Source organism: Bradyrhizobium sp. SZCCHNS3002 (assembly GCF_032377435.1).
Lineage (GTDB): Bacteria > Pseudomonadota > Alphaproteobacteria > Rhizobiales > Xanthobacteraceae > Bradyrhizobium.
In genome coordinates this window covers 280,796-393,893 of the sequence record NZ_JAUHHY010000003.1, presented here as the reverse complement: position 1 = coordinate 393,893, position 113,098 = coordinate 280,796, and the positions used below count along the sequence as shown (strand labels likewise).

The following is a 113,098-nucleotide window of genomic DNA, read 5'->3' as shown; positions in this document are numbered from 1 at the left end:
TGCAGAAAAAAAGCAGGCGGCAGTCACCACAGGTCAGCCGAGACATCCCGGCATTCCCTGCGCGGAGGTTTTAACGCTTATACGCGCTCTCCTCGGTGCACCGGGCTTGTTGGCCACCGTACGCGACGACGCGCTTCTCGCACGCTGCCGCGGGGACACCAGCTTCGGGGTGTCAGGACCACGCGACTTCACGTCCGCAAGTGCATCGTTCGTCCGCACATGATGCGCGCCGATGCCCTCACGTCCACCGCATTGCCGGCCCAACGTATCGTGACGACGCGTACGTCCCTCATCCGGACCGGAACGCGGGCAGCATACGCCTGATTTGCTGATTTTCGGAAGCGATTTATTTTTCGCAAATGCTCTTGAAATCGGCTTAGTCGCTGAGCTTATGGGCGAAATCCGCGCTTCGGCCTACGATCTGGCCGCCCAGCATTTGTCATTTCGGGGCAACCGCGCTGGCGGCTGACCCAGAAATCCACAACCACGAACTGCGGCCGTCGGGCGAGGTCGTCCCAAATTCGTTTTCGATGAACCGATTTGCCAGGGCGCGCTAACTTTCCTATTATCTAATTTTATCGAGTGTTGAGCGTCGCCTAGGTGCGAGCCGGAAGGTGCGAACTCACCATGGACGAGACACGGCCGACATTAAGTCAGGTTCAAATCATTCAATCGCTTGCGGAGGCGCTATCGTGGTTTGAGAAGGAATTGAACTGGGGCGTGGCTCCTGGGGAGCTGAATCATCTGACTGGAAGGATTGGCGAACTCTATGCCGCGATGATCAACCGCGGACAGATGGCTCTTGATACTAATCAGCGCGGCTACGATGTCGTTTCCGCACTCAATGAGCGTATTTCTGTCAAGACAGTCACCACATCAAATCATGTGTCATTTAATTCGACCACGTTTGATCAGGTTGACCGGATCATCATTTTGCGAGTGAATGTGGATGAAGAAAACGGCATTTCTGTTGAGGAGATTCTTGACGAAGCAGCCGATCTCGCCAGGGCAAGAATGCGCCCCATCGGATCAAAGTTGATTTACGCAATTCCGCAGTCATCCAACCGCCAACGGAGGCCGGTTGAGGAATTGCGGATAACTGCCCGCGCGCACTACTCGGATTTCGAAATTGTCAGATATGAGAGCGGCGCTATCGGTATTTTGCGAGACGGAGTTGCCCAGCCTATCGTTGTTAAGGAGTTCCTTAAGCCCATAGCCGCGGACGTCGGAGTCGAAATAGTCAATGCTCGCGGGGGAAGTAAGAACACTCGGGCTCTGGGAGCCGATGTAATCCGTGCCCTGAATGCCCGAGCAGGCTCTGGAACAAAGTTGAATGAGGCTTGATCGAGCAATGTTTACAGCGCGTCAGTTGGCCGAGGCTGGATCAGCTCGCAACTTTCTAACGAAATTGAATTTAGGTTTGCTCTCATTCCGGGGTAGCCGGGCCAGCGGCTGAGCCCGGAGTCAATATTCATGAACAGCAGTCGCAGGGCGAGGTAAGGGGCACACACAGTTCGCTTCCTCTCGATCGGTCGTGGCTATCGATTCCGGCCTCACGCTGTGCGCGCCCGACCGTGACGAGGCAGCAGGCGTCCCTGACACCGCGCGTGATATGGACTGCGACGCGATGATGGATGTCATGCAACGTGCCGCATCGATCTCGCGACCAGCTTGGAGCCCGAATGGCGCGTTCGCGCGTTGACCCCTGTTGGATTCGGCGATAGCCGACTCGCGATGCTCGAAAGACCACGGCACGCGTCCAGATGTCGCGGCCAGACTGGAAAGTTGACATGCGCAGCTTCGAAGACCGAGTTCTGTTGTTCCTGCTCGTGGTGATCACGCTGCTGCTCGGCTGGATCCTGCTGCCATTCTACCCCGCCGTGCTGTGGGGCGTCGTGGGGGCCATCGTGTTTTCTCCCCTCCACCGCCGATTGTCGCGGTCGATGCACGGCAGAGATGGGCTTGCCGCAGCCGTCGCCGTACTGCTGGTCGTCCTGATCGTCATTCTGCCGCTGTCGCTGATCGGGGCGGCGCTGGCGCAGCAGGCCTCCGGTGTCTACGGCCAGGCGCAGTCGGGCCAGTTGGACCTCGGGCAGTATTTCCAGAAGATGCTGGAGGCGCTTCCGACATGGGTGGTCGATCTCCTCAACCGTTTTGGACTCGGCAGCCTGGCCGGACTGAAGGACAGGCTGTCGGCCGGCCTGCTGAAAGGCAGCCAGATGATTGCGGGCCAGGCGCTGAACATCGGCCAAGGGACCTTCGAGTTCTTCGTCAATCTGTTCCTCATGCTGTATCTGCTGTTCTTCCTGCTTCGCGACCAGGAGGCGTTGTCGGCGCGTATCGCCAACGCCATTCCGCTGCGCGCGGAGCAGCGGCACGCGCTGCTGGGCAAGTTCACGGTCGTCATTCGCGCGACGGTGAAGGGCAATCTGGTCGTGGCGCTGGCGCAGGGCGCTCTGGGCGGTCTGATCTTCTGGTTCCTCGGCATCACCGCGCCGCTGCTATGGGCCGTCGTGATGGCGTTTCTGTCGCTGCTTCCGGCTGTCGGAGCAGGGCTGGTGTGGTTTCCGGTCGCGCTCTATCTGCTGGCCACCGGATCGGTCTGGCATGGCGTGATCCTGATCGCCTATGGCGCCCTGGTGATCGGGCTTGTCGACAATCTGCTGCGTCCCCTCCTGGTCGGCCAGGACACCAAGATGCCCGACTATGTCGTGCTGATCTCGACCCTCGGCGGGATCGAGGCGTTCGGTCTGAACGGCTTCATCATCGGGCCGGTCATCGCCGCAATGTTCATCGCGATCTGGAACATGTTCTCCGACGCGCGCGGCGATGGGGCGTTCGTGCACGACACCACGCAGGGTACTGGACGATGAGGCACGTCACGATGGGCCGATGACCGCCACCGTGAGGATGACTCGAATTCTGCTCCCGTCATTCCCGGGCAGAAGCGCCAGGGACCGGCCCGGATTCATGACCACCAAAAGGCCGTCATTGGCGGGATCATCGCTGCGCTCGTCTCATCTCGTGCAGTGGTGGCTACGAAGCCCGGGCCCACCCCGCAATAACCCGGAGAAAACAGCGCAGCGCCATATCGGCGCGGCAAACAAGAGGGAATTAACGGATCGTAATCCGCCATCTCCTAGCAATGCGGAGTCCGGCGGGTTACGTTGTACGATCTGTCCTGCGCGCTCTTGACCTCTCTCCTGCGGGCATGTCTCAGACTGCTCTTCCAGACCGGCTCATCGTCGGGCGCACGATGAATCATTTGGCTTCGACCCCCGGTTGAATCCGCGAAAGCTCTGGTTTCGAACGCCTGCGGCGGTCCGCAGGGGTCCATTTGGCCGCGGTCGCGCCATGCGCGATCGCCAAGAACACAAGGTGGAGACGACATTGCAGTTCGATCAGCCAGTCGCGATGGCGACTGTGCCGCCCAAGGACCGCGCCACGCTGCGCGCCGGCGACGACGAGGGCCGCGCGGCGGCCGACGCAAGGTACTGGATGCAGATTCTCAGCAGCTATCGCACGCCAAACCGCCTGCGCAGCGTGACCGAGCTGGTGATCACGGCCGTGCCGCTGGTGGCGCTGTGGACGGCCGCCTGGTTCGCGTTCTCGCTCGGCCATGCCTGGGCGTCGTTGCTCATCGCGATTCCTGCCGGCGCCTTTCTGGTGCGTCTGTTCATGATCCAGCACGATTGCGGCCACGGCACCTTCTTCGCCGGGCGTCAGGCGAACGACTGGGTCGGCCGCATCCTGGGCGTGCTGACCCTGACGCCTTACGACTGGTGGCGGCGCACGCATGCGATCCACCACGCCAGCAGCGGCAACCTCGACAGGCGCGGCATCGGCGATATCGATACGTTGACCGTGCGGGAATATCAGGCGCGGTCGACCTGGGCCCGGCTGCGCTACCGGCTTTACCGCCATCCCCTGGTCATGTTCGTGGCCGGTCCCGCTTACCTGTTCTTCCTGCAGCACCGTCTTCCGTTCGGTCTCATGCGGGCTGGCTGGTCGCCCTGGGTCAGCACGATGGCCACCAATCTCGGCATCGCCCTGGTGGTCGCCGGGCTGATGTGGCTGATCGGCATCCAGGCGTTCCTGGTCGTGCATCTCCCGATCATGCTGCTCGCCGCCATGGCTGGGGTGTGGCTGTTCTACGTCCAGCATCAGTTCGAGCACACCGTCTGGGAGCGGGGCGAGCGCTGGACGCAGCAGCAGGCTGCGCTCTACGGCAGCTCACATTACGACCTGCCGGCATGGCTGCACTGGCTCACCGCCAACATCGGCATCCACCACGTCCACCATCTCTCGAGCCGAATTCCCTATTACCGGCTGCCGGTCGTGCTGCGCGATCATCCCGAGCTGCGCGAGATCGGCCGCATCACGCTGCCCGAGAGCCTGCGCTGCGTCCGACTGGTGCTGTGGGACGAACAGCAGCGCCGGCTGGTGTCGTTCCGCGACGCCGGAGCGGAGGCCGGAGCATTGGAGCTTCGGACAACGACACCGAAGCTCGCTGGGTCACAGCCATAGTACGTAGATTAGGCAGGGGCGCGCGAGCGACCTGCCCACATACAAGTTCTGAGCCGGCGGGTTGAGCCGTCAGATGGAAACCCAGGCGCGACCGCGCGCGTCTCAGGCCGCGCCGCTTTGTTTGGCCGGTGCCTGTCGTTGGGCCGCCGACCAGGATGCGTGGAACCAGCCGCCGAGGCCCCAGGGGTGAGTCCGTTCCAACCAGATGAACGGTCCCATCGGCGTTTCAAACTTGCCGGGCTGGGGCCCGACCACACCCCGACCATGCAGCAACTCGCCCTGCCAGCCTTCGTTCTTGGAGCCTTCCGCGCCGACATGAAGCCGGTAGGCCCAGGGCTCGGTGTCCATGATGACGTTGCCCTGCGCCGTCTTCATCCAGGCAATGGTGTCGGCGTGGATCGCACCAAAGGGATGAAAAGGACGGTTCTCGGGGACGCCGACGAACACGCCGACGCCGGTCTTGACCGTCGCGCCGGCGGCGATCGTCACGGGCTCGCCCTTCTGATCGTACAGCACGCCGTGCCAGTTCTGCGATTTCGTGCCCGGCGCAGTGACGATGATCTGGTAGGCGAGGCGCGGCTCGTCGAGGAGCGGCTGTTGTGACATGATCGTCTCCCATCCATGCGGGCCGGACGTGACCGCCGGGACGCGTGCGGCCCTATGCTGACACAGTATCGGCACGGCGCTAGATCGGGCGTTGACCTGAATCAACCATCACGAGTTGAATGCAATTTCAGATTGAGTAAAAGGCTGGTGCGGAGTGTCAGCGGACGCGCCGTGCCCACCGCCCGTCGGTCGTAGTAATCGGCCTCATAGTAGGACGGCAGGCACGCATCTGCCTTTACTCTGTCGAGCGAAGGCAGATGCTTTCTCCGTCCTGCGGGCTAAAGGCTCAATCCCTCACCACGCGCACGGCGCCCTTCGCGGCGCTTGAGGCGAACGCGGCGTAGGCCTTCAGCGCGGCGTAGCATCGTGCGGCGGGTTACGCTGCGCTACCCCCCCTACGGACTAACAACGCCATCAAAACCCGTACAACTGCGCCGGATTATCGACCAGGATCTTCTTGCGGACCGCGGCGTCTGGCGCCCAGACCGGGAGCTGGTTCATCAGGCGGCCGTCGTCGATGGGATAGAAGGGCCTGATATCCGTGACCTTCAGTTCGGGATGCGGCGACGAATCCGGGTGGGGCCAGTCGGTGCCCCAGACGATGCGGTCGGGGTTGGCTTCGATCAGGGCCTTCGCGAACGGGATCACATCGGTGTAGTCGGGACCGCGGGTCGAGGCGCGATAGGCGCCGGAGATCTTCACATAGGCCTTGCCGCTGCGGACGAGCTCGACCAGATCGGCAAAGCCCGGCTGCCCGAGGCCGAGATCGGCCTGCGCCCCGCCGAAATGGTCGAACACGGCCGTCACGGGCGATTGCATCACGAGGTCCTTGATCGCCGCGATCATCGCCGTGTTGGTGTAGAGCTGGACGTGCCAGCCGCGCGCCTTCATGCGCTCGACGGCGGCCTGGAAGCGGGCGCGGCCGACAGCGGGATCGTTGATGCCGCCGGTCGCGAGGTTGAGGCGGATGCCGCGGAAGCCCTCGGCATTCATCTGATCGAGCTGCGCCTCGGTGGTCTTGTCGTCGATCACGGCGACGCCGCGGGCGTCGTTGCCCCTGGCCTTCATGCCGTACAGCGTTGCGGAATTGTCGGTGCCGTAGACGCTCGGCGTCACGATGACCACGCGCTGGATATGCAGCGTCTTGTGCAGGGTCGCCATCTCTTCCGGTGAGGCGGGCTCGGGCGTGTAGACACGATTGGCCGCGAACGGAAACTTCTCGGGATCGCCGTGGATGTGGGTATGGCAGTCGCAGGCGCCGGGCGGCACGTCGAAATCGACTGGCGTGGAAGGCTGCGCGGGCTTGGCGCGGGCGGCTGTCGTGGTCATCGTCACTCCGGCGGCCAACGAGGCGAGCAGCAGGCTGCGGCGGTTCAACATGGCGGTGCCTCCACGGATCGGCGCATGTGTTGCAGCTGACGCGCTCGTTGTGGAGCACGAGCGTGAACCTGTTCGCGCGAGGGGGCAAGAGCGAACTGGGCGAGCGTTGCCAAGCCATCCGGAGTGCCGTCCGTGGCCGCTGGAACGCGTCGCTGCGCTCGCGATGACGGAGTGCGTGGAGGGTGCGATGCTTGCCACAACCGTCATTGCGAGCGCAGCGAAGCAATCCAGGACCAGGAGGACGGTCTGAGTTGTGGCCTAGCGTCTCGTAAAGATGAAATTACTGCAAGGCGAGGGCGGCAGCGCCGAGCCGATTGGGCCGGCGCTGCCGCCGCTCTCTCAGTCCTTCACGATGCGCACCGCGCCCTTGGCGGCGCTGCTCGCGAACGCGGCGTAGGCCTTCAGCGCGGTCGAGACCTTGCGGGCGCGGGTCTTCGGCTTCCAGGCCTTGTCGCCCTTGGCCTCCATTGCGGCGCGGCGCTGCGCGAGCTCGGCATCCGAGACCGCCAGATGAATGGTGCGGTTCGGAATGTCGATCTCGATGCGGTCACCTTCCTGCACCAGGCCGATCAGGCCGCCCTCGGCGGCTTCCGGCGAGACGTGGCCGATCGACAGCCCCGAGGTGCCGCCGGAGAAGCGGCCGTCGGTGATCAGTGCACAGGCCTTGCCGAGGCCTTTCGACTTCAGATAGCTGGTCGGATACAGCATCTCCTGCATGCCCGGGCCGCCGCGCGGGCCTTCGTAGATGATGACGACGATGTCGCCGGCCTTGATCTTGTTGGTAAGGATCGCTTCGACCGCGGCGTCCTGGCTCTCCATGACGCGCGCAGGACCCGAGAACTTCAGGATCGAGGCATCGACGCCCGCAGTCTTCACGATGCAGCCGTCGCGCGCGATGTTGCCGGTCAGCACGGCCAAGCCGCCATCCTTGGAATAGGCATGCGCGAGGTCGCGGATGCAGCCCTTTTCGCGGTCGAGATCGAGCTCCTGGTAGCGGCGGTCCTGGCTGAACGCCACCTGCGTCGGCACGCCGCCGGGCGCGGCCATGTAGAAGTTCTTGACGCTCTCGCTGGACGTCTGGCGGATGTCCCAGCGCTCCAGCGCCGCCGCGAGCGACGCCGAATGCACGCTCGGCAGCTCCGTGTGCAGCAGGCCGGCGCGGGCGAGCTCGCCGAGGATGCCCATCACGCCGCCGGCGCGGTGCACGTCCTCCATGTGCACGTCGGCCACGGCGGGCGCGACCTTGCACAGGCAGGGGACCTTGCGCGACAGGCGATCGATGTCGGTCATGGTGAAGGGGATCTCGCCCTCATGCGCGGCGGCGAGCAGATGCAGCACGGTGTTGGTCGAGCCGCCCATCGCGATGTCCATGCTCATCGCGTTCTCGAACGCCTTGAAGTTGGCGATCGACCGCGGCAGCACCGACGCATCGTCCTGCTCGTAGTAGCGGCGGGCGAGGTCGACGATCAGATGGCCGGCCTCGACGAACAGGCCGCGGCGGTCGGCATGTGTCGCCAGCACCGAGCCGTTGCCGGGCAGCGACAGGCCGAGCGCCTCGGTCAGGCAGTTCATCGAGTTCGCCGTGAACATGCCGGAGCAGGAGCCGCAGGTCGGGCAGGCCGAGCGCTCCATCACCTCGACGTCGGCATCGGACACCTTGTCGTCGGCGGCCACGATCATCGCGTCGATCAGATCGACCTTGCGCAGCTTGCCTTCGATGTTGACCTTGCCGGCCTCCATCGGTCCGCCCGAGACGAACACCGCGGGGATGTTGAGGCGCATCGCGGCCATCAGCATGCCGGGCGTGATCTTGTCGCAATTGGAGATGCAGACCATCGCGTCGGCGCAGTGCGCGTTGACCATGTATTCGACGCTGTCGGCAATCAGCTCGCGCGAGGGCAGGCTGTAGAGCATGCCGTCATGGCCCATCGCGATGCCGTCGTCGACGGCGATCGTGTTGAACTCCTTGGCGACGCCGCCGGCCTTCTCGATCTCGCGGGCGACCAGCTGGCCGAGGTCCTTGAGGTGGACGTGGCCGGGCACGAACTGGGTGAAGGAGTTGACGACGGCGATGATCGGCTTGCCGAAATCCTCGTTGGTCATGCCGGTGGCGCGCCACAGGCCGCGGGCGCCGGCCATGTTGCGGCCATGGGTGGAGGTGCGGGAGCGATAGGCGGGCATGGCGGTTCCTCGGAGGCAATGTTGGTCCGGAGAGGCAGGGACCCTCCGGACAGACGGCAATGGACGCGGCGAGGCATACAGCGAAGTGCTTGACGATTCGACCCTAAATTTCGCTGTTCCGGGATGCCCTGCGGGCAGGGCCGGCGCCCTCGCGCCGCTCCCGCAGGTCGCCGCCGGGCTCGGTCACGCGTTTGTGGCTACGTCGGGAACAGGAAGGTCGCTTAGATTAGAACGGTAGAGTTTTGTTCGTCCCGGTCCTGTCCCCGAACGTCCCTGCCTCGGCCTCCGTCGCTCGCGCGTCCCATGTTGTCCGTCATCAGATTCCGTCAGCTGCCGATCCTTGCCGCGCTGCTTCTGGCTGCCCCCGGCGCCGCCTCGGCCCATGCCATCATCGTCTCGTCGCAGCCCGCGGCGGGCGGGACCATCGAGAAGCAGCCGACACTGATCCGGCTGCGCTTCAACAGCCGCATCGATCACGCCCGCTCGCGGCTGAAGCTGCGCGCGCCCGACGGCGCCGAGCAGGCGCTCACGCCGGCCGCCGACGCGCCGGCCGACGAGATCGACGCCGAGGCCAAGGCGCTCAGCCCCGGCGCCTGGCACCTGCAATGGCAGGTGCTCAGCGTCGATGGCCACATCACCCGCGGCGACATTCCCTTCACCGTGCGCTAGCCGTGTCGCTGTTGCTCGACATCTTCGGCTATCTCTCGGTGGTGCTGCGCGGCCTGACCTTGCTGGCCCAGTCCTTCACCATCGGCGGCTTGGCATTTCTGCTGTTGCTGCTGCGCCCACTACAGCAAAGGCTGTCCGCTGACGCGATCGTGGTCGGGAAGCGCGGCCAGCGTTTCCTGCGCCGAAGCGCATTCGGCTGGTTCGCGGTCGTGCTGGCGTCGCTCGCAGTCAACATGGGAGCGCTGATCGGGACGCTCGATCTGTCGTTCGGCGCGGCGGCGGGCGCGGATTTCGCGCGCTCCGGCGTGGCCGTTGCCGCCTGCGCGTTCGGCATCGCGGTGCTTGCCCGGACCGGCGGCTGGGCCGCCTGGCGCGTCGTGGCGCTGGCCGTGCTGGCCGTCGCGGCGCTGCTGCTGCAGCTCAACCTGACGCATGCGGCGAGCCGGCTCGAGGTGCGCTGGCCGCTGCTCGCGGCCGACTTCCTGCACATGCTCGGTGCCGGAATCTGGATCGGCGGCCTGCCGTATTTCCTGATGGCGCTGAATGGCTGCAAGGCGGACAGCGACCAGCGGTTGATCGGCCGGCGCTATTCGCTGATGTCGATGGTCTCGGTGGCGGCGATCGTGCTCGGCGGCACGGTGATGGCGATCGCCTATCTCGGCTCGTTCGCGGCGATCTACGGCACCGCCTATGGGGTGATGATGTCGGCCAAGGTCGCGATGCTGCTGATGCTGCTCGCGCTCGGGGCGGGCAACTTCTTCGCCGTCGAACGTTTGCGCCGCCGTGATCCCACAGCACCGCTCTTGCGGATGAAGCGCTTCGTCGAGGTCGAGCTCGGCATCGGGCTGACGGTGCTGCTCACGGCGGGCTCGCTGACCTCGCTGCCGCCCGGCGTCGATCTCAGCCAGGACCGCCTGAGCTGGGCCGAGATCGTCGATCGCGCCGCGCCGCAATGGCCGCGGTTGACGAGCCCCTCGGTCGATCAGCTTACGATCTCGCAGTTGCAGGCGAAGATCGATGCCGCCGACGCGCAGCGCATGACGGCACCGCCGGCCTATGTCCCGGGCGAGGGCGTGATCCTGCCGCGCAGCGCCGCCGACATCGCCTGGTCGGAATACAACCACCATTGGGCCGGCATCTTCGTGGTGCTGATCGGCCTGCTGGCGCTGATCGAGCGCTTCTCCTGGGGCCGGTGGGCGCGGCATTGGCCGCTCTTGTTCCTGGTGATGGCCGCGTTTCTGTTCCTGCGCGCCGACGAGATGGCCTGGCCGCTCGGACCGATCGGCTTCTTCGCCTCCTTGCGCGACCCCGAAGTGGCGCAGCACCGGCTGTTCGTGGTGCTGATCATCCTGTTCGGCCTGTTCGAATGGCGCGTGCGGCTGCGCGGGCAGCAGGCAGGGCGCGCGGCGCTGGTGTTTCCGCTGACGGTGGCCGTCGGCGGCGCGCTGCTGATGACGCACTCGCACGCCATCGCCAACATCAAGGACCAGCTGCTGATCGAGATGAGCCACACGCCGCTGGCGCTCTGCGGCATCACCGCCGGCTGGGCGCGCTGGCTGGAGCTGCGCATGGACGGCAGGATCAGCCGCGCGGCCGCCTGGGTGTGGCCGGTGGCGTTCGTGCTGGTCGGGCTGATCCTGCTGGATTATCGCGAGGCGTGAGGCGCCTCACTCCTTCTTCAGGAACACATAGTCCGCGGAATAGGCGACGCTGCGGAATTGACCGGCGGTGTCGCAGGCGCCCGCAAGCTTGCCGCCGGCCGTGTTGATCCGCTGCACGGTGGTCACATCCGAGAGCACGCCCTTTGCGCCGCGATGGGAGACGACCTCGAGCTTCAGCCAGGGGATGTCGTTGTCGGTGGCGCCGACCGCGGTGCCCTGCACGCGGCCGCCGACGATCGAGCCGTCCTGATGCTCCCAGCTCGGGCCGGCGTAGTGCCGGCCGACCGTCTTGCCGTCCGCGAGCAGGGTCGCGATCGGCTCGCGGAACGTCCAGGCGAGCTTGCCGTCCTTGTCCGCTTTGCAGTCGTAGACCTGCGCGCCCTCGGCGTGCAGCGTCAGCACCGGCTTCTCGCCGGCGGCGACCAGGGCGTCCGGGATCGTGGGCTCGGCGGCCTGGACGGGGACGGCGCCGAGCAGCAGCAGCGAAAGCGTCGGGATCACGCGCATGGTCAAGTCCTCGGTGACAGCAGAAAATGAAACGGGCCGCGCTGGTGGCGCGGCCCGTTGATAGGTGACGAAACCAGAAGGCGAAAGTGGGGAAACTTACGCCGCCATCGCCTTGGTCAGGTTCTCGGCGATCTTGTCGAGGAAGCCGGTGGTTGACAGCCAGCGCTGGTCGGCGCCGACCAGCAGCGCGAGGTCCTTGGTCATGTAGCCGGACTCGACGGTGTCGACGCAGACCTTCTCCAGGGTGGCGGCGAACTTCGCCAGCTCGGCATTGTTGTCGAGCTTGGCGCGGTGCGACAGGCCGCGGGTCCAGGCGAAGATCGAGGCGATCGAGTTGGTCGAGGTCTCCTTGCCCTTCTGGTGCTCGCGGAAGTGGCGGGTCACCGTGCCGTGGGCGGCCTCGGCCTCGACGGTCTGGCCGTCCGGGGTCATCAGCACCGAGGTCATCAGGCCGAGCGAGCCGTAGCCCTGGGCCACGGTGTCGGACTGCACGTCGCCGTCATAGTTCTTGCAGGCCCAGACATAGCCGCCCGACCATTTCAGCGCCGCGGCGACCATGTCGTCGATCAGGCGGTGCTCATAGGTGATCTTCTTGGCCTCGAACTTGTCCTTGAACTCCTTCTCGTACACCTCCTGGAAGATGTCCTTGAAGCGGCCGTCATAGACCTTCAGGATGGTGTTCTTGGTCGACAGGTACACCGAGTAGTTCTTGGCGAGGCCCATGTTGAGCGAGGCGCGGGCGAAGTCGTAGATCGACTCGTCGAGGTTGTACATCTCCATCGCGACGCCGGCGCCGGGCGCCCTGAAGACTTCCTTCTCGATCACGGTGCCGTCGTCGCCGACGAACTTCATCGTCAGCACGCCCTTGCCGGGGAACTTGAAGTCGGTGGCGCGGTACTGGTCACCATAAGCGTGGCGGCCGATGATGATCGGCTTGGTCCAGCCGGGGACCAGGCGCGGCACGTTCTTGCAGATGATCGGCTCGCGGAACACGACGCCGCCGAGGATGTTGCGGATGGTGCCGTTCGGCGACTTCCACATCTCCTTGAGGCCGAACTCCTTCACCCGGGCCTCATCCGGGGTGATGGTGGCGCACTTGACGCCGACGCCGACCTTCTTGATGGCGTTGGCGGCATCGATCGTGATCTGGTCGTTGGTCTTGTCGCGGCTCTCCATCCCCAGGTCGAAATACTGCAGATCGATGTCAAGGAACGGGTTGATCAGCTTGTCCTTGATGTACTGCCAGATGATCCGCGTCATCTCGTCGCCGTCGAGCTCGACGACCGGGTTGGTCACCTTGATTTTTGCCATGATCGATGGGGCCTTCTTGGGAACAGCGCGCCAGGAATGGAAAGCGCTTGTGAAATCAAGCGCGTCATAGCACTGCTGCACCGCGGGCGGAAGCGCACCCGGTATGCGTCCGGTGCTGATTTTCGCAGCCCGCTCATGCGGTGGGCAACGGCGGCGAGGCGGCCGGCTGCGGTTTCGCGCAAACCGTAAAATTCTTGGCTAAGCCGATTATTTTGCTTGAGAATTCTCGCCAGCCGGGCCAACGGAGCGGGCAGGGCGCGCGGGCGCGCTTCAACCGGATCTGGAAGTCGAGGATCGAGCGTGTCGGGCACCGACAAGACGAAGGCGGGATTGGAGATCGCGGGCCCGGTGGTGATCCTGGTCGAGCCGCAGCTCGGCGAGAACATCGGCATGGCCGCGCGCGCCATGGGCAATTTTGCGTTGTCCGAGCTGCGACTGGTCAACCCGCGCGACGGCTGGCCGAACATCGCCGCCCAGCGGGCCGCCGCCGGGGCCGACCACATCATCGATCATGTCCGGCTGTTCGACACCCTGCCGGAGGCGATCGCCGACCTCGACCTGGTGTTTGCCACCACCGCCCGCGCCCACGACCAGGCCAAGCCGGTGATGGGCCCGGAGGCGGCCGCGCGGGAGATGCAGGGCCAGATTGCCGCCGGCGGCCGCGCCGGCATTCTGTTCGGCCGCGAGCGGGCGGGGCTCACCAACGAGGAGGTCGCCCGCGCCAATCGCATCATCACCTATCCGGTCAATCCGGGCTTCGCCTCGCTGAACCTCGCGCAGGCCGTGCTGCTGATGGGTTATGAGTGGTTCAAGCTGGTGACATCGGGCGCGCTGCCCTTCGCCATGCCCGAGCGCTCCGAGCGCGCCAGCCAGGGACAGATGGAGGCGTTCTTCGAGAACCTGGTGCGCGAGCTCGACCGGGTCGAATTCCTGCGCCCGCCGGAGAAGCGCGAGACCATGCTGGTCAATTTGCGCAACATCTTCTTCCGCATGGAGCCGAGCCGGCAGGACATCCACACCCTGCACGGCGTGGTGATGGCGATCGCGGAGGGGCGCAAGGGACCGGCCAAGGGCGGCGTGCTTGACAGCGAGCAGGCGACGCGGCTGCGCGCGCTGATCGCCGAGCAGGGTACCGTCGCCAACCTGCCAGATTCGCGCGGCTCGCTGCGCGGGCTGGCGCGGCTGCTCCGCCGCAATCCCACCGACGCCGAGCGGGCGCTGTGGCACGCGCTGTCGCGCGACCGCCGCTTCGCCGGCCAGTTCAAGCGCCAGACCCCGGTCGGCCGCCACATCCCCGATTTCGTCTCCTTCATCCACCGCCTGGCCATCGAGCTCGTCGGCCCCGACGAGAGCGAGGGCGTCGTCGCCGATCGCAGAGCACGGCGGGCATGGCTGGAAAGCCGCGACTATCGCGTCACCGAGGTGAAGGCCGCGGATGTCGAGGCGAATCTGGAGGCCGAGCTGGTGCGGCTGCAGGCGCTGATCGGCGCAGCCAAGTAGTCGCCGACGGTCGCATCGCGTGCCGCGTGGCGGCTATCAATGGCTTCGCGCATCCGTCCATCGCGCGCAATTGTCGATTGAGTTGTCGCGCGGCTCACACGGCCCTGGCAATTCATCCGCGCCCCGGCGGGCCTCGAGTCTGCGATCACGTTTACACCGGCTGAACGATGATTTGCGAACGCAATTCCAGATTGTGGTTCGTCCGATCGGTTCTGGTTAGATCGCAGCACAAAGAGCAAGACCTAAGGGGGCATTCATGGCTACGCGACGATGGCGCTCGTTTTTGAGTTGTGCGTTGATCACCGGTTCGATCTTCGGCTTGTCGGCGAGCGCCGAGGCGGCGGCACCGAAGCGGTGTACGACCGCGGCCGATCTCGGCGCCGACGAGCGCATCGCCGGCTGCACTGTCGTGATCGAGCACGGCAAGCCGGCGACGCCGCAGGTGATCGAAGCCCGTTTCGCACGCGCCGGCGCCTATTTCCGCAAGGGAGATGTCGAGCATGCGATCGACGACTACAAGATCGTCATCGAGCAGTCCTCGGCCGGTCTTCTTGCCGCATTCGATCGCGCCGGCCCCGATCTGCGCGAGAGCGAGCCGCAGCCGGGGTCGGGTTTCGGGCGGGCGTTCGGTCGCAATGGCTACCGCGCGCAAGCCTATCGCGCGCTGGGGATCGCAAGCTTCCAGGCGGGTCTCCTGGAGCAGTCGCAGGACGACTTCCGATGGCTCAGCGAGATCGATCCCAACAATGCCGATGCGGCCTTGTGGCTGGACCTGGCGCGCCGCCGTGCCGGGCTCGCGAGCGAGCTTGCCGACCACGCCAAGCGGCTCGACATGGGCAAATGGCCGGCGCCGATCGTCCGCCTGTTTCTCGGCCAGGAAACGCCAGAGGCCGTGCTTGCGGCGGCGGACCGCGGTGCTCCCGCCACGCGCCAGGCACGGCGCTGCGAGGCGAGCTTCTTCGCCGGCGAGTTGATGCTCCACCAGGGTCGCGAGGGCGACGCCATGCAGCTGATCGACCGGGCTCTCGCCGAGTGCCGGTGGACGTCGCGCGAACGGTCGGTCGCCGAGGCCGAGGCGCGCGCGCTCCACGTCATGCCGTAGACAGCATGCGCGTGCGCGCATGCTTAACGCGCACGCGCGCATTTGAGTGAAAATGCCCGGTCAAATCCGCACGCGGCGGGTTACGGAACGCTCGGGTTCGAACGGTATGATCTGCGCATTGCCCTTCCATTGTTGCAGCGGTGCGGCCTTTCATCATGAACGAAACCAGATCGGTGTTGCGGGACCTCGAGGATGCGATCGCGCGGGGGACCGCCGACAGCCGGGAGCGCGCGCTGTGGCATGCGACCGACCTGCTGATCGCGGGACGGTACTGCGAGGAGGAGATCGCCACCTTCGGCGAGGTCATCGGCCGGCTGGCTGACGAGATCGAGGTCGAAGCGCGCGCCAAACTCGCCGATCGCCTCGCCAGGATCGAATATTCACCGGCCAGCGTCATCCGCAAGCTCGCCTTCGACGACGAGATCTGGGTCGCCGGCCCGGTGCTGCGCGAATCCGAGCGGCTCGATGACGCCACGCTGGTCGAGAACGCCAGCACCAAGAGCCAGGGCCATCTGCTCGCGATCGCCGAACGCCGAACGCTGAGCCCGGCGGTGACCGATGTGCTGGCGACGCGCGGCAACCGCGCCGTCGCCACGGCGGTGGCGCGCAACCAGGGCGCCCAGTTCTCCGGCGCCGGATTCCTGCACATGGTCAAGCGGGCCGAGAACGACTCGATCCTCGCCGAGCATCTCGGCCGCCGGCTCGACATCCCGCGCCATCTGTTCCAGCAGCTCATCGCCAAGGCCTCGGACGATGTCGGCAAGCGGCTGGCCGGCGAGCGCCCTGAACTGCTCGGTGAAATCAACAGCTCGGTCGCCAACATCGCCGGCGACCTCCAGTCGAAGTTCGGACCCGGCTCGCGCAACTACTTCGTCGCCAAGCGCACCGTGACGATCCAGCACCGCCTCGGCAATCTGCACGAGAGCACCATCGCCAGCTATGCGACGGCGCACAAGGTCGAGGAGGTGACGATCGGCCTCGCGCTGCTGTCGGGACTACCGGTCGATGTCGTCGAGCGCGCCTTGTTCGACCGTAACCGCGAGATGCTGCTGATGCTCGCAAAGGCGCTCGGCTTCACCTGGGATACGATGATGGCGCTCGCCTTCCTCGGCGCCCGCGAACATCGCATCACGGCCGGTGAATTGCAGGAGCTGGAGCGTGACTATGCCAAGCTCCAGTCGCAGACGTCGCGCAGCGTGCTCGAATTCTATCAGTCCCGCAAGAATCCGGGCAAAGGCGGCAAGGCGTCCACGCCGCGCGCGGCGGCGTATTGAACCTGCAGCGATGGACGGAGGTGATCGCGGATGAACGGCACGGAACTCCCTCTTCGCAGAGAGCAACGGCTTGGCCATCGCGAGACGCCTGCGGACCGCGCGGCGGCCGATGCGGCCTGGCACGTGCTCGAAGCGGCCAACGAGCTCGGCGATGAGGCTGCGGTCGCGGCCTGCCGCCGCGTCATCGATGCCAGCCTCAACGGCGCGTGCGCAGACCAAGCCGACCTGAAGCTGGTGACGGAGTATTTCCGCTAATCCAGACGCTCGGTCGCAGAGCAGGGCGGCTCACGCCGTCGCGAGCTGCGGGTTTGCCTTGCTGTTGCGCTGTGCCGCCTTCAGCTTCGCCGGCTCGATCAGCGCCTTCGCGGCCAGGCCGGCCGTGTCCGCGACCTCGGGATTGCGTGACACCATGGCCGCCACGATCGCGCCGTCGATCAGCAATGCGAGCTGATGCGAGAAGCTCTCCGGCTCGGCGGCGCCCATCTCGCGGGCGAGCCTCTCGATATGCGCCAGCACCACCTTCTTGTGGCGCATCGCGATGGTGCGAAACTGCTTCTGATCCTTGTCGTGCTCGCCGACCGCATTGATGAAGGGGCAACCGTAGAAGCGCTCCTCGCCGAACCAGCTCTTCAGCGCCGGAAAGATGCGTGCCAGCTTGGTCTCGGCGTCACCGCCGCCGCTCTCCATTTCCGCGATGAACCATTCGCGCCACTGTTTGCCTTCGCTTTCGAGCACGGCGGTGACCAGCGCGGTCTTCGAGCCGAACAGCTTGTAGAGCGTGGTCTTCGCGGTGCCGGCCTCGCTGATGATCGCATCGATGCCGGTGGCATTGATGCCGTTCTTGCAGAACAGCCGCGTGGCGGCGCCGAGCAGACGGCCGCGCGCGGATTCGTCATCGCCGGCCGCGATCGTCCTCGCGATCGCCTGCTTCTTGCCGGTTTGTTTGCCCGCAACTGACTTTGCCATGCCTGCAAGCTTAATCGCTGTGCGCGTGAGTCAGCAAGACCGCTGACGTGCGCGAGGCAGCGTTGCGCGCAATTTGATCTCCGAGGGCGGCATTCTGCACCGCGCTTGGGCAACGGAGGGGACGCAGCGGGTCGCCGCTTGCCGCGATGATCGCGTAAGCCGCGAGGATCACTCCGGCTTTTGATTTTCGGCCTCTCTGGCACGCTTCGTGCAGGATACAGACCGTTCGGTATCCTCATCCCAGGGAGAGAAATGAGATGACCGCTGTGGTTCAGAAGACGGCGCTGACGGGCTGCCTCGCGCCCATCGACAGAGGCGGGCTCGAGCAGCTCATCGTCAACGGCAAGGCCAACCCCAAGGTCATCAAGACCCTGAAGTGCAAGACCGTCGCCGAGGGCAAGTTCCGCCACGCCAACTACATCCGCAACCTCGCGCCCTACATCGTCGACGAGCCGCCGGGGCTGCTCGGTGACGACACCGCGCCCAATCCGTCGGAAGCCTCGCTCGCCGCGCTGGGCTCGTGCCTGGCCGTCGGCCTGCACGCCAATGCGGTGCATCGCGGCTGGATCGTCAACAAGCTCGAGCTGGAGCTCGAGGGCGATCTCAACATCACCGCAGTCTGGGGCACCGGCGACGTCAGCGAGAAGCCGGTCGGCTTCACCGACGTCCGCGTCAAGGTCGACATGGAGTGCGAGGGCATTCCGCAGGAGGAGGTCAAGGCGCTGATCGATCACGTCAAGAAGTGGTCGCCGGTCGCCAACACGTTTACCCGCCCCGTCAATCTCGAAGTCGGAATCTGATCGGCCGAGGGCCTGCGAGTAGCGGAGGACGTCATGGGTTCACTCGGACAGCATCTGGCAGTCGACAGCGCGGGCGTGATGCCCGTGCCGTCGACCGTGGAGCAGGTCACGGCGATCGCGCGCAAGGAGCTCGCGCCGCTGGCCTCTGGCATCGACGCCGGGACGGTGTACCCGGCCGACGTGCTCCGCCGCTTCGGCGAGGTCGGCGCGTGGAGCAGCCACGTGCCGGACAATGGCGCGGCGGATCTCAACCGCGCGATCGACGCCATCGGCGCGATCGGCGAGGTCTGCGGCGCCTCTGCCTTCATGGCGTGGTGCCAGAACACGCTGGTCTGGTACATCGCCAACTCGCCCAACAAGGCGCTCGTCGACCGTCTGCTCGACGACGCCGCGAGCGGCCGGTTGCTCGGTGGCACCGGCTTGTCGAATCCGATGAAGAGCTTCTTCGGCATCGAGAAGCTCAAGCTGAAGGGCCGCAAGGTCGAGGGCGGCTACGTCGTGCGCGGCGTGCTGCCCTGGGTCTCGAACCTCGGACCGGACCACATGTTCGGCACCATCTTCGAGCGAGAGGACGCGCCGGGCGAGATCGTGATGTTCATCGCCGACTGTTCCGATCCGGCGGTGACCCTGCAGCCATGCCAGCCGTTCCTGGCGATGGACGGCACCGGCACCTATGGCATCCAGTTTCGCGACCTGTTCGTGCCGGACGAGCTGATCCTGGCCGATCCCGCCGGTCCTTTCGTCAAGAAGATCCGCGCCGGATTCATCCTGCTGCAGGCCGGCATGGCGCTCGGCCTGATCAAGGACTGCATCAAGATCATGCAGGAGGTCGAGGCGCCGCTCGGTCACGTCAACCGCTATCTGCCGCAGCAGCCGGTCGATTTCAGCGCGCTCGCCGACGAGCTCGCAAAGGAAACTTCGGAGCTCGCCAGCGATCCGTTCAACACCGACGAGACCTATTGGCGCAAGGTCGTCGCGCTGCGCCTGCGGGCCGGCGAGGCCAGCGTCGCTGCGGCTCATGCCGCGATGCTCCATTGCGGAGCCCGCGGCTACCTCAAGGGCAATCGCGCCGAACGTCGCCTGCGCGAGGCCTATTTCGTCGCGATCGTGACCCCCGCGACCAAGCAGCTCCGCAAGATGCTCGCCGACGGCTGACGCCGGCGAGAACGGCAACCAACAAATCCCACCAGGAGAGGCCTGCCATGACGGACGTTCTGATTACTGCCGGTGAACTCGCCGAGTTCATCAAGACCGAGCCGTGTGTCGTGATCGACACCCGCAATCCCGATGCCTATGCCGCGGGACATCTTCCCGGCGCGGTCAACGTCCACGAGATCTTCACCTATCTCGCGACCTCCACGCCGGAAGGCATCACGGAGCTGAAGACGAAGTTTGCCGATGCGTTCGGCGCCGCCGGCCTGTCGGGTGCGGAGACCGCCGTGGTCTACGAGCAGTCGATGAACTCCGGCTTCGGCCAGTCGTGCCGCGGCTATTTCCTGCTCACAATGCTCGGCTATCCCAAGATCAAGGTGCTGCATGGCGGCTACGACGCCTGGGTCGCCGCCGGCCTGCCCGTGACGACCGACGTGCCGTCGCCGGCGAAGGCATCGTTCAGCATCGTTCCGGAGGCGGGGAGCATCCTGATCGACGCCAAGGCGATGCTGGCCGCCGTCGGCAATCCCGCGATCGCGATCCTCGACGTCCGCGATGTCGACGAATGGATCGGCGATTCCTCCTCGCCCTACGGCAAGGATTTCTGTCCGCGCAAGGGCCGCATCCCCGGTGCCGTCTGGCTCGAATGGTACCGCATGATGAAGCCGACCGGAGAGGGGCCGCGCTTCAAGTCGAAGGACGAGATCCTCGCCGAATGCGCCACCGTCGGCATCACCGTCGACACGCCGGTGTATCTCTACTGTTTCAAGGGCGCGCGGGCCTCGAACACCTTCCTGGCGCTGAAGAACGCCGGCGTGAAGGATGTGCGGATGTACTTCGGCTCGTGGAACGAGTGGTCGCGCGATCCGTCGCTGCCGATCGAGGAAGGTCTTCCGATGCCGGCGATGACCAGCAAGGCGGCATAGAAGCTGCATGTTGAGCACGTCCGGCCGCTGAAAAACGCGGCCGGATGAGCAGTTCGAAGGCGCTGATAGCGCAGGTGTGACAAAGGGGCGCAGCACATGTCGATTTTCGATGATCCGTTCGATGCCGATTCACGCGTGAATGCTGGTTGTATCTGCGGCCAGCATCGCAGCCCGGCCGAACATGAGCACGCCATGCTGGCGCTGCGCTGCGAGCCCGTGGCGGAGTCCACCGAGAAGCGCTACGAGAACGTGGTCGCGTCCGCCGTGCTGCGCGCGGTGTTTCCGCAAGCTGCCACCCGCCGCGCGTTCCTGAAGTCGGTCGGCGTCGCCACCGCGCTCGCTGCCGTCTCGCAATTCTTTCCGCTGAAGACGGCGACTGAAGCTTTCGCCGAAGCGGGCGCGCCGGAGAAGAAGGATCTCAAGGTCGGCTTCATCCCGATCACCTGCGCCACGCCGATCATCATGGCAGCGCCGCTCGGCTTCTATGCTAAGGCTGGGCTGAACGTCGAGGTCGTCAAGACCGCCGGCTGGGCCGTGATCCGCGACAAGACCATCAACAAGGAATACGACGCCTCGCACATGCTGGCGCCGATGCCGATCGCGATCTCGCTCGGCCTCGGTGCACAGCCGATCCCGTTCACCGTGCCCGCGATCGAGAACATCAACGGGCAGGGCATCGTGCTGGCGATGAAGCACAAGGACAAGCGTGACCCGAAGGACTGGAAGGGCATGAAGTTCGCCATTCCGTTCGACTATTCGATGCACAATTATCTGCTGCGTTACTATCTCGCCGAGCACGGCATCGATCCCGACACCGACGTGCAGCTGCGCTCGGTGCCGCCGCCGGAGATGGTCGCGAACCTGCGCGCCGACAACATCGACGGTTTTCTCGCGCCTGACAACATCTGCCAGCGGGCGATCTTCGACGGCGTCGGCTTCCTGCACGTGCTGTCGAAGGAGATCTGGGACGGTCACCCCTGCTGCAGCTTCGCGGCGAGCCGCGAGTTCATCACGACGGCGCCGAACAGCTTCGCGGCGCTCACCCGCGCCATCGTCGATGCCACCGCGTACGCGTCGAAGGCCGAGAACCGCAAGCAGATCGCGGAGGCGATCGCTCCGGCGAATTATATCAATGCGCCGGTGACCGTCATGGAGCAGGTCTTGACCGGCACCTACGCCGATGGCCTCGGCGGCGTGAAGACCGATCCGAAACGCGTCGATTTCGATCCGTTCCCGTGGCAGTCCTTCGCGGTGTGGATGCTGACGCAGATGAAGCGCTGGGGGCAGATCAAGGGCGACGTCGACTACAAGGCGGTCGCCGAGCAGATCTATCTCGCCACCGACACCCGCAAGGTCATGATCGACATGGGCCTGACGCCGCCGAAGGACTCCTACAAATCGTTCTCGGTGATGGGCAAGCCGTTCGATCCGACCAAGCCGGACGACTACGTTGCCAGCTTCAAGATCAAGAAGGCGTCGTGATGGGAGCGATGGGCACGCTGCCGGCCACACCACCGGTGTCGTCCTCGCGAACGCGGGGGCCCATACGCCGTAACCTGGCTTGTGGCAGGAGCAGTAGCGACAATCTTATCCATCCATTGATTTCGGTGGTTATGGGTCCCTGCGTTCGCAGGGATGACGCCGGTGGTGGAGCGACGGCATGACCGCCTCACTTCGTCTGCGCGCCGCCGTCGTCTCAATCGTGCTGCTCGCCGTCTTCCTCGGCGCCTGGCACATCGCCACGCGCAGCACCGGCACGGCTGCCAACATGAGCCCGGAATACGCCAAGCTGATGGGCATGACCGCGACGCAAGGCGAGTCGGCGATGCCCGGGCCGCTCGATGTCGGCGCCAAGCTGTGGGAGCATCTCCGGCGGCCGTTCTACGACAATGGCCCGAACGACAAGGGGCTCGGCATCCAGCTCGCCTTCTCGCTGGGGCGGGTCATGCTCGGCTACCTGATCGCGGTCGCGGTCGCGATCCCGCTCGGCTTCCTGATCGGCATGTCGCCGTTGATGAGCAAGGCGCTCGATCCGTTCATCCAGATTCTCAAGCCGATCTCGCCGCTCGCCTGGATGCCGCTGGCGCTCTACACCATCAAGGATTCCAGCCTGTCGGCGATCTTCGTGATCTTCATCTGCTCGGTGTGGCCGATGCTCATCAACACCGCGTTCGGCGTCGCCGGCGTGCGCAAGGAATGGATCAACGTCGCCCGCACGCTCGAGGTCGGGAATTTCCGCCGCGCCTTTACGGTCATCCTGCCGGCTGCGGCGCCGACGATCCTCACCGGCATGCGGATCTCGATCGGCATCGCCTGGCTCGTCATCGTCGCCGCGGAGATGCTCGTCGGCGGCACCGGCATCGGCTACTTCGTCTGGAACGAGTGGAACAACCTCTCGATCACCAACGTGATCATTGCGATCCTGATGATCGGTCTGGTCGGCATGATGCTCGATCAGATCCTGGCCCGTGTCGCGCGGCTTGTGACGTTTCCGGAGTAGGGGGATGACGGTCGTGATCCCAAGCAGAGCGGCCGTCTTACCTCTCCCCGCTTGCGGGGAGAGGTCGGATTGCATCGTAGATGCAATCCGGGTGAGGGGGTACAGGTCCATCCACGGACACTCCCGGCGCGTGTGCCCCGAATCATCTCTTTCCATAGGCACCTTTCGTGCGGCTGCCCCTCACCCCAACCCTCTCCCCGTGAAGAACGGGGAGAGGGAGCGCACCGTCCTCGCGGAGTCTGCTCGATGACCTCAGACAAGTTCATCTCCATCGAGGGCATCGCCAAGCGCTACGACGGGGCGCGGAGCACGACGATCTTCGAGAACCTGTGGCTCGCGATGGCGCGCGGCGAGTTCGTCTGCGTGATCGGGCATTCCGGCTGCGGCAAGACCACGGTGCTGAATGTTCTTGCCGGCCTCGACGCACCGAGCGAAGGCGCCGTCATCGTCGACGGCCAGGCCATCGAAGGCCCGAGTCTCGACCGCGCGGTCATCTTCCAGAGCCATGCGCTACTGCCGTGGCGGACGGTGCTCGGCAACGTCGCCTATGCGGTCTCGTCGAAATGGCGCAAATGGGATCGCGCCAAGGTCAAGGCGCATGCGCTCAAATACATCGAGCTCGTCGGCCTCGCCGGCTCCGAGCACAAACGGCCGTCGGAGCTGTCTGGTGGCATGAAGCAGCGCGTCGGCATTGCCCGCGCGCTGTCGATCACGCCGAAGATCATGCTGATGGACGAGCCGTTCTCCGCGCTCGATGCGCTGACGCGCGGCACCCTGCAGGACGAGGTCCGCCGCATCTGCGTCGAGACCGGGCAGACCGTGTTCATGATCACCCACGACGTGGACGAGGCGATCTATCTCGCCGACAAGATCGTGCTGATGACCAACGGACCCGGCGCCGTGCTCGCGGAGATCGTCGAGAACCCGCTGCCGAAGGACCGGCTGCGCGGCGACCTGCACCGCCATCCGCTGTACTACGCGCTGCGCAACCACATCATCGATTTCCTGGTCAGCCGCAGCAGGACCTTCACTGCCGAGACGCCGGATCACGACCCGCGCAAGGTGCCGGTGGTGAAAATCGGGCGCACCGAGCCGGCGATCGTCGCGTCCAACCCGGTCGAGAGCGATCCGCCGCTTGCGGTCGCCCGCTGACGGCCAGCCGGAACAAACCCTTCAACGAAGACCCATCAAGGGAGACCAAGCATGAAGCGATCCGACCTCACCGAGAAGCTGCTCGACATCAAGCGCGAAAAGGGCTGGAGCTGGAAATACATCTGCGAGACGATCGGCGGCTATTCCGAGGTGCTGATCGTCGGCGCCATTCTCGGCCAGATGAAGCTGACCAAGCCGCAGGCCGCCAATGCGGGCGAGCTGTTCGGCCTGTCGAAGTCCGAGATCGCGATGCTGAACGAAACGCCGATGCGCGGCGAGGGCGTGCAGATGCCGCCGACCGATCCCCTGATCTACCGCTTCTACGAGCTCGTGATGATCAACGGCCCGGCCTGGAAGGAGCTGATCCAGGAGGAATTCGGCGACGGCATCATGTCGGCAATCGATTTCGACATGGTGATGGAGCGCCTGCCCAATCCAAAGGGCGACCGCGTCAAGATCTCGATGTCGGGCAAGTTCCTGCCTTACAAATACTACGGCGCCAGCGGCAATGTGCCGGAATATGGCTTCAAGGAAGAGTAAGCGAATAGCGAATTGCGAGTAGCGAATAGGGAAGGACATCCCTATTCGCCACTCCCTATTCGCTATTCGCCTCTGATTATTGTCCCGCCTTGATCTGCGCCACGGCGGCGGTCAGCAGCTCGCTCATCTTCGCGCGCACATCCGCCTCGGTGACGGCCGCGCCCTTGGCGGTGAGGTCTCCCAGCACCTTGCGCAGCACGTCGGCATCGCCCGCTTCCTCGAAATCGGCCGCGACGACCTCCTTGGCGTAGGCGTCGGCGTCAGCGCCGGACTTGCCGAGCTTTTCGGCGGCCCACAGGCCGAGCAGCTTGTTGCGGCGGGCTTCTGCCTTGAACTTCAATTCCTCGTCATGGGCGAATTGCTTCTCGAAGGCGTCCTCGCGCTTGTCGAACGTGGTCATGGTCGGAACTTCCAGTGTTGCCGAAGAGGGTTAACCGCGCAGGCGGTTGCGGGGCGGTGGCCGCACGCCTAAATAATTGGAACATCTTGCCAATACAACGGGTACGAGGCCGCAGGGAAGGGCGGTAAAACTCCGCCCCCGAGGTCTGGATCGATTGTGCTCGGGACACCAATGAGATAGGTTTCCCACAGGCCCGGTTCCTGTTCTGTTTCCGTCCGTCCGGGCCCTCGCGGCAGCTCCGTCGTGGTCCTGTCCAAAGTCATCCGGAGCCCACCATTTCATGGATTTCAACAAAACACGGTACATCCCAATGAGCCGTCGGCGTCGCATTTATGAAGGCAAGGCCAAGGTCCTGTACGAAGGCCCCGAGCCGGGCACCCTGATCCAGCACTTCAAGGACGACGCCACCGCCTTCAATGCCAAGAAGCATCAGGTGATCGAAGGCAAGGGCGTCCTCAACAACCGGATCTCGGAGTACCTGTTTCAGCACCTCAACGACATCGGGGTCCCGACTCACTTCATCCGCCGGCTCAACATGCGCGAGCAGTTGATTCGCGAGGTCGAGATCGTCCCGCTCGAGGTCGTCGTGCGCAACGTGGCGGCGGGCTCGCTGTCGCAGCGCCTCGGCATCGAGGAAGGCACCCAGCTGCCGCGTTCGATCATCGAATTCTATTACAAGAACGACCAGCTCAACGACCCCATGGTGTCGGAGGAGCACATCACCGCGTTCGGCTGGGCCACGCCCCAGGAAATCGACGACATCATGGCGCTGGCCATCCGCGTCAACGACTTCCTGACCGGGCTCTTCCTCGGCATCGGCATCCGCCTGGTCGACTTCAAGATGGAGTGCGGCCGGCTGTTCGAGAACGAGATGATGCGGATCATCGTCGCCGACGAGATTTCCCCCGATTCCTGCCGGCTGTGGGACATCAAGTCGAACGAGAAGCTCGACAAGGACCGCTTCCGCCGCGATCTTGGCGGCCTTCTGGAGGCCTATACCGAGGTCGCCAAGCGGCTCGGCATCCTCATCGAGAACGAGCGTCCGGCGGGCTCCGGCCCGGTCCTGGTCAAGAGCTAAAAGGGATAAAGACGTGAAAGCGCGTGTCACGGTGACGCTGAAATCCGGCATCCTCGATCCGCAGGGCAAGGCGATCGAGGGCGCCCTCAAGTCGCTCGGCGTCAACGGCGTCGCGTCCGTGCGCCAGGGCAAGGTGTTCGACATCGAGCTCGCCGGCGCAGACAAGGCCCAGGCGGAGGCGGCCCTGAAGGCCGCCGCTGACAAGCTGCTCGCCAACACGGTGATCGAGAATTACCGGGTGGAGCTGCTGGGGTAGGGCGCTGAGGGGGAGACATGATCCGCCGAAACGAAGTCAGACTGGGCGTCGCGGCAGTTGGTCTCCTTCTATCGGTATCGATGGCGAGCGCAGCGGCTCCGGTCACTATGGACGGATGGCGCTACACCGCTGGACCGAACGGCCTGCATGTCTTCGTATGCGCACGTGTCGACTGTGTGCCTGGGTCTCGGCTTGTTTGCCAAAGCAAGCCGCCCCATTCGGCGCTGCTTCCGGGCATCCTGCGCAAGTGGGATGAGATGGCCGCTGAGCTCTCGGGCGAGCCGCCCGAGGTTCGAACGACGAGCCACAGACTCTCCGGTATCGTCGACAGCGCTACATCACAATACGTTTTGATCAGTTCGTCGAACGACGAATACGCCAGCCGAGCCAATCTCGCGCGATTCGAGAAGGCTCTGCAGGAAGCCAGCAAGTAGGTCGCAAGCATGAAATCCGCCATCCTCGTCTTCCCCGGCATCAATCGCGAGCGCGACATGGCGCGCGCGCTGCGCATGATCTCCGGCCATGAGCCGGCGATGGTCTGGCACGCCGAGACGTCGCTGCCGAAGGGCACCGATCTCGTCGTCGTCCCCGGCGGCTTCTCCTATGGCGATTACTTACGCTGTGGCGCGATCGCGGCGCGGGCGCCGGTCATGGACGCGGTGCGCGATCACGCCGCCAAGGGCGGCCTCGTGCTCGGCGTCTGCAACGGCTTCCAGATCCTGTGCGAGTCCGGCCTGCTGCCGGGCGTGCTGATGCGCAACGATAAGCTGAAATTCATCTGCAAGGACGTGCATCTGCGGGTCGAGCGCTCGGATTCTCCGTTCACCCGCGGCTACAATGCGGGACAGGTCATCCGCGTGCCCGTCGCTCACGGCGAGGGCAATTATGCGGCCGACGAGGAGACCTTGAAGCGGCTCAATGGCGATGGGCGCGTGCTCTATCGTTACTGCTCGGCCGATGGCGAGGTTGGCGACCTCAGCAACATCAACGGCGCTGCGCATTCGATCGCCGGCATCGTCAACGAGAACGGGAATGTGCTCGGCATGATGCCGCATCCCGAGAATCACGTCGAAGACATCATGGGCTGCACCGACGGCCGTGGCCTGTTTGCCGGCCTCGTCGCCCATCTCGACCGCGCGGCCTGACGCCGTTCATCGAAATCGTTCCGTAGTTTTTTCTCGCGCCGTCCGGCAACGCCGGGCGGCTGTTTGCGTTGTCCGCCCGATTCCACGGGACAGGAACCAAGGAGGTTCTCATATGACGACGAAACATTGGCTGGGAACGGCCGCGATCATTCTGGCGATCGGCACGGCATCAGGTGCCGCATCGGCGCAGTCCGAGATGAAGCGCGAGGGTGGCGCCGCTGCCCCGACCGCACGCGAAGCGATCCGGCCCGGCAGCGAGGCCAAGAGCGCTGGCGCGGCCGTGGAACACGGCGCGTCGGAGGCGAAGCAGAGCGCGCAGGGTCGCAGCGAGCCGTCATCGGCCGCGCGCGAGCAGGCTCAGGAGCGCTCGGCGCACGATACGAAGCAGAGCGCGGAGCAGAGCAAGGGCGAGCGCGGGCCGGCCTCGGCACAGCGCGAGCGCGACGCCAAGGACAGCGCCGAGAGCAAGTCGCAGGCCGACAGCAAGCAGGCCGACAAGCAGTCTGACAGCAAGAGCAAGGCTGAGTCGAAGCAGCAGCAGGGACGCGCCGACGAGCCGCGCAAGGGCGAGGATCGCGCCGCCGAAACCAAGTCGGGCGCCACGGATCGCAAGTCCGACCGCGAGGCCGAGCGCAGCGGCAGCGACAAGAGCCGGCAGAGCCAGGACGAGCGCAAGGCCGGCACCTCGGACCAGGCGGCCGACAAGCAGACCGGCCGCAGCAAGCAGGCCAATCAGCCGGGTGCAACGGACAGCAAGAGCACGACCGCGCAGCAGAACCAGCAGACCGGTCCGGCCGGCGCCGCTGCGGGCAAGCCGGACGCGACCGGGCAGGCCAGCAACCAGACCCAGACCAACGGCACCCGCTCCAGCACGCAGGTTTCGGTCAACGAGCAACAGAAGACCCGCGTGGTCGACCAGCTCAAGCGTGATCACGACTTCGACCGTGCCCGCACCGACATCGACATCCGCATCAACGTCGGCGAGCGCCTGCCCGAGCGCGTGCGGCCGCGTCCGCTGCCGTCGGACATCGTCACCATCGTTCCGGAATATCGCGGCTACGAGTACACCGTCGTGCATGACGAGATCGCCATCGTCGATCCGCGCAGCCGCGAGATCGTCGATGTCATCCCCCAGGACGGCATGCGCGCCGATCGCGGCTATGAGCGCGGCGGCTACGGCGTGAGCTCGACCCGCATCGTGCTGTCCGACGATCAGCGCCAGATCTTGCGCCGCGCCGCGACCGAGACCGGCACCGTCGGATCGACGACATCGCCGTCGACCTCGTCCGGAACGAGCTGTCTGAGCCTGCGACGCGTGCCCGATGAGCTCGCGCGCAGCAATCCGGAGCTCGCCAACTACCAGTATCTGGCGATCGGCGAGCAGGTCGTGCTGGTCGACCCGCGCGATCAGAAGGTGGTGCAGGTCATCGACCAGCAGCAATAGCGGCGTGGCGATACGACGGCGGCTCGAGGGCGGGGGCGCGACGCGCTTCCGCCCTTCTTCGCGACAGGATCGCCTTCCGTACGGCCATCGAACGAGCCTTGCTCCGCTGCTTGAACCGGCCGTTGTCCTCATGCGTCAAACCGGCATCGTCAATTGAGCTGGCTCGGACGGGATTGTCGGCCGCGCGCGGCCACGCTATCAACGTTGGCGTGTAGGGATTGGCCGTGGGGACCGCCGTGCCGGTTGCACTCGTCATTATACTTCTTCAGATCTCGCTGATCTATCATGCGTCGCGGACCGGGCGGATGCAGCCTTGGGCGTTCATCATCTTGTTGGTCCCCTTGATCGGCGCGCTCGCCTACATCGTCGTCGAGCTGGTGCCGGAATGGCTGGGCAGCCACGACGTCCAGAAGGCGCGCAAGCGCGTCGCCAACAAGCTGGATCCTGAGAAGTACTATCGTGAGTTGTCGGATCGCGTCGTCGTGACGGATACGATTGCCAATCGCGCGGCGCTTGCCGAGGAATGCGTCGCCGTCGGTCGCTATGACGAGGCCGAGCAGCATTACGATCACATCCTGAGCCTGCCGATGGGCCACGAGCCCTTGTTCGCGCTCGGCAAAGCCAAGGCGCAGTTCGCGCGCCGCCGCCCCGCGGATGCGCTGGCGACGCTCGACGAGCTGCAGAAAGCCTGGCCGGACTACAATTCGGCCGAGGCGCATCTGCTCTATGCGCGCGCCTTGCAGGACGCCGGCCGCACCCATGAGGCGCTGGAGGAATACCAGGCGCTGCTGGACTACGCGCCGAGCAGCGAGGTGAAAGCGCGCTACGGTACGCTGCTCAAATCAGCCGGGCGCGTCGACGAGGCCAAGGTGGTTTTCACCGAGCTCCTGATCCAGATGAAGCGCTCACCCCGTCACGTCCGCAAGGCTCAGGCCGAGTGGATCGCCGTCGCCGAGAAGCAGATTGCGGGATAGCTCGGAGCGGCTGGCGACGCATGCTCCCTCCACGTGTCATTCCGGGGCGCGCGCAGCGCGAACGGGCATGTCTCGCGAACTGCGCGTGGTCTGATATTCGTCCCAACCTCCGCCTGCGAGTATGGATTCCGGGCTCATTCGCGCTGCTTCAAAATGGCTTCGCCATTTTGCGCGCGAATGCCCCGGAATGACGGCGAGAGTTGAGCCTGATCGCTCTTGCCCCGCGCTACGGCGAGTTCGCCGCCTCCGGCGTCCGCCGCTTGACCCGCTTGATGGTGCCGGAGAACGAGAACAGCGGCTTGGTGCCGGAATGCAGCATGCCGCGCAGGAAGATCAGCGAGGCGCCGGCGCGGGTGACCTCGCCTGTGGCCTCGATCAATTCACCCTCGCGCGCCGCGTCGAGGAATTCGCTCGAGAACGAGACCGTGACGCCCGGGCCCTGCATGATCGGCGCGGCGAAGGCGAACAGGCAGTAGTCGGCGAAGGTCATCAGGCAGCCGCCATGGACGTTGCCGCCGCCGTTGAGGTGCTTCTTCTCGACCCGGAAGGCGCAGCGGATCGAGCCGTCGTCCTCCATCCGGTGCCAGAATGGCCCGGTGTGGGATTCGTAGCTGTCGCGCATCCAGGTCCGCCAGCCGGCGAACTCGCCGTCGGTCGCGATGTGGATGCCAGGACGGTTCTCGAAGGCGGAACGGGTCAGGTCGTGCACGTGCAAGGGCCTTTAACTGTTGATTTACCGTCTTAAATCCGATTGGCCGCCAATCTGCAAATATCCCGCTTGGCGGGTCCGGGCCAAAGTTCTGGACAGGGCGGAATAGGGCCGTAAAAGGCCTTTTCCGCTTCTGCCTCTGTATCTATGAAGCAGGGTTTAAGGGACCAGCGGCCCACGGGGCAAAGGCATTTCTCCATGCGCAATGAACCGCAGATCACCCCCGAGCTCGTCGCCGCCCACGGCCTGAAGCCCGACGAATATGAGCGCATCCTGAAGCTGATCGGGCGGGTCCCGACCTTCACTGAGCTCGGCATCTTCTCGGCGATGTGGAACGAGCACTGCTCGTACAAGTCGTCGCGCATCCATCTCAAGGGCCTGCCGACCAAGGCGCCCTGGGTGATCCAGGGCCCCGGCGAGAACGCCGGCGTGATCGACATCGGCGACGGCCAGGCCGTCGTGTTCAAGATGGAGAGCCACAACCACCCGAGCTACATCGAGCCGTACCAGGGGGCGACCACCGGCGTCGGCGGCATCCTGCGGGACGTGTTCACCATGGGCGCACGCCCGATCGCCTGCCTGAACGCGCTGTCGTTCGGCGCGCCGGAGCATCCGAAGACGCGGCATCTGGTGTCCGGGGTGGTGGCCGGTATCGGCGGCTATGGCAACTCGTTTGGCGTTCCGACGGTCGGCGGCCAGACCCGCTTCCATACCCGCTATGACGGCAATATCCTGGTCAACGCCATGGCGGTCGGCCTCGCCGACGCCGACAAGATCTTCTATGCGGCCGCCTCCGGCGTGAACATGCCGATCGTCTATCTCGGCTCCAAGACCGGCCGCGACGGCATCCACGGCGCCTCGATGGCCTCGGCCGAGTTCGACGACTCCTCGGAGGAGAAGCGCCCGACGGTGCAGGTCGGCGACCCCTTCGCCGAGAAGCTGCTGCTGGAAGCGTGCCTTGAGATCATGGCAGCGGACTGTGTGATCGCGATCCAGGACATGGGCGCGGCCGGCCTGACCTGCTCGGCGGTCGAAATGGGCGCCAAGGGCGACCTCGGCGTCGATCTCGATCTCAATGCCGTGCCGACCCGTGAGATCGGCATGAGCGCCTACGAGATGATGCTCTCCGAAAGCCAGGAGCGCATGCTCATGGTGCTCAAGCCGGAGAAGGAGAAGGAGGCGGAAGCGATCTTCCGCAAATGGGGGCTCGATTTCGCGGTGGTCGGCTACACCACGCCGAGCAAGCGGTTCGTGGTGAAGCATGGCGGCGACGTCATGGCCGACCTGCCGATCAAGGAACTCGGCGACGAGGCGCCGCTGTACGACCGCCCCCATGTGGCCTCATCAGCGCTGCCGGTGATCCATGCCCGCGAGGTCAAGCCGCCCATGGACATCATCCCGGCGTTGGAGAAGCTCGTCGCAACGCCAGATCTGTGCTCCAAGCGCTGGATCTGGGAGCAGTACGACCACGTCATCCTCGGCAACACCGTGCAGCGCCCGGGCGGCGATGCCGCCGTGGTGCGCGTGCAGGATGGGCCGAAGGGGCTTGCGCTGACCGTCGACGTCACGCCGCGCTATTGCGAGGCCGACCCGTTCGAGGGTGGCAAGCAGGCCGTCGCCGAAGCCTGGCGCAACATCACCGCAGTCGGTGGCCGGCCGCTCGCGATCACCGACAATCTCAATTTCGGCAATCCGGAGCGACCCGAGATCATGGGCCAGTTCGTCGGCTGCCTGAAAGGCATTTCCGAGGCCTGCCGCGCGCTCGACTTCCCCGTCGTCTCCGGGAACGTCTCGCTCTACAACGAGACCAACGGCCGCGCGATCCTGCCGACGCCCTCGATCGGCGGCGTCGGCCTGCTCGATGATTTCACCAAGTCGGCGAGCATCGCCTTCAAGGCCGAGGGCGAGGCGATCCTCCTGATCGGCGAGACCCATGGCTGGCTCGGCCAGTCGGTCTACTTGCGCGACGTCTGCGGCCGGGAGGAGGGCGCTCCGCCACCGGTCGACCTTGCCGCCGAGAAGCGCATCGGCGATGTCGTCCGCGGCATGATCCATGCGGGCACGGCGACGGCTGCGCATGATCTGGCCGACGGTGGCCTGCTCGTCGCGCTCGCCGAGATGGCGATGGCCTCCGGCATCGGCGCGCGGCTGCTGGCCGCGCCTGCCTCGATCGTGCCGCATGCCTATTGGTTCGGCGAGGACCAGGCGCGCTATCTCGTGACGGTGCCGGAGACCGAGGCTGGCCGCGTGCTCGCCAAGATGCGCGGCGCCGGCGTGCCGTGCACGCGCATCGGCACGACAGGCGGCACTGCGCTGGCGATCGCCGGCGAGGCCTCGGTGGAAGTGGATGCGCTGAAGAGCCGGTTCGAGAGCTGGCTGCCGGAATATATGGGCGGGGCGGCCGCCTGACCCACCGCTGTCGTCCCGGACAAGCCACGGCGGCGCACCGCGCCGACGTGGCCCCGATCCAGGACCCATACTCCGTGTACGGAGTAGTCGGCGGGACTGGTCGTTGACCTGCGCCAACAACAAGATCTTGTTGTGATGGGTGCCTGCGTTCGCAGGACGACAGCGGAGTCCGTTGTCAGCGCGGTGCCTTTCCACGCGCCTCATTGCGAGCGCAGCGGCGCAATCCGGAGCTCCGGCGGGACGTTTGGATTGCGTCGTCGCTGCGCTCATCGCAATGAGGCAGGACCGTCCTTACAACACGTTCTTCGCCCCCGGAATCTGCCTGAGCACCCAGGTCGCGCCCCAGCTCAGCAGCATGCTGCCGACGAAGGCGATCGTCGCCTTGGCGATGGCCGGCAGGCCGAAGTCGAACAGCCAGTACTGGATCCACAGCACGATCGGATAGTGCACCAGGAACATGCCATAGGCGTCGGCCTGCATGCGATCGAGCACGGAGAATTCCGAGCGGCGGTTGTTGAGGAAATAGGACAGGATCGCAAACAGGATCGCGGCGCTGAAGATGACGAACAGGAAGCCATAGGCTGCCTCGTACCATTGCGGCAACACGGGCGGATTGCCCAGCACCTGGCGCTTGATCGTGATGAGCACCCAGAGCAGCGCATAGGGCACCAGCGTGACCACGATCCAGGCCCCGAGTCCGCGCTGCGACATCTGCCCTTCTGCGGCCAGCAGGCCGCGTTCGACATTGGCCGAGCCGATGCCAGCCCCGACGTAGAAATAGGCGGCGTAGAGCAGGACGCGGCTGGCCTGTACCGAGAGCGGTCCGGCTTCGAACCAGAGGGTCGGGCCGAAATAGAGCCGGGACGGGATGTAGAGCCCGCCCGTGATCAGCAGGAAGGCAAAGAAGAAGTCGCGCGGATGCTCGAAGGCGCGCTGCGACAGCCGATTGATCGGATCCAGCAGGCGTGGCGAGACGCGGTACAAAAGGGCTGCCGAGGTGTCGAACGCCAGCAGCACCCAGATGAACCAGATCGGCCCGCTCGGCCATGGACCGACCGTGATCGTCTTCCACCAGAAGGCAGCGAAGCTGGCGTCCGGATTGGCGCGCAGCTCGATCGCATAATAGGCAAGCGGAATGACGGTCAGGGCTGCGATGGCGAAAGGCAGGCCAAGGCGCAAGAGCCGGTCACGGAGGAACTGCAGCGTCGACTTGTGAGCAAGGCCCGACCACACGAACAGGCCCGACAGAAAGAAGAACATGGCCATGAAGAAGCTGTCGGTGGCCAGCACGATGGCATCGAAGCCGAGGAAGAACGTCGGATCGGTGTGCCCGAAATAGGTATAGGGAATCACGGCGTGGTGGAGCAGCACCACCAGCGTCAGGAATGTCCGGGCGTGATCGAGCGCGGCGTTGCGCGCCCGGGCGCGCGGGCGGGCCTGAAGCTCGACCTTTGCGGCTGCCGCCGATTGTGTAACCGATATGACCATACGCCCCCCGGCGTCGCTGCTGCCCGGCCCCTGCAGCGGATGGGACGTTCGCATCCCCCTTCGCCGCGGGGCGTCATGCAAACGTCGTCCAAGGCTGCGCGAGCCGGAATGAGTGGATGAGCTCGTGTGACCCTTTGGCCCCGTCATTCGCTGGAGTCGCCCGCAAGCGAGGAATGACGGCGCCGGACTACCAGATGTCGTCGTTGGTGCTGCAAATCAGCAAGTGCCACGGTCCGCAAGCCGCTTTCTCACACATGCCGATTTCCGCTCCCGATATCCTTACGAACCGCCGACCTACGAAGTTACGGCCGGGACCGCCGTCGGTTGCGCATTTCTTCGGCGCCGGGACCGATGGCCGAAGGAACCGGTTCCCCGCCTTATCGTTAGTGAGGCGCCGCGCCGGCAGGGCGCAGAACCGGAGGAGACCATACCGTGACACTTCTCAAATGGGCGCTGCTGTTCTTCGTGATCTCGGTGGTGGCCGGTATTCTCGGCTTCACCGGCATCTCGGCAGCTTCCGCCGACGTTGCGCGGATCCTGTTCTATATCTTCCTGGTGATCTTCCTCGTGCTCCTGATTCTCGGGCTTACGATTTTCAGAGTGTAGCACAGCATCAGGTCAGTGATCGAAACGACCGCCGCGCCGGTATGGCCTAGCGCCGGCCGCGCGGCGGGCTGTCACCGCGGTTCAATCAGCTGCGACCTCCTCGATCCGCACCTTGTCAGGATAGAACGCCAGGTGGCCCACGATCTCGGTCATCGCCGGAAAGGGCGCCTCGTAGCTCCAGATCGCATTGTCCAACGTCTTGCCGTTGGCGACGACGCTGAAATAGCTCGCATCGCCCTTGTACGGACAATGGGTGACACGATCAGTTTTCTGCAAGGCCGCCATGTTGGCGTCGGCCCGCGGCACGTATTGAACGGCGGGGTAGCTCGCTTCCTTTAGCGTCAACGCGCGGATGGTGTCGGCAATCACGACCCCGTCGGCGATCACCCGTACGCGTTTCGGGTTGGGGGTGACGGTGATCGGATGATCCGGTCCTGGGAGCTTCATGTCGTCGTCCTCACGATTCGGCCTTTTGGGTGCGTCACCCAGTCCGACGTATGTCGTCTGATCCAGGTATATAGTGGTTCCGCGCGTGACCTCGAAAGCGGTTCGCGCTAGAATTCAATATCACGGTCCCGCGAGAACGCCTTGATTCGCCGTGCTCGGCGGGCCACTGATGGGAGCTGCAGCCAAGCCGCGGGCCCTGCGGGCTACATCGTCCACGAGATGCCGCGCCTGCCCGACACAAGGAGATGCACTGGGATGCCCATGGATGCCCACGATATCGAGCAGATGATCAAGTCTGCCATCCCTGACGCCCAGGTGACGATTCGCGATCTCGCTGGCGACGGCGACCACTACGCCGCGACGGTGATCTCGGAATCGTTCCGCGGCAAATCCCGCGTGCAGCAGCACCAGCTCGTCTACCAATCGCTGCGTGGCCAGATGGGTGACGTGCTGCATGCTCTGGCGCTGCAGACCGGGGTGCCGGACCAGCGCTGACCGCACAGGGGCAGATCGCGCAGCACGCATCCGGGGAGATGGCGGTGGACAATCCGCGTGGTGCGCTGTTTCGCGTCATCGAGCCGAACCGGCACAGCCGGGTCACGTTCGTCGAGCTGTTCTTCGATCTCGTCTTCGTCTACGCGGTCACGCAGATCTCGCACTATCTGATCGGCCATTTCTCGCCGCTCGGCGCCGCCCAGACGGCCGTTCTGTTTCTCGCGGTCTGGTGGGTGTGGGTCTACACCGCCTGGGTGACCAACTGGCTCGATCCCGAGAAGGCGCTCGTCCGAGGTCTCTTGTTCGCGCTGATGCTGGCGGGCCTCGTTCTGTCGATGTCGATCCCGCGGGCGTTCGAGGACCGCGGCCTGTGGTTCGCCATGGCCTACGCCGCCATGCAGGTCGGCCGGACCGCGTTCTGGCTGACCGCGACGCCGCCGCAGCGATTGGCCGTCCGTCGCAACGCCGCCCGCATTCTCTCCTGGCTCAGTGCCTCCGCAGTGCTCTGGCTGCTCGGCGGCCTTGCCGAGGGCCCGGCGCGGATGGGGCTATGGGGGGCGGCGCTCACCCTGGAATATGTGTCGCCGGCCGTCCGCTTCTGGGTCCCCGGGCTGGGTGCATCCACCGTCGAGGACTGGATGGTCGAAGGCGGCCACATGGCGGAGCGCTGTGCGCTGTTCATCATCATCGCGCTCGGCGAATCCATCGTCGTCACCGGCGCGACCTTTGCCGAGCTCGACTGGACCGGAGCCAACATTGCCGCCTTTGCCAGTGCCTTCATCGGCACGGTGGCGATGTGGGCGGTGTATTTCAACCGCGGCGCTGAGGCGGGATCGGAGGTGATTTCGCAGTCGGCGCAATCCGGGCTGATGGCGCGCTCGGCCTACACCTACCTGCACATGCCGATCGTCGCCGGCATCATCGTTTCGGCGGTATCGGACGAGATCATCCTGAAGCACCCCCTCGGGCATACCGGCCTGAATACGGCGGCGACAACGATCGGCGGTCCGTTCGTGTTTCTGCTCGGGACCATCCTCTTCAAGTTCAACATCCGCGGCTTCCTGCAGCTGTCGCACGGCGCTGGCCTGCTGGCGCTGATCGGGCTCGGCTGGTTCGCGACCGAACTGTCGCCGCTCGTGCTATCAGCGCTGACGAGCGCGCTGCTGGCGATCGTCGCGCTGTGGGAGACGCTGTCGCTGCGGTCGAAGCCGGAGCCTCACGCCTCGGCGACGAGCGCCTGAACCGAGAACATTTTTTCCGCATCCGTCCACACGGTCTGGACTTTCCAGCCGGAGCCGCGGGCCAGCGCGCCGAAGCGCTCGATGCTGTATTTATAGCTGTTCTCGGTGTGGATGCTCTCGCCGGCCCGGAACGAGAGAGTGGTGCCGAGCAGCCGCACGGTTTGCGGCTTTCGTGCCACCAGATGCATCTCGATGCGGTGCTGCTCGCGATTGTAGATCGCGCGGTGAACGAAGGCGGACAGGTCGAAATTGCCGCCGAGCTCCCGGTTGATCCGCAACAGCAGATTGAGATTGAAACGCGCGGTCACGCCGGCGGCGTCGTTGTAGGCGGCATGCAGGACGCGCTCGTCCTTCTCCAGGTCGACCCCGACGATCATCAGCGCGCCGGTCCCCAGGATCTCGCGTGCCGAGCGCAGGAACCGGCACGCCTCATGCGGCTCGAAATTGCCGATCGTCGATCCCGGAAAGAAGCCGACCTTCGGCTTGCCTTCGATGGCATCAGGCAGTTTGAATGCGGTGGTGAAATCCGCGATGACCGGGTGCACGGCCAGCTGCGGGAAGTCGCGGCGCAGGCTGTCGGCCTGTGCGGTCAGGAACTCGCCGGAAATATCGACCGGCACGTAGGCCGCGAAGCGGCAGCTCTCCAGCAGCAGCCGCACCTTGGTGGTGGCGCCGGCGCCGAACTCGATCAGCGCAGCATCGTCGGGAATGACCGCCGCGATCTCGGCGCCGCGATCCCTGAGGATGCCGAGCTCGGTGCGCGTCGGGTAGTACTCCGGCAGGCGCGTGATCTGCTCGAACAGGTCTGATCCGGCGGCGTCGTAGAAATATTTCGGCGATAGCTGCTTGGGCTGCTGGGTGAGGCCTGCGACTGCGTCTGTCGCAAAGGCCGACGTCTTGTCGTCGGGGAGATGGGCATCGAGCAGCGCGTTGACGTGCACGTTCATGATACTCTCCTGGACGCGCACACGCGCGACTGTCGGGCAACGAATGCTGATAGCTCAGGCGTAGTCCGCGAGCCGGAGCCCGGTGAATTGCCAGCGATGATGTGGATAGAAGAAGTTGCGATAGGTGACGCGGCTGTGGCCCGCCGGCGTCGCGAGCGATGAGCCGCGCAGCACCAGCTGATTGACCATGAACTTGCCGTTGTACTCGCCGAGCGCGCCTTCCGTGGCACGATAGCCGGGATAGGGGCTGTAGGCGCTGCGGGTCCACTGCCAGACAATGCCGAAGGCGTCGCTGAGCTGGTTGCCGCGCGCGGCGACCTCCCACTCCATCTCGGTCGGCAGATGCTTGCCGCGCCAGCGTGCGAATGCGTCGGCCTCATAGTAGCTGACGTGGCACACGGGTGCATCCGGATCGACCGGCCGCAGCCCTCCCAGCGTCATGATGCGCCATTCGCCCTCGACCTTGTACCAATGGCCGGGCGCCTGCCAGCCCTCGCGACTGGCGGCGGCGAAGCCGTCCATGAGCCAGAGCGTGGCGGTCCGGTAGCCGCCGTCATCCATGAAAGCGAGCCACTCGGCATTGGTGACGAGATTGCGCGCGATGCCCACCGGCCCGACGAGTGCGCGATGGGCTGGCTCCTCATTGTCGAAATGGTAACCATCACCGGCGTGTCCGACGGTATGGATGCCCTCGGGGAGGTGAATCCAATCCGCGCCCCGGCCTGCCGGGGCAGGAAAGGTCCAGGATGGATCATAGGCCGGGGCCGTCGGGTTCTGCGCGAATGCGTGCAGGATGTCGGTCAGCATCAGCTCCTGGTGCTGCTGCTCGTGATTGAGGCCGACCTCCACCAGCGGCGCCACAGCGGCCAATGTGGCAGGCTCGGCGCTGCCCAGGAAGTCCGCCATCGCCGCGTCGACGTGTTGCCGATATGCCGTGATGTCGGCCACGCCCGGCCGGGTGATCAGGCCGCGCTCGCCCCGCGTGTGGCGCGGGCCGGCACTGACGTAATAGGAATTGAACAGGAACGCGTAATCGGCGTGAAAAGGGATATATCCCCGGCAGTGCTCGCCCAGCACGAACTGCTCGAAAAACCAGGTCGTATGGGCGCGATGCCATTTGGCCGGACTGGCGTCCGGCATCGACTGGATGACCTGATCTTCCGGGCTCAGCGGCGCCGCACGCCGCTCGGTCTCGCCCCGAACGGCGAGGTACGCCTCGGTCAGGCGCCCGGCGAGGGAGCCGGACCCGGTCTGAAGCGTATCAGTGTCGGGGATGGAGGCCGTAGCGGAGGCAGAACTGGTCACGAGGGTCTCCGTTTGCCAGCAGAAAACGATGTTCGACGGAACAAGTTCCTTTCGACAGTTCGTCCTAAATAGGGGCTTGGTTACGGGATGAAACCCTCGTGGCGGCTATAATATTGCTGCCGTCAGCCTATGGTCCGGCCGGGGGGCCTGGGTCGCGGGCCGATCCTCGGCATTTTACTTTGGCTGAACAACGGTTTGCGCTACATATAGAAGAGTGGCGATCGGCTGCGGGCGAAATCCGTCCGATGGCGATCAGCGCGGACCGAGCCCCAGGCGTTCCTTGAGGCGCCCTAGAGGAAGCGAAGATGAGCATTGAGCAATTCATTGACAATGAAGTGAAGTCGAACGACGTCGTCCTGTTCATGAAGGGGACGCCGCAGTTTCCGCAGTGCGGATTTTCGGGCCAGGTCGTGCAGATCCTGGACCACGTCGGCGTCGGCTATAAGGGCCTCAACGTTCTCGAATCCGCCGAGCTGCGCAACGGCATCAAGACGTTCTCGAACTGGCCGACGATTCCGCAGCTCTATGTGAAGGGCGAGTTCGTCGGCGGCTGCGACATCGTCCGCGAGATGTTCCAGAGCGGCGAGCTGCAGCAGCTGTTCACCGACAAGGGCATCCCGGTCGGCACGGCGGCCTCCGCCTGAGCTATCCGGTCCGAAAGATCGGCACGACCCGATTCGAGGTCGTCGTCACCGACATCACCAAGCTCGGCGTTGACGCCATCGTCAACGCCGCGAACACGTCTCTGCTCGGCGGTGGTGGCGTCGACGGCGCGATCCACCGTGCGGCGGGACCCGACCTCGTCATGGAATGCCGCATGCTCCATGGCTGCAAGACTGGCGAGGCCAAGATCACCAAGGGCTACCGGTTGCCCGCCCGTCATGTGATCCACACGGTCGGCCCGGTCTGGCAGGGCGGCGACCGCGGTGAGCCGGAGCTGCTGGCCTCGTGCTACCGCCGCTCGATTGAGCTGTGTCACAACCACCTGCTGTGTTCCGTCGCCTTTCCCGCAATCTCGACCGGCATCTTTCGCTTTCCCGCTGATCGCGCCGCCTCGATTGCGGTCGCCACTACGATCGAGGCCATCAGCGGCGAAACCTCGCTGTCGCAGATCGTGTTCTGCTGCTTCTCCGAGGCGAGCGCCGAGCTGCACGACGAGGCGTTGAGTAAGGCGATCGAGAGCCGCGCTCGCAAGGGGGCGCCGCGATAACGGCGGCCGCCTGTGTGGCCGGCTGGTTTACGCAGCCCTCGCGTCATGATCGTCATGCGCCGCGCACGATCTCCCTGACATGGCCGATCGCTTCCTCAATCATAGCGGCTGACACGTCGAGATGCGTGCAGGCACGGATGCGGCCGTCCATCATCGCCAGCAGCACACCGCGCTTGCGTAGTTCACTCACCATCTTGTCGCCTGACACGCCGGCGCCGTCGGGCTTGAAGAACACCAGATTGGTCTCGGGCTCCTGCACCTCGACGCCCTGGATCTGCGACAGCCCGCGCGCCAGCGCCCGCGCATTGGCGTGATCCTCGGCGAGCCGGCCGACGTGATGATCGAGCGCGTAGATGCAGGCCGCCGCGACGACGCCGGCCTGGCGCATCGCGCCGCCGAGCCGCTGCTTCCAGCGCCAGACCTCGTCGATGAAGGCGGCGCTGCCGGCGAGCACGCCGCCGATCGGCGCGCCCAGTCCCTTGGAGAAATCGATCCAGGCCGAGTCCCAGCCCGCGGTCATCTCTGCCGCGGGAATGCCGGTGGCGACGGTCGCGTTGAGCAGCCGCGCGCCGTCCATATGCGTCGCCATTGCATTCGCCTTGGCGATCTCGACGATCTCGTCGAGATCAGCCTTCTTCCAGATCGTGCCGCCGCCGATATTGGCGGTCTGCTCGACGCTGACCACGGTCTGCGGCGGCTGGTAGCGGCTGCGCGGATGCAGCGCGGCGCGAAAGGTCTCCGGTGTGAACTGCCCGTCGGGGCCCTTCAGCTGCGTCACCTGGAAACCACCGAGCGCCGCATGCGCGCCGCCCTCGCGCGAGATGATGTGCGCGGTCTCGTGCGCCAGGATCTCGTCGCCCGGCCGGCAATGCACCAGCGTCGCCGCGACATTGCACATCGTGCCCGACGGCATCAGCACCGCCGCCTCCTTGCCGAGCAGCGCGGCGACGCGGGCGGTGAGCGCGTGCACGGTCGGGTCGTCGCCGATCTGCTCGTCGCCGACCTCGGCCCGCGCCATCGCCTCGCGCATCGCCGGCGTCGGGCGGGTCTGCGTGTCCGACAACAGATTGACGCGCACGGGCGGCGCCTTGGGATCGCGCGGGGGCGGGGTGTAATACATCGGCAGTCCTCGTTCGCTTATCACGACCCGACCTTACCCAACTCGTACCGCTCCCGCAAAACGCTCCTCCTCGCGAGCTACGCCGCGCGCGGCGGATTGAGCCAGATGTCCGGCCGCCGCAGAGGCCTGCTCTCGATCGGCTCGGCGACCAGCGGCGGCGCCGCGGTGCAGTCGAACACCCAGGGTTCGAGCGGGCTCTGCCGAGACGGTGAAAGCAGCAGCACGGCGCCCGGCCGCTGCCGCTTGACGTTCCAGCCCATGTTCACCGCGGCCCAGCCCACCAGCATGGTGTGCCATTCGTCGGTGAGCTCGCGCGAATCGTCGAAACAATGGAGGAGCTCGAGCGCGTAGGGATCATGGCGAAGCTGCGCATCGGCAAAGGTGAGCCCGGTCCCGACATGGCGGATCACATGGGCTGTCGCATCGGACTGGACGTGCCAGCAGGAGCGTTCGAGCAGGTCGAAGACCGTCGAGGGATAGAGGCCGTCGTTGAACCGGTAGCGGACGCCGGAGGTCCGTGCGCGTAACGGTGGAGCGCTGAGCGGCGGCGCCCGCAACGGCGGCAGAGGCGGAGCACCGACCGCATCGGTCGGCAACGCACCAAAGATGATATTGCGCCTGTTGAACTCCATGGCGAACGCCCCGCTACTTTACAACTGCAGACAGTGAATCACGGGACGGATTCCCTGTCAGCCCAGGTTGGGGCGAATTCGTGGCAAGTGTGGCATTCGGGAATCGGTTCGCCGCATCCGAAACCCCAAAAAGCAAAGGCCCCGGCGCGTGCCAGGGCCTTCGGATTATCAGATGGTGCCGGACCGCGGTCCGGTCAAGATCAGCGCGAGTAGAACTCGACGATCAGATGCGGCTCCATCTGCACCGCGAACGGCACGTCCGACAGCGCCGGGATGCGGATGAACTTCGCGGTCATCTTGCCGTGATCGGCCTCGATGTAGTCGGGCACGTCACGCTCGGCGAGCTGGCTCGCTTCCAGCACCACGGCGAGCTGCTTCGAGGCTTCCTTGACCTCGATCACGTCGCCCGGCTTGACCTGGTAGCTCGCGATGTTGACCTTGCGGCCGTTCACCTTGATGTGGCCGTGGTTGATGAACTGGCGCGCGGCGAACATGGTCGACACGAACTTGGCGCGGAACACGACGGTGTCGAGACGGCGCTCGAGAATGCCGATCAGGTTCTCGCCGGTGTCGCCCTTGAGACGGCCGGCCTCGACATAGATGCCGTGGAACTGGCGCTCGGAGATGTTGGCGTAGTAGCCCTTCAGCTTCTGCTTGGCGCGCAGCTGCACGCCGAAATCGGACAGCTTGCCCTTGCGGCGCTGGCCGTGCTGGCCGGGGCCGTATTCCCTGCGGTTGACGGGGCTCTTCGGGCGGCCCCAGATGTTCTGGCCCATGCGGCGATCGATCTTGTACTTCGCCTCACTGCGCTTAGTCATCGCGTCCTCTTCAAGTCTTTCGTTCGGGTTTGAGGAAACGCGCCCTCCTGTGTGTCCGGGAAATCCGGTCCACCGACAGACCCCTCCCCAAAGCATGAAGGGAGAAGGCCACGGGTCGCGAAACGCAACGCGGGCCGAAAGCGGCCCGCGAGCAGGGGGTTCTTAGGCGAGAAACTGCCGGCTTGTCAAACCGCAACGGCCGCTTTTGCCGGCAAAATCACCCTTTCGGCCCCTTCAGGACGGTCATTTTCCGCCGCCCCGCCTCGCATCCCAGGTCGGCTTCCGCCGGACTGCGCCCGGGAACCGGGCAGGCCCTCAGCTCGGCTGCGATCTCGCCATTCAGCACCTGCTCGAGTCGGATCGCGGTCCGGGCGATCATGGCGCCGTCGGTAACCCGGTGGTCCCAGCGGATCAGGATGGGAATCGTCTGGTCGGGCTGGACGACGTCGTAATTGATGATGAACGGTCCCGGGCTCAGGGCGTGCAACTGGCCGCCTCCGCAGGCGGCGATGCTGGTGACGGAGAAATTGCCGAACCAGTTGGCGCGCTGGCGGCCGAAATTCAGCCCGACCCACCAGGCGAACCGGCGCAGCGGCAGCGGCAGCCGGGTCGCGCGCATGATCTTGCGGAACATGGCGACGTCGTCGACCGGCGCCTCCTTGCCCTGGCGGATCAGGGCGTCGATCTCGGCCAGCGACATGGCCTCAGGCCCGGAGACGCGCTGCGGCAGCACGCAATCCTCGCCATTCTCGACCCGGGCAATGGTGACGGTGGCGACGCTGCGCGGCAGCTCGTAAAGGCAGCGCCGCGGCCACCCGGTGTAGAGCGTGCGCAGGACCGGCTCGTCACGGGCGACCAGGGCGAACGCCTTGACGAAGATCGCGGCGAAACCGGGCGGGTGGACGGCCGCGGCGCGGGCCTCCAGCAGCGGACCGATCTGGATCGTCCGGGCCAGCGACACGAACGGCACGCCGCGCGAGGCATGCATCAGATCGATGATCAGACGGCGGTGCAGCGAAATCGGCCTGGTCGTTCCGCGCATCCTGAACCTGTCGCTCCCGTTTGTTGTGCTTGGCCTGATCCGGCTCCCCCGGCGGCGGCTGCTGTTAACACCGCAGGCCGGGTTACGGAAGCGCCGCTCTAGGGCGCCGGTGCGGCCAGCGGCCCGAACATGGCCAGCGACGTGCCCAAAATCGTCTTCTTCGTCATGGGCTTCTCCCCCAATCCTGTTTTTCGTTTGGAACGTGAAGCGGCCCTGAATCAGCGCTTGATCCCCTCGAAGCTTGCGGCAATGCCGCGCTGGAACAGGGACCAGTCGAAGCCCAGCGCCAGCGCCAGGTAGCCGCGCGCGATCATCGCATTGGCCTGCTCGGCGTTGCGCGCCGCCCCGCCGATCGGCACGCCTGACTTGATGATCCCGGCCTCGGCGCGCGCGATCAAGGATTTCACTGCGGGATCATCGAGCTGGCCGCGCTTGTTGATCGAGGTGGCCAAGTCGCCGGGGCCGATCACCGCGATGTCGATGCCGGGCGTGGCCATGATCTCGTCGATGCGCTCGACCGCCTCGACATGCTCGATCGTCACCATGCAGATCATGTCGTCATCGGCCGTCGCCATGTAATCGGCCATCGACACGTTCCAGTGGAACGGCGCGTGGAACGGACCCCACAGGCGGTCGCCGCGGGGTGGGTAGCGCACGCTGCGCACCGCCTTCTCGGCGTCCGCTCGGCTCGAAATCATCGGGAAGTTGATGCCGAGCGCGCCGAGGTCCATCGGCGCCTTCGCCAGATGCGGCTCGTTGGCGGCGATCCGCACCAGCGGCACGCAGGGCGTGCCCGCGGTGGCGGTGATCATCGCGTGCGCGGTGGAGAGATCGATCGGCCCATGCTCGAGGTCGACGATGATCCAGTCGAGCTGTTGCGCCATGATGCGCACGGTCTGGATGCTCGGGATGGTGGCGATGGCGCCGAACGTCGGCCGCTTGTCGCGCCAGGCCTGCTTGAGGCGGTTGAGCGGTTGGGGCGGTGCGGACATCGGCGGTCTCCGTCAGGCCGGGACGCGGCCGCCGAAATAGGGCGTGAGCGCGCGGCCGAGCTGATGTGGCTTGTTCGAGGTGAAGATCATGGTGGCGCCGCCATCGTCGGCGTCGCCAGCCGGGGGGCCCAGCAGGTCGACGACGCGGCGCGCGATCGCCGGTGCCGGATCGATCCAGGTGACGGGCCAGGGCGCCAGGCGTTCGAGCCGGTCGAGCAGCAGCGGATAATGCGTGCAAGCGAGCACGACCGTGTCGGTTCGATCAGCGGGATCGGCGGCGTCGCCCACGAAGCAGGGTGCGATCTCGGCGGCGATGGCCGCGTCGCTGACCTGCGTTCCGCTGAGCGCGGCCTCCGCCAGTGACGCAAGCTCCGGCGAGCCGACCAGGGTGACGTTGCAGCCTTGCGCAAAATCGCGGATCAGCGCGTGGGTGTATTCGCGCTGCACGGTCGCCTTGGTGCCGAGCACGGAGACGCGCCTGGTCTTTGACTGCGCGCAGGCCGGCTTGATCGCCGGCACGGTGCCGACGAAGGGCGTCGGGTAGGCGGCCCGCAGCGGCGCCAGCGTCTGCACGGAGGCGGTGTTGCAGGCGATCACGACGAGGTCGGGCCGGTGCGCGGCGATCAGCTCGCCCATCAGCGGCACCACGCGGGCGACCAGCGCCTGCTCGCTGTGATGGCCGTAGGGAAAGAAGGCGTCGTCGGCGACATAGACGTAGTGGGCGTCAGGCCGCGCCCGCACCACCTCGCGAAGCACGGACAGGCCGCCGAGGCCGGAGTCGAACACGAGAATCGTAGGGCGATGGGTCACGCGGCGAGTGTACCGGAATGGGAGGGGCGATTCAGTCGGTTTTTCTGCGGGGTTTGGCGGCAGTGAGGCGCTTGGGTGTGTTCCAGCGGCAGAAGGGAAGGTTCAAAAACGCGCATGTGGGCCAAGCTGGCCATCCAGAAACCGATGTCCTCCCGGCGAACGCCGGGATCCATGACCACCGGCGGAAATTGGCGCCAAGGCCGTCCGCTCCAGCGTGCCTCAAACAACCGCCGCGGCGTAGGGGTCCCGGGTCGGCGCCGCGCCAACGCTTGCGCGTTGCCGCAGCTTGCCGGACGACAGCGGAAATGAAAGCGACATTGCGAGCGCAGTGTTCAGCCCGGAGACGTCGCTGACGGGTGTTCGGGGACATAGTTGACAGTTGTGGGGTCGCGCAGATCAATCGCTGCGCTCCTCGCAAGGACGGCGGTGAGACATGGGCAAAACATGCATTCTCATTCTCGCACCCGCTTTCGCGTCCGAGTGTTGCTCATCTGGTCGCCCTCCTAACAATGAGGGCGCGGGAAAGGCCGGGTGCCGGTCGCACCCATGGCCCGCCTGCGAAAAAAATGCAGGCGGCAGGAACCACAGGTACGGGCCGGATCATCCCGGCCTTCCCCGCGCAATGGTTTGAACGGCTTATACGTGATCTCCCCGGGGATCGGCTTTCTTGCCCCCGTCGCCAGCGCGCTCGTCGAACTTGCAGCGCCAGCTTGGCATCAGCACCGGGATGCCAGGACCACACGACTTCGCCGTACGCATCGGATCGTTCGTCGGCATGATCGCTCACGCTGCAACCCGACACGCCCACCGCATCCCGCACCCAACGCTCGTGACGATCGCGATGCGCCCCTCAATCGGGGCGGGACGCGATACCATAGCATTGAATTCTGAAAAACGGAAGATAAAAATTCGGATTTTCTGGCGGCGCCGTCCAGCGGGAGCATACGAGCCGCGATTGGCGTCACGTATAATATTAGTGTTGACTAATTGATTAGTGGTTGCTATTGCTTCCGCATGATCCAGTCTGAACCCATCACGGCCGTCATGCGCGCGCTGGCCGATCCCACCCGGCGCGCGGTGTTCGAGCGCATCGTCGCGGCCGACGAGATCACCGTCGTCGAGCTCACGCGCGGCAGCACCGTCACGCAGGGCGCCATCTCGCAGCATCTGAAATCCCTGAAGCAGGCCGGCCTGGTCTGCGAGCGCCCCGAGGGCCGCAAGGTCTATTACCGCGCCGAGCCACGCGGCCTGGAGCCGCTGGCCGACTGGATGAGCCATTACGGCGTGTTCTGGCGCGACCGCTTCGCCAATCTGAAAAAACTGCTGAAGGACATCGATCCATGAACCAGGCCGTGAACGCGGACACGCAGGCCATTGTCGTCGAGGACATCTTCCCGCATGCGCCGGAGGTCATCTGGAAAGCCCTGACCAATGGCGAGCTGATCGGCCGCTGGCTGATGGCGCCCAAGGGTTTTGAGCCCGTCATCGGCAATCGCTTCACCTTTCAGACCACGCCGGCGGGCCAATGGGACGGCACCATCCACTGCGAGGTGCTGGAGGTCGTGCCGAACGAGCGGCTGTCCTACGCGTGGAGGGGCGGCCATGACAGCAATGTCGGCTACGGCGCGAAGCTGGAGACGGTGGTCACCTTCAGCCTGTCCAGAGCGGACACGGGCACGCGCCTTCGCCTCGTGCATTCCGGCTTCGTGCTGCCGGCCAACGAGACGGCGTATCGCAAGATGGGCGAGGGCTGGAAGACCGTCGTCAAGAAGCTCGATCAGGTCGCCGCCGAGCAGGCGTCACCGCAGCGGTCGCACTGAGGAGAGCAACATGACCAATTCCTATGTCGGGGGCTGCGCCTGCGGGGCGGTGCGTTACGAGATCAAGGGCGAGCCGGCGGTCATGCTGGATTGCCAATGCCGGCAATGCCAGCGCGACAGCGGCACCGGCCATCAGTCGCACCTGACCTTCGTCGCGGCGGAGGTGAAGGTCGACGGCGAGGTGTCGCATTTCCAGACCATCGGCGATGGCGGTACGGTGAAGCGGCGGGCGTTCTGCCAGACCTGCGGCTCGTCGATGCACCTGACGTTTCCGGCGATGCCCGATGTGTTCATCGTCACGCCCGCAAGCCTCGACGATCCCAGCCGCTACCGGCCGCAACTGGTGTCGTGGACCGCCGCCGGACATCCCTGGGATCACCTCGATCCGGCGCTGCCGAAATTCGAGAAGATGCCGCCGCGGTGAGTTTGCGAGACTTGGGAGCGTGGTCGTTTCGGTGACGGCCCAAGACCGTCACCGAAATCCTCCGACCGAAATCCAACCAGCCACAGACCCAAAACCCCGGCGCGGACGTTCAGGGCTCTGAGGTTTGAGCGGGTGTTTTGGAGGAGATCTGCATGGCGCCAGAGCCTGCACAATCGACCGTGTACTTCGATGGATCCTGTCCGCTGTGTCGAGCGGAGATCGGCTATTACGGCCGGACCGATCAGGCGGGTGCGCTGTGTTTCGTCGACGTCTCCGAACCAGGCGCGGAAACGCCGGATGGCGTGACCCAGCAACAGGCGATGGCGCGGTTTCATGTGCGTGCCAGTGACGGGCGCCTGCTCTCGGGCGCTGCGGCGTTCGTCGAGATCTGGCGCCGTCTGCCGCGTTGGTGCTGGGCGGCGCGTGTGGCCTCGATGCCGGGCGCGCTGGCGGTCCTGGAGTTCGGCTACAGGCTGTTTCTTCCCGTGCGGCCATTGATCTCGCGCGGCCTGGGCCGCATCCTGCAGCGTGGGAAGCAGGAGGGACGCGGAGCGTGACCGGGCAGGCTGGCGGCACGATGTCGCGCTTTCTCAACTGGTTCTTCCGCAATCGCGCGACCGGCGAGATCACGATCGCCCAGATGCCGAACCCGGCGCTGTGGATCGTGCTGGTGGGAAGCCTCGTGGGCTGGGCCTTGCACCCGCCGGGTCGGACGGGCGCGAATCTGGATTGTCTGGTGAAGGCCGGTCTCGTCGTCTGGGCCGTCGATGAGCTCGTGCGCGGCGTCAATCCCTGGCGCCGCTGTCTCGGGGCCGCCGTGCTGATCTACGAGGTCTCGACGTTGGGATGGACGTGAGCAGATGTGTGTGACGCGCCCCGATGATGTCGGTCGCTTGATATGCATCAACCGGCAAAGACGGCTGCTGACCGATTGTGGGCTATGAAGTCGTCCGGCCTCGATGGCATGGAGGTGTCTCGGGCGTTCTGCGTAGGCCTTCGCCGGACAGGAACTGCGGCCTCATGAGTCCGACCACGATCAACGACGCGAGCGCTGCCGCGCGTCCGGAGCATCCGGGTGCCGCACCCGTGTTTCGCGCCCGCAAGCTCTCCAAGACCTACCGCATGGGCGAGGTCGAGGTGCATGCGTTGCGCGACGTCGATCTCGACATCTACGAGGGCGAGTTCGTGGTGCTGCTCGGCCCCTCGGGATCCGGCAAGTCGACCTTGCTCAACATTCTCGGCGGGCTGGACAGCCCGACCTCGGGCGAGGCGCAGTGGCGCGATCATCAACTGGTCGGCGCCGGCGATGCCGAGCTGACGCGCTACCGGCGCGAACATGTCGGCTTCGTGTTCCAGTTCTACAACCTGATCCCGAGTCTGACGGTGCTCGAGAACGTCGCGCTGGTCACCGAGATTGCCGACAGGCCGCTCGATCCGCGCGAGGTGCTCAAGCTCGTCGGGCTCGAGCGGCGGATCGACCACTTTCCCTCGCAGCTCTCCGGAGGCGAGCAGCAGCGCGTCGCGGTGGCCCGCGCCATGGTCAAGGCGCCCGACGTGCTTTTGTGCGACGAGCCGACCGGCGCCCTGGACTACGAGACCGGGAAGGTGGTGCTCGCCGCGATCGCGCGCGCCAACGCGCAGCTCGGGACGACCACGATCATCATCACGCATAATGCGGCGATCGCCGGCATGGCCGATCGCGTGCTGCGGCTCGGCGGCGGGCGCATCGTCGGCGAGGAGCGCAATGCACGGCGGCTGTCGGCCGAGGAGGTGCATTGGTGAGCCTGCTGGACCGCAAGCTGTGGCGCGACATCGGTGCGATGCGCGGGCAGGTGATCACGATCGCGCTGCTGGTGGCGGCCGGCGTCGCGGTGTTCGCAGGCTCGGTCTCGACCTATCTGTCCCTGCGCGACGGCTGCGAGCAGTTCTATGCCGATGGCCGGTTTCCGCAGATCTTCGTCACGCTGAAGCGGGCGCCGCTGGCGCTGGTGCCGCGACTGAGCTCCATCGCCGGCGTGGTCGCGGTCGAGCCGCGCATCGTGCGCGAGGTGATCGTCGACTGGCCGGCGGCGTCGCAGCCGGTCTCGGCGCGCCTGGTGTCGCTGAGCCGCGCGGGCGACGAAGCGCTGGCGCGTTTGCATCTGCGGCGCGGCACGTCGCCCGAGCCGGGGACCGCGCGCAGCGCCGCGGTCAATGAGGCGTTTGCCGAGGCCAATGGCGTCAATCCGGACGACGACATCCGCGTGCTGCTCAATGGCCGCGTGCAGGGCTTCCGGGTCTCCGGCATCGCCTTGTCGCCGGAATACGTCTACGCGGTGAAGCCGGGATTGCCGATCCCCGACGATCGTCTCTACGCCATCCTGTGGGTCGACCGGAGCGCGGCCGAGGCCGCCTTCGATATGAAAGGGGCGTTCAACGACGCCGTGATCGCGCTCGCCCCGGGCGTCGATCCCAAGCCCGTGATCGAGGAGCTCGACCGGCTGCTCGAGCCCTATGGCTCGATCGGCGCGATCGCGCGGCGCGACCAGCCGTCGAACCGCTTTCTCGAGGACGAGTTGAACCAGCAGAAGGTGATGTCGATCACCATCCCCATCATCTTCTTCGGTGTCGCCACATTCCTGCTCAACGGCGCGCTCGGGCGGCTGGTCGCCGCGCAGCGCGAGCAGATCGCGGCGCTGAAGGCGCTCGGCTTTCCGACGCTGCGGCTCACCTTCCATTATCTCAAGCTGATGCTGGTGATCGTGCTGATCGGATCGGCGCTCGGCATCGCCAGCGGCGTCGGCTTCGGCCATGCCATGATATCGAGCTATCAGGGATTCTTCCGTCTGCCCGAGCTGCCATTCCGGCTGGCGCCCTGGGCGGCGGTGGCCGGCGTCGCGATCAGCGTCGCGGCGGGCGCGCTCGGCGTGGTCACGGCGCTTCAGGAGGTCGTCGGCCTTGCGCCGGCAGAGGCGATGCGGCCCGCGATGCCGCTGGGGTTCCGCCGCTCCTGGATCGAGCGCATCGTGCCCGGCACGGCGTTCGGCGCGCGGCGGATGATGATGCTGCGCAACGTCGCTGGGCGGCCGTTCCGTTCGCTGTTCACCATCATCGGCATCGCCTTCGCGGTGCCGATGATGGTGCTCGGGATCTTCTGGCGCGACGCCATCGGCGAGATGATCGAGCTGCAGTTCAACCTGGTCGAGCGCGGCAACGCCACGATCACGTTCATCCATCCGATGGACCGCGCGATCCTGCGTGACCTGGCGCGCCAGCCCGGCGTGCTCGCGATCGAAGGCCAGCGCATCGTTCCGGTGCGGCTGCGGGCCGGGCATCAGAGCTACCTCACCTCGGTGATCGGACTGGCGGCCACCGACGAGCTGCGCCGGCCGCACGATTCCGCACGTCGCCCGATCGTCGCGGCGCCCGACGGCATCACCCTGACCCGGCGCCTCGCCGAGCGGCTGGCGCTGGGCGCGGGGCAGGTCGTGACGGTGGAGGCGATGGAAGGCCACCGCCGGCGGCGCGACCTGCCGGTGAGCGCCATCGTCGACGAGGCGATCGGGATGGCGTCCTACATGGACATCGATACGCTCAACCGCTTCACCGGCGAAGGCGCGGTGATCTCGGTGGCGAGCCTCCATGTCGAGCCGGCGGCGCTGGCCGCGCTCGGCGCGAGGTTCAAGAGCATGCCGAAAATCGAATCCGTGACGATGAAGGCCTACACCCTTGCATCCTTCATCGAGAAGATCGCGGGCCTCGTGTTCGTCACCGCCGGCATCCTCACCGGCTTCGCCGCGATCATCACCGTGGGCGTGGTCTACAACAGCGCCCGCATCAGCCTGCAGGAGCGCGCCTGGGAGCTCGCCAGCCTGCGCGTGCTCGGCTTCACCCGCGGCGAGGTCGCGGGCATCCTGTTCGGCGAGTTCGCGCTGGACATCGCGGTCGGGATTCCGCTCGGCCTGTTGCTGTCGCACGCCATCATCGGGCTGATCGCGCGGCTGCATTCCAGCGAGAGCTTTCAGATCCCGGGTGTGATCGCGCCGCGGACCTACCTGATCGCGACCGCGGTGGTCTTGGCCAGCGCCGCGATCAGCGCCATCATCGTCCGCAGGCGGGTCGATCGGCTCGATCTGGTCGCCGCCCTCAAGACCAGGGAATGAGCATGCCCCCCGTTTTGCGCCGCGTCGTCATCGTATCGAGCGTTCTGGCCGCGGCCGGCATCATCGCCTGGATGGTGATGCCGGGTCCGGTCCCGGTGGAGACGGCCGCGGTGACGAAAGGGCGGTTCGTTGCCACCGTCGATGACGACGGCAAGACGCGGGTGCGCCAGCGCTACGTCGTGGCCGCGCCGCTGGCCGGCCGGCTGGGACGCCTCCGCTTCAAGGCCGGCGACCAGGTCAAGGCCGACGACGTCGTCGCCACCATCACGCCGGCGCCGGCACCGCTGCTCGATCCGCGCTCCCGCCGCGAGGTCGAGGAGCAGCTCGGCGCGGCCGAAGCCAATGTCGAGCGGGCCAAGGAGGTGGTGGCGCGGGCGCAGGCGCAGAGCGCGCAGGCGAGCGCTGATCTTGCGCGCACCATGGCGCTGGCCGCCAGCGGCGCTGCGACGGCGCAGGCGCGGGAGCGCGCCGAGCTCGCGATGCGGATTGCCGAACGTGACCTGCGCGCCGCCGAATATGCCGACCATGCCGCCGAGCACGAGCTCAGCCAGCTCAGGGCGATGCTGGCGCGCTACGGGAGCAACACGGATACCGACGCGCCCGCGGATAGCTGGAACGTGACCGCACCGGTCGGCGGGCTGGTGCTGAAGGTGACCCAGGAAAGCGAAACGACGGTGCAGCCAGGCGCGGCGCTGCTCGAGCTCGGCGATCCCCGTGATCTCGAAGTGGTCATCGACGTGCTGAGCACCGACGCGGTCGAGATCCGTCCCGGCGCCGAGGTCACGATCGATCGCTGGGGCGGGGCGGGCCGCCTGTCGGGACGGGTTCGCCGGGTCGAGCCGGCGGCCTTCACGAAGATCTCCACGCTCGGCGTCGAGGAGCAGCGCGTCAACGTGCTGATCGACATCGTCTCGCCGGCCGAGCAATGGCAGCGGCTCGGCGATGCCTATCAGCTCGATGCGCAGATCGTCGTCTTCACGCAGGAGGATGCGACCATCGTTCCGACCGGCGCGCTGTTCAAGCGCGGTGACGACTGGTCGGTGTTTGCGCTGAAGGATGGGCGCGCCGAGCTGCGCACCGTCCGGCTCATCCGGCGCTCGGGCCGGTTCGCCGCCGTGGCCGACGGCGTCGCCGGCGGCGATGTCGTGATCATCTATCCCAGCGACCGGGTCGCCGCCGGCGTCAAGGTGGCGCCACGCTGACCTGCGGCCGCCGCAGAAGCGTTCCTCAGCGCTGCGACGCCAATTCTCTCAGCCGCGCATGACGCGCCAGCGCATGCGCGATCAGACGATCCATCAGCGCCGGCTGGGGCAGGCCGGTGGCCTCCCACATCTTCGGGTACATGCTGATATTGGTGAAGCCCGGCAGGGTGTTCACCTCGTTGACGTAGACCTCCTCGCCGCGGACGAAGAAGTCGACGCGCGCGAGACTCTCGCAACAGAGCACGCCGAACACCTCGGTGGCCATCTTGCGGATGCGCGCGGCGAGGGCGGGCTCGACCTGCGCCGGGACGTGCAGCGAGGCGCCCTTGGCATCGGTGTACTTGGCTTCATAGGAATAGAAGCCGTGGCTGTCGGCGGGCACGATCTCGCCGAGCTCGGAAGCCGCGACCTCGCCGTCGGCATGCTCGAGCACGGCGCATTCGATCTCGCGCACCGGGCTGATGCAGCGCTCGATCAGGATCTTGCCGTCGAAGCGCAGCGCGAGGCGGCAGGCAGCGTCGAACTCCGCTTCGTTGCGCGCCTTGGAGATGCCGACGGAGGAGCCGAGATTGGCCGGCTTGACGAACAGCTCGGGCGAGCCCACCGCGGCGACCGCCGCCTCATAGCTCACCGGTGATGCGGCCGTCATCGTGACGAACGGCACGATCGGCAGGCCGGCGTCGCGCAGCAGGCGCTTGGCGACGTCCTTGTCCATCGCCGCCGCCGATCCCATCACGCGGCCGCCGACATAGGCGACATCGGCGAGCTCCAGCGCGCCCTGCACGGTGCCGTCCTCGCCGTTCGGACCGTGCAGCACCGGGAAGACGACGTCGAAGGCGAGCTCGCGCAGGGGCCCGTCGCCGATGACCAGCGCGCGGCCCCGGCCGGCCGGCAGCAGCACGATCTGCGGGCCGTCCGCGGGCACTGTCAGGGCCGCGCCTGTGCCGTCATTCGCGGCGTCGGCGAGCACCCAGCGTCCCTCGGTGGTGATGCCGATCAGCGTGACGGCGTAGCGGCCGGCATCGAGCGAGCGGACAATGTTGGCCGCCGAGGCGCGCGAGACGTCGTGCTCCGCCGAGCGCCCACCGAACAGGATCGCCACGCGCGTCTTTGTCTCTGTCATCGTCCTCGTCCAGCCCTGGTCCTTGCGGTGCGCGACCGTACAGCGAGACGCCGAGGCGTGGCAATTGAGCTGTTGTGCCGGTGGACAAGGCGGCGCCACTCAACGCCAGCCGATCCCGCCGTCCGAGCACACCGCCGTCGTTCCACCTGAATGCATGCAGCTGCGATAGAGCGGCGGCTCGGTGAAGCGGCCCGACCAGATGCCGCGGCCGGCGCGGCGGGCGGCGCGCTGATCGGCGGTGTAAACGCCGCGCGAATATTGCGGCTCCTCGACCGCGAGCCCGCGCGCCACCATGAACTGGCCGAGATCCGTCGCGCCGGCTGCGCAGCGCGCGACGATGCGGCCGTAGCGATCGCCATCAACCGGCAGGCAGCGCAGAACCTTGCCGCGCGTGAACGCGTCCAGCGTGTTGGCGGCCAGCGCGCCGCAACGATATGGCTTGCGGTCGCGGCCGCGGCAGAGCTGCGCGCTTTCGGGCGCGTCGATGCCCCACAGGCGAATCCGCTCGCCATGAATGTCCAGCGTGTCGCCATCGACGATGCTGACGCGGCCGACGAGCTCGGCGGCTGCGGCGGGGAAGCTGAGGAGAAGCGGCAGAACGAGGCAGGCGAGGCGGGGGAGGAGACGTCGCAAGATCGGCACCTGTGGCGCTGAGAGGGGCGTGATCGCTCGCTGCGCGAATCGATCGCGGATCATCCCGATCTATAGCGAAGTGGAGTTGCGCGATTGTGTGGCGAGCACCGCGACAGCAGCGGAGCGCAATCGGAGCAGGTCGTCGCGAGAGCGGTTCAGCGAAGGCCGGCGTCCGCGTGGCTGTCGGGTGCGCGCGCCGCGCGTTCGACCTCGGCGGCGAGCATGCTCAGATGCTCGGCCAGGCGCGCGAACAGCTCGCGCTTGTCGCGGTCGGTGGCGAGATCACGAATGAGGGCGCATTCTGCCGCGTCGGCCCGCAGCTTGTCCGGCTGGGTCATAAACTCTGACATGTTCCGCTTCCCTGCCGCGCCGGCAACAGTTCAGAACGGTGGATCTTCATGTTTGTTCCGGGTGTCGATGTATTTTTGCGAGTGCAGCGCTCGGTCCTGATCGGAGTACCTCCGCGGATCAGAGGCGACACACGACGCGCGCGGTTCGACTGTCTATCGTTCACCGGGCCACCATGTCGAGGCCGGATGTGCGGCCGAGATCTTGGTCTCGCGCAATGCCACCAGCGCGCTGCGCTTGTAGGGATGACCGCGAAGCCGCGAACAGTCCTGGCAGCGCATGTAGCGCTCGAGCTCATGGATCGGCGTCGTCTTGGCGCGCCTGATGACGTCGAGCGCGACCGTCTGATTGGTGTCGCAGCCGAGGCAGCGCACTTCGAGATAGTAGTAGCCCGCGTTCAGCGCATCGCCGAGCAGCGGCGACGGCTGCGCCGGTCCCTTGTAGCCGAGCATGCGCTTGTTCCAGGCGTCGCAGGCCAGACGATCCGCTTCCTTGCGTGCGCGCGCGGCCTGCTCCTGCGCGATGCGGATGCCGGCACCGTAGAGTCTCTCGCGCGATTTCGTCGTCATGGTCGCATGATCGACGCTGCGGCGCTCAGCGGCAAGCCGCTAGGATTAGCGCAACAAGAGGCGCTGGATACAAGCTCTCTTACGTGCAGCGCTCCGATACCATCGCCAATCAGTTCGTCGGCGCGGCCTGCGACGAACTGATCGTGCAACGTCCGGCATTCGTGCTACTCGGACGCGACGCGGAGTAGCACCGATGCCCTCGAGCAGCCCCGATGCAGCGCGCTTCACGCTATGCAGTGACGCATGTCTGTCACGATTGAATGGTGGCTTCTCCCACGGCGCGGCATGATGCGGTCCGGCGATGGTAAAAGGGACGGCTGAACGCAACGGCACTGCAAAAGTTCCTAAAATTTTTGCACCTGAGTGGCAGTTCCTTCAGCTTGTTCCCGGCGGCGTCGGGCGATAGACGTTGCGCTCGGGGTCAGTCGTGCGAGTGGGTCAGCGTTTCTCAGATTGGATCGGTCGGGGCAGACAGTGGTCGGCGACCACGTTTCTGCTCACCACGTTTGCTGTCGCGATTTCGACCGCAGGCCGGATCGGGTTGGATTTCGCCGGCGCGACGCTGCCCTACGCGACCTTCTATCCCGCGGTCGTGTTCGCCGCGCTGCTCGGCGGCATTCCCGCGGCCATTTTTGCCGCCTGGCTCTCGGCCACAGTGGTGCTGGTGGGCTTCACCGACCGTCCTGATCATACCGAGGCGGTCAACCTCGTCGGGTTCCTGAGCACTGCGGCGCTGATCATCTGGCTTGCGCATCTCTGTCGCGGCGCGCTGATCGAGCTGAAGCGCAGCGAGCATGCGCGCGAATTGCTGCTCGGCGAGCTGAGGCATCGCGTGAACAATCAGCTCGCGCTGTTTCAGGCGATCGTCAGATCGAGCCTGTCGGGCGAGGATCGCGCCAAGGGAGAAGCGATCGCGCTGCGGCTCGATGCCGTCGCGCGCGCCAACAGTCTGGCCTGGTCGGATCACCGCCTGATGACCTTGCGCATGCTGCTCGACGTCGAGCTGCAGCCGTATCGCGCCTCCGGCGCGGTGACGGTCGAGGGGCCGGACATGCCGCTGGGGCCGGAGGCGGTGCGCAACCTCGCGCTGGTGTTTCACGAGCTCGCGACCAACGCCGTCAAATACGGCGCGCTGCGCGGCCCGGGCGGACGGCTCGAGCTGCAGATTGCGCAGGAAGGCGGCCGGGGCACCGTGGCCTGGCGCGAACTCGGTCCGCACCCGATCGAGCCGCCCGGGAAAGAGGGGTTCGGCACGCGCATGATCCGGGCAAGCCTTGCGGCGATCGGCGGCAGCATCGAGCAGGATTATCGCGACGAAGGTCTGGTCTGCCGGATCAGGTTCGAAGCGGCGATGTGACGGCGTGTCGTCGGTCGGTGTGCGGTTCCTCGCAGGCGTCGCATGTCTCGCGGCGCGCGGCATGGCTGCGATGCGAAACGCGCAGCAGCGCTGCCGCGTATGTGTTCGATGGAACGACGCGACATGCTGCTGCTGGTTGGATTGCTGCTGCTCTCGATCACCATCACCTGGGTTGGCACGGAGTATGTGCTGAACCATGTCGTGATCCCGCTGATCGATGACTGAGGGCCGCGTCGTTTGTCCGTCGCGCGGAACGCACTCGGCTTGATCGCCGGCACGAAACGCTTCACCATTCCCGTCAGAACAACAAGGCGGCGCCGCAGGGGCGGGAGACATCCGATGCAATGTTACGAGCTGCAGGGGCCCGGCGGAATCGATGCGCTGGCGCTGGTCGACAAACCGGTGCCGCAGCCGGGGCGAGGCGAGGTGCTGGTGCGGCTAACCGCGGCGAGCATCAACTATCGCGACCTGCTCACGGTGAGGGGCGGCTACGGCTCGCGGCAGAAATTTCCGCTGGTGCCGCTGTCCGACGGCGCGGGCGTGGTCGAGGCGGTCGGTGAGGGTGTCGCGGCGTTCGCGGCCGGCGACCGTGTCATCGGCAGCTTCTTCGAGAGCTGGACCGGCGGCGAGCCGAGCGAGGCGAAGATGCGCGCGGCGCTGGGCGGCGCCGTCGACGGCACGTTGACGCAGTATCGGGTGTTTCCGATGCAGGCGCTGGTGCGGACGCCGGCGCATCTCACCGACATCGAGGCTGCGACCTTGCCCTGCGCCGGCGTCACCGCCTGGAGTGCGGTGATCAAGCTCGGCGGCATCGGGCCCGGCCAGACCGTGCTGACGCAAGGCAGCGGCGGCGTCTCGATCTTCGCGCTGCAGATCGCGAAGATGGCCGGCGCGCGGGTGATCGCGACGTCGTCGAGCGAGGCCAAGATCGCGCGGCTGGCGGCGCTCGGCGCCGACGTGACGCTGAACTACAAGCAGGTGCCGGACTGGGGCAAGAAGGCGCGCGAGATCACCGGGCAGGGCGTCGATCTCGTGGTCGAGGTCGGCGGCGTCGGCACGCTGAACGAATCGATCCGCGCCACCCGGATCGGCGGCACCATCGCCTTCATCGGCGTGCTCGCCGGCGCGCCGGCCTCGGAGCTGCGGCTGCCGCTGATGGTGATGCAGCAGCAGCGGCTGCAGGGCGTCACGGTCGGCGCGGTCGATGATCTCCAGGCGCTGGCGAACGCGCTGGCGCTGCATCAGGTGAAGCCGGTGGTCGATCGCGTGTTTCCGTTCAGCGAGGCACGCGAGGCGTTCCACTACATGGCGAGCGGCGCGCATCTCGGGAAGGTCGCGATCGCGATCGGGTGAGGCGTGGTTTGCTCGCTCCGCGTAGCCCGGGCGAGCGAAGCGACCCCGGGCAACCGTCCCCGCATGTCGCTGCGCTCATGCGGGCTACGACGCTTCCCGATCTTTCGTGACCGCCTTGCGCACCGGCATCGTCATTGCGAGCACGCCGATGATGATGCAGCCGAGCCCGATCCACGCCGTCGGCGCGAGGTGCTCGCCGAGGCCGGCGACGGCGATCGCAACGCCGATCGGCACCCGCAGATAGGATTGCGCGGTCGCGCCGATCGAGCCGAGCGTCTGCACCAAGCGGAAATAGATCACCATCGCGGCGGCGGTCGAGACGGTCGCGAGCGCGGTCAGCGCCAGCACCGAGCGCAGCGACGGTGCCAGCGCCCATGGATGGTCGACGACGAGCGCGACTGGTATCAGCACCGCGGCGCCCGACAGCAGCGATCCCGCGGCCGGCAGCATCGGATCGAGCCCCTTGAAGCTCTTGCCCAGGATCGCAGCGCCGGCATAGCAGATGGTGGCGGCGACGATCGCGAGCTGGGCCCATAATTGCTGGCCAAGCCCGTGCAGCGCCTCGACGCCGACGATGAGGCTGGTGCCGGCGAGGCCGGCCGCGACGCCGATCAGCTTGCGCAGCGTGACGGGCTCGTGGCGCGTGACCAGCGCGGTCAGAAGGAAGGTGAAGATCGGCGAGGTCGCGTTCAGGATCGTGGCGAGGCCTGCCTCGATGGTGCGCTCGGCCCACGCGATGAGCGTGAATGGAACGACGCTGTTGAGGCCGGCCTGGATCAGAAAGCGTTGCCAGATCCTGCGCTCGCGCGGCCAGGCGAGGCCGCGGCTGCGGATGATCGCGGCCAGCAGCAGCCCCGCAATCAGCGTGCGCGCGGCGATCAGGGTCAGTGGCGGGATCGTCTCGACGCCGATCCTGATCAGGGTGTAGGAGGCGCCCCACAGGGTGGAGAGCAGAAGCAGGAGGGCGAGGTCTCGGGGGAGGTCGGAGCTGCGCTGCATATGGGCCTCGCGGACGGAGAGGGAGCCCTTCTCCTAGCCGCTGGCCGCGCGCGACGTTTCGATAGGGAGCGAACTGTTCCCTTGGAGTTCGAAGCGCACGCCAGTCTGGTTCGCGCACTGCGCCCCTGGATCGCTTCGCTGGCGCTCGCGATGTCGGAGCTTGGAGGGCTTCCGGTGCCCACCACCGGCGTCATTGCGAGCGAAGGAATCCAGTCTGTAGGGTGGGCAAAGGCGCGGCCGTGCTGTTTCGTCGCGTGAGATCGTGGTGGCGCCGTGCCCACCATCTCGCAGCGGAGAATGCCGCGCGACGGTGGGCACGCTGCCGCCTTCGGCGGCTGCTTTGCCCACCTTACGTTTTCGTCAGCCGATCAGTTCGCCGGCATGCTCTTCTCGACCAGCTTCACCCAGTACGACGCACCGGCGCTGAGGATGTTGTCGTTGAAGCGGTAGGCCGGATGGTGGCACTCGTTGCCGGGACCCATTCCGAGGAACACGAACGCACCGGGGCGGGCCTCCAGCATGAAGGCGAAGTCCTCGCCGCCCATCAGCGGAATGGCGCGGTCGTTGACGCGCTCCTGGCCAGCGATCTCGCGGGCGACGTCGGCGGCGAAAGCCGCCTGCGCAGGGTGGTTCATCGTCACCGGATATTTGCGCTCGTAGATCGCTTCCGCCGAGCCGCCATAGGCGCGCGCGGTGGCTTCGGTGACCTCGACGATCCGCTTCTCGACGAGATCGCGGATCTCCGGATCGAGCGTGCGCACGGTGCCGAGCATCTCGACCGTCTCGGGGATCACGTTGAAGGTGGTGCCGCCGTGAATCGAGCAGACCGAGATGACGGCGGATTTCAATGGGTCGACGTTGCGGGCGACGATCGATTGCAGCGCGTTGACGATCTGCGAGGCGATCAGGATGCTGTCGATCGCCCGGTGCGGGCCGGCGCCGCCATGGCCACCCTTGCCGGTGACCTTGATGTGGATCGCGTCGGCCGAGGCGAGCATCGGTCCGGGCGAGATCTCGAAATGGCCTTCGGGGACGCCCGGCATGTTGTGCATGCCGTAGACCTCCTGGATGCCCCAGCGCGTCATCAGGCCGTCGTCGACCATCGCCTTGCCGCCGGCGCCGCCTTCCTCGGCCGGCTGGAAGATGACGATCGCCGTGCCGTCGAAATTGCGGGTCTCGGCGAGATATTTGGCGGCACCCAGCAGCATCGCGGTGTGGCCGTCATGGCCGCAGGCATGCATCAGGCCCGGCGTCTTCGAGGCGTAGGGCACGCCCGAGGTCTCCTCGATCGGCAGCGCGTCCATGTCGGCGCGCAGGCCGATGGTTTTGCCGGAGGCCGACTTGCGGCCGCGGATCACGCCGACCACGCCGGTGCGGCCGATGCCGGTCACGACCTCGTCGCAGCCGAATTCGCGCAGTTTGTCGGCGACGATGCCGGCGGTGCGATGCACCTCGTACAACAGCTCGGGATGTTCGTGGAAATCGTGGCGCCAGGCGGCCATTTCGTCGGAGAGAGCGGCAATGCTGTTGAGGATGGGCATGAGGACCGGATGACTCGCTGAAGTGGAATGGGACGCTGCAGTGATGCGGCCAGACCGGCCGGCAGCACCGCGCTGTCACCGACTATGACCCGGTCAAAAAAGCCAGGCAAGTTGCGCCCGGCCATGGTGCCATGCGCAGATGCGCGGTCATCTCGACCGACCATGCCGGTCGTTCCGGATTTCGGAACGGGAGTCAGGCGAGCGGAGCGGGGGCCGGCACGCGCGGGTATTTGTGCTCGGGCGGCACCTCCAGCCGGAAGGCCCGCAGCTTCGGCTCGTCCCACGCCGCCAATGGCGTCCCGCAGACGCCGCAGTCGAACCGGCCGGCCGAGCCGACCGCGGATGTCGATTCCGCGATCTCGTAGGCGGCACGGCAATGAGGACACGTCACGCTGGATATCTTCATGGGATCACGCTCCTACATCTCTCGCCCGGATGTCTTGAACCAGATCAATGCGGTCCATGAACCGACGTCATCGGCCTCCGGTCGTCACGCCTCCTCGGCCTCCCACGGCGTCGGCGCCTTGGTGAAGGCGCGCCACGCCTCGCGCAGCGGCTCCTCCACGCCCGCCATGGCATGCGACTGCCAGCCGGTGATCGCGGCGGCCGCGATCGCCGCGTCGGTGGAGGTGGTGCCGAGGGTCTCGATCACGCCGGCGGTGACCGCCATGTCGTTGTAGTGGCCGAGCTGCTCCTGGAAGCCGGCGAGCGTTCTCGCGTATTTCTTCGCCGATTTGCTGGCGCCGTAGAGCGGCAGCAGGAAGTCGATGCTGTAGCGCAGCTTCTTCAGCGCAAGACGCAGCCGGTGGCGGCGCTCGGCCGGCAGTTTCTTGAAGCGGCGACCGCGCTTGAGCACCTTCTGATGGCGCTCCGACAGGACGGGCCCGGCGAAATCGATCGCGGGCGCGGCGAGGCGTCGGAGATCGTCGGGGGAGACGTCGTTGCGCCAGCCGCGGGTCTCGATCCATTCGCCGAGGCCGAGCACGAAAGCGGCGCAGCGGCGCTCGGCAATCGCGATGCGCAGCGTGCGATAGGCGAGCTCGCGCCGCCGCTCGGCGAACGCGCGAAGGGAGTCGAAGCCTGCGACCGTCGGGCAGGCCTCGGCGATCTCGGGCAGCGTGTCGGTCAGGAACACGTCGAGGTCGCGCGCTGCCGAGAGGCTCTGCGCCAGCCAGCGCGCATCCGCCTCGAGGCCGTCGAGCCTCGCCGAGGTCCCGAGCGGCCGCATCAGATGCAGCGCGGCGCGCAGGCGGCGCAGCGCCACCCGCAACTGATGCACGCCTTCCGGATCACGGCCGTCCTCCGCCGCAGGCATCGCCTGCAACAGATGATGCAGGCTGCCGCGCAGGACGATCGCAAAGCTCTCGTCCAGCGACACCGCTGGATCGAGGCACGGCTTGCGCGGCTTCTCGGCGCCGGGAGCCTTGCCCGTGGCGAGATCGAAACCGCGCGCCGACTTGCTGCGGATCGAAGGCCGGATCGCTCCGTGATCGCCGATGCGCTGTGCGATCTCGTAGATGGCGGCGGGGTTGCCGCTCTTGAGCTCCAGCTCGATCTCGCTCACGATCTCGCTGTGCTCGGCGGCCTTGATGACGCCGCTGTCGAACGCGATCTCGATCGTCGCGCCGGGCACGTCGAGCATGCGCGCATGGCGATGCACGTCGGCCGTGAACACCGCTTCGAGCGTTGCATCGGCCAGCGTCGCGCGCAGCTCCTCCGGCAGCAGCGCGGCCGCCAGCGCCGGATCGGGCGCCAGCGAAGATACATTCGCCTCCCATTCGCCGCGCTTGAGCGGATCGTCGCAGTGCTGCGCCTTCACGGTCTGCACGAAGCGCGAGCCGCTCTGGCGCACCCGCAAGGTGAAGCCGTTCTTCCACAGCGTGCGCTTCGGCGTGTCGTAGTAGACCGAGGTCAGATGCTTGCGCGAGCCCTTGTTGCGCGCATGCGCGATGACGACCGGCGCGTTGTTGAAGCCGGCGAGCTGATCGGGTGGGACGAGAAGCTTCAGCTCGATCTCGTGGCCGCTGCCGGCCGCCGGATCCGGCAAGGACGGCGCTGCGGCGTCCACGCTGGGCGCCGTGGCATCACCCTGCGTGACCGCATGATCGGCAAGGTGCTGCGCAGTCAAGCTGTCGGCGGCGCCGCCGGGATCGCTGCTCGCCGACTCGCCACCCTCCCGCACGCCGACCGCATGGCCATCGCCGTGGATCGACGCCGGTGCGTTCGAATCGGGCATGTGTCGATTCTGTAACCGTTTAGTGACAGTCATCTCTCGTATAGCTGCAGCCGGCCCAAAGGGACAGTGGCATTTCTCGCAGGGCGTCGATGATACGCGACGCGCCGGCGCTTACCGGTCGCATTTTTTGTTGCCGCTTCAATGACAAGTGCTCGCGCTTGCGCGGACAGGCGCTCACGGAGATATGTCCGTCGCAGCCGCAATGCACCGTCGCGCGGCCGCGCTGCCACAGCGGGAACTTCAGATCGAGCCGGTGAGCATGAAGCGCGTGGCGACGAAGACGGCGGCTGCGGTGGTCGCAATGCTCGCGGCGGCCACGAGGCCGCGGCCGCGACGCGCCAGCGCGCGGGAGCGCTCGCGGGGATCCTGCGCCGGATCGTAGGATGCGCGCCGGCTGCGGCGGTGGCGCACCGCCTGCACCCAGAGGGCCAGCGCGGCGATGCCGGTTGCCACTGCAAACACGGTTGTCACGCCGGCGGCAAAGCCGAGATCGACACCGATGCTTTCCAGCATGGCCCGCAGTTGCACCGCAAGCCGTGCCAGGAGAGTTGCGGCATAATCGGCCGCCGCCGCGCCGGTGTAGAGCAGAACGGCCGTCCACACCACAGCGGCCATTGCAATCAGGATCGACACCAGCACCGCGAGGCCGTCGCCGGCCATGAAGCCGATCGAGGCGGCGATCAGCGCCAGCGCCGGCATCACGTTGCCCATCGGGATCGGCAGGATGATGGTGACGGCCATCAGCAGCAGCGGCAGCGCGAGCAGCATCCGCGCCGGCCGGCCGGTCAGCCAGACCAGCCGGTCCTCGCGCAGGCCGCGTTCGGCATAGCCCGCCCAGTCCAGCCCGGCGCGGATGATCTTGCGCAGCAGCCGCTGCGGCACCGGCCGGCGGCGCAACTGCTCGGGCAGCCATAGCCGCTCGGCGCCGAACAGGATCTGCAACGCGACCAGCGCGACAAACGTGCCGAACACCATGCCGAATGGGCCAGGCAACGGGATCAGCGCCGGCAGGGTCAGCAGCAGCAGGGTCAGGCCGAGACCTTCCGACTCCAGCCGGTCGAACAACTCGCCGATCGACGGCTCCTCGGACCGCACCGTGCGGGCGATCGCGAGCAGCCGGCGGTTGATCGGCCCGTTGTGTCGGCGCGGCGCCGAGGAGTCCTCATCGTCTGATACGACATCATTCATTGCCACGCAGCAACCTCATGTCCTCTGATCGGCCTCACTTCATCTGCCCGACCGCAGGCCGCGTCTTCCATAGCGAGTACGCGATACCTGCGCCGAGCAGACCGAAGGTGATGCCGAGCGAAATGGCGGGCGGAAACTTCTCCAGCCCGAGCAGGTCGGCCAGGAAGATCTTCGAGCCGATGAAGATCAGCACCGCTGCCAGCGCCAGCTTGAGATACTGGAAGCGATCGACCATCGCGGCCAGCGCGAAATAGAGCGCGCGCAGGCCGAGGATCGCGAAGATGTTCGAGGTGTAGACCACGAACGGGTCGGTCGAGATCGCGAAGATCGCGGGCACCGAGTCGACCGCGAAGATGACGTCGGCGAACTCGATCAGGATCAGCGCCAGGAACAGCGGCGTCATGAACCAGGTCGGCTTGCCGCGCGCGTCAGGCTGGCGCACGAAGAAGCGCTCCTCGTGCAGGCGGTCGGTGACGTCGAAGCGGCGGCGCATCCAGGCCAGCGCCGGATTGGCGCCGACGTCGTGCGGCTTGTCCTTGAACACCAGCATCTTGACGCCGGTCGCGACCAGGAACAGCGCGAACAGATACAGCACCCAGCTCGCCTGGGCGACGATCGCGGCGCCGAGGCCGATCATGATCGCGCGCAGCACGATCACGCCGACGATGCCCCAGAACAGCACGCGGTGCTGATAGGCGCGCGGGATCGCGAAATAGCTGAAGATCATGGCGATGACGAAGACGTTGTCCATCGCCAGCGCCTTCTCGATCGTGAAGGCGGTGAGATAGGCGGTGCCGGCCTCGGCGCCGAGCTGCCACCACACCCAGGCGCCGAAGGCCAGGGCGAGCATGATGTAGACGGCGCTCATGACGAGGCTCTCGCGGACCGAGATCTCGCGCGTCTTGCGATGGAGGATGCCGAGGTCGAAGACGAGGAGAGCGAGCACGATTGCGAGGAAGGCGAGCCACATCCAGACGGGCTTGCCGGCAAACGCGATGAACAGGAATTCCACGACGGGTCCTCTTAATCAGGCCGGTGAGATTGATGTCAGGTCCGACATCGTGAGCGCACCGGCAGCTTCACCAGAGGGGCCCGGACCAGGGGTAGGCGACGGACGTAGGTGTGTGCCGATTGGTTTTCAAGAGCCCGCGGTTTGCGTCAACGTTCAGCAAGATGAACGGCGAGGTGCGACAGAGTGTCTGCCACCCCGGCAGGCGTCTTGCAGGCGGGCGTCGGTCAACTAATTCCAGAGGACCGGAGATCCGGGCCCCTCTGATAGTCCCCGGGACTATGATGTCGGACTCGCTTTCATGACCAATACCGCTGACGGTATTGCGCGCTTTGGAGCGCGGAGGAGTTTGACGAGATGCGGCCGCACGCGTCGCTTGTAGCTATCGGCCCTCGCGGCTCTCGCCCCCCACTTCACCATCCCGACAATCGTCATCCGCGTGCCTTCCGGAATCCTCCGGTTGGGGCCGGGATCGTGATGGAACCGGAGTGCCTGCTCGCCACTTTGTATGGAACCCGCGCGCCGAGGCGCGCTGGCATCTTGTGTACGGGAGACAATCGTGACCACGGGGGGTGACCAGGTATCGATCGCGAAGGCGCCGCCGTCGCGCCCCGCCGTGGCAACGCGCCGCCTCCTGATGATCATCAACCGCGGCAGCCGCTCCGGCGGCGAGGCGGCCGGCATTGCCGTGTCGCGGCTGAGCGCGGCCGGCTATGATCTCGTGATCTCGGCACCGCATAGTCCGCGCGAGGTGGCGCCGTGGATCGAGGCCCATGCCGACGACGCGGAGGCGGTCGTCGTCGCTGGGGGAGACGGCAGCCTGAACGCGGCTGCGCCGGCGCTGGTCAGGACCGGCCTGCCGCTCGGCATCATTCCGGCCGGCACCGCCAACGACCTTGCCCGTACGCTCGGCCTGCCCCAGGACATGGAGGCCGCGGTCGACGTGATCGCCGCCGGCCATCGCCGCCGGATCGATCTCGGCGAGGTCAACGGCCATCCGTTCTTCAACGTCGCCAGCCTCGGCCTGAGCGCCGAGCTCGCGCGTCAACTGACCAAGGAGACCAAGCGCAGGTTCGGTCGGCTCGGCTATGCGGTCACGGCGCTGAAGGTGCTGACCAATGCCCGGCCGTTCCGCGCGATGATCGTGTCGTCCGACGGCGCGGTGCGCGTCAAGACGCTGCAGATCGCGGTCGGCAATGGCCGCTACTACGGCGGCGGCATGGCGGTCGACCACCGTGCCGAGATCGACGATTCCCACCTCGATCTCTATTCGCTGGAGATCGGCCGCGTCTGGAAGCTCTTGGCGATGGCCTATGACTTCCGCAGGGGCCGCCACGGCCTGTGGCAGGAGGTGCGCGCATCGCGCGACACATCATTCGAGATCCGCACCCGGCGGCCGCGCCCGATCAATGCCGACGGCGAGCTCGTCACCTTCACGCCGGCGCGCTTCTCCGTGCTGCCGCGCGCGGTGGCGGTGTTCGTGCCCAAGGCCGCAGCGCAGGACCGCACCTGAGGGCGGCGCCGGATGATCCGCAGGTTGCGGCCGCCCGTTTTCGACTGATCACCGATCGAGAGACCCATGACCAAGCAGACCCGCTTCAATCTCTGGTACGCTGTTGTCGCGATCTTCGTCGCGATGATGATCCACAATGCGTGGACGAGCTATCGCCAGGTCGCCGTCATTCCCTACAGCCAATTCCAGGATCTGCTCAACGCCGGCAAGGTGAAGGAGGTCGGCGTCTCCGAGAACTATCTGGAAGGCACGCTGAAGGAGCCGCTGCCGAGCGGGCAGACGCGCTTCGCGACCACCCGCGTCGACCAGGAGTTCGCCAAGGAGCTCGCCAAGGCCAACGTCACCTTCACCGGCCGGGTCGAGAGCAACATTCTCGGCGACATTCTTTCGCTGGTGATGCCGATCGCTCTGTTCTTCGGCGTCTGGTACTGGCTCTCGCGGCGGATGATGGGCGGCGCCGGTGGGCTCGGCGGCGGCCTGATGCAGATCGGCAAGAGCAAGGCCAAGGTCTATGTCGAGGCCAACACCGGCGTCCGCTTCGAGGACGTCGCCGGCGTCGACGAGGCCAAGGACGAGCTGCGCGAGATCGTGTCCTTCCTGAAGGATCCGAAATCCTATGGCCGGCTCGGCGGCCGCATGCCCAAGGGCGTGCTGCTGGTCGGCCCGCCCGGCACCGGCAAGACCTTGCTCGCCAAGGCGGTCGCGGGCGAGGCCGGCGTGCCGTTCTTCTCGATCTCGGGCTCCGAATTCGTCGAGATGTTCGTCGGCGTCGGCGCGGCGCGCGTGCGCGACCTGTTCGAGCAGGCGCGCGCCAAGGCGCCGGCGATCATCTTCATCGACGAGCTCGATGCGCTCGGACGCGCCCGTGGCATGGGCCCGTTCGCGGGCGGCCATGACGAGAAGGAGCAGACCCTCAACCAGCTCCTGGTCGAGCTCGACGGCTTCGATTCCTCCACCGGCCTCGTGCTGCTCGCGGCGACCAACCGGCCGGAGATTCTCGATCCGGCGCTGCTGCGCGCCGGCCGCTTCGACCGCCAGGTGCTGGTCGACCGTCCCGACAAGCCTGGCCGCATCCAGATCCTCAACGTGCATCTGAAGAAGGCGAAGCTCGCCGCCGACGTCGATCCCGAGAAGGTCGCGGCGCTGACGCCGGGCTTCACCGGCGCCGATCTCGCCAACCTCGTCAACGAGGCGACCCTGCTGGCGACGCGGCGCGGCGCCAACGAGGTGACGCTCGATGATTTCAACAACGCGATCGAGCGCATCGTCGCAGGGCTCGAGAAGCGCAACCGGCTGCTCAATCCGAAGGAGCGCGAGATCGTCGCCTATCACGAGATGGGGCATGCGATCGTGGCGATGAGCCTGCCCGGCACCGATCCCGTGCACAAGGTCTCGATCATTCCGCGCGGCGTCGGCGCGCTCGGCTACACCATCCAGCGTCCGACCGAGGACCGCTTCCTGATGACGCGCGAGGAGCTCGAGAACAAGATGGCGGTGCTGCTCGGCGGCCGCGCCGCGGAGCTCGTGGTCTACGGCCATCTGTCGACGGGCGCCGCGGACGACCTCCGCCGCGTCACCGACATCGCCCGCTCGATGGTGACGCGCTACGGCATGTCGGAGCAGTTGGGCTCGGTCGCCTATGAGCGCGACAACCAGTCGTTCCTGGCGCCGGGCGCCTCGCGCAGCGCCGACTATGGCGAGGCGGCCGGCGACGCGATCGACGCCGAGGTGCGTACCATCGTGACCGCAGCGCTCGAGCGCACCCGCAAGCTGCTGCAGGACAAGCGCGACGTCCTGGAGCGCGCCGCGCGCCGGCTGCTGGTCAAGGAGACGCTCGATGAGAGCGAATTGGCCGCGCTGCTGAAGCAGGACCAGCGCGCCGGCGATCTCGTCGTGGCAGCGAAGCCGATCTAATGGGTCTCCTGCTCGTCGGTTGATCGATGAGCATGACGGGCGAGAGTGATCATTCTACGACGAGATGCGACGCGCCTACGCTCACCGCCGCGGCCACATCCGGGCCAAGGTCTCGTCCTTCTTGACGAACGCGTGCCAGAGCGTGGCCGCGATGTGCAGGCCGACCACGAGATAGACCAGATAGGCCAGCGTATCGTGCGTGACCTCGCCGGCATGGGCGATCGCCTTGTCGCCGGCGAACAGCCGCGGCCAGCTGAAGGTTCCGAAATAACGCAGCGAATAGCCGCCGGCCGACGAGAACATGTAGCCGGTCACCGGCATCACCAGCAGCACGGCATAGAGCGCCCAGTGATTGAGCTGCGACAGCGCGCGGACAACCGGACCGAACGCCGCGGGTGCGGGCGGGGCGCTGGTGCGGGCCCGCACGATCAGCCGGGCGATCGCCAGCAGAAACAGCGTGATGCCGAGCGACTTGTGGATTTCCAGGAGCTCGCGCCGTGGCGACGTCCCCGCCGGCTGCAGCCCGCAATACAGGCCGATCAGCATGGCCGCGATGAAGAGCAGGGCGGTGGTCCAGTGAATCCATCGCAGCAGGGGATCATAGGCGGTCGTCGTCTCGATCATATCCGGGTCTCGCACGCGCAAGGGAGCGGCCTGCATAAGACCACGCTGGCGCGATGTCGAAGGATCAGAGGTCGACGTCCTCTCGCACGACAACTGGATGAGGGTCTCTCTCGATCATTTCTGGGTGATGCGAGCTGCGCGGAGACGGTCGCTGCTGCGATCCCGAGAGCAATCTGACAGGCCGAGCAGCCCAAGTCGCTCGCGCGGGGATTGCGCCTTGCTTTTATTACAATTGGGTCCCAAGCTCCGCTCCGGCATTCTGGTCGGGGGGCCTCATGTCCAACTCTGCTGCGAGAAACATCGTGCTGCTGTCGGATGGGACCGGCAACAGTGCCAAGGCCTTGTTCAAGACGAATGTCTGGCGGCTGTTCCAACTGCTCGATCTGCGCGATCCCAGCCGGCAGATCGCGTTCTACGACGACGGCGTCGGCACCTCGTCGTTCAAGCTGTTCGCGGCGCTCGGCGGCATCTTCGGTTTCGGCCTGAAGCGCAACGTCATTGCGCTCTATAGCTTCTGCTGCCGCAACTACCGGCCTGGCGATCGCATCTACTGCTTCGGCTTCAGCCGCGGCGCTTTCACGATCCGCATCGTGGCGGCGATGATCGCGGGGCAGGGGCTCGTTCCCTACAACAACAATGACGCTGATCTGGCACGGTTCGCCGCCGATGCCTATCGCCGCTACCGCCGGCGCTACAACAGCGGCATCCTCCGCTATCTCGGCAGGATCGGCCTCGATCTCCGCGGGATCCGCGATTGGGGAATCCGCAAGCTGCGCAGCTGGCGTAACCTGCCCCCCGAGCCGCCGCCCATTCAGGTGGAGAGCATTCATTTCGTCGGCATCTGGGACACGGTCGACGCCTATGGCGGTCCGATCGAGGAGATGACCCGTGCCATCGATTATTGGATCTGGCCGCTGTCGATGCCAGACCAATTCATGAGCTCGAAGGTCCATCGCGCCTGCCATGCGCTCGCGATCGAGGAGGAGCGCGATGCGTTCCGCCCGGTGATCTGGGACGAGCGCTACGTGTGGGGGCGTGACGAGGCGGTGCCCGGCCGGAGTGACAAGAAGGACTGGCTGTTCGGCATCGATCACGATCCACGCAGCGAGGCCGCGAAACGCGCCGACCCGCCGCCGCATCTGCGCACCGATCTGCCGGCCAGTGACCGCGAGCGCATCAGCCAGGTGTGGTTCACCGGCGTGCACTCCGACATCGGCGGCGGCTATCCGCAGGATGGTCTGTCCTATGTGACGCTCGACTGGATGCTGGACCGGGCTCAGGCCTATGGTCTCGTCTATCTCGACGAGCGGCGCAGCCTGCTCTACGACCCCGAGATCGATCCGCTCGATAAGCTCAACGACTCCCGCAAGGGGCTTGCGGCCTACTACCGCTACAAGCCGCGCAATCTGCGAGAGATCTACGACGCGCCGCCGTACAAGCTCTCGCTGCGTTACGATATCAGGCGCATGAAATGGCTGCTGCATTCGCCGTTCAAGCCGCAGACGGAGCTTCTGGCCGGCGATCTGCATCCGAGCCTGCCACAGCCGCCGTTGCCGCCGGTGAAGCCTGTCATCGACCACACCGTGTTCGAACGCATCCGGTCGGGCACCGATCATTATGCACCGGTCGTCGTGCCGGCCAGCTACCGCGTGACCGACGACTCGGGCACATCAGTCGATGCGCTGCATCCGTGCGATCAGGGACGCGCGCGGATACGTGTCCAGGACGATGTCTGGAGCTGGGTGTGGCTGCGCCGCGTGGTCTATTTCACGACCATGTTCGCGCTGCTGTTCGTCGCGGCGATCCCTTATTTCGTCATCTACTGGCCGCGATTCCTCTACGTACCGCTGCACGTGGTGGGCGATCCGGTGGTCAACGCGGCCGCTGCGTTCCTGCCGAAGTTTCTCGATCCCTGGTTCGTCGCATTCCGGGATTCCCCAGGGTTCCTGCTGATCGGAGTAGCCGTGGCCCTCGGCCTGACGGCGTGGGGCACCTCCCTGCAGCGAACGATCCGCGACGCCGCACGCATCGCTTGGAACGATCCGTCACGGCACACGCCGGTGACCGGCTGGCGCGCGACGGTCTATTCGCTGCGCCGCCAGGGCTGGTATGTTGCCGGTTTCTATCTCCTCAAAACGTGGATCTTCCCGTTCGCCATCATGTTCTGGCTGTTCTGGTGGCTGGGGTTCGGCGCGGCCAATACGGCCGGGCTGTTCTGCAAGGAGACGTTGAGGCCGACCGAGGTCGAGCAGACAGAGATCGGCGCATACCCTGGTGGAAGCATTCGGCCAGTGTTCGAGACGCGGCACCATTGCTATCCGACGGCGCTGACCGTGGCGCAGGGCGAGACCTATCAGATCGTGCTCGACGTCGGGGAGGCATGGAGCGACGGCGGCATCCCTGCGACTCCGGCCGGCTTCGGTTACGGCACCTGGACCCAACTGCCCGGCGTCCCGTTCAAGCGTCTGATCTGGTCGAACTGGTTCGCGCCGATCGTGCGGGTGGGCAGCACCGGGCTTGAGGAGCATCTCCCGGCTTTCCAGCAGGAAACGCCCGGCAGCAGCCGCTGGACAGCCAGGTTCACCGCCCGCAGCGATGGGGAGGTGTTCGTCTATGTCAACGACACGTCCATCCTGTTTCCTTGGCTGTTGTATCGATTCTACTTCAACAACAAGGGTAGTGCGGTCGTCTCGTTGAAGAAACTGTAGCTGCGCGCGCCGCCAGGTCTGGCATCGCCACGTCGAGCGTGACGACGTCGCGCTGCGGATGTGTGCGGCACGGACTGGCGTCGGCGCGGGGACAGGGTAGGATGCAGGCAAAGGTCGCCTGCGAGGAGTGCCATGACCCGACGAAGCTGGACCGGATGGATCGCAAGCCTGGCGCTCGCCGCCGTCACGCTCGCCGCCGCCAGCGCCAATGCAGCCGAGCGGACGATGTCCTGGGACAGCGGCTGCCGTTTCACGGTTCGGTACGATCCCGCCAAGTACGACGAGACGCGGCTGCGCAACACCACGCGTCTGCTGTTCGGCCCGTCCGATTTCGAGTCCCCGGGCACGCTGCCGGCGTTCGAGCCGACGGCGGTCGCCGCGCTCGACCCCGATAAGATCGATCGCACCTGCAAGGCTGCGCTCGACGCCGCCGCCCGGCTGGAGTTCATCGCGCTGCCCGGCGTCGACGACTATCGCCGCGCCAGGGTGGCGGAGCTGAAGGACAGCTGCGATTTCGAGCTGGCACAGACCCGCGGCTTCAAGACGCCCTCGGCATTGCGCGACTATCAGCCTGCCGCCGCCTGCGCACGCTTCGTCGACGCGATCGAGGGCAAGACCGACCTGCAGCAGATGTTTCGCCAGACCGTCGCGCAGGGCTGCGCCAACAACGCCAGCCCGCAGGCCTGCAACGCCCGCTATTCTGCCGAAGCCCAGAAGGTGGACGGGCAGGAGCGCATGCGGATCTACCTCGTCAATTTCGGCTGGACCAATTGCGCTGTCAACTACAACCTCCGCAACACCGGCGCCAAGAAGATGGAGGCGATGCGGAGCGCGCTCGAGACTCAGTTTCGGAAGATGTTCAAGGTCAAGCAGGACAAGTGCGAGGAGGCGGACTGACGCGATGTCCGCCTGCCCGACACGGGATCACGCCTCCCCGAACACGCGCTTGAAGATCGTGTCGACGTGCTTGAGGTGGTAGCCGAGGTCGAACTGCTCGTCGATCTCGGCATCTGTGAGATACTTCTTCACCTCGGCATCGGCCTTCAGCAAGGTGCGGAAGTCGCCTTCGCCGCGCCAGACCGGCATCGCGTTGCGCTGGACGAGCTTGTAGGAGTCCTCGCGGCTCGCCCCCTTCTGGGTCAGCGCGATCAGCAGGCGCTGCGAGTGCACGAGGCCGCCGAGCTTGTCGAGGTTCTTCTCCATGTTGGCCGGGTAGACCAGCAGCTTCTCGATCAGGCCGGCGAGGCGCATCAGCGCAAAGTCGAGCGTGACGGTGGCGTCGGGGCCGATCATGCGCTCGACGGAGGAGTGCGAGATGTCGCGCTCGTGCCACAGCACGACGTTCTCCATCGCGGGCGTCACATAGGCGCGCACCATGCGGGCGAGGCCGGTGAGGTTCTCCGACAGCACCGGGTTGCGCTTGTGCGGCATCGCCGACGAGCCCTTCTGGCCCTCCGAGAAGAACTCCTCGGCTTCGAGCACCTCGGTGCGCTGCAGATGGCGCACTTCGGTCGCCAGGCGCTCCACGGACGAAGCGATGACGCCGAGGGTCGCAAAGAACATCGCGTGGCGGTCGCGCGGAATCACCTGGGTGGAGATCGGCTCTGGCGACAGGCCCATCGCCTTGGCGACGTGCTCTTCCACCCGCGGATCGATCTGGGCGAAGGTGCCGACGGCGCCGGAAATCGCGCAGGTCGCGACCTCCTTGCGGGCGGCGACCAGGCGCTCGCGCGCGCGGGAGAATTCGGCATAGGCATAAGCGAGCTTGAGGCCGAAGGTCACCGGCTCGGCGTGGATGCCGTGCGAGCGGCCGATGGTCGGCGTCATCTTGTGCTCGAAGGCGCGCGTCTTCAGCGCCGCTAGCACGCGGTCGAGATCGGCGAGCAGCAGGTCGGCGGCGCGGGTGAGCTGGACGTTGAGGCAGGTGTCGAGCACGTCGGAGGAGGTCATGCCCTGGTGCACGAAGCGCGCCTCGGGGCCGACGATCTCGGCGAGATGGGTCAGGAAGGCGATGACGTCGTGCTTGGTCTCGCGCTCGATCTCATCGATGCGGGCGACGTCGAAGGTGGCGTCCTTGGCTTTGGCCCAGATCGTCTTGGCGGCGTCCTTCGGGATCACGCCGAGCTCGGCCAGGGCGTCCGCCGCATGCGCCTCGATCTCGAACCAGATCTTGAACCGGGTCTGCGGCTCCCAGATCGAGGCCATTTCGGGACGGGAATAGCGGGGGATCATCGACGGCGCTCCGAGGCGGGAGGGAAGGTGGGCGGGACCAAGCGTCCGCGCCGGCATTTTACGCCGCGCTTTACCAGAGCCGCCGGATCGACACAAACGGCGGTCTTTCCGGCGAGCCGGGGGGGCAATTCAAGATTATAATACCATTTCTCAAAAATCGCGCTGACAGATATTGAAATCTGTCAGCGCGATGATGTATATCGATTGTGTCACCGTGCTTAAGACCAACTTCCACTGTCTGACCTTGGGTTCAGCGGTTTCAACTGCGAAGGACCGCTTCGATGAAGATTGAAAAGCGATTGTTGCACTCACAATTTCAGGACTGGCTGAATCTCCAGGTCGCGCGTCACCTGGAGGCCCAGGCCGCCAAGTTCCGCGCGCCGTCGTCCGCCGATCGGGCTGAGACGATCCAGATCAAGGCGCATACGTCGGACGCCGATATGGTGCACGCATGAATGAGGCCGTGGTTCTGACATCCGAGCGCATCCTCGAAGTCACCGAGGATGTGTTGCGCCGGTACGGGCTCGCCAAAGCGACGGTCGTCGACGTCGCGAGAGCGCTCGATGTCAGCCACGGCTCCGTTTATCGTCACTTTCCCAGCAAGGCCTCGCTGCGCGAGGCGGTTGCCAAGCGCTGGCTCGAGCGGGTCAGCGCGCCGCTGGCGCAGATCGCGGCGGAGCCGGGCCCCGCGCCGGCCAAGCTGGAGCGCTGGCTGCGCGAGCTGTTCGGCGCCAAGCAGAAGCGGGTCTGCGAAGATCCGGAGATGTTCGCGACCTATCTCACCCTGGCGCGCGAGGCGTGCTCGGTGGTCAAGGCGCACAAGCAGAACCTGATCGCCCAGGTCGAAGGCATGATCGCCGAGGGCGTGGCGCAGGGCGCGTTCGATGTCGCTGATCCCAAGACCGCGGCCGCCGCGATCTTCGATGCGACGAGAAGTTTTCACCATCCCGCCCACGCCGACGAGTGGGCCGAATGCACCTGTCAGGCCCGGGTCGATGCGGTGCTGACGTTGTTGCTGCGCGGGCTTGCGGCGCGGGGGCACCCGGAAGAAAAGCGGTCGACGTTCAGCCAATGAGCTGTCAATTCGCTCACACCAATTGACGTGCTGGCTAACGTTTGAGACAGAAAGATATTGGGCTGCGCCACCTAGACGATCTTTATCTCTTGTCAATGGTCTGATCGGCAAAGATGGGATCTGTCTTTGCTGCAACAACAACTCTGAGCGTTCCCTTTGCGACCGGCATGAATTGGCTGCTTCCGTTCCCAAATATTGCAAGGTCGGTGCTCGTTGCTAAGGCTTGAAAGAGTGCCTTAAATGGCGTCATTGGCGCATTTGGCTCGAGGTTCAGGTCGTTACCATCGCCGACGACTGAAATTCCACTGGGCTGTCCTCCTGCATTCAGTGCGGGCGGTTGTCCATGCAAAAGCGAAAATAGCTGACCTGAAACATCCGGCATGATCGCGTTGACGTTTTCCTTTGTCAACGCAGGAATGGTTTGCGGCCACGATGCTTCCCATCCAGCCATCTGCAATGCAGAAAATAAGCGCGATGCAAACCAATATCCATCCGAGGCCTCGGGCATGTACCAAATAACAACGGGCACCTTGGGCCGACCTTCAAGGGCTTGTTTGAATTTATCGAAATTAATCTCTCTCGGGCCGGCAAGCTTGCGTAGTTGCGCGAGCTTCAATTCAGCTTCTTTTTGGCGAGCGTTTGCTTCAGCAATCTGCTCTCTAGTTCCCAGCTTGTATCGCTCAAGAGCCTCTTCGGCGCTCGCCGCTTCTCGTTTGTGAGAAATAATTGACCCAGCTGTCGAAACGCCAATTGCGGCGGCAGCAACTGCCGCAGCGATCACCGATATGATCAACCAAAAATCCCACCATTCGCCATTGTGGCCTAGAAAGAGTGTTGAGGTCGCGGCATTCGTGCTATTGATTGGATCAGTCATTATTAGCGAACCATAATGTACTTATAGTCATAACATCTGATCCTACCGGAGGAGAGGACAGATTCCTAGATTTTTGCAGACGATGTTGTCTCTTGATTTCCTTGGCCCTGTTGACGGGTACCGTTCGTAAGACCTGTTCTGGTCCTTGGTGTCCTACAAATCCGTCAGCCCGCTGGTCACCGCCAGCCGCACGAGCTGCGCATCTGTCTGCAATCCGGTCTTCGCCTTCACCAGATAATGATAGTTCTGCACCGTCTTGACGCTGAGATGCAGGTTGGCGGCGATCTGCTCGGTGGTCAGCCCCGAGGCGAACTGGCGCAGGATCTCGATCTCGCGTTCGCCCAACCGATCCAGCACGGTCTGCTGCGGATCGAGGCTGTCGGCGGCCAGCACATGGGCGACGTCGTCGCTGAGCGCGCGCCCGCCGGCGATCACCATGCGGATGGCGCGGACCAGCGCCGACGGCTCGCTGCTCTTGGTGACGAAGCCGCTGGCGCCGGCGGCGAACGCCGCCTTCACCAGCGGCGCCTCGCCATGCATCGAGAACACCAGGATGCAGGCGCGATTGTCGCGGGCGCGGATGTTGCGGATCGCCTCCAGCCCGCTGGCCCCCTTCATCGAGATGTCGAGCACGACCACGTCGGGCGCATGCGCCTTGAACGCGGCATAGGCCGCCGCGGCGCTGTCGGCCTCGGCGATGACTTGAAACCCCTCCTGGCTCTCCAGCACGCGGCGATAGCCTTGACGGACCACCGGGTGGTCGTCGACCAGCAGGATCGAAATGCCTTTGCGCTCGGGCATCCCCGTTGTCTCAGGCGGCCAGTGGAATTGTCGCGGAGACGCTGAGCCCGCGCGCGGCCGGTCCGATCGACAGCGAGCCGCCGACGGCGGCGATGCGCTCGCGGATTCCGGTCAGGCCGAAGCCGCGCGATTGCGCCAGCAATGCCGCATCGCCGCCGCCGTCGTCCTCGACCGAGATCACGAGCGCGCTCTCCGGTCCCGGGCGGCGCTCGACCCGCAGCGACACCTCGCTCGCGCTGGTGTGGCGGAGCGCGTTGGTCAGGCACTCCTGCGCCATGCGATAGGCGGTGACCGCGACCGGGCCCTGGATATCGGCGAGATCGCCGTGCAGGGCGAGCCGGATCGCGGGTCGCGCGGCATGCTGATAGTTCTCGGTCAGCGCGATCAGGCCTGCGGCGAGGCCGAGCTCTTCGGTGAGCGGACGGCGCAGCCGGCTCAAGGTGCCGCGCAGGCAGGCCATCAGATGGCTGACGGACTGCGTGATCATGCGCGCATCCTGCGCGACCTGATCGTTGCGGCCGCTGCCGGTGCTCTCGATCGTCGAGGCAAAGGCGAGGATGGCCGTGAGGTTCTGCCCGAATTCGTCGTGCAGCTCGCGCGCCAGCGCCCGCCGCTCCTCGTCGCGGATGTCGAGCAGGCGCTCGGTGAGCGCGGCGCGCTGCTCGTTGGCCTGCGCCAGCCGGTCGCCGAGCTCGCCGACGGCGCGGCCGATCATGGCGAGCTCCATCGAACGGAAGCGCGGCAGTGCGGGGCGGTGGTCGCCCTCGGCCATCCGCTGCAGGGCCTGGACGATGCTGCGCGCCGGCGCCAGCGCATGCGCGATCGCCAGCGAGGCCAGCACGCCGATCGCGATTGCCATCGCCAGCGCCACGCCAAAACTGTCCTGGATACGCAGCCAGGCGAGCTGGATCGCCGCATCGGGATCGGCGATCGCCGAAACGGTTCCCGCCGTGGTGGAGCGCGCGCTGATCGGCTGCGCGACCGCCGCGTGATCGCCGAGGATGGCTTCCACGGCGCCTGAGAACCAGCGCGGCGGCGCGGCGCCGAGGCCCTTGCTCTGGCCGCACAGCGGCTTTTCGAAGGCGGCCTCGGGCTTGAGCTGTACGCAGATGCCGGGCGCGATCAGCTTCATGGTCTCGGTCGTGCGCCAGTCGGGCAGCGGCAGCAGCCGCTCGCGCGACCGGTTGCCGCGCAGCAGCAGCTCGCGCCAATACAGCGCCTCCAGCGCCTGCGAGACCCGGTCGGCCGATGCCGCGGTGGCGCGGTCGACGCTGCGATAGGCGTCGACGGTGACCCATACGGCCGCGGCGGCCAGACACAGCAGCACGATCAGCGCGAGGCGCGCAATGAGCTGGAGCACGAGACGCATGCGATCCTCTCCACGGCTTTTGCCGCAGCGTAACCATGGGCTGGTGCTCCGCCAAGCAAATGCACTGCAGCAAGCGGCAGGTTGGGAAATTTTCCCGAGAGCCCCAAGGCAGATGTCTTTGGACGCTGTTCCGTCGCTCTGCTTAACTCCTCTGCGAAGCGCCGAACGAAACGGCGCGCATCGGGAGGTCTTGCATGAGCGTGGTCAGCAGTGCCGAACGGGTGGAACCTGCGCGCGATAGCGCCGAGCGCGGGCCGCTGCTGCTCTGGATGATCTTCACCGGCCTCACGATATTCGCCGCCGTGGTGCTCGCCCGCTACGGCTATTTCCACCTGATGGTCGCCTCCGACCGCACCTACATCTCCAGCGTCATCGCCGTGCTCTACGTCGTGACCTGCTGCCATTGCTTCTGGCGGACCAGAGCGATCGCGCGCGAGGCGGATGCAGCGCGGCGCTGCAGGGCCGTGCTGATCGGGCCCGATGCGGCGCGCGCGCTCGAACCTGATGCGCAATTGCTTCCCAAGGGGCTCGTCACCAACCACATCCGCAGCCTCGTCACCAAGGCGCAAACGCAAGGGGCAGGGCGTCTCGACCAGACCTTGCTGCTGCGGACGCTCGCCGACCGCCTGCGCGGCTCCAACGGCTTCGGCGGCTTCGCCTCGGACACGCTGATGAAGCTCGGCCTGCTCGGTACCATCATCGGCTTCATCATCATGCTGGCGCCGATTGCCGGTCTCGACATCAACGACAAGCTGGCGATGAAATCCTCGATGGGATTGATGAGCGACGGCATGGCCGTGGCGATGTACACGACGCTCGCCGGCCTCGTGGGCTCGATCCTGGTGCGCATCCAGTACTACATGCTGGATGCGGCGACCGGGCGCGTGTTCTCGGACGCGGTCATGCTCACCGAGACGCGGGTGACGCCGCGGCTCGAGCGCGCGATGGATCGCGCGCCGGAGCAGGGCGCATGATGGACGATTTCGGACTCTATCCGCGCGAGGAGCAGTTCGACCCGTTCAGCGTGATGCTGTTCAAGGCGCTGCAGATCGTCGCGTTCTTCTTCTTCATCGCGGTGCTCGCGATCTCGCCCGACGCCAAGGACGGCAAGGTCGACAGCAAGGCCGAGTTCCTGATCACGATGGACTGGCCGGACAACCATCCCGACGATCTCGACCTGTTCGTGCAGGACCCTGTCGGCAACATCGCCTGGTACCGGCATCGCGAGGCCGGCTTCCTCACGCTCGACCGCGACGACCGCGGCGGCGCCAACGACTTCATCCTGGTCAACGGCCTGAAGATCCCGTCGCCGATCCGCGAGGAGATCGTCACCATCAGAGGCATTGTCGCCGGCGAGTACACCGTCAACATCTCGCATTTCCAGAACGTCAGCGGCGCCCCGGTCGAGGCCATCGTGAAGGTGCAGAAGCTCAACCCGACCGCGCAGGTGATCTTCGACGACAAGGTCGTGCTCGACCACTCCGGCGACGAGAAGACGGCGTTGCGCTTCAAGCTCAATGCGGAAGGCAAGGTGATCGACGTCCAGCGGCGGCCCAAGTCGCTGCTGGAGACGTTCCGGAACGTCCGCGCCAACGGCGCCGATCTCGATCCCAAGACGGGTGTCAGGATGATCAGGCGATGATGAGCAATCTGCAGACCGTCATCGTCACGCTGTCCGTCTGCTACGCGCTGATCGGCGCGCTGCTCCTGCTGGTGCTGGTCTATGCAAGGCTGCCGTGGCAGGTGAAGGCGGTGGCGGTGATCATCACCAGCGCGTTCTATGTCGGCAGCTTCGTCGGCGCCCGCGGCCTGCTCGGCTGGGCCAGCGTCGACCGGCTGCCGAAGAGCTTCAAGGTGCTGCAGGTGCGGATCGTCGATCCGCACTCCGTCGAGGGCGATCCCGGCGCGGTCTATCTGTGGGTCGAGGCGCTCGACGACGACAACAGGCCGAGCGGCGTGCCACGCGCCTATCGCATTCCCTACAGCGACCGGCTTGCCGACAAGGCCCAGCACGCCGCCGACCAGATCGCGGCCGGTCATCCGCAGGGCGGTCGCGCCGCTGATTTCGGCACCGGCGACGGCGGGGTCATCGACGCCGCGCGCGAATACATCCTGCCGAAGACCATCATCGAGACCGCCGGCGGCGATCCCTCCACCGGCGAGTTCAAGGCCGCCAAGAACGCCGGCGACGGCGTCTCGTTCACGCCACTGCTGCCGCCGCGCATGCCGCCGAAGGACGAGCAGTGAACGGGGCGACGCGGAAGAGCCTCCCAGCGGAGAGTCGATAACTCGCCACCGTCGTTGCGAGGAGCGAAGCGACGAAGCAATCCAGGGTCCAGTTCGCAGCCCTGGATTGCTTCGCTGCGCTCGCAATGACGGCGGAAAATGACCGCGGCGCAAGCGGTGAAATTGCCAACTTTCTCCATTCAAGCTAGGCTCAGGATCGTCTAGTAATCCAGCCGAATGCGCGTTTCATTTGTTGATTGAATCTCGAGGGGGGCTTCGCGATGCGTAAGCTGATGATTGCGTTTTTGGCCCTGATGTTGTGGCCGGCCGGACCGGCTCTGGCCTGGTGGGACGAGGGCCACATGCAGATCGCCTATCTGGCCTACAAGAAGCTGTCCCCGGCGACGCGGGACCGGGCCGATGCGCTGCTCAAGCTCAATCCCGACTACGCCAGCTGGGTTGCCGGCGCGCCTGCGGGACAGGAGAAGCTATACGCTTTCGTGCATGCGGCGACCTGGCCGGACGACATCAAGATGAAGCCGGACTATTACGACGATCAGGTGACGGATTCGACAGCGAAGCAGCTGGTGCCGTACGGCCACCTCAAGCATCAGTACTGGCACTACAAGGACGCGCTGTTCTCGGCCGACGACACGCCGCTGCCGCGCCCTGATGCTGTGGATGCGGTGTCGCAGCTCAAGCTGATGATCGCCAAGCTGCCGGCGAACACCGACGCCTCGGAGCCGCTGCGTTCGTACAGCCTCAGCTGGAGCATCCACCTCGTCGGCGATCTGCACCAGCCGCTGCACGCCATCGCCCGCTATTCGTCCGCGCTTCCCGACAAAGGCGGCGACCGCGGCGGCAATGAGGAGCAGGTGATCGCCGCCAACGGCGAGACGCAGAATCTGCACGCCTATTGGGACGGCATCTTCGGCGGCTATTCGACCGTGTTCGGCGCGATCTTCGACGCCGACCAGCGCGGAGGCCTGTCGACCGTCACGCCCGACGCCGGCAAGGCGCAGATCATCGACCCCGCGGTGTGGGCGCAAGAGAGCTTCGATCTCGCCAAGACGGTGGCCTATGCCTCTCCCGTTCGCACGGACAAGCAGCCGGTCGAATTGACCCGCGAGTACGAGACCAACGCCCGCGACCTTGCCCGCAAGCAGGCCGCGCTCGCCGCTGCGCGGCTCGCCAACCTTCTCGAGGTGGTGTTGCGGTAGAGCCGCCTGCGCCTCACGGCGCCCGCGTCGGACGAACGACGATCTCGTTGACGTCGACATCGTCGGGTTGCTGGATGGCATAGCGCACGGCGCGGCCGATCGCGTCCGGCTGGAGGGCAATCGCGCGGTAGCTGCGCATCATCTCGGCTGCGGTCTCGTCCGTGATGGTGCTGGCGAGTTCGCTCTCGACCACGCCCGGATGGATGCAGGTGACGCGCAGCTTCTCATTCTCCTGCCGGAGCCCGTCCGAGATCGCCCGCACGGCGTGCTTGGTCGCGCAGTAGATTGCGGCGGTCGGCACGACCTGCAGAGCGCCGATCGAGGCGATGTTGATGATGTGTCCGGAGCCGCGCGCCAGCATGCCTGGCAACACCGCCGCGATGCCGTTCAGCACGCCCTTGATGTTGACGTCGACCATGCGATCCCACTCGTCGACCTTCATCGCGGCCATCGGCGACAGCGGCATGATGCCGGCATTGTTGATCATGACGTCCACGTGCCCCCACAAGGCACGCGCGGCCTCGGCGAAGGCCGCGACATCGGCGCGGTTGGTCACATCCAGCGCCCGAACCTCGGCGGTTTGGCCGGCCGCGTGCAGCTCGGCGGCGAGCGCCTCGAGCCGATCCAGGCGGCGCGCGCCCAGCAGCAGCCGCGCGCCCGTGGCGGCCAGCTCTCGTGCGATCCCCGCGCCAATGCCGCTCGACGCCCCAGTAATCAGGATGACCTTGTCCATGTTCAACTCCCGTCGGTTGGTGACGGGCGGAAGCTAGGTTGCCGGCATTGTCACGACAATTTGCCCAATGCTTGCCTCGGTGGTAAGCGCATCTAACCAATGCGGGTCGACAAGAACATGATCGAGCTGTTCGTGGCGGTGGCCGAGGCCGGGAGCTTCCGCCTAGCCGCGGACCGGCTGGGCGTGACGCGGTCTGCCGTCAGCCAGGCCATGGGCAGGCTGGAGGACCATCTCGGGATTTCCCTGGTCAGCCGGACGACCCGCAGCTTCAGCCTGACCGAGGCGGGACGCCGTTTCTATGCCGATGTCGCGCCGGCGATCGGCGCGCTGAATGCCGCCGCCGAGCAGATCGGCGACAAGGCCGGGCCGCCGTCCGGCCTGCTGAGGCTGGCCGTGTCCTCCATCGCCGAGCGCTTCATCTCCGGGCCATTGCTGTCCTCGTTCATGCAAACCTATCCCGCGATCGAACTGGACATCACCATCACCGACGACACCTTCGACATCGTCGCCGAGCACTACGACGCCGGCGTGCGCCTGGGAGAAGTCATCGCGCAGGACATGATCGCCGTCCCGGTGTCCGGAGATCAAAGGCAGCTGGCCTTTGCCGCACCGAGCTATCTGGAAGCGCACGGCGCGCCGGCGCACCCGCGCGACCTGATCCATCATGCCTGCATCGGCTGGCGGCCCGCGCCGCTGGCCGCTCCCTATCGCTGGGAGTTCACCGAAGCGGGCAGGGACTTCAATGTCGAGGTGAAGCCCAGCCTGACGACCAACGACATGTTGTTGATGATCCGCACCGCATGCGCGGGCGGCGGCATCACGTTCGGCATGGAGGAGACGTTCCAGCCCTACGTCGCGCGTGGCGAACTGGTGCCTCTGCTCGAAAGCTTTTCCGCGCCGTTTGCCGGATTCTACCTGTACTTTCCAAGGCGCCGGAACCTGGCGCCCAAGCTCCGCGCGCTCATCGACCATGCGAGGCGGGGACTATGACAGCAGCGAGGTCTTCATCATCGTGTAGCCCGGAAGAGCGAAAGCGATATCCGGGTTCACCGACAGAGCGCGTGAGACACTCGACTGCCGCTTCCGGCGTGGGCGCACGGACTACGACTCCTCCTCCTCAAAGAGGTCGGGTTCGCCAATCCAATTGATGACGATCTGCTTGGCAACCTGCTTGTGTCCCCAAGGAGATGTCAGCCCGACATCATAAATATGCAGGTGATTTCTGTTTTGCGTCTTAAGTCTAGTCAATTGATCTATCAACACATCGACGCCGTCGGTATCGACCATCAGATCGACACCACCAAGTACTTCGTTCCAAACAGCGATAATCATCGGTTATTCCGGAGCGTGAGGCGCGGGAACGGATTTCGCCGTGTAGCAAGCGCCATCCAAGAAATCTATTTCATTTTTTCAGAAATCATGCTATACGCTATCATCCCGTCCCGAGCAGAGGGGCGTAGCGCGCGATCGTCACGACACGTGGGGCGGGGGAGCGACGGACGCTGGGCTGGCGTGAGACGAGCGCTTGGCCTGCGGACGTGAAGTCGTGTCGTCCTGGCCTCCCGGTGCCGAGGTCAAGCTGACGCCAGCGCTCGCGCGCTGTGTCAATGACGGGGTCAACAAGCCGGTCCCCGGGGAGATCACGATATAAGCGTTAAAACCGTCGCGCGGGGAATGCCGGATGTTTGGCTGAACCTGTGGTGACTGCCGCCTGCTTTTTTTCTGCAGGCGGGCCATGGGTGAGGCCTTCACCCGGCATTCCCCGCGCCCTCTCGCTCGTTCGATGGGGCACAGCGATCGCACAGCTCGGGCGAGGTCCGCCGCGAGAACGCGACGTCGTGACGCCGATGGATCGGCCGCGCCGAAAACTCCTAGCTCCGATCCGCCTGGTTTGATGTTGCTCAAATTCCGTGCGAAGCCCACTTGTACGGTGGAACCGGGAGGACACGGGTGCTGTTGGCGATTTTCACCGATATCCATGCCAATCGGCAGGCCTTTGCGGCGTGCCTGGAGGCGGCGCGTGCGCGTGGCGCGGATCGTCTCATCTGCCTCGGCGACATCGTCGGCTATGGCGCCGATCCGGAATGGTCGGTCGACACGGTCATGGAGATCGTCGCCGAGGGCGGGCTGGCGGTGCGCGGCAACCACGACAATGCCGTCTCGGTCGCGAGCGAGACCATGAATGCCGAGGCGCAGGCAGCCATGGAATGGACGCGCGGCCGGCTCAGCGCCGAGCAGCGCCGCTTTCTCGCCGAGCTGCCGATGAGCATCGGTGACGACGACCGGTTGTTCGTGCATGCGGAGGCGTCCAGCCCACTGCGCTGGCGCTATGTGCAGTCGTCGGCCGACGCCGCGCGCAGCATGATCGCCACCGAGGCCCAGGTCACGTTCTGCGGCCACATCCACCGTCCGGCGCTGTACTCGATGTCCGCCACCGCCAAGATGACGAGCTTCACCCCGACCGCCAACATGCCCATTCAGCTGTTGCGCGGCCGGCAATGGCTGGCCGTGGTCGGCTCGGTCGGCCAGCCGCGCGACGGTGATCCGGCCGCGTCGTTCGTGACCTTCGACACCAAGACCCGCGAGCTGACCTATTGCCGCGTGCCCTATGACGTCGAGGCGGCGGCGCAGCGCATTCGCGACAACGGCCTGCCGCCTTGGCTGGCGCAGCGGCTCTCGATGGGGCGGTAGAGCATGCCAAGAGCGAAACTTCAGCCGGGCGTCGTGATCGACGGCTTCACGGTCGGCGAGTGCGTGCATTCCGGCGGCATGGCGACGTTGTGGAGCGTCACGCGCCCCGACATCGACCGTCCCATCCTGATGAAGGTGCCGCGCGTCTCCGAGGGCGAGGATCCCGCGGCGATCGTCAGCTTCGAGATGGAGCAGATGATCCTGCCGAAACTGTCCGGGCCGCATGTGCCGGCCTGTTTCGGCACCGGCGATTTCGCCACCCAGGCCTATGTCGTGATCGAGCAGATTCCGGGCGAGACGCTGTACAAGCGGCTGCCCGAGCTGCCGCTGGCTTACGAGGAGGCGCGGGTGCTGGTTGCGAAGATCGCGACCGCGCTCGCCGATATTCACCGGCAGCACGTCATTCATCACGACATCAAGCCCTCCAGCATCATGTTCCGGCCGTCAGGGGAGGCGGTGCTGATCGACTACGGCCTGTCCTGCCACAAGCACTTGCCGGATCTCTTGCAGGAGGAGTTCCGCCTGCCTTACGGCACGGCGCCCTACATGGCGCCCGAGCGCATGATGGGCACGCGCAGCGATCCGCGCAGCGACATCTTTTCGCTCGGCGTACTGCTCTACTTCTTCACCACCGGCGTGCGGCCGTTCGGCGAGACCGAGACGCTGCGGGGCATGCGCCGGCGTCTCTGGCGCGATCCCTATCCGCCGCGGCAATTGAAGCCGGACTATCCACCGTGGCTGCAGGAGATCGTGCTGCGCTGCCTGGAGATCGAGCCGGTCTGGCGCTACCCGACCGCGGCGCAGCTTGCCTTCGATCTCGGCCATCCCGACCAGGTCAAGCTCACGGCGCGCGCGGAGAAGGTCAAGCGCGATCCGATCACGACCGTGTGGCGGCGCCGCTTCAACCGCGGCCTGGTGCAGCCGGAACAGAAAGCATCCGATGTCGCGGTGCAGATCGCCTCCAGTCCGATCGTGGCGGTCGCGATCGACACCGCGGAAGGCGGCGAGGAGCTCAACGGCGCGCTGCGGCTCACCGCGCAGCGCATCCTCGCGACCTTGCCTGCGGCGCGGCTCGCCTGCGTCAACGTGCTGAAGCTCGGGCGCCTCACCATCGACCGCACCCTGGACGAGGAGGGCAACAACAAGCACATCGATCGCATGGTCGCGCTGAAGCACTGGGCGACGCCGCTCAAGCTCGACGCCAGCCGGCTGACGGTGCATGTGCTGGAGGCCGTCGATCCTGCCGCCACCATCATCGAATTCGCCGAGGCCAACCAGGTCGACCACATCATCATCGGCGCCCGCCGCGATTCGGTGCTGCGTTCGCTGCTCGGCAGCGTCTCGGCGAAGGTCGCCGCGGAGGCGGGGTGCACCGTCACCGTCGTCCGCACACGCCACGCCGCGCGAGAGGCGGATGATGAGGATGACGACGCGCCGGGCAAGGCCCTATCGGGGACGTGAGACGTTAGAGTTGAGATCGCGCGTCCTACGAGGTCCGGCGTTGCCAGAGCATTCGCGGGTCCGCGCCCCTCACCGGAAGGGCCGCAGCTTCATGTGGCGGTTGGCGTCCTTGTAGAGCAGATAGCGGAAGCGGCCCGGTCCGCCGGCGTAGCAGGCCTGCGGGCAGAAGGCGCGCAGCCACATGAAATCGCCGGCCTCGACCTCCACCCAGTCGCGGTTGAGCTTGTAGACCGCCTTGCCCTCGAGCACATAGAGCCCGTGCTCCATCACATGCGTCTCCAGGAACGGGATCACGGCGCCCGGCTCGAAGGTGACGATGTTGACGTGCATGTCGTGGCGGACGTCGAGCGGATCGACGAAGCGGGTGGTGGCCCAGCGGCCGTCCGTGCCGGGCATCCCGACGGGCGCGATCGTCGCCTCGTTGGTGACGAAGGCCTCGGGCGCGAGGATGCCGGGGACGGCCTCATAGGCCTTGCGGATCCAGTGGAAGGTCGCGGGCGCCGCGCTGGCGTTCTTCAGCGTCCACTTGCAGGAGGGTGGCAGGAAGGCGTAGCCGCCCTTGCCCAAGCGATGCTCGGTGCCGGCGATGGTCAGCGCGATTTCGCCCCCGACGACGAACAGCACGCCTTCGGCCTCGGGATCAGGCTCCGGCTGGGTGCTGCCGCCGCCGGGCGACACCTCGACGATGTATTGCGAGAACGTCTCCGAGAAGCCGGAGAGGGGACGCGCGATCACCCAGGTCCGCGTCTTGTCCCAGAACGGCAGCGCCGAGGTGACGATGTCGCGCATCACGCCCTTGGGGATCACGGCGTAGGCCTCGGTGAACACGGCGCGTCCGGTGAGAAGATCGGTCTGCGGCGGGTGGCCGCCCTGCGGCACGAAGTAGTTCGGCTTGTCCATCGTCGTCTCTCCTGCGCGCGGATCGGCACGCCCGCGCGCCATGATTCAGGGGATGCTCAGGAACAGCGGCTGGTCGAGCCACAGCTCCTCGAGATTGTCGGGACTCATGCGGTCGACCACCATGAAGCGCGAGGCCTCGTCGAACACCAGCAGCGGATGATGCCAGACGTTGCGCGCGTAGTTCACGCCCTGGCGTCCGCTGGCGGCGAAGGCGCGGTAGCTCGCGGGATCCCGCGGATCGGCGCAGACCAGCACCAGCCAAGGCCGGTCCTGCAGTGGCATGAACAACTGGGTGCCGAGCGGATGCCGCTCCATCAGCCTGATCTCGATCGGGAGCGGCCGCGGCTTGGCCTCGAACAGGCTGATATTGACGTCGACGCCGCCCGAGGTGACGTCGATGGCGGCGAGGCCGTTGCAGCGGCGGGCAAAGCCCTGGTTAATGTCGATGGGCTGGGCGCCATCGGTCTCGACGACGTCGCCGAAGGCGGCGAACGCGGCTTTCGTCAGCGGCTGCGGCGTGAGCGTGTGCATCCCGCCTCGCGTGCCTCAGATCGCTTCGCCGCGCGCCAACGTGGCGGCGCTGCGGATCGCGGCGATGTTGCTGCGATAGGCCTCCTCCGTGCCGCCCTTGAACACGGCGGAGCCTGCGACAAAGGCGTTGGCGCCGGCCGCGGCGAGCGCGCCGGCATTGTCGCGGCCGACGCCGCCATCGACCTCGATATCGATCGGCCGGCCGGCGGTCATCGCCCGCAGATCCTGGATCTTGCCGATCGCCGAGGGAATGAAGGCCTGGCCGCCGAAGCCGGGATTGACCGACATGATCAGCACGAGGTCGACGAGGTCGAGCACGTATTCGATGACGTTGAGCGGCGTCGACGGGTTGAGCGAGACGCCGGCCTTCTTGCCGAGCGCGCGGATCGCCTGCAGCGAGCGATGCAGATGCGGGCCGGCCTCGGCATGGACCGTGATGTGGTCGCAGCCGGCCTTGGCAAAGGCTTCGAGATAGGGATCGCACGGCGTGATCATCAGATGCGCGTCGAAGATCTTGGTGGTGTGCGGGCGCAGCGCCTTGATCACGTCAGGGCCGTAGGAAATGTTCGGCACGAAATGGCCGTCCATGACGTCGAGATGGATCCAGTCGGCGCCGGCGGCATCGACGGCGCGAACCTCCTCGCCGAGCTTGGAGAAATCCGACGCCAGGATCGAAGGCGCGATGACGAGCGGACGCGGCGTGAAGGGCTGGGTCATGGACGGCTGTTCCAGTGCGATCGGGATTGTCGCCGTATCATGCGGGCGCGGTTGCGGCAACGCGGGCAGGAAAAATCTGCCGGGCGCGGCATGAAGTGCCGGGTTCAGGCGTCAGCAACGTGGCGCAATATCCCGACATATCAGCGGTTTGGCGGTGGCACGGCGATTGCGAGGGAAGGCGCAGGATTGTTGTCGCCGCGGCTCATAGCGGCCTTCTCGGAGTTTCGCCATGTGGGGTCTTGCACTGGGGGCCGCGTCGTCGGTCCTGGATGGACTGCAGTCGCTGGGATCCACCAAGTCCGGTTCCGGCAAATCGGGCAATTCCGGCGGTGGCCTGTTCAGTCTGAACGGCGGCGGCTCGAGCAACTCGGGCAATTTTAGCCCATGGTCGAGCTCCGGCAGCAGCAGCTCCGGGCAGATCGCGCCGGAGACGATGAACGCGTTGCTGGCGGCGCAGAGCCAGTCGGGATCGTCGACATCGGCGAGTTCTTCGACCAACCCACTGCAGGACCTGTTCTCACAGATCGACGGCGATGGCGATGGGCAGATCACGAAGTCGGAATTCGAGAACGCGCTCGGCGCCGGTGGCACCAACCTCGCCAATGCCGACAAGGTGTTCGGCAAGCTCGACAGCAACGGCGACGGCAGTGTCAGCATGGACGAGCTGACATCGGCGCTGAAGGGGGCGGGAAGCGGTCGTGGCCATCATCATCATCAGGCCGGCTCTGGCGGGTCGGGCAGCAGCGGCAATTCGTCGGGAGCAGGAGCGGATGCGCTGATGCAGGCGCTGTCGGGCGCCTCGAGCTCCTCGTCCACCAACAGCGACGGGTCGACCACCACCACGATCACCTACGCGGATGGCTCGAAGGTGACGCTGACGACACCGGCGGCCACCACCGCCTCCAGCGCTGCGACCTCGTCCTACAACATGATCGAGAAGCTGATCCAGCGACAGTCCAACATGCTGTCGGCCTCCACGTCTTCAACGACCGCGGTCAGCGCGTAAGCTCAACTGCCGAAGCGCCCTTGCCAGGACGGCAGCGCGCCGGCGAAGGGCAGCGGCCTCGCGTGATAGACGCCGCGCGCGATCGCGCGCGCCAGGACGTTGGCCGCGACCATGCCGAGCTCGCTCAGCTCGACCAGCGGCTCGATCGGCCTGGCGCAGGTCGCCGCCGCGAACACGATGTCGCCGTCGAGCGGCAGATGCACCGGATAGATCGCACGCGCCATGCCGGTCTGCGCCATCATCGCGAGCCGCTTGGCCTGCGCCTTGGTCAGGACGGCGTCGGTCACGACGAGGCTGATCGTGGTGTTCTCGGAGGCCGACGCCGCCGGGCCGCCCTTGATGCGCATCGCCAGCATGTCCGGCGTGAAGGCGGCCGGCAGACCGCGGCCGCCGAACTCGCCGTCGACCTCGTACGGCGCTGCCCAGAACCACGGACCGTCGCCGACCGTGACGCTGCCGACCGCATTCACGACCGCGACGGCCGCAACCTTGATGCCGCCTGTCGTCGTCGCTGACGCCGAGCCAAGTCCGCCCTGCAGGTTGGCGGTGGTGGCGCCGAGCCCGGCACCGACGCTGCCGAGCGCGAAGGTCGTGTCGGCCGCCGCTGCGGCCGCATAGCCGAGCTCGCGATAGGGCGCGTAGCGACCCCAGGCCTTGTTGCCGCCGTTCAAGAGGTCGAACATGATCGCGCCGGGGACGATCGGGATCAGCGCGTCGCGCACGGCAAAGCCGCGCCCCTGTTCCGCCAGCCAGGCCTGGATGCCGCTCGCGGCCTCCAGCCCGAACGCCGAGCCGCCCGACAGGGCAATGGCGTCGACCCGTTCCACGGTATTCGCAGGATCGAGCAGAGCGTCCTCGCGCACCCCAGGCCCGCCGCCGCGGATGTCGATCGCGGCGACCGCCGGCTGATCGAACAGGATCGCGGTGACGCCGGATGCGAGCGCCGCGTCATCGGCGTGTCCCACGCGCACGCCAGGGATGTCGGTGAGGAGGTTCTGCACGGTCGCCCTCGCTGCAGGTGATGATGCCGGATGGATAGCGCGGCCGACGCGGCGGCTCAATGCAACAGCGCGCTGCTTCATCGCTCCAGCGCGATGCGGATCATGCGTGCGAGCTCGGGCTTGCGGTAGGGCTTGGGCAGCAGCAGCACGCCGGCGTCGAGGCGGCCGTGATGCACGATCGCATTCTCGGTATAGCCCGAGGTGAACAGCGTCCGCAGCGACGGCCGCCGCGCGCGGGCGGCATCGGCGAGCTGGCGGCCGTTCATGGCGCCGGGCATGATGACGTCGGTGAACAGCAGGTCGATCTCCGGATGGCGCTCCAGCACGTCGAGCGCCTCGGCGGCATTGGCTGCGGCCAGGGTGGTGTAGCCGAGGCTGCCGACCTGGGCGATCACGTGCTGGCGTACCAGCGGATCGTCCTCCACGATCAGGATCGTCTCGTTGCCGCCGCGCGCGTCCGGCGCCTGCAGGCCCGCGCTGGCGGCCGGAGCGGACGCCGAGTGCGGCAGATACAGCTTGATCGAGGTGCCGTGGCCGACCTCGCTATAGATCTTGATATGGCCGCCCGACTGCTTGACGAAGCCAAACACCATGCTGAGGCCGAGGCCCGTGCCCTTGCCGGTGCCCTTGGTCGAGAAGAACGGATCGAACACCTTCTCGAGATAGGCGGGCGGGATGCCGCAGCCGGTATCGCTGACGGCGATCATCACGTAATCGCCGACGGCAACCTCGCTATGGGCGTCGGCATAGTCCTGGTCGAGCGCGACGTTGGCCGTTTCCAGCGTCAGCTTTCCGCCCTGCGGCATCGCATCGCGTGCATTGAGCGCGAGGTTGACGATCGCGGTGGCGAGCTGGTTCGGATCGGCCAGTGCGGTACATGGATCGGAGCTGAGCGTGCGCTCGATCTCGATCTGCGCGCCGAGCGTCGGCTGCAGCAAGGCTGCGGTCTCGTTCAACAGCGCGTTGACGTCGAGATCCGTCGGCTGCAGCGGCTGCTTGCGGGCGAAGGCCAGCAACTGCCGCGTGAGCTGCGCGCCGCGGTCGGCGGAGTCGTCGATCAGCTTGGCGACGGAGGCGAGCTCCGGCCGGTCGGACACGGCGTCGGCAAGAATGCCGATGCTGCCGGTGATGACGGTGAGGATGTTGTTGAAGTCGTGGGCGACGCCGCCGGTGAGCTGCCCGACCGCCTCCATCTTCTGCGCCTGGCGGAATTGCGCCTCGGCGGCGCGCTTCTCGGTGAGGTCGCGGCCGACGAAGAAGTGGCGCTGCACCGGGTCCGACCAGCTCGCCATCCAGTTCAGGACGACGCCGCGGCCTTCCTTGTGCAGGAGCTGCGCCTCGAAATTGTGGACGTCGCGGCCGCGGCGGCAGGCGCGCATCTGGCTACGGACCGCCTCGAGCTCGGGCGGAAAGACGAAGTCGCTGGCATTGCGGCCGACCATCTCCTCCGGCCGGTAGCCGAGCACGTCCACCGCGCTCGGGCTGACCTGCATCAATTGTCCGTAGGAGTTGGCCACCAGGATCAGGTCCTGCGAGGTCTCGAAGATGCGGCGGCGCTCCTCGGTCTCACGGGTCAGGGCGGTTCGGGTGCGCTTGCTCTCGGTGATGTCGCGCGCGACCTTGGAGGCGCCGACGACCGCGCCACGCGCGTCGAGAATCGGGGACACGCCGAGCGACACTTCGATCTCGTGGCCGTCCTTGTGGCGGCGGATCGTCTCGTGATGCTCGATGTTCTCGCCGTCCCCGATCCGGCTCAGGATGCGATCGACCTCACTGCGTCGTTCCGCGGGCACGATCAGGCCGATGTCGTGGCCGAGCGCCTCGTCTGCGCGATATCCGAACAGGTGTTCGGCAGCGCGGTTCCATGATGTGATCTTGCCCTGCAGCGTCAGCGTGATGATGGCGTCGCTGGAGGATTCCACCACGGCGCTGAACAGCCGCTCGCGCGCGATGAAGCGTGCCCGCTCGCTCTCGCTCTCGCGGCGCTGCCGTTGCAACAGCCGCGTGAGTCTTGCCTGCAGACTGACATTGTCCGCGAGCAGGACGCCAAGCACGAAGCTCGCTGCCAGCAGGCCGTAGATGCGCCCTGCGTAGTAGCCGAGGTCGAATCGGGCGGCGTTGAGCAGCGAGGAGAGCGAGAGATCGAACAGCCAGGCGCACAGCACCACCATGACCCAGAGGTCGAGAATGCTGTGCGGCCGGCGCAGCGCCAGCACGAGCAGGGCAGCCGACGTCACGCACCAGATGGCGCCGACCACGATCTTCAATGCCGGCGTGGCAGCGTCGGCGCGGACGAGCGCGGGCAGCGCTGCATCATGGGCGATCACCGCCCAGGTCAGTGCCGCAAGCGCGATCGCCACGCCGAGAATGGCGACCGACAGCGACAGCGCGACGGATTTGACGGGTGTCGGATGGACACGGTCGTGCAGCGCATAGGCGAGAACGAACAGCGGGAACGCGCCGTGCCAGATCATGTAGATCCACACCGCGGTCTGCGGCCCTGCGTCGAGCAGGCCGCTGTGAGAATACAGCCCCGGAAACACCAGCGTATGCAGCAGCGACGCCGGCGCGGTGAACAGGTAACCGGAGGCCAGCCACAGCAGTGGTCGGGAGCGCAGCAGCACGAACTGGGAGAACAGCAGGAACGCAGTGATGAGATCGTTTAGCGCCAACGCCGATTGGTAGCTCGCGACGAACGCAGGCACTGCCGGCAACTGCACCTTTGCAAAGGGAGCGGCAGCGGCAAACAGCAGGGTCGAGATCGCAATCGCAGCCAATGCTGCGATCTGGTCTCGGCGCGTCGCGGTGGACGTCGACAGAAGGACTTCGCGATGATCCTCGATGCTCTGCATCTCCAGGAATCCTGCGCAACAGAGCCAACGTGCAAAACGCGGCGGCCACCACTTGTGCGCGATAAAAATCAATGTTCTAATGAAGGTTGTATGGTACCAGATCGAGACGTTCTGTAGAATGAGTCGATAGTAGAAGTAACTGCACCTTTACCGATAATGAGATAAATATACCGGTAGTTGTGCTCGATTTCCTTCGATGTTGTAGGCTGTCCAACGGAAAAATTCTGGAGAAGTTGATGCCACGGATTCTGGTGGTCGACGATCAGAAGGATGTGCGCGCCATGATCTCCATGGTGCTGCGCGTCAATCAGTTCGACGTGGTCGAAGCGGGAACCGCCGCGTCCGGACTGCAGCTGTTCCGCGACCAGGCATTCGATGCGGCCATCGTCGACATCTATCTCGATGATTCCAATGGGCTCGATCTCATCGGTAGCATGCGTGCGCTGGTTCCCGACGTGCCGGTGGTCGCCGTCTCCGGCATGAACGCCTTCGATGGCGCGTCGATGTCGGACGAGCTGACCCGTGTCGTGTACTTGCAGAAACCGTTCCGCCCGGCGGAGCTGATGCGCGCCGTCGAAACGGCCCGGTCGGCAGTCGCGGCGAAGGGGGCCGCATCGCTTTCGGCCTGTGCCGGCTGAGCCGGCCTGCTACTTTCTCTCCGTATGACGGAGTTTCGCAATTTCCTTCAGGCGCTTCGACAAAACGCCCCGGTCGATGACCGGGGCGTTTGCATCCAGCTGATAATCGAAGCGGGAGTTCCTATCAGGATCCCTTGCCGCCGAGCTCGGCGTAGCCGCCCTTGGCGTCCCATTTGTAGACGACGTAGTCGATCTGCTTGATGTCGCCCTTGGCGTCGAAGCCGAGCTTGCCCAGCACCGTGTCCCACTCGCCGGCCTTGATGGTGTCCATCACCTTCTTGGCGTCGGTGGTATTGGCCTTCTTCACCGCCTGCGACCAGACCTGGATCGCGGCGTAGGTGTAGAGCGTGTAGCCCTCGGGATCGATGTTCTTGGCCTTGAACTTGTCGACGATCGCCTTCGCGCTCGGCTTGTTGCGCGGCTCGGGGCCGAAGGTGAACAGTGTGCCTTCCGCGGCAGGACCGGTGATCGAGGCGAACTCCTTGTCGTTCATCGCGTCGCCCGCCATCAGGATGGTCTTGAGACCCTGGTCGCGCATCTGGCGCAGGATGAGGCCGGCTTCCTGATGATAGCCGCCGACATACACGAGATCGATGTTGTCACGCTTCAAGCGGGAGACGATCGCGTTGAAGTCCTTGTCGCCCTTGTTGTAGGACTCGAACATCTTCTCGGTGACGCCGGCCTTGTTTAGCGCCTTCTTGGTCTCGTCAGCGAGACCCTTGCCGTAGGTGGTCTTGTCGTTGAGGATCGCGATGTTCTTGCCCTTGAAGTTCTTCGCGATGTAGTTGGCGGCGACGAGACCCTGCTGATCGTCGCGGCCGCAGACGCGCGCCACGTTCCACAGCTTGCGCTCGGTGAACAGCGGGTTGGTCGAGGCGGGCGTGATCTGCAGGACGTTGCTGTCGGCATAGGCCTCGGAGGCCGGGATCGACGACGACGAGCAGAAATGGCCGGCGACGAACGGAATGCCGGAGCCGGCGAGCTTTTCGGCAACCGAGCGTGCCTGCTTCGGATCGCAGGCATCGTCACCCACCTGCAGTGCGAGCTTCTTGCCGAGCACGCCGCCGGCGGCATTGAGGTCGGCCACCGCCATCTCGGCGCCGTTCTGCATCTGGCGGCCGAAGGCCGATTCACTGCCGGTCATGGGGCCGGCCACGGCGATGTTGATGTCTTCGGCGAAAGCTGCGGTCGAGAGCGCCAGCGATGCGCCCAGGGCCAAGCCGATGAGTTTGAGTGGTTTCATGAGAAATCCTCGCGGGGGGTAGGTCGACACGGAACGGCCCGAACGGCGGGCCGCAGACCGCGCGCATTGTGGCTGATTTTCCGGCGAAGTCACCGGCAATTTTTGACCACACCTACGAAGGACTAAGGCCATTCTGGCCGGGTTTTGAGGGCCCGCCTCAGTGGCGGCCGCCCTCAAGATAGGCGGCGCGGATCTCTGGCCGCTGCAGCAGCTCGGTGCCGGTGCCCGACAGCGTAATCATGCCGTTGACCAGTACGTAGCCGCGATGGGCGAGCTTCAGCGCATGATTGGCGTTCTGCTCGACGATCAGCACGGTGAGGCCGTCCTGGCGGTTGAGTGTCCGAATGGCGTCGAAAATCTGGCGGGCGATCAGCGGCGCCAAGCCGAGCGAGGGCTCATCCAGAAGCAGCAGGCGGGGCCGGCTCATCAGCGCGCGCCCGATCGCAAGCATCTGCTGCTCGCCGCCGGACAGCGTGCCGCCGCGCTGGTCCATGCGCTCCTTCAGCCGGGGAAACAGCGCGAAGACGCGCTCCAGCGTGGCGGCCCGCTCGGCGTCGGTCGTCTCGCCGGCATCGGCGCCCATCTGCAGGTTTTCCGCCACGCTCATGCGCGGAAAGATGCGGCGTCCCTCGGGCGACTGTGCGATGCGCAGCCGCGCGATCTGATGCGTCGGCACCTGCGTGATGTCGTTGCCGTCATAGACGATGTGCCCGGAGCTCGCGCGCGGGCGGCCGAAGATCGACATCATCAGCGTCGACTTGCCGGCGCCGTTGGCGCCGATCAGCGCGACGATCTCGCCGGGCTTGATGTCGAGATCGACGCCCTTCAGCGCTTCGATCTTGCCGTAGGACGCGCGAAGATTGCGGATCGCGAGCAGGGACGCACTCACGCCTCGGCCTCCATCACGGCTGCGGCCTCTTCCTCATCGGTGCCGAGATAGGCGGCGATGACCTTCGGGTCGTCGCGGATCTCGCGCGGCGTGCCCTCGGCGATCTTGACGCCGTAGTCCATCACGACGACGCGGTCGGAGATTTCCATGACGACGCTCATGTCGTGCTCGATCAGCAGGATCGACGTGGCGTGATCGGCCCGGATCGACAGCAGCAACTCGCTCAGCGCCGCGCTCTCCCGCGCGTTGAGGCCGGCGGCCGGTTCGTCGAGGCAGAGCAGGGCCGGCGAGGTGCACATCGCGCGCGCGATCTCCAGCCGGCGCTGGTCGCCATAGGCCAGATTGCCGGCCGCGTCGTCGGCGCGGTCGATCAGACCGACGCGCTTCAGCCAGAACACCGCATTGTCGATCGCGCTCTGCTCGGCCGCGCGCCACGAGGGCACGCCGAGCAGGCCGAGCAGCGTCATGCCGGACGCGCGCATCAGCGCGTTGTGCTGCGCGACCATCAGGTTCTCGAGCGCCGTCATGCCCGGAAACAGCCGGATGTTCTGGAACGTCCGCGCCACCTTGGCCTGTTTGGAGATGTTGAAGTCCTTCAGCTTCTGCATCTCGAACTGCGCGCCGTCATCATGGGTCAGGCGGATGACGCCTGACGTCGGCTTGTAGAAGCCGGTGATGCAGTTGAACACGGTGGTCTTGCCGGCGCCGTTGGGGCCGATCAGGGCCGTGATCTGCGTGCGTTGTGCGGTGAACGACAGCGCATTGACGGCGACGATGCCGCCGAAGCGCATGGTGAGGTTTTCGAGTGCGAGAATGGGAGCGGAGCTCATCCGTGGCCTTCCTTGACGAGGTCCGAAGAGATGCTCTTGGATTTTTCCAGGAATACGGTCGGCGCGCGATGGCCGACAATGCCGCGGGGACGCCAGATCATCACCAGCACCATGGCGAGACCGAACACCAGCATGCGGTAGTCCTCGAGGCTTCTGAACAGCTCGAAGCCGCCGATCATGGCGAGCGCCGCCAGCGCCACGCCGAGCTGCGATCCCATGCCGCCGAGCACGACGATGGCGAGCACCAGCGCCGATTCCTGGAAGGTGAAGGATTCCGGGCTGATGAAGCCCTGGCGCGTCGCGAAGAAGGCGCCGGCGAAGCCGCCGAACATCGCCCCGGTCGCAAATGCGGTCAGCTTGGTGGTGGTGATGTTGATACCGAGCGCGCGGCAGGCGACCTCATCCTCGCGCAGCGCTTCCCAGGCGCGGCCGATCGGCAGCCGGCGCAGCCGGATGGTGACCCAATTGGTCAAGAGCGCCAGCGCCAGGATCAGATAGAACAGAAAGACGATGCGATGCGTCGGCGAGAACGGGATGCCGAGCATCGACGCAAGGCCGCCTTCGCCTGGTGTGAGCGGAATGCCGAACAACGTCGGCCGCGGAATCCCGGAGACGCCGTTGGGACCCCCGGTCACGTCCTGCCAGTTGATGAGGACGAGGCGGATGATCTCGCCGAAGGCCAGGGTGACGATGGCGAGGTAGTCGCCGCGCAGCCGCAGCACCGGAAAGCCGAGCAGCACGCCCCAGAACGCGGCGAGAATGCCGGCGAGCGGCAGGCAGATCCAGAACGACAGGCCGAAGGTGGTCGAGAGCAGGCCGTAGGAATAGGCGCCGACGGCGTAGAAGGCGACGTAGCCGAGGTCGAGCAGGCCGGCGAGACCGACCACGACGTTGAGGCCCCAACCCAGCATGACGTAGGTGAGGACCAAAATGCCGAGGTCGAGGATGTAACGCTGATTGTAGAAGATCACCGGCACCAGGAGGGTGAAGATCAGCAGCGCCGGCGCGAGATAGCGGCCGGCGACCGACATGCCGCTCTGCACGGACGGCGGAACGAAGCTGCCGAGGCCGCCGCGCGGTCCGAGCCATAGCCGCAGCAGCTCGACCACGATCGAGCCGACGAACACCGCCGCAACCAGGCTGGCGAGGTCGCCGAAGCGGGTCCAGTATACGAGCTGGCCGCTCTGGCCCGCTTCGGTGCGGACGCCGACCATCAGGGAGAACAGGCCGAGAGCGACCAGTGCGCTGAGAAAGGCCTTCCTGAGGATGAAGGCGGCTCCAACCGGTTCGGAGCCTTTCGACGAGGCGGGAAGGGACGCGCTCACGCGGACTCCATCTTCAGACTTTTTCGACTTCGGGCCGGCCGAGCAGGCCGGTCGGCAGGAAGATCAGCACCACGATCAGGATCGAGAACGCCGCGACGTCCTTGTACTCCACGGAAAAATAGGCCGACCAGAACGTCTCGATAAGTCCGATCGCGAGGCCGCCGAGCATCGCACCCGGCAGCGAGCCGATGCCGCCGAGCACCGCCGCCGTGAACGCCTTGATGCCGGCGACGAAGCCCATGAAGAAATCGACCAGGCCGTAATACAGCAGGTACATCATGCCGGCGACGGCAGCGAGCGCCGCGCCGATCACGAAGGTCATCGAGATCGTGCGGTCGACGTCGACGCCGAGCAGTGCCGCCATGGTCTGATCCTGCTCGCAGGCGCGCATGTCGCGGCCGAGCCGCGTGCGGGATACCAGCCAGGTGAACAGCGCCAGTAGAACGATGGTGGTGATGACCACCACGATCTGGATGTTGGAGAGCTGGACGACGAAGCCGCTCGCGCCCTCGTGCAGCGTGTAGCCGCCGGTGATGATCGGCGGCACCGGCTTGACGCGCGCGCCCTGCGACACCTGCGAATAGTTGGTGAGCACGAACGACATGCCGATGGCGGACAGCATGGGCGCCAGGCGGAACGAGTGCCGCAGCGGGCGATAGGCGACGCGTTCGATGGTCCAGCCATAGAGCGCCGTGATGGCCATCGACACCAGCAGCACGATCAGCAGGATCACCGGAACCGCAGTCAGGCCCAGCGATACCAGCACCAGGAAGGAGATCAGCGCGATGAAGCCACCGATCATGAAGATGTCGCCATGGGCGAAATTGATCATGCCGACGATGCCGTAAACCATGGTGTAGCCGATGGCGATCAGGCCGTAGATCGAGCCGAGGACGAGGCCGTTGATGAGCTGTTGCGCGAAATAATCCATGAACTGCCGTGGGTGAGACTGCCGATACCGGTTCGCAACGCGGCGGGGGCCTTGCAGAGCGGGTGCTGGTATGCCTGGAGATGCACCCGCGCCCAAGGCGACGCGTGCGGCAGTACTAACAGCTAGGAACCGGGTGCCGCAACAGCGTGCAGTGCCACAATTGCGGGCTTATCCCGCCTCCTTTGATGGCGCGGTTCCCCTGCCTTCCTCGGGGCCGGCCGTCGCCATCAAACGAACGCCAGGGAACCCAGCACCGAGCGCCGAAAAGGGGGGGTCTCGCACTGGTTGCGGCGCCGCTATATGCCGCTACCGCTGTCTTCCGGCGGCCCAGGCACTTTCCCCATCAGCTTCGACTGAAGCCGGACCAGGGCGTCGCGCAGCCGCGTCGCCTCGTCGTACCGGGTTTCCCGAGCCAGCAGGCCGGAGAACGGATCTTTCACCATGGTCTCGGCGCCCTGGGCGAGACGGCGCATCGGCGTCGCCACCCATTGCGCGGCGAAATTGAGCAGGACCAGAATCGAGAACACGCCGCCGGCAACATTGAACCAGAACGAGCGCACCAACTGGCGGGTCGGGGCCATCGCGGCAACGGCGTCCTGCCGGACCAGGACGGACCAGCCGAAGCTCGGCAGATCGGCGTAGCCCACGGTGGGGATGGTGACGGTGAAATAGTCCTTGTCGTCGGGCCATCGCTCGATGAGCGCGACCGAGGCCCCGCGGCTTGCGGCCTGCGCCGAGCCGATCGTCAGTTGCTTGCCGACGAGATCCGGCGGCCCGAACAGCACGATACTTTCGCGCGACAGCAACACCAGGTCTATGTTGCGCGACGCCAGCGCCGCGACGGATTCGATCACCCATTTCCAATCGACTTGAGCCCCGATGACGCCGCCGGGAGTGCCGTCGCGCATCAGCGGAGCCGACATGGCAATGAAGCGGTACGATCCCGAAGCGGTCTGCGACAACCGGTCTAGCGCCTCCGACTCGTGGGCATCAACAGCCGTCGGCGTCCCGAGACCCTGCCGGAACCAGCGCATGTCGGCCACGCTTCGTCCTTCCAGCATCCGGTCCTTGCTCGCGATCACCTTGCCGCCGGGGTCGGCGATGCCTAGCCAGGCATAGCGCGGCTCGAGCTCGCTCACGAACTGGATCTGTCGGCGCGCCTCGGCGACGTCGGCTGGGTCGATGATCGCGGCGAGCCGCGACACGTCGCTCCACGTGCCGTACATCTGTCGCGCCAGCAGGTTTGTGCTGAGCTCACCGCGGGTCCTCAACTGCTCGATCGCGAGTTCCTCGCCGCGCCGCTGCAGAGACGCCGAATAGAGAATGGCCACGGCCAGCGCCGTCACGAGGATCAGCGTCGCGCCGCCGAGGAACACCGTAGTCTGTAAGCTCCACCGTCGCCTGGTCATCGTGTTCTCCTCAATCGGCCACGGCTCGCGCGAGTTCTTTCAGCATGCGGCCGAGATCGCCGCTGTCGGCGCCCGGCACTCCACTTGCCGTGTGTAGTCGCTCGATGATCTGGGCGCGCTGCTGCGGCGTTACGCCGAATATGAGCCGGTAGCCGTCGTTTGTCGGAGCCGCGACCTTGGTCTGGATTTCGCCGATCAGGGGAAGGGTGAGCGTGCCGGTGGTGCCGGTCGCAAGGCCGACGGGACCGCTGACGCGCGCGCCGCCGGGACCGAGATTGACGATCCAGCCGCGTTGCGCCTTGCCGTCGATCGTCAGGGTTATCGGCTCGACGATCTGACGTTGCGGCCGGTTGTAGCGTGGACGATCGATGCAAACGGCGATCGCCACCGACAGCACCAGAATGTTGTAGACCGTCCAGAACATCACGATGACGACGCCGTCTCCCGCGGTCGCCGTGGTATTGAAGACGAAATCGGACGTCAGCGACACGATCAGGCCACCGACCGTCAGCGCCATCAGGATCAGGAAGGGCCGCATCAGCGGCCATTGGACGATGATCTTGGCGCGGTCGCCGCCCTTGGCGGTGACCGAGAATTTGTGCGGACCAGGGAAGAGAAGGCCGAGAGCGGCGGCGCGGAGCACGGGCCAGGCGGCAACGATCTGCGAGACATCGTTGACGATCGGAATGAACAGTCCCTTGGACAGCCAGTTCAGCGTGTACATGATCGAGAGATAATATGGGCCATAGTACCGGATGATGTCGGCGATCGAGGCATTCACCACGGTCACGCCGCCCCACCAGTAAAGCAGCGGACAGATCAGCGCGGCGAGGCGGAACGGATAGGTCGACGTCCAGTAGAGCAGCGAGTCGAGCACGCTGAGCCGGTGGAAGACATCGAGACCGTGGGAGCCGAACGGATTGTAGACGTTGCGCGCGATCTGCATGAGGCCGAGGCACCAGCGGCCGCGCTGCACGACGTATTCGGCAAGGCCTTCCGGCGCCAATCCCTCCGACAACGCCTCGTTCAGGTACACGGTCTGGTAGCCGTGTGCAGACAGGCGCAGCGTGAGCAGGAAATCCTCGGTGACGCTTTCGGTCGGGACGCCGCCAATCTCCTCCACGGCGGAGACGCGGAATATCGAGGAGGTCCCGCAGCACATGGCGATGCCCCAGGCGTCGCGCGCCGGCTCGACGTTGTCGAAGAAGTGGCGCTGCTCGTCGGGGTAGGCCGCGCCGATGCCGAGATTGTGCTGGATCGGGTCCGGGTTGAAGAAGTGTTGCGGCGTCTGTACGAGGCCCACAGCCGGGTCGTGAAACAGCGCCATCGTCCGCTCGATGAAGTCGACATGAGGCACGAAGTCGGCGTCGAGAACGGCGACGAAATCCGGCCGGTCCGCATCCGCCGCGCGCAGCCGCAAGGCATTGTTGATGTTGCCGGCCTTGGCGTGCGACTTGTCGGTACGGGCGACATAGCCGATGCCGTGCTCGGCGCAGTAATTCTGGAGCCAGGCCCGGCTGCCGTCGTCGAGGACGAAAACGCGTAATGCCGCATAAGTGATGGCCTTGGCGCCGACGATGGTTCGCTCCAGGACTTCGAGCTGCTCGTTATAGGTTGTGATGAAGATGTCGACCCGAGGCGGCGGCCTCGGAAGCCACCAGCCGGCATGGCGATCAGCTTCCGTCGTCCGCTCCTTGGTCCGGGTCAGGATCAGGAAGGCGAAGGACGACGACACGACGGTGAGCGCTTCGAGAATGGCGAAGCCCCAGCTGAGGATCCCATCCGGCGTAAGGCCAAGCGGGGCAAGAGTCTCCGTGAAGCGCCAGGCGACATAGCGCCAGGCCAGCAGGATCGAGCCGCTCAGGAGCAGGGCCCGCCAGTACCATTTCCTCGGGTCCAGGAGGGGCAACACCAGGAGGCGCAGTCCGATGACGACTGCAATGACTGCGAACGCGGACAGAAATGGTGACAGCGTCGGCATCAGTAGCCGTACCGGGCGACGAAGCGGCGGAATGCCGCGACCGGTCCGCTGGTGAAGATCACCCGGCCGGTGCGCCCGATGGCGCAGGACAGGTCCGGCTGCTTGGCGAGATCTGGCACCGCCACGGTGACGTCGAAGCGCTGCAAGTGCTGCGGCGTCGGGCCGACGGCGAGATTGGCGTAGAGCTGCGAGGCGCCCGAGCCGCCGAGACGTGTCACCGTTCCATCGAATATCCGGTCGTCGCCGAACAGACGGAACTGCACCGGGACACCGATCGACAGGCTGTCGTAGAGCCTTTCGGGAACGCTCGCGGTCACCACGAGACTGTTGCAGTCCACCAGCTTGACGAGATCCTGACCGCGACGGGCATACTCGCCATCGTCGACGAGGAAGTCCCAAGCCATGCCCGGCACGCGGGCCCTCAGCGTCGCCGAGGTCAGTCGATTGATCCGGACGCGCTCGGCGTTGATCTGCTGCTCGTACTGGAGCTGGCGGGATTGGATCTGCTGCTCGTCCACGGCAAGTTCGGCGAGACGCAGGTCGAGCTCGTGGATGCGCTGCATCGAGAACGGCACGTCATTGTAGGAGTCGCCGATGAAGACCCCCGATTGCGCGGAGCCCAGCTCGGTCTCGAAATAGTTGGTGCGCTGCTTCGCGCTTTCGACATCCTGCTTGGCGATGTCGAGCGACACGCTGGCCTGGTCGAGGCTGGCAATCGTCTGGACCCCGCGTTCCTTCAGCTCGTTGGCCCGCGTGAAGGTGAGATCCGCGAGCTTCAGCCGGGCGGCCGCGGCATCTTCCGCCGCCTTTGCCTCGGCGATGCGTGCCGCGATCTGCCGGACGCGGCCGGTCTTGTAGTTGGCCGACTGGGTCGCGAAGGCGGCCCGGGCCTGCTCGAGCGCCGAACGCTGCGCTGGAACCCGCTTGAGCGCGATCTTCTGCTCGTCACGTTCGCGCTCGAGATTGAGCAGGCGCGTGGTGTCGAATCGGTCATCGACGATCTCGGCCATGAGTTCCCCGGCATTGACCCTGGCGCCGATATTGCTCACCCCCAGCGTCACGCGGCCTTCGATCGGCGCGCGCACGACGTACAGCCGGGCATTGACGGTCGCGTCGCCTGAAGTTCCCGCGAAATGCTCGCCGATCAGGATGTAAAGGCCGCCGGCGAGCAGGAGGATGCCGACGAAGATCCGAGCTACTCTCATGCGGTACTCCCGCTCGGCAGCTGCCTGCCGCATCACCATCCCGCTGTGCGACACGCAGTGGCGCTCGTTTTAAGATAGTATTTAATTGTCCGGCTACTTTGACGCTAGTCAAGAACACCGATGGGGCGGCACAGAATTGCGAGGCGCCTGGGCGATATCAGCGGCTGTTGCCGCGATCGGGCTGCCGGCGCATCGATCGTGCCCTGATGCAGGCGTCGGCGACGGCGGTCTTTCGCCGGAGGAGCCGCATCGCGGGGGTGAAGACCGAGCGGGCGCAATGTTCGATGCGATGCAGATGTTCGAGGACGCGTCGATGGTCGGAAAGGCCGCTGTCACGCGGATATTCGAGGCCTGACCGGCGAGGTCATCAGCACCGTCTCCACGGCGATTGGACGGTGGACTCTCGCGCCCGTCGCCCCCCTGTTAAGGTAAACGAATGGTTTAAATTGCCGTGCGGGTTTGCCGGGCGTTAGCTCGTCTGGAAATCGGCCGGACGGGCGGTTTGTGGGATGCAAAGGTGGGCGTGACATGATCAAGGATTGCGTGATCAGGAATTGGCGGCTCAGCTGCGTCAACGGTGTGCTGCTGGCGCTCTATTTCGTGCCCGCCTGGACCATCATCGCGTTTCAGATCATGGTTTCGCCGATCCAGGGGTTGTTCGCGCGGCCGAATATCGCGGTGGCGCTGTTCATCAGCGACCATCTGCAGCTGTCGGGCATCGAGACGGTCCGTGCCGCCTGGCTGCTTGCGCTGGCGCGACTGACGGTCGCAGGCTTCTTCGCGATGTTCCTGGTGCTGATCCTGGTTCCGCGGGTGCGAAAGGTGGCCGGCTATGTCGAGGCGCTGTCGATCGGGCTCGGCTTCGGCAGCATGCTCGCCTTCTTCAGCATGATCATGGCCGCCAAAGTCGGGGAGCCCCAGGCGTTGCGTCTGCATGCCACGGAACTCCTGATGCTGCTCGGCACGGCCATCGTCATGCTGGTGGAGAAGCCGTCGACGCAGGCCTCGCCGTCTTCCGCATCCGCTCCGCCGAAGATGATGGAGTCCACGGCGACGCCGTCGCCGCAGCAGGCATGACGCCCCGATCCACCGCGGTGCATCAGCGCTGGGTCAGAAAGCCCAGCACGGCGTCGTTGAACTGGCCCGCCGCTTCGACATTCGAGATGTGCGCGGCATCGACGATGGTCATGCTGGCGCCGGCGATCCGGCTGCGGATCGCTTCCGCCATCGCGATCGGCGTCGACTTGTCGTAGCGGCCGGCCACGACGAGGGTAGGGCTCTTGATGGCCGGCAGATCCTCGCGCAGATCCAAGGCGCGCAGTGCCGCGCAGCAGGCAAGATAGCCCTCGACGGGCGTGGCCACGAGCATCGCCTTCATCCGATCGGCGACATCAGGATTGTGATCGCGAAACTCCTGTGTCAGCCAGCCGGCGATGACGGTGTCGGCGATTCCAGCGAGTCCGCTGTCCTCGACCGCCTTGATGCGGGCGTCCCAGATTGCCGGATCGGGGTAGTAGCAGGTGGTGTTGGCGAGCACGAGCTTGCCGACGCGTTCAGGGGCATGGGCGGCGAGCCACTGCCCGACCATGCCGCCCATCGACACGCCGCACCAGTGCACCTTCTCGATGTTGAGGTCATCGAGAATCGCCAGCGCATCGCGGCCGAATCGCTCGATCGAGTAGGGCCCGGGCGGCACTTGCGATTTGCCATGACCGCGCCGGTCATAGCGGATCACGCGGAACACCTGCGTGAAGGCGCGCATCTGCGGCTCCCACATCTGCAGGGTCGAGCCGAGCGAGTTCGACAGCATCAGGGTCGGCCCGCCGTCGCGGCCCTCGACGGTGACATTCAACAGACAGCCGTCGGCATCGATCATCGGCATGGGCGGAATCCTTGTCGCAGGCGGTCGCGCCGCCGGAGGAATCGTGCAGATTTGATGGCGAACTAAGCACCGCCGCCGCCGTCTGCCAATCAAAACCCGACGGCGGCGAGGTCCGGAATGCTGCGGTGCTCCGGCTTTTCTGCAACGCTTCCGGGCGCTGCCCGCCCTTCCTTTTGGGCGTTCGGTGCTTTACTTGAATGCCTCTAACCGCGCCAATCGGGGGGAGATGCACATGGCAATGACGATGACGGGCGAGGTCCAGCTGGCCGCTTCGCGAGAGCAGGTCTGGGACAAGCTGAATGATCCGGAGGTGCTCAAGACCTGCATTCCCGGCTGCGAGGAGCTGGAGAGGACCGAGGATGGCGGCCTCCGCGCCGTCGCCAAGATGAAGGTCGGACCGGTCTCCGCGCGCTTCAAGGGCAAGGTGACCTTGAGCGATCTCGATCCGCCGAACGGCTACAAGATCTCAGGCGAAGGCGAGGGCGGTGTCGCCGGATTCGCCAAGGGTGGCGCGGTCGTCGCGCTGGCGGACAAGGACGGCGGCACGCTGCTGACCTACAATGTCGAAGCGCAGATCGGTGGCAAGCTGGCGCAGCTCGGCCAGCGGCTGATCAACGGCACCGCCAAGAAACTCGCCGACGAGTTCTTCGCCAACTTCGCCAAGGCGGTTCAAGGCTGATCGCAACCGACCCATGCGCGGCCGGGGGCGAGGTTGCCCGCCGCCGGGAGCGCCCATATGATGGTTTTCGACTGATTTTGCTGGGCTGCGCTGCAGTGCAACGCTGTGGCGCGGATAATAGAGAGTCCTGAATGGCCAAGATTTCCATGATTGTGAACGGTAATCCCGTCACGGCGAACGTCGATCCGCGGACGCTGCTGGTGCAGTTCCTGCGCGAGAATCTGCGCCTCACCGGCACCCATGTCGGCTGCGACACGTCGCAATGCGGCGCCTGCGTCGTCCATCTGGATGGCAAGGCGGTCAAGTCCTGCACGACCTTGGCCGTCATGGCCGATGGTCATGAGGTCAGGACGATCGAGGGGCTCGCCGCCGACGGCGCGCCGCTGCATCCGATGCAGGAAGCGTTTCGCGAGCACCATGGCCTGCAATGCGGCTTCTGCACGCCCGGCATGATCATGACCGCGGTCGATCTCGTCCATCGCAAGGGACATGAGCTCAGCGAAGAGACCATCCGCGAGGAGCTGGAGGGCAATCTCTGCCGCTGCACCGGCTATCAGAACATCGTGCAATCGATCGCCGCCGGCGCCAAGGCGATGGCCAAATCGGACCTCGCCTAAACGTCTGACCTCGCCTTAGTCCGCCCGCTGCGCACAGGACATTTCCCCATGTACGAATTCAAATATCATCGGCCGGCGACCGTGCGCCAGGCCGCCAATCTCCTCACCAAGAACGAAGACGCCAAGCTGGTCGCCGGCGGCCACACGCTGGTGCCGGTCATGAAGCAGCGGCTCGCAAGCCCCCCGCATCTGGTCGATCTCTCCCATGTCGAGGGGCTCGATACGATCGAGGTGAAGGGCCGCAACCTCGTGATCGGCGCGATGGCGCGTCACGCCGACGTCGCCAACTCCGCCACTGTCGGCGAGGCGATTCCTGCGCTCGCACATCTGGCGAGCCTGATCGGCGATCCCGCGGTGCGCCATCGCGGCACCATCGGCGGCTCGATCGCCAACAACGATCCGACCGCGGACTATCCGGCGGCATGCCTCGCGCTCGGCGCCACCATCGTCACCAACAAGCGCAAGCTCAAGGCCGAGGAGTTCTTCCTCGGGCTGTTCACGACCGCGCTGGAGCCCGACGAAATCATCACCAAGGTGAGCTTTCCGCTGGCGAAGAAGGCGGCCTATGTGAAGTTCCGCAACCAGGCCTCGCGCTACGCGCTGGTCGGCGTGTTCGTCGCGCGCCGTCCGTCGGACGTGCGGGTCGCCGTGACCGGGGCCGGCGGCAACGGCGTGTTCCGCGTCACCGCCTTCGAGGAGGCGCTGCAGAAGCGGTTTTCGCCGAAGGTGCTGGAAGGCATTCCGGTCTCGGCCGAAGGCCTCAACAGCGACATTCACGGCAGCGCCGAATATCGTGCCCATCTGATCGGCGTGCTGGCGCGCCGTGCGGTCGATGCGGCCAATACCGGCGCCAAGGCCTCAACCGCGTCGGAGGGAGCCGCCGAACCCGAGGCTCCGGCTTCGTGACGGACGCGTGAAGAAGGAAGCGGTCTCGCCCATGAGTGCTCCGGCCCTGCCAGCATCGGTCGACGCGATGCTCGAATTGTTGTCCTCGCGCGGCTATCTGGCCGAGCGATCGCTGGCGACGGTGACCTATCTGTCGCTGCGCATGGGCCGGCCGCTGTTCCTCGAAGGCGAGGCCGGCGTCGGCAAGACCGAAATCGCCAAGGTCCTGTCGGCGGCGCTCGGCCGCAAGCTGATCCGGCTGCAGTGCTACGAGGGTCTCGACGTCGCCTCCGCCGTCTACGAATGGAACTCGGCGGCGCAGATGATCGCGATCCGGCTGGCGGAAGCGGGCGGCGAGGTCGACCGCGATCAATTGACGTCGGACATCTTCGCCGACCGCTACCTGATCAAGCGCCCGCTGCTGCAGGCGCTGGAGCCGGATGTCGCCGGCGCGCCGGTTCTGCTCATTGACGAGCTCGACCGCGCGGACGAGGCGTTCGAGGCCTATCTCCTCGAGATCCTCTCCGACTTCCAGGTCACGATCCCCGAGTTCGGCACCGTCAAGGCGCCGCATCCGCCGATCGTCATCATCACCTCGAACCGGACCCGCGAGATCCATGACGCGCTGAAGCGGCGCTGCCTGTATCACTGGGTCGATTATCCCTCCGCCGAGCGCGAGCTCGCCATCGTCAAGACCCGGCTGCCCGGCATCTCGCAGCGGCTGTCGCAGCAGATCGTGCGCTTCGTCCAAGCGCTGCGCGACCAGGATTTCTACAAGTCGCCGGGGGTCGCCGAGACGCTCGACTGGGCGACCGCGCTGACCGAGCTCGATGCGCGCTCGCTGAACGCCGAGGTCGTCGGCGACACGCTGGGCGCGCTGTTGAAATATCAGGACGACATCGCCCGCATGCAGGGTGATGCGTTGAACAAGGTGATCAAAGACGCGACCAGCGAGACGTAGTTCACGCTGGTGCCTCTAACAAAGGTCGTCATTCCGGGATGCGTGCGCAGCACGCAGGCCCGGAATCCATAACCACGATCGTGAGTATGGATTCCGGGCTCGCCCTTCGGGCGCCCCGGAATGACGGTCTCAAGTTGAGGTGTGTCTGGAATGACGAGGGGATAGAGCCATGCCCACCAGCATCAATCACCTCGCGCCGCCGACTGGCGGCATCGCCGACAACATCGCTGGCTTTGCGCGGGCGCTGCGCGCCGCGGGCCTGCCCGTCGGGCCCGGCGCCGTCATCGATGCCATGACCGCGCTCGAGGTCATCGACATCGGCAAGCGGCCGGATGTCTTCACCACGCTCGAATCGATCTTCGTCAAGCGCCACGAGCATGCGCTGATCTTCGCCCAGGCCTTCGACCTGTTCTTCCGTCCCGCCGAGGAATGGAAGTCGATGCTCGATTCGGTGCCGCTGCCGGATCACGCCAAGAAGAAGCCGCCGCCGGCCTCGCGCCGGGTCCAGGAGGCGATGTCGCAGCCGCAGACGCATGAGGAGCCGCAGGCGCAGGAGCAGGACCTGCGGCTGTCGGTGTCCGACCGCGAGGTGCTGCAGAAGAAGGACTTTGCGCAGATGAGCGCGGCGGAGATCGCCGAGGTCACCAGGGCGATCGCCAAGATGCGGCTGCCGCAGGCCGAGCTGAAGACGCGCCGCCACACCACCGATCCGCGCGGCCACCGCATCGACATGCGCAAGACGCTGCGCCAGGCGCTGCGCACCGAGGGCGAGATCATCAATTTCCATCGCCTGGGGCGGATCGAGAAGCCGGCGCCGATCGTGGCGCTGCTCGACATCTCGGGGTCGATGAGCGAGTACACCCGCCTGTTCCTGCATTTCCTCCACGCCATCACCGATGCGCGCAAGCGCGTCTCGGTGTTCCTGTTCGGCACGCGGCTCACCAACGTGACGCGCGCGCTGCGGCAGCGCGATCCCGACGAGGCGCTGGCGAGCTGCTCGGCCAATGTCGAGGACTGGGCCGGCGGCACAAGGATCGCCACCTCGCTGCAGACCTTCAACAAGCAGTGGGCGCGCCGCGTGCTCGGGCAGGGCGCCATCGTGCTGTTGATCTCCGACGGGCTGGAGCGCGAGGCCGACAGCAAGCTCGCCTTCGAGATGGACCGGCTGCACCGCTCCTGCCGGCGGCTGATCTGGCTCAATCCGCTGCTGCGCTATTCCGGCTTCGAGGCGAAGGCGCAGGGCATCAAAACCATGCTGCCCCACGTTGACGAATTCCGCCCGGTGCATAACTTGACCTCGATCGAGACGCTGATCTCGGCGCTGTCGTCGCCGCTGCCGCCGCATCAGCGCAGCGCGATCCGGCCCGCCGCCTGAGAGGGAGATGACCATGCTCAATCGCGACGAAGACATCCTCAGGGCCGCAGAGGACTGGCACAAATCCGGTCACGGCGTGGCCCTGGCCACGGTGGTCGAGACCTGGGGCTCGGCGCCGCGCCCGGTCGGCTCCAACCTCGTGATCAACGACGAGGGTACGTTCCTGGGCTCGGTGTCCGGCGGCTGTGTCGAGGGCGCCGTTGTCACCGAGGCGCTCGACGTCATCTCCAGCGGCCAGCCCAAGATGCTGGAGTTCGGCGTCGCCGATGAGACGGCCTGGAACGTCGGGCTGTCATGCGGCGGCACCATCCGCGTGTTCGTCGAGAAAGTGGGCTGACCGATGCAACTTGCAACGCTGGCAGAACTGAACGCCGAGCGTGCCGCGCGCCGTCCGGCCATCCTCGTCACCGACGTCGCCTCCGGCGCGCAGCGCTTGGTCAAGGCCGCCGCCATCGCCACTGACCCGCTGCGCAACGAGCTGTCGACCCATCTGCGCATGGGCAAGAGCGGCATGGTCGAGGTGGACGGGAAGCGGCTGTTCCTCAATGTCTACGCGCCGACGGCCAAGCTCGTGATCATCGGCGCCGTCCATATCAGCCAAGCGCTGGCGCCGATCGCCAAGTCGCTGGGCTATGACGTCACCGTCGTCGACCCGCGCACAGCCTTCGCCAGCCCCGAACGCTTCCCCGACGTGCCGCTGATCGCGGAATGGCCCGACGTGGCCCTGCCGCCGCTCAACGTCGATCACTACACGGCCTTCGTCGCGCTGACGCATGATCCCAAGATCGACGATCCGGCGCTGCTGCACGCGTTCTCGCGCGACTGCTTCTACATCGGCGCGCTCGGCTCGCGGAAGACGCATGCCAAGCGCGGCGACCGGCTGCGCGCGCAAGGCGCCAGCGATGCCGACATCGCCCGCATCCATGCGCCGATCGGGCTCGCCATCGGCGCGGTGTCGCCGTCGGAGATCGCGGTCTCGATCATGGCCGAGATCACCGCCACGTTGCGGCTGCCGGCCAAGGAGAAAGAGCAGGCGGCATGAAGTTCGGTCCTGCCAGTCCGGCCGATGCGATCGGCGGGGTGACGGTGCACACCCTGCGCAAGGGATCATTGGTGCTGAAGAAGGGCACGTTGATCGGTCCCGCGGAGGTCGAGGCGCTTGCTCGGGAAGGGGTCAAGGAGATCGTCGTCGTCCGGCTCGAGACCGGCGACGTCTCCGAGGACGAGGCGGCCGCCGATGTCGCCAAGGTCGTCGCCGGCACGGGCATTCACGTCGATCGCGCCTTCACCGGGCGCGCCAATCTGTTCGCGGCGCAGGCCGGCGTGCTGATGATCGACCGCGCCGCGGTCGAGCGCATCAACGGCGTCGACGAGGCCATCACCTTTGCGACCCTGCCGGCGTTCAAGCCGGTGGTCGAAGGCGAGATGGTCGGCACCGTCAAGCTGATCCCGTTCGGCGTCGAAGGCCGCCTGCGCGATGCCGCCGTCGCTGCGGCGGGCAGGGGCGCGCTCAGCATCGCCTCCTATATGATCA

At 65.9% G+C, this 113,098-nt stretch carries 112 protein-coding genes (1 of these 112 only partly in view); 63 read left to right on the top strand and 49 right to left on the bottom strand.

The genetic code is table 11. The features are described from left to right. Nucleotides 1-627 precede the first annotated feature (627 nt). The 3 genes from QW845_RS08980 to QW845_RS08970 all read left to right on the top strand — a co-directional run bounded on the left by QW845_RS08980 (nt 628) and on the right by QW845_RS08970 (nt 4,527). Nucleotides 628-1,344, top strand: coding sequence for a DUF6998 domain-containing protein (locus QW845_RS08980; protein ID WP_315801230.1), 717 nt, complete (start codon nt 628-630; stop codon nt 1,342-1,344). A gap of 446 nt (nt 1,345-1,790) precedes the next feature. Next, the gene (locus QW845_RS08975) at nt 1,791-2,873 is read left to right on the top strand and encodes an AI-2E family transporter (protein ID WP_315801229.1); all 1,083 of its coding nucleotides are present in this window, start codon (nt 1,791-1,793) and stop codon (nt 2,871-2,873) included. Nucleotides 2,874-3,354: 481 nt separating this feature from the next. Continuing rightward, nucleotides 3,355-4,527, top strand: coding sequence for a fatty acid desaturase (locus QW845_RS08970; protein ID WP_409997884.1), 1,173 nt, complete (start codon nt 3,355-3,357; stop codon nt 4,525-4,527). 102 nt (nt 4,528-4,629) lie between these two features. Here QW845_RS08970 and QW845_RS08965 read toward each other — a convergent pair whose 3' ends face one another. The 3 genes from QW845_RS08965 to ilvD form a co-directional block, all read right to left on the bottom strand. Next, on the bottom strand, nt 4,630-5,133 hold the full coding sequence (locus QW845_RS08965; RefSeq protein WP_315801228.1) for a hypothetical protein: 504 nt from the start codon (nt 5,131-5,133) through the stop codon (nt 4,630-4,632). A gap of 414 nt (nt 5,134-5,547) precedes the next feature. Further along, nucleotides 5,548-6,513, bottom strand: coding sequence for an amidohydrolase family protein (locus QW845_RS08960; protein ID WP_315801227.1), 966 nt, complete (start codon nt 6,511-6,513; stop codon nt 5,548-5,550). A gap of 339 nt (nt 6,514-6,852) precedes the next feature. Next, on the bottom strand, nt 6,853-8,694 hold the full coding sequence (gene ilvD, locus QW845_RS08955; protein WP_315801226.1) for a dihydroxy-acid dehydratase: 1,842 nt from the start codon (nt 8,692-8,694) through the stop codon (nt 6,853-6,855). A gap of 303 nt (nt 8,695-8,997) precedes the next feature. Here ilvD and QW845_RS08950 point away from each other — a divergent pair, with 303 nt between their 5' ends. Together QW845_RS08950 and QW845_RS08945 are read left to right on the top strand one after the other, a co-directional pair. Further along, nucleotides 8,998-9,363: a copper resistance protein CopC gene (locus QW845_RS08950; protein ID WP_315801225.1), complete on the top strand. Its 366-nt coding sequence runs from the start codon at nt 8,998-9,000 to the stop codon at nt 9,361-9,363. Between the two features lie 2 nt (nt 9,364-9,365). After that, nucleotides 9,366-11,024 carry a copper resistance D family protein gene (locus QW845_RS08945; RefSeq protein ID WP_315801224.1) on the top strand — a complete coding sequence of 553 codons (1,659 nt, stop codon included), beginning with the start codon at nt 9,366-9,368 and terminating at the stop codon, nt 11,022-11,024. Between the two features lie 6 nt (nt 11,025-11,030). Here the strand turns inward: QW845_RS08945 and QW845_RS08940 are convergent, their stop codons facing one another. Both QW845_RS08940 and QW845_RS08935 read right to left on the bottom strand, forming a co-directional pair. Further along, entirely contained in the window at nt 11,031-11,531 is a 501-nt protein-coding gene (locus tag QW845_RS08940; RefSeq protein ID WP_315801223.1) for a DUF3455 domain-containing protein, read from the bottom strand. Between the two features lie 96 nt (nt 11,532-11,627). Next, nucleotides 11,628-12,842, bottom strand: coding sequence for an NADP-dependent isocitrate dehydrogenase (locus tag QW845_RS08935; protein ID WP_315801222.1), 1,215 nt, complete (start codon nt 12,840-12,842; stop codon nt 11,628-11,630). A 300-nt stretch (nt 12,843-13,142) separates the two neighbouring features. Between QW845_RS08935 and QW845_RS08930 the strand changes: the two genes are divergently transcribed. From QW845_RS08930 to QW845_RS08915, 4 genes are all read left to right on the top strand, one after another. Further along, on the top strand, nt 13,143-14,342 hold the full coding sequence (locus QW845_RS08930) for a TrmJ/YjtD family RNA methyltransferase (protein ID WP_315801221.1): 1,200 nt from the start codon (nt 13,143-13,145) through the stop codon (nt 14,340-14,342). Nucleotides 14,343-14,637: 295 nt separating this feature from the next. Further along, nucleotides 14,638-15,444 carry a hypothetical protein gene (locus tag QW845_RS08925; RefSeq protein ID WP_315801220.1) on the top strand — a complete coding sequence of 269 codons (807 nt, stop codon included), beginning with the start codon at nt 14,638-14,640 and terminating at the stop codon, nt 15,442-15,444. A gap of 155 nt (nt 15,445-15,599) precedes the next feature. Then, nucleotides 15,600-16,718 carry a DUF2336 domain-containing protein gene (locus QW845_RS08920; RefSeq protein ID WP_315801219.1) on the top strand — a complete coding sequence of 373 codons (1,119 nt, stop codon included), beginning with the start codon at nt 15,600-15,602 and terminating at the stop codon, nt 16,716-16,718. Nucleotides 16,719-16,748: 30 nt separating this feature from the next. Then, nucleotides 16,749-16,973 carry a hypothetical protein gene (locus tag QW845_RS08915; RefSeq protein WP_315801218.1) on the top strand — a complete coding sequence of 75 codons (225 nt, stop codon included), beginning with the start codon at nt 16,749-16,751 and terminating at the stop codon, nt 16,971-16,973. 30 nt (nt 16,974-17,003) lie between these two features. Here QW845_RS08915 and QW845_RS08910 read toward each other — a convergent pair whose 3' ends face one another. Beyond that, entirely contained in the window at nt 17,004-17,684 is a 681-nt protein-coding gene (locus tag QW845_RS08910; RefSeq protein ID WP_315801217.1) for a TetR/AcrR family transcriptional regulator, read from the bottom strand. A gap of 257 nt (nt 17,685-17,941) precedes the next feature. On the opposite strand from QW845_RS08910, the gene QW845_RS08905 reads away from it, so the two are divergent. The 7 genes from QW845_RS08905 (at nt 17,942) to cynS (ending at nt 24,754) form a co-directional block, all read left to right on the top strand. Beyond that, nucleotides 17,942-18,484, top strand: a complete 543-nt coding sequence (locus QW845_RS08905; protein WP_315801216.1) for an OsmC family protein — start codon at nt 17,942-17,944, stop codon at nt 18,482-18,484. A 33-nt stretch (nt 18,485-18,517) separates the two neighbouring features. Continuing rightward, nucleotides 18,518-19,639 (top strand): acyl-CoA dehydrogenase family protein, encoded by a 1,122-nt coding sequence (locus tag QW845_RS08900; protein WP_315801215.1) that lies wholly within the window; start codon nt 18,518-18,520, stop codon nt 19,637-19,639. A gap of 47 nt (nt 19,640-19,686) precedes the next feature. Beyond that, a complete protein-coding gene (locus QW845_RS08895) occupies nt 19,687-20,562 on the top strand; it encodes a sulfurtransferase (protein WP_315801214.1) in 876 nt (291 codons plus the stop codon). Nucleotides 20,563-20,658: 96 nt separating this feature from the next. Continuing rightward, on the top strand, nt 20,659-22,044 hold the full coding sequence (locus tag QW845_RS08890) for a CmpA/NrtA family ABC transporter substrate-binding protein (protein WP_315801213.1): 1,386 nt from the start codon (nt 20,659-20,661) through the stop codon (nt 22,042-22,044). Nucleotides 22,045-22,222: 178 nt separating this feature from the next. Continuing rightward, entirely contained in the window at nt 22,223-23,062 is an 840-nt protein-coding gene (ntrB, locus tag QW845_RS08885; RefSeq protein WP_315801212.1) for a nitrate ABC transporter permease, read from the top strand. Nucleotides 23,063-23,308: 246 nt separating this feature from the next. After that, on the top strand, nt 23,309-24,214 hold the full coding sequence (locus QW845_RS08880; protein ID WP_315801211.1) for an ABC transporter ATP-binding protein: 906 nt from the start codon (nt 23,309-23,311) through the stop codon (nt 24,212-24,214). A 51-nt stretch (nt 24,215-24,265) separates the two neighbouring features. Then, nucleotides 24,266-24,754, top strand: a complete 489-nt coding sequence (gene cynS / locus QW845_RS08875) for a cyanase (RefSeq protein WP_315801210.1) — start codon at nt 24,266-24,268, stop codon at nt 24,752-24,754. Between the two features lie 76 nt (nt 24,755-24,830). Here cynS and QW845_RS08870 read toward each other — a convergent pair whose 3' ends face one another. Then, a complete protein-coding gene (locus QW845_RS08870) occupies nt 24,831-25,154 on the bottom strand; it encodes a DUF1476 domain-containing protein (protein WP_315801209.1) in 324 nt (107 codons plus the stop codon). Between the two features lie 310 nt (nt 25,155-25,464). On the opposite strand from QW845_RS08870, the gene purC reads away from it, so the two are divergent. From purC to QW845_RS08840, 6 genes are all read left to right on the top strand, one after another. Next, nucleotides 25,465-26,232 carry a phosphoribosylaminoimidazolesuccinocarboxamide synthase gene (gene purC / locus QW845_RS08865; RefSeq protein ID WP_016843454.1) on the top strand — a complete coding sequence of 256 codons (768 nt, stop codon included), beginning with the start codon at nt 25,465-25,467 and terminating at the stop codon, nt 26,230-26,232. Nucleotides 26,233-26,245: 13 nt separating this feature from the next. Further along, the gene (gene purS / locus QW845_RS08860; protein WP_315801208.1) at nt 26,246-26,488 is read left to right on the top strand and encodes a phosphoribosylformylglycinamidine synthase subunit PurS; all 243 of its coding nucleotides are present in this window, start codon (nt 26,246-26,248) and stop codon (nt 26,486-26,488) included. A 17-nt stretch (nt 26,489-26,505) separates the two neighbouring features. Next, nucleotides 26,506-26,922, top strand: a complete 417-nt coding sequence (locus tag QW845_RS08855) for a hypothetical protein (protein WP_315801207.1) — start codon at nt 26,506-26,508, stop codon at nt 26,920-26,922. A 9-nt stretch (nt 26,923-26,931) separates the two neighbouring features. After that, nucleotides 26,932-27,633: a phosphoribosylformylglycinamidine synthase subunit PurQ gene (purQ, locus tag QW845_RS08850; protein WP_315801206.1), complete on the top strand. Its 702-nt coding sequence runs from the start codon at nt 26,932-26,934 to the stop codon at nt 27,631-27,633. 196 nt (nt 27,634-27,829) lie between these two features. Further along, a complete protein-coding gene (locus QW845_RS08845; RefSeq protein WP_315801383.1) occupies nt 27,830-29,077 on the top strand; it encodes a DUF1236 domain-containing protein in 1,248 nt (415 codons plus the stop codon). Between the two features lie 236 nt (nt 29,078-29,313). Further along, on the top strand, nt 29,314-30,051 hold the full coding sequence (locus tag QW845_RS08840) for a tetratricopeptide repeat protein (protein WP_315801382.1): 738 nt from the start codon (nt 29,314-29,316) through the stop codon (nt 30,049-30,051). A gap of 226 nt (nt 30,052-30,277) precedes the next feature. Here the strand turns inward: QW845_RS08840 and QW845_RS08835 are convergent, their stop codons facing one another. Further along, nucleotides 30,278-30,760: a PaaI family thioesterase gene (locus QW845_RS08835; protein ID WP_315801205.1), complete on the bottom strand. Its 483-nt coding sequence runs from the start codon at nt 30,758-30,760 to the stop codon at nt 30,278-30,280. Between the two features lie 198 nt (nt 30,761-30,958). On the opposite strand from QW845_RS08835, the gene purL reads away from it, so the two are divergent. Continuing rightward, nucleotides 30,959-33,169 carry a phosphoribosylformylglycinamidine synthase subunit PurL gene (purL, locus tag QW845_RS08830; protein ID WP_315801204.1) on the top strand — a complete coding sequence of 737 codons (2,211 nt, stop codon included), beginning with the start codon at nt 30,959-30,961 and terminating at the stop codon, nt 33,167-33,169. A gap of 291 nt (nt 33,170-33,460) precedes the next feature. Here the strand turns inward: purL and QW845_RS08825 are convergent, their stop codons facing one another. Then, nucleotides 33,461-34,657, bottom strand: a complete 1,197-nt coding sequence (locus tag QW845_RS08825; RefSeq protein ID WP_315801203.1) for an acyltransferase — start codon at nt 34,655-34,657, stop codon at nt 33,461-33,463. Nucleotides 34,658-35,089: 432 nt separating this feature from the next. On the opposite strand from QW845_RS08825, the gene QW845_RS08820 reads away from it, so the two are divergent. Then, nucleotides 35,090-35,263: a DUF1328 domain-containing protein gene (locus QW845_RS08820; RefSeq protein WP_315801202.1), complete on the top strand. Its 174-nt coding sequence runs from the start codon at nt 35,090-35,092 to the stop codon at nt 35,261-35,263. A gap of 81 nt (nt 35,264-35,344) precedes the next feature. On the opposite strand, the gene QW845_RS08815 is transcribed toward QW845_RS08820, so the two are convergent. Next, the gene (locus QW845_RS08815; RefSeq protein ID WP_315801201.1) at nt 35,345-35,710 is read right to left on the bottom strand and encodes a DUF427 domain-containing protein; all 366 of its coding nucleotides are present in this window, start codon (nt 35,708-35,710) and stop codon (nt 35,345-35,347) included. A 255-nt stretch (nt 35,711-35,965) separates the two neighbouring features. On the opposite strand from QW845_RS08815, the gene QW845_RS08810 reads away from it, so the two are divergent. Then, a complete protein-coding gene (locus QW845_RS08810; protein WP_315714834.1) occupies nt 35,966-36,205 on the top strand; it encodes a BolA family transcriptional regulator in 240 nt (79 codons plus the stop codon). Nucleotides 36,206-36,243: 38 nt separating this feature from the next. Then, nucleotides 36,244-37,446 (top strand): low temperature requirement protein A, encoded by a 1,203-nt coding sequence (locus QW845_RS08805; protein WP_315801200.1) that lies wholly within the window; start codon nt 36,244-36,246, stop codon nt 37,444-37,446. On the opposite strand, the gene egtD is transcribed toward QW845_RS08805, so the two are convergent. Next, nucleotides 37,422-38,393, bottom strand: coding sequence for an L-histidine N(alpha)-methyltransferase (gene egtD, locus QW845_RS08800; protein ID WP_315801199.1), 972 nt, complete (start codon nt 38,391-38,393; stop codon nt 37,422-37,424). The genes QW845_RS08805 and egtD overlap by 25 nt on opposite strands. Before the next feature lie 54 nt (nt 38,394-38,447). Further along, entirely contained in the window at nt 38,448-39,698 is a 1,251-nt protein-coding gene (egtB, locus tag QW845_RS08795; RefSeq protein ID WP_315801198.1) for an ergothioneine biosynthesis protein EgtB, read from the bottom strand. Between the two features lie 305 nt (nt 39,699-40,003). Between egtB and grxD the strand changes: the two genes are divergently transcribed. Beyond that, complete coding sequence (gene grxD / locus QW845_RS08790) at nt 40,004-40,342, top strand: Grx4 family monothiol glutaredoxin (protein ID WP_006609190.1); 339 nt, start codon at nt 40,004-40,006, stop codon at nt 40,340-40,342. Beyond that, nucleotides 40,339-40,908 (top strand): O-acetyl-ADP-ribose deacetylase, encoded by a 570-nt coding sequence (locus QW845_RS08785; RefSeq protein WP_315801381.1) that lies wholly within the window; start codon nt 40,339-40,341, stop codon nt 40,906-40,908. Before grxD ends, QW845_RS08785 begins: the two co-directional genes overlap by 4 nt. A gap of 52 nt (nt 40,909-40,960) precedes the next feature. On the opposite strand, the gene QW845_RS08780 is transcribed toward QW845_RS08785, so the two are convergent. The 6 genes from QW845_RS08780 to murI form a co-directional block, all read right to left on the bottom strand. Then, entirely contained in the window at nt 40,961-42,028 is a 1,068-nt protein-coding gene (locus tag QW845_RS08780) for a threonine aldolase family protein (RefSeq protein ID WP_315801197.1), read from the bottom strand. Between the two features lie 77 nt (nt 42,029-42,105). Next, entirely contained in the window at nt 42,106-42,660 is a 555-nt protein-coding gene (locus tag QW845_RS08775; RefSeq protein WP_315801196.1) for a hypothetical protein, read from the bottom strand. Between the two features lie 200 nt (nt 42,661-42,860). Beyond that, nucleotides 42,861-43,478 carry a 30S ribosomal protein S4 gene (gene rpsD / locus QW845_RS08770; protein ID WP_315801195.1) on the bottom strand — a complete coding sequence of 206 codons (618 nt, stop codon included), beginning with the start codon at nt 43,476-43,478 and terminating at the stop codon, nt 42,861-42,863. A 217-nt stretch (nt 43,479-43,695) separates the two neighbouring features. Further along, nucleotides 43,696-44,520: an acyltransferase gene (locus QW845_RS08765; RefSeq protein ID WP_315801194.1), complete on the bottom strand. Its 825-nt coding sequence runs from the start codon at nt 44,518-44,520 to the stop codon at nt 43,696-43,698. 218 nt (nt 44,521-44,738) lie between these two features. Continuing rightward, complete coding sequence (locus tag QW845_RS08760; RefSeq protein ID WP_315801193.1) at nt 44,739-45,512, bottom strand: HpcH/HpaI aldolase family protein; 774 nt, start codon at nt 45,510-45,512, stop codon at nt 44,739-44,741. 12 nt (nt 45,513-45,524) lie between these two features. Further along, nucleotides 45,525-46,322: a glutamate racemase gene (gene murI / locus QW845_RS08755; protein ID WP_315801192.1), complete on the bottom strand. Its 798-nt coding sequence runs from the start codon at nt 46,320-46,322 to the stop codon at nt 45,525-45,527. A gap of 1,014 nt (nt 46,323-47,336) precedes the next feature. Here murI and QW845_RS08750 point away from each other — a divergent pair. The 8 genes from QW845_RS08750 to QW845_RS08715 all read left to right on the top strand — a co-directional run bounded on the left by QW845_RS08750 (nt 47,337) and on the right by QW845_RS08715 (nt 53,910). Beyond that, complete coding sequence (locus QW845_RS08750; protein ID WP_315801191.1) at nt 47,337-47,666, top strand: metalloregulator ArsR/SmtB family transcription factor; 330 nt, start codon at nt 47,337-47,339, stop codon at nt 47,664-47,666. After that, nucleotides 47,663-48,142 carry an SRPBCC domain-containing protein gene (locus tag QW845_RS08745; RefSeq protein ID WP_315801190.1) on the top strand — a complete coding sequence of 160 codons (480 nt, stop codon included), beginning with the start codon at nt 47,663-47,665 and terminating at the stop codon, nt 48,140-48,142. The genes QW845_RS08750 and QW845_RS08745 overlap by 4 nt, the downstream gene beginning before the upstream one ends. Before the next feature lie 10 nt (nt 48,143-48,152). Then, nucleotides 48,153-48,566 (top strand): GFA family protein, encoded by a 414-nt coding sequence (locus QW845_RS08740; protein WP_315801189.1) that lies wholly within the window; start codon nt 48,153-48,155, stop codon nt 48,564-48,566. A gap of 152 nt (nt 48,567-48,718) precedes the next feature. Further along, nucleotides 48,719-49,123, top strand: coding sequence for a DUF393 domain-containing protein (locus tag QW845_RS08735; RefSeq protein ID WP_315801188.1), 405 nt, complete (start codon nt 48,719-48,721; stop codon nt 49,121-49,123). A gap of 20 nt (nt 49,124-49,143) precedes the next feature. Beyond that, on the top strand, nt 49,144-49,422 hold the full coding sequence (locus tag QW845_RS08730; RefSeq protein ID WP_315801380.1) for a hypothetical protein: 279 nt from the start codon (nt 49,144-49,146) through the stop codon (nt 49,420-49,422). 164 nt (nt 49,423-49,586) lie between these two features. Beyond that, complete coding sequence (locus QW845_RS08725; RefSeq protein WP_315801187.1) at nt 49,587-50,348, top strand: ABC transporter ATP-binding protein; 762 nt, start codon at nt 49,587-49,589, stop codon at nt 50,346-50,348. After that, nucleotides 50,342-52,708, top strand: a complete 2,367-nt coding sequence (locus QW845_RS08720; protein WP_315801186.1) for an ABC transporter permease — start codon at nt 50,342-50,344, stop codon at nt 52,706-52,708. Before QW845_RS08725 ends, QW845_RS08720 begins: the two co-directional genes overlap by 7 nt. Before the next feature lie 2 nt (nt 52,709-52,710). Further along, nucleotides 52,711-53,910, top strand: coding sequence for an efflux RND transporter periplasmic adaptor subunit (locus QW845_RS08715; RefSeq protein WP_315801185.1), 1,200 nt, complete (start codon nt 52,711-52,713; stop codon nt 53,908-53,910). Nucleotides 53,911-53,935: 25 nt separating this feature from the next. Here QW845_RS08715 and QW845_RS08710 read toward each other — a convergent pair whose 3' ends face one another. The 4 genes from QW845_RS08710 to QW845_RS08695 form a co-directional block, all read right to left on the bottom strand. Next, nucleotides 53,936-55,033 (bottom strand): D-alanine--D-alanine ligase family protein, encoded by a 1,098-nt coding sequence (locus QW845_RS08710; RefSeq protein WP_315801184.1) that lies wholly within the window; start codon nt 55,031-55,033, stop codon nt 53,936-53,938. 99 nt (nt 55,034-55,132) lie between these two features. Then, complete coding sequence (locus QW845_RS08705) at nt 55,133-55,669, bottom strand: thermonuclease family protein (protein WP_315801379.1); 537 nt, start codon at nt 55,667-55,669, stop codon at nt 55,133-55,135. A 152-nt stretch (nt 55,670-55,821) separates the two neighbouring features. Beyond that, nucleotides 55,822-56,004 (bottom strand): hypothetical protein, encoded by a 183-nt coding sequence (locus tag QW845_RS08700; protein ID WP_409997892.1) that lies wholly within the window; start codon nt 56,002-56,004, stop codon nt 55,822-55,824. 165 nt (nt 56,005-56,169) lie between these two features. After that, on the bottom strand, nt 56,170-56,583 hold the full coding sequence (locus QW845_RS08695; RefSeq protein WP_315801182.1) for a hypothetical protein: 414 nt from the start codon (nt 56,581-56,583) through the stop codon (nt 56,170-56,172). 409 nt (nt 56,584-56,992) lie between these two features. On the opposite strand from QW845_RS08695, the gene QW845_RS08690 reads away from it, so the two are divergent. Further along, nucleotides 56,993-57,940: a sensor histidine kinase gene (locus QW845_RS08690; protein WP_315801181.1), complete on the top strand. Its 948-nt coding sequence runs from the start codon at nt 56,993-56,995 to the stop codon at nt 57,938-57,940. A 339-nt stretch (nt 57,941-58,279) separates the two neighbouring features. Then, nucleotides 58,280-59,293: an NAD(P)-dependent alcohol dehydrogenase gene (locus QW845_RS08685; protein ID WP_315801180.1), complete on the top strand. Its 1,014-nt coding sequence runs from the start codon at nt 58,280-58,282 to the stop codon at nt 59,291-59,293. Nucleotides 59,294-59,377: 84 nt separating this feature from the next. On the opposite strand, the gene QW845_RS08680 is transcribed toward QW845_RS08685, so the two are convergent. The 6 genes from QW845_RS08680 to QW845_RS08655 all read right to left on the bottom strand — a co-directional run bounded on the left by QW845_RS08680 (nt 59,378) and on the right by QW845_RS08655 (nt 66,269). Then, nucleotides 59,378-60,292, bottom strand: a complete 915-nt coding sequence (locus QW845_RS08680; RefSeq protein WP_315801179.1) for a DMT family transporter — start codon at nt 60,290-60,292, stop codon at nt 59,378-59,380. Nucleotides 60,293-60,660: 368 nt separating this feature from the next. Next, nucleotides 60,661-61,833: a M20 aminoacylase family protein gene (locus QW845_RS08675; RefSeq protein WP_315801178.1), complete on the bottom strand. Its 1,173-nt coding sequence runs from the start codon at nt 61,831-61,833 to the stop codon at nt 60,661-60,663. Between the two features lie 193 nt (nt 61,834-62,026). Beyond that, on the bottom strand, nt 62,027-62,239 hold the full coding sequence (locus QW845_RS08670) for a hypothetical protein (RefSeq protein WP_315801177.1): 213 nt from the start codon (nt 62,237-62,239) through the stop codon (nt 62,027-62,029). An 84-nt stretch (nt 62,240-62,323) separates the two neighbouring features. Further along, on the bottom strand, nt 62,324-64,069 hold the full coding sequence (locus tag QW845_RS08665) for a CYTH and CHAD domain-containing protein (protein ID WP_315801176.1): 1,746 nt from the start codon (nt 64,067-64,069) through the stop codon (nt 62,324-62,326). 240 nt (nt 64,070-64,309) lie between these two features. Further along, entirely contained in the window at nt 64,310-65,263 is a 954-nt protein-coding gene (locus QW845_RS08660) for an exopolysaccharide biosynthesis protein (protein ID WP_315801175.1), read from the bottom strand. A 28-nt stretch (nt 65,264-65,291) separates the two neighbouring features. After that, nucleotides 65,292-66,269: a TerC family protein gene (locus QW845_RS08655; RefSeq protein WP_315801174.1), complete on the bottom strand. Its 978-nt coding sequence runs from the start codon at nt 66,267-66,269 to the stop codon at nt 65,292-65,294. A gap of 556 nt (nt 66,270-66,825) precedes the next feature. On the opposite strand from QW845_RS08655, the gene QW845_RS08650 reads away from it, so the two are divergent. Together QW845_RS08650 and ftsH are read left to right on the top strand one after the other, a co-directional pair. Continuing rightward, complete coding sequence (locus QW845_RS08650; RefSeq protein WP_315801173.1) at nt 66,826-67,779, top strand: lipid kinase; 954 nt, start codon at nt 66,826-66,828, stop codon at nt 67,777-67,779. 66 nt (nt 67,780-67,845) lie between these two features. Continuing rightward, the gene (ftsH, locus tag QW845_RS08645; protein ID WP_315801172.1) at nt 67,846-69,693 is read left to right on the top strand and encodes an ATP-dependent zinc metalloprotease FtsH; all 1,848 of its coding nucleotides are present in this window, start codon (nt 67,846-67,848) and stop codon (nt 69,691-69,693) included. Nucleotides 69,694-69,774: 81 nt separating this feature from the next. On the opposite strand, the gene QW845_RS08640 is transcribed toward ftsH, so the two are convergent. Next, nucleotides 69,775-70,317: a cytochrome b gene (locus QW845_RS08640; RefSeq protein ID WP_315801171.1), complete on the bottom strand. Its 543-nt coding sequence runs from the start codon at nt 70,315-70,317 to the stop codon at nt 69,775-69,777. A gap of 275 nt (nt 70,318-70,592) precedes the next feature. On the opposite strand from QW845_RS08640, the gene QW845_RS08635 reads away from it, so the two are divergent. Both QW845_RS08635 and QW845_RS08630 read left to right on the top strand, forming a co-directional pair. Then, nucleotides 70,593-73,025, top strand: a complete 2,433-nt coding sequence (locus QW845_RS08635) for a DUF2235 domain-containing protein (RefSeq protein ID WP_315801170.1) — start codon at nt 70,593-70,595, stop codon at nt 73,023-73,025. A 132-nt stretch (nt 73,026-73,157) separates the two neighbouring features. Then, complete coding sequence (locus tag QW845_RS08630; RefSeq protein ID WP_315801169.1) at nt 73,158-73,922, top strand: hypothetical protein; 765 nt, start codon at nt 73,158-73,160, stop codon at nt 73,920-73,922. A gap of 27 nt (nt 73,923-73,949) precedes the next feature. Here QW845_RS08630 and purB read toward each other — a convergent pair whose 3' ends face one another. Then, the gene (purB, locus tag QW845_RS08625; protein WP_315801168.1) at nt 73,950-75,257 is read right to left on the bottom strand and encodes an adenylosuccinate lyase; all 1,308 of its coding nucleotides are present in this window, start codon (nt 75,255-75,257) and stop codon (nt 73,950-73,952) included. A gap of 281 nt (nt 75,258-75,538) precedes the next feature. Between purB and QW845_RS08620 the strand changes: the two genes are divergently transcribed. Continuing rightward, nucleotides 75,539-75,712 carry a hypothetical protein gene (locus QW845_RS08620; RefSeq protein WP_315801167.1) on the top strand — a complete coding sequence of 58 codons (174 nt, stop codon included), beginning with the start codon at nt 75,539-75,541 and terminating at the stop codon, nt 75,710-75,712. Next, complete coding sequence (locus QW845_RS08615; RefSeq protein ID WP_315801166.1) at nt 75,709-76,332, top strand: TetR family transcriptional regulator; 624 nt, start codon at nt 75,709-75,711, stop codon at nt 76,330-76,332. The genes QW845_RS08620 and QW845_RS08615 overlap by 4 nt, the downstream gene beginning before the upstream one ends. Before the next feature lie 82 nt (nt 76,333-76,414). Here the strand turns inward: QW845_RS08615 and QW845_RS08610 are convergent, their stop codons facing one another. The 3 genes from QW845_RS08610 to QW845_RS08600 form a co-directional block, all read right to left on the bottom strand. Then, complete coding sequence (locus tag QW845_RS08610; RefSeq protein ID WP_315801165.1) at nt 76,415-77,206, bottom strand: hypothetical protein; 792 nt, start codon at nt 77,204-77,206, stop codon at nt 76,415-76,417. A 153-nt stretch (nt 77,207-77,359) separates the two neighbouring features. After that, the gene (locus QW845_RS08605) at nt 77,360-78,007 is read right to left on the bottom strand and encodes a response regulator transcription factor (protein ID WP_315801164.1); all 648 of its coding nucleotides are present in this window, start codon (nt 78,005-78,007) and stop codon (nt 77,360-77,362) included. A gap of 10 nt (nt 78,008-78,017) precedes the next feature. Beyond that, entirely contained in the window at nt 78,018-79,376 is a 1,359-nt protein-coding gene (locus QW845_RS08600; protein WP_315801163.1) for a histidine kinase, read from the bottom strand. Between the two features lie 194 nt (nt 79,377-79,570). Between QW845_RS08600 and QW845_RS08595 the strand changes: the two genes are divergently transcribed. The 4 genes from QW845_RS08595 (at nt 79,571) to QW845_RS08580 (ending at nt 82,822) form a co-directional block, all read left to right on the top strand. Continuing rightward, complete coding sequence (locus tag QW845_RS08595; protein WP_315801162.1) at nt 79,571-80,350, top strand: MotA/TolQ/ExbB proton channel family protein; 780 nt, start codon at nt 79,571-79,573, stop codon at nt 80,348-80,350. Further along, nucleotides 80,347-81,018, top strand: a complete 672-nt coding sequence (locus QW845_RS08590) for a hypothetical protein (protein WP_315801161.1) — start codon at nt 80,347-80,349, stop codon at nt 81,016-81,018. The genes QW845_RS08595 and QW845_RS08590 overlap by 4 nt, the downstream gene beginning before the upstream one ends. Then, nucleotides 81,015-81,623, top strand: a complete 609-nt coding sequence (locus tag QW845_RS08585) for a hypothetical protein (RefSeq protein ID WP_315801160.1) — start codon at nt 81,015-81,017, stop codon at nt 81,621-81,623. Before QW845_RS08590 ends, QW845_RS08585 begins: the two co-directional genes overlap by 4 nt. Before the next feature lie 260 nt (nt 81,624-81,883). Then, entirely contained in the window at nt 81,884-82,822 is a 939-nt protein-coding gene (locus QW845_RS08580; RefSeq protein ID WP_315801159.1) for a S1/P1 nuclease, read from the top strand. Between the two features lie 13 nt (nt 82,823-82,835). Here the strand turns inward: QW845_RS08580 and QW845_RS08575 are convergent, their stop codons facing one another. Next, entirely contained in the window at nt 82,836-83,555 is a 720-nt protein-coding gene (locus tag QW845_RS08575; protein WP_315801158.1) for an SDR family oxidoreductase, read from the bottom strand. Nucleotides 83,556-83,654: 99 nt separating this feature from the next. On the opposite strand from QW845_RS08575, the gene QW845_RS08570 reads away from it, so the two are divergent. Beyond that, nucleotides 83,655-84,545 (top strand): LysR family transcriptional regulator, encoded by an 891-nt coding sequence (locus QW845_RS08570; RefSeq protein ID WP_315801157.1) that lies wholly within the window; start codon nt 83,655-83,657, stop codon nt 84,543-84,545. 111 nt (nt 84,546-84,656) lie between these two features. On the opposite strand, the gene QW845_RS08565 is transcribed toward QW845_RS08570, so the two are convergent. Further along, on the bottom strand, nt 84,657-84,887 hold the full coding sequence (locus tag QW845_RS08565; RefSeq protein WP_315801156.1) for a hypothetical protein: 231 nt from the start codon (nt 84,885-84,887) through the stop codon (nt 84,657-84,659). Between the two features lie 618 nt (nt 84,888-85,505). Between QW845_RS08565 and QW845_RS08560 the strand changes: the two genes are divergently transcribed. Both QW845_RS08560 and QW845_RS08555 read left to right on the top strand, forming a co-directional pair. Continuing rightward, nucleotides 85,506-86,246: a metallophosphoesterase family protein gene (locus QW845_RS08560; RefSeq protein WP_315801155.1), complete on the top strand. Its 741-nt coding sequence runs from the start codon at nt 85,506-85,508 to the stop codon at nt 86,244-86,246. 3 nt (nt 86,247-86,249) lie between these two features. Beyond that, nucleotides 86,250-87,707, top strand: a complete 1,458-nt coding sequence (locus QW845_RS08555; RefSeq protein WP_315801154.1) for a bifunctional serine/threonine-protein kinase/universal stress protein — start codon at nt 86,250-86,252, stop codon at nt 87,705-87,707. A gap of 69 nt (nt 87,708-87,776) precedes the next feature. On the opposite strand, the gene QW845_RS08550 is transcribed toward QW845_RS08555, so the two are convergent. Genes QW845_RS08550 through rpe form a run of 3 tightly spaced genes read right to left on the bottom strand, consistent with a single transcriptional unit; the run spans nt 87,777 to nt 89,855 of the window. Further along, nucleotides 87,777-88,607: a bifunctional allantoicase/(S)-ureidoglycine aminohydrolase gene (locus tag QW845_RS08550; protein ID WP_315801153.1), complete on the bottom strand. Its 831-nt coding sequence runs from the start codon at nt 88,605-88,607 to the stop codon at nt 87,777-87,779. A 45-nt stretch (nt 88,608-88,652) separates the two neighbouring features. Further along, the gene (locus QW845_RS08545) at nt 88,653-89,138 is read right to left on the bottom strand and encodes an ureidoglycolate lyase (RefSeq protein WP_315801152.1); all 486 of its coding nucleotides are present in this window, start codon (nt 89,136-89,138) and stop codon (nt 88,653-88,655) included. A 15-nt stretch (nt 89,139-89,153) separates the two neighbouring features. Further along, nucleotides 89,154-89,855 (bottom strand): ribulose-phosphate 3-epimerase, encoded by a 702-nt coding sequence (gene rpe / locus QW845_RS08540; RefSeq protein ID WP_315801151.1) that lies wholly within the window; start codon nt 89,853-89,855, stop codon nt 89,154-89,156. Between the two features lie 229 nt (nt 89,856-90,084). On the opposite strand from rpe, the gene QW845_RS08535 reads away from it, so the two are divergent. Next, nucleotides 90,085-90,861, top strand: coding sequence for an EF-hand domain-containing protein (locus tag QW845_RS08535; RefSeq protein ID WP_315801150.1), 777 nt, complete (start codon nt 90,085-90,087; stop codon nt 90,859-90,861). Nucleotides 90,862-90,863: 2 nt separating this feature from the next. Here the strand turns inward: QW845_RS08535 and QW845_RS08530 are convergent, their stop codons facing one another. Then, nucleotides 90,864-91,862: a P1 family peptidase gene (locus QW845_RS08530; RefSeq protein ID WP_315801149.1), complete on the bottom strand. Its 999-nt coding sequence runs from the start codon at nt 91,860-91,862 to the stop codon at nt 90,864-90,866. A 77-nt stretch (nt 91,863-91,939) separates the two neighbouring features. Next, nucleotides 91,940-94,714 carry a PAS domain S-box protein gene (locus QW845_RS08525; RefSeq protein WP_315801148.1) on the bottom strand — a complete coding sequence of 925 codons (2,775 nt, stop codon included), beginning with the start codon at nt 94,712-94,714 and terminating at the stop codon, nt 91,940-91,942. A 236-nt stretch (nt 94,715-94,950) separates the two neighbouring features. Here QW845_RS08525 and QW845_RS08520 point away from each other — a divergent pair, with 236 nt between their 5' ends. Beyond that, on the top strand, nt 94,951-95,352 hold the full coding sequence (locus QW845_RS08520) for a response regulator (RefSeq protein WP_315801147.1): 402 nt from the start codon (nt 94,951-94,953) through the stop codon (nt 95,350-95,352). Nucleotides 95,353-95,476: 124 nt separating this feature from the next. Here QW845_RS08520 and QW845_RS08515 read toward each other — a convergent pair whose 3' ends face one another. From QW845_RS08515 to QW845_RS08480, 8 genes are all read right to left on the bottom strand, one after another. Beyond that, on the bottom strand, nt 95,477-96,595 hold the full coding sequence (locus QW845_RS08515; RefSeq protein WP_315714776.1) for a branched-chain amino acid ABC transporter substrate-binding protein: 1,119 nt from the start codon (nt 96,593-96,595) through the stop codon (nt 95,477-95,479). 157 nt (nt 96,596-96,752) lie between these two features. Next, nucleotides 96,753-97,484 (bottom strand): ABC transporter ATP-binding protein, encoded by a 732-nt coding sequence (locus QW845_RS08510; protein ID WP_315801146.1) that lies wholly within the window; start codon nt 97,482-97,484, stop codon nt 96,753-96,755. Continuing rightward, on the bottom strand, nt 97,481-98,314 hold the full coding sequence (locus QW845_RS08505) for an ABC transporter ATP-binding protein (protein ID WP_315801145.1): 834 nt from the start codon (nt 98,312-98,314) through the stop codon (nt 97,481-97,483). The genes QW845_RS08510 and QW845_RS08505 overlap by 4 nt, the downstream gene beginning before the upstream one ends. Further along, nucleotides 98,311-99,639: a high-affinity branched-chain amino acid ABC transporter permease LivM gene (livM, locus tag QW845_RS08500; protein WP_315801144.1), complete on the bottom strand. Its 1,329-nt coding sequence runs from the start codon at nt 99,637-99,639 to the stop codon at nt 98,311-98,313. Before livM ends, QW845_RS08505 begins: the two co-directional genes overlap by 4 nt. Before the next feature lie 13 nt (nt 99,640-99,652). Continuing rightward, on the bottom strand, nt 99,653-100,570 hold the full coding sequence (locus QW845_RS08495) for an ABC transporter permease subunit (protein WP_315801143.1): 918 nt from the start codon (nt 100,568-100,570) through the stop codon (nt 99,653-99,655). 296 nt (nt 100,571-100,866) lie between these two features. After that, a complete protein-coding gene (locus QW845_RS08490; protein ID WP_315801142.1) occupies nt 100,867-101,946 on the bottom strand; it encodes a hypothetical protein in 1,080 nt (359 codons plus the stop codon). A 43-nt stretch (nt 101,947-101,989) separates the two neighbouring features. After that, complete coding sequence (locus QW845_RS08485; RefSeq protein ID WP_315801141.1) at nt 101,990-103,960, bottom strand: glycosyltransferase; 1,971 nt, start codon at nt 103,958-103,960, stop codon at nt 101,990-101,992. Beyond that, the gene (locus QW845_RS08480) at nt 103,960-105,165 is read right to left on the bottom strand and encodes an HlyD family secretion protein (protein ID WP_315801140.1); all 1,206 of its coding nucleotides are present in this window, start codon (nt 105,163-105,165) and stop codon (nt 103,960-103,962) included. Before QW845_RS08480 ends, QW845_RS08485 begins: the two co-directional genes overlap by 1 nt. 85 nt (nt 105,166-105,250) lie before the next feature. Here QW845_RS08480 and QW845_RS08475 point away from each other — a divergent pair, with 85 nt between their 5' ends. Both QW845_RS08475 and QW845_RS08470 read left to right on the top strand, forming a co-directional pair. Beyond that, complete coding sequence (locus tag QW845_RS08475; RefSeq protein WP_315801139.1) at nt 105,251-105,520, top strand: hypothetical protein; 270 nt, start codon at nt 105,251-105,253, stop codon at nt 105,518-105,520. A 173-nt stretch (nt 105,521-105,693) separates the two neighbouring features. Beyond that, entirely contained in the window at nt 105,694-106,242 is a 549-nt protein-coding gene (locus QW845_RS08470) for a hypothetical protein (protein ID WP_315801138.1), read from the top strand. Nucleotides 106,243-106,264: 22 nt separating this feature from the next. Here the strand turns inward: QW845_RS08470 and pcaD are convergent, their stop codons facing one another. Further along, on the bottom strand, nt 106,265-107,047 hold the full coding sequence (pcaD, locus tag QW845_RS08465) for a 3-oxoadipate enol-lactonase (RefSeq protein ID WP_315801137.1): 783 nt from the start codon (nt 107,045-107,047) through the stop codon (nt 106,265-106,267). A gap of 232 nt (nt 107,048-107,279) precedes the next feature. On the opposite strand from pcaD, the gene QW845_RS08460 reads away from it, so the two are divergent. The 8 genes from QW845_RS08460 to QW845_RS08425 all read left to right on the top strand — a co-directional run. Further along, nucleotides 107,280-107,726: a carbon monoxide dehydrogenase subunit G gene (locus tag QW845_RS08460; protein WP_315801136.1), complete on the top strand. Its 447-nt coding sequence runs from the start codon at nt 107,280-107,282 to the stop codon at nt 107,724-107,726. Between the two features lie 131 nt (nt 107,727-107,857). Next, the gene (locus tag QW845_RS08455; RefSeq protein WP_006612357.1) at nt 107,858-108,343 is read left to right on the top strand and encodes a (2Fe-2S)-binding protein; all 486 of its coding nucleotides are present in this window, start codon (nt 107,858-107,860) and stop codon (nt 108,341-108,343) included. 48 nt (nt 108,344-108,391) lie between these two features. Next, on the top strand, nt 108,392-109,249 hold the full coding sequence (locus QW845_RS08450) for a xanthine dehydrogenase family protein subunit M (protein ID WP_315801135.1): 858 nt from the start codon (nt 108,392-108,394) through the stop codon (nt 109,247-109,249). 31 nt (nt 109,250-109,280) lie between these two features. Then, complete coding sequence (locus tag QW845_RS08445; protein ID WP_315801134.1) at nt 109,281-110,189, top strand: MoxR family ATPase; 909 nt, start codon at nt 109,281-109,283, stop codon at nt 110,187-110,189. 169 nt (nt 110,190-110,358) lie between these two features. Then, nucleotides 110,359-111,564 carry a VWA domain-containing protein gene (locus QW845_RS08440; RefSeq protein WP_315801133.1) on the top strand — a complete coding sequence of 402 codons (1,206 nt, stop codon included), beginning with the start codon at nt 110,359-110,361 and terminating at the stop codon, nt 111,562-111,564. 13 nt (nt 111,565-111,577) lie between these two features. After that, nucleotides 111,578-111,901: an XdhC family protein gene (locus QW845_RS08435; RefSeq protein ID WP_315750017.1), complete on the top strand. Its 324-nt coding sequence runs from the start codon at nt 111,578-111,580 to the stop codon at nt 111,899-111,901. Between the two features lie 3 nt (nt 111,902-111,904). Next, nucleotides 111,905-112,606 (top strand): XdhC family protein, encoded by a 702-nt coding sequence (locus tag QW845_RS08430; protein ID WP_315801132.1) that lies wholly within the window; start codon nt 111,905-111,907, stop codon nt 112,604-112,606. Beyond that, nucleotides 112,603-113,098, top strand: partial view of a molybdopterin-binding/glycosyltransferase family 2 protein gene (locus QW845_RS08425; protein WP_315801131.1) — the 5' portion only. It continues 1,109 nt past the right edge of the window; 496 of the gene's 1,605 nt are visible here — the first part of the coding sequence; its start codon is at nt 112,603-112,605; its stop codon lies beyond the right edge, outside the window. The genes QW845_RS08430 and QW845_RS08425 overlap by 4 nt, the downstream gene beginning before the upstream one ends.

Bases quoted from the DNA above. Each gene is read 5' to 3' on its own strand.
- QW845_RS08980 (WP_315801230.1), top strand. From the start codon at position 628: ATGGACGAGACACGGCCGACATTAAGTCAGGTTCAAATCATTCAATCG.
- QW845_RS08975 (WP_315801229.1), top strand. From the start codon at position 1,791: ATGCGCAGCTTCGAAGACCGAGTTCTGTTGTTCCTGCTCGTGGTGATC.
- QW845_RS08970 (WP_409997884.1), top strand. From the start codon at position 3,355: ATGCGCGATCGCCAAGAACACAAGGTGGAGACGACATTGCAGTTCGAT.
- QW845_RS08965 (WP_315801228.1), bottom strand. From the start codon at position 5,133: ATGTCACAACAGCCGCTCCTCGACGAGCCGCGCCTCGCCTACCAGATC.
- QW845_RS08960 (WP_315801227.1), bottom strand. From the start codon at position 6,513: ATGTTGAACCGCCGCAGCCTGCTGCTCGCCTCGTTGGCCGCCGGAGTG.
- ilvD (WP_315801226.1), bottom strand. From the start codon at position 8,694: ATGCCCGCCTATCGCTCCCGCACCTCCACCCATGGCCGCAACATGGCC.
- QW845_RS08950 (WP_315801225.1), top strand. From the start codon at position 8,998: ATGTTGTCCGTCATCAGATTCCGTCAGCTGCCGATCCTTGCCGCGCTG.
- QW845_RS08940 (WP_315801223.1), bottom strand. From the start codon at position 11,531: ATGCGCGTGATCCCGACGCTTTCGCTGCTGCTGCTCGGCGCCGTCCCC.
- QW845_RS08935 (WP_315801222.1), bottom strand. From the start codon at position 12,842: ATGGCAAAAATCAAGGTGACCAACCCGGTCGTCGAGCTCGACGGCGAC.
- QW845_RS08920 (WP_315801219.1), top strand. From the start codon at position 15,600: ATGAACGAAACCAGATCGGTGTTGCGGGACCTCGAGGATGCGATCGCG.
- QW845_RS08915 (WP_315801218.1), top strand. From the start codon at position 16,749: ATGAACGGCACGGAACTCCCTCTTCGCAGAGAGCAACGGCTTGGCCAT.
- QW845_RS08910 (WP_315801217.1), bottom strand. From the start codon at position 17,684: ATGGCAAAGTCAGTTGCGGGCAAACAAACCGGCAAGAAGCAGGCGATC.
- QW845_RS08905 (WP_315801216.1), top strand. From the start codon at position 17,942: ATGACCGCTGTGGTTCAGAAGACGGCGCTGACGGGCTGCCTCGCGCCC.
- QW845_RS08900 (WP_315801215.1), top strand. From the start codon at position 18,518: ATGGGTTCACTCGGACAGCATCTGGCAGTCGACAGCGCGGGCGTGATG.
- QW845_RS08895 (WP_315801214.1), top strand. From the start codon at position 19,687: ATGACGGACGTTCTGATTACTGCCGGTGAACTCGCCGAGTTCATCAAG.
- QW845_RS08890 (WP_315801213.1), top strand. From the start codon at position 20,659: ATGTCGATTTTCGATGATCCGTTCGATGCCGATTCACGCGTGAATGCT.
- ntrB (WP_315801212.1), top strand. From the start codon at position 22,223: ATGACCGCCTCACTTCGTCTGCGCGCCGCCGTCGTCTCAATCGTGCTG.
- QW845_RS08880 (WP_315801211.1), top strand. From the start codon at position 23,309: ATGACCTCAGACAAGTTCATCTCCATCGAGGGCATCGCCAAGCGCTAC.
- cynS (WP_315801210.1), top strand. From the start codon at position 24,266: ATGAAGCGATCCGACCTCACCGAGAAGCTGCTCGACATCAAGCGCGAA.
- QW845_RS08870 (WP_315801209.1), bottom strand. From the start codon at position 25,154: ATGACCACGTTCGACAAGCGCGAGGACGCCTTCGAGAAGCAATTCGCC.
- purC (WP_016843454.1), top strand. From the start codon at position 25,465: ATGAGCCGTCGGCGTCGCATTTATGAAGGCAAGGCCAAGGTCCTGTAC.
- QW845_RS08855 (WP_315801207.1), top strand. From the start codon at position 26,506: ATGATCCGCCGAAACGAAGTCAGACTGGGCGTCGCGGCAGTTGGTCTC.
- purQ (WP_315801206.1), top strand. From the start codon at position 26,932: ATGAAATCCGCCATCCTCGTCTTCCCCGGCATCAATCGCGAGCGCGAC.
- QW845_RS08845 (WP_315801383.1), top strand. From the start codon at position 27,830: ATGAAGCGCGAGGGTGGCGCCGCTGCCCCGACCGCACGCGAAGCGATC.
- purL (WP_315801204.1), top strand. From the start codon at position 30,959: ATGCGCAATGAACCGCAGATCACCCCCGAGCTCGTCGCCGCCCACGGC.
- QW845_RS08825 (WP_315801203.1), bottom strand. From the start codon at position 34,657: ATGGTCATATCGGTTACACAATCGGCGGCAGCCGCAAAGGTCGAGCTT.
- QW845_RS08815 (WP_315801201.1), bottom strand. From the start codon at position 35,710: ATGAAGCTCCCAGGACCGGATCATCCGATCACCGTCACCCCCAACCCG.
- QW845_RS08810 (WP_315714834.1), top strand. From the start codon at position 35,966: ATGCCCATGGATGCCCACGATATCGAGCAGATGATCAAGTCTGCCATC.
- QW845_RS08805 (WP_315801200.1), top strand. From the start codon at position 36,244: ATGGCGGTGGACAATCCGCGTGGTGCGCTGTTTCGCGTCATCGAGCCG.
- egtD (WP_315801199.1), bottom strand. From the start codon at position 38,393: ATGAACGTGCACGTCAACGCGCTGCTCGATGCCCATCTCCCCGACGAC.
- grxD (WP_006609190.1), top strand. From the start codon at position 40,004: ATGAGCATTGAGCAATTCATTGACAATGAAGTGAAGTCGAACGACGTC.
- QW845_RS08780 (WP_315801197.1), bottom strand. From the start codon at position 42,028: ATGTATTACACCCCGCCCCCGCGCGATCCCAAGGCGCCGCCCGTGCGC.
- QW845_RS08775 (WP_315801196.1), bottom strand. From the start codon at position 42,660: ATGGAGTTCAACAGGCGCAATATCATCTTTGGTGCGTTGCCGACCGAT.
- rpsD (WP_315801195.1), bottom strand. From the start codon at position 43,478: ATGACTAAGCGCAGTGAGGCGAAGTACAAGATCGATCGCCGCATGGGC.
- QW845_RS08765 (WP_315801194.1), bottom strand. From the start codon at position 44,520: ATGCGCGGAACGACCAGGCCGATTTCGCTGCACCGCCGTCTGATCATC.
- QW845_RS08760 (WP_315801193.1), bottom strand. From the start codon at position 45,512: ATGTCCGCACCGCCCCAACCGCTCAACCGCCTCAAGCAGGCCTGGCGC.
- QW845_RS08750 (WP_315801191.1), top strand. From the start codon at position 47,337: ATGATCCAGTCTGAACCCATCACGGCCGTCATGCGCGCGCTGGCCGAT.
- QW845_RS08745 (WP_315801190.1), top strand. From the start codon at position 47,663: ATGAACCAGGCCGTGAACGCGGACACGCAGGCCATTGTCGTCGAGGAC.
- QW845_RS08740 (WP_315801189.1), top strand. From the start codon at position 48,153: ATGACCAATTCCTATGTCGGGGGCTGCGCCTGCGGGGCGGTGCGTTAC.
- QW845_RS08735 (WP_315801188.1), top strand. From the start codon at position 48,719: ATGGCGCCAGAGCCTGCACAATCGACCGTGTACTTCGATGGATCCTGT.
- QW845_RS08730 (WP_315801380.1), top strand. From the start codon at position 49,144: ATGTCGCGCTTTCTCAACTGGTTCTTCCGCAATCGCGCGACCGGCGAG.
- QW845_RS08725 (WP_315801187.1), top strand. From the start codon at position 49,587: ATGAGTCCGACCACGATCAACGACGCGAGCGCTGCCGCGCGTCCGGAG.
- QW845_RS08715 (WP_315801185.1), top strand. From the start codon at position 52,711: ATGCCCCCCGTTTTGCGCCGCGTCGTCATCGTATCGAGCGTTCTGGCC.
- QW845_RS08710 (WP_315801184.1), bottom strand. From the start codon at position 55,033: ATGACAGAGACAAAGACGCGCGTGGCGATCCTGTTCGGTGGGCGCTCG.
- QW845_RS08700 (WP_409997892.1), bottom strand. From the start codon at position 56,004: ATGACCCAGCCGGACAAGCTGCGGGCCGACGCGGCAGAATGCGCCCTC.
- QW845_RS08695 (WP_315801182.1), bottom strand. From the start codon at position 56,583: ATGACGACGAAATCGCGCGAGAGACTCTACGGTGCCGGCATCCGCATC.
- QW845_RS08685 (WP_315801180.1), top strand. From the start codon at position 58,280: ATGCAATGTTACGAGCTGCAGGGGCCCGGCGGAATCGATGCGCTGGCG.
- QW845_RS08680 (WP_315801179.1), bottom strand. From the start codon at position 60,292: ATGCAGCGCAGCTCCGACCTCCCCCGAGACCTCGCCCTCCTGCTTCTG.
- QW845_RS08675 (WP_315801178.1), bottom strand. From the start codon at position 61,833: ATGCCCATCCTCAACAGCATTGCCGCTCTCTCCGACGAAATGGCCGCC.
- QW845_RS08670 (WP_315801177.1), bottom strand. From the start codon at position 62,239: ATGAAGATATCCAGCGTGACGTGTCCTCATTGCCGTGCCGCCTACGAG.
- QW845_RS08665 (WP_315801176.1), bottom strand. From the start codon at position 64,069: ATGCCCGATTCGAACGCACCGGCGTCGATCCACGGCGATGGCCATGCG.
- ftsH (WP_315801172.1), top strand. From the start codon at position 67,846: ATGACCAAGCAGACCCGCTTCAATCTCTGGTACGCTGTTGTCGCGATC.
- QW845_RS08640 (WP_315801171.1), bottom strand. From the start codon at position 70,317: ATGATCGAGACGACGACCGCCTATGATCCCCTGCTGCGATGGATTCAC.
- QW845_RS08635 (WP_315801170.1), top strand. From the start codon at position 70,593: ATGTCCAACTCTGCTGCGAGAAACATCGTGCTGCTGTCGGATGGGACC.
- QW845_RS08630 (WP_315801169.1), top strand. From the start codon at position 73,158: ATGACCCGACGAAGCTGGACCGGATGGATCGCAAGCCTGGCGCTCGCC.
- purB (WP_315801168.1), bottom strand. From the start codon at position 75,257: ATGATCCCCCGCTATTCCCGTCCCGAAATGGCCTCGATCTGGGAGCCG.
- QW845_RS08620 (WP_315801167.1), top strand. From the start codon at position 75,539: ATGAAGATTGAAAAGCGATTGTTGCACTCACAATTTCAGGACTGGCTG.
- QW845_RS08615 (WP_315801166.1), top strand. From the start codon at position 75,709: ATGAATGAGGCCGTGGTTCTGACATCCGAGCGCATCCTCGAAGTCACC.
- QW845_RS08610 (WP_315801165.1), bottom strand. From the start codon at position 77,206: ATGACTGATCCAATCAATAGCACGAATGCCGCGACCTCAACACTCTTT.
- QW845_RS08605 (WP_315801164.1), bottom strand. From the start codon at position 78,007: ATGCCCGAGCGCAAAGGCATTTCGATCCTGCTGGTCGACGACCACCCG.
- QW845_RS08600 (WP_315801163.1), bottom strand. From the start codon at position 79,376: ATGCGTCTCGTGCTCCAGCTCATTGCGCGCCTCGCGCTGATCGTGCTG.
- QW845_RS08595 (WP_315801162.1), top strand. From the start codon at position 79,571: ATGAGCGTGGTCAGCAGTGCCGAACGGGTGGAACCTGCGCGCGATAGC.
- QW845_RS08590 (WP_315801161.1), top strand. From the start codon at position 80,347: ATGATGGACGATTTCGGACTCTATCCGCGCGAGGAGCAGTTCGACCCG.
- QW845_RS08585 (WP_315801160.1), top strand. From the start codon at position 81,015: ATGATGAGCAATCTGCAGACCGTCATCGTCACGCTGTCCGTCTGCTAC.
- QW845_RS08580 (WP_315801159.1), top strand. From the start codon at position 81,884: ATGCGTAAGCTGATGATTGCGTTTTTGGCCCTGATGTTGTGGCCGGCC.
- QW845_RS08575 (WP_315801158.1), bottom strand. From the start codon at position 83,555: ATGGACAAGGTCATCCTGATTACTGGGGCGTCGAGCGGCATTGGCGCG.
- QW845_RS08570 (WP_315801157.1), top strand. From the start codon at position 83,655: ATGCGGGTCGACAAGAACATGATCGAGCTGTTCGTGGCGGTGGCCGAG.
- QW845_RS08565 (WP_315801156.1), bottom strand. From the start codon at position 84,887: ATGATTATCGCTGTTTGGAACGAAGTACTTGGTGGTGTCGATCTGATG.
- QW845_RS08555 (WP_315801154.1), top strand. From the start codon at position 86,250: ATGCCAAGAGCGAAACTTCAGCCGGGCGTCGTGATCGACGGCTTCACG.
- QW845_RS08550 (WP_315801153.1), bottom strand. From the start codon at position 88,607: ATGGACAAGCCGAACTACTTCGTGCCGCAGGGCGGCCACCCGCCGCAG.
- QW845_RS08545 (WP_315801152.1), bottom strand. From the start codon at position 89,138: ATGCACACGCTCACGCCGCAGCCGCTGACGAAAGCCGCGTTCGCCGCC.
- rpe (WP_315801151.1), bottom strand. From the start codon at position 89,855: ATGACCCAGCCCTTCACGCCGCGTCCGCTCGTCATCGCGCCTTCGATC.
- QW845_RS08535 (WP_315801150.1), top strand. From the start codon at position 90,085: ATGTGGGGTCTTGCACTGGGGGCCGCGTCGTCGGTCCTGGATGGACTG.
- QW845_RS08525 (WP_315801148.1), bottom strand. From the start codon at position 94,714: ATGCAGAGCATCGAGGATCATCGCGAAGTCCTTCTGTCGACGTCCACC.
- QW845_RS08520 (WP_315801147.1), top strand. From the start codon at position 94,951: ATGCCACGGATTCTGGTGGTCGACGATCAGAAGGATGTGCGCGCCATG.
- QW845_RS08515 (WP_315714776.1), bottom strand. From the start codon at position 96,595: ATGAAACCACTCAAACTCATCGGCTTGGCCCTGGGCGCATCGCTGGCG.
- QW845_RS08505 (WP_315801145.1), bottom strand. From the start codon at position 98,314: ATGAGCTCCGCTCCCATTCTCGCACTCGAAAACCTCACCATGCGCTTC.
- QW845_RS08495 (WP_315801143.1), bottom strand. From the start codon at position 100,570: ATGGATTATTTCGCGCAACAGCTCATCAACGGCCTCGTCCTCGGCTCG.
- QW845_RS08485 (WP_315801141.1), bottom strand. From the start codon at position 103,960: ATGCCGACGCTGTCACCATTTCTGTCCGCGTTCGCAGTCATTGCAGTC.
- QW845_RS08480 (WP_315801140.1), bottom strand. From the start codon at position 105,165: ATGAGAGTAGCTCGGATCTTCGTCGGCATCCTCCTGCTCGCCGGCGGC.
- QW845_RS08470 (WP_315801138.1), top strand. From the start codon at position 105,694: ATGATCAAGGATTGCGTGATCAGGAATTGGCGGCTCAGCTGCGTCAAC.
- pcaD (WP_315801137.1), bottom strand. From the start codon at position 107,047: ATGCCGATGATCGATGCCGACGGCTGTCTGTTGAATGTCACCGTCGAG.
- QW845_RS08460 (WP_315801136.1), top strand. From the start codon at position 107,280: ATGGCAATGACGATGACGGGCGAGGTCCAGCTGGCCGCTTCGCGAGAG.
- QW845_RS08455 (WP_006612357.1), top strand. From the start codon at position 107,858: ATGGCCAAGATTTCCATGATTGTGAACGGTAATCCCGTCACGGCGAAC.
- QW845_RS08450 (WP_315801135.1), top strand. From the start codon at position 108,392: ATGTACGAATTCAAATATCATCGGCCGGCGACCGTGCGCCAGGCCGCC.
- QW845_RS08445 (WP_315801134.1), top strand. From the start codon at position 109,281: ATGAGTGCTCCGGCCCTGCCAGCATCGGTCGACGCGATGCTCGAATTG.
- QW845_RS08440 (WP_315801133.1), top strand. From the start codon at position 110,359: ATGCCCACCAGCATCAATCACCTCGCGCCGCCGACTGGCGGCATCGCC.
- QW845_RS08435 (WP_315750017.1), top strand. From the start codon at position 111,578: ATGCTCAATCGCGACGAAGACATCCTCAGGGCCGCAGAGGACTGGCAC.
- QW845_RS08430 (WP_315801132.1), top strand. From the start codon at position 111,905: ATGCAACTTGCAACGCTGGCAGAACTGAACGCCGAGCGTGCCGCGCGC.